This is a genomic window from Myxococcus qinghaiensis (assembly GCF_024198215.1).
Taxonomy (GTDB): Bacteria; Myxococcota; Myxococcia; order Myxococcales; family Myxococcaceae; genus Myxococcus; species Myxococcus qinghaiensis.
The window spans coordinates 115,343-205,688 of the sequence record NZ_JAKCFA010000023.1 but is presented as its reverse complement, the minus strand read 5'-3'; the positions used below and the strand labels follow the sequence as shown (position 1 = coordinate 205,688).

At 69.6% G+C, this 90,346-nt stretch carries 83 protein-coding genes and 1 pseudogene (1 of these 84 only partly in view); 42 read left to right on the top strand and 42 right to left on the bottom strand.

The window, feature by feature from the left end:
• Positions 1-220 precede the first annotated feature (220 nt).
• Together LZ199_RS35250 and LZ199_RS35245 are read right to left on the bottom strand one after the other, a co-directional pair.
• Positions 221-1,012, bottom strand: coding sequence for a hypothetical protein (locus LZ199_RS35250; protein WP_253998162.1), 792 nt, complete (start codon positions 1,010-1,012; stop codon positions 221-223).
• Complete coding sequence (locus tag LZ199_RS35245; RefSeq protein WP_253998161.1) at positions 1,005-1,901, bottom strand: dimethylarginine dimethylaminohydrolase family protein; 897 nt, start codon at positions 1,899-1,901, stop codon at positions 1,005-1,007. Before LZ199_RS35245 ends, LZ199_RS35250 begins: the two co-directional genes overlap by 8 nt.
• A 127-nt stretch (positions 1,902-2,028) precedes the next feature.
• On the opposite strand from LZ199_RS35245, the gene LZ199_RS35240 reads away from it, so the two are divergent.
• Positions 2,029-3,726, top strand: coding sequence for a GTPase (locus LZ199_RS35240; RefSeq protein ID WP_253998160.1), 1,698 nt, complete (start codon positions 2,029-2,031; stop codon positions 3,724-3,726).
• Positions 3,727-3,909: 183 nt separating this feature from the next.
• On the opposite strand, the pseudogene LZ199_RS46320 reads toward LZ199_RS35240, so the two are convergent.
• Positions 3,910-4,275, bottom strand: a pseudogene (locus LZ199_RS46320) (M23 family metallopeptidase); the annotation flags it as partial.
• Positions 4,276-4,706: 431 nt separating this feature from the next.
• On the opposite strand from LZ199_RS46320, the gene LZ199_RS35230 reads away from it, so the two are divergent.
• The 3 genes from LZ199_RS35230 (at position 4,707) to LZ199_RS35220 (ending at position 8,066) form a co-directional block, all read left to right on the top strand.
• A complete protein-coding gene (locus tag LZ199_RS35230) occupies positions 4,707-5,375 on the top strand; it encodes a TetR/AcrR family transcriptional regulator (RefSeq protein ID WP_253998159.1) in 669 nt (222 codons plus the stop codon).
• A gap of 21 nt (positions 5,376-5,396) precedes the next feature.
• Entirely contained in the window at positions 5,397-6,296 is a 900-nt protein-coding gene (locus LZ199_RS35225; RefSeq protein WP_253998158.1) for a sterol desaturase family protein, read from the top strand.
• A 180-nt stretch (positions 6,297-6,476) separates the two neighbouring features.
• The gene (locus LZ199_RS35220; RefSeq protein WP_253998157.1) at positions 6,477-8,066 is read left to right on the top strand and encodes a glucose-6-phosphate isomerase; all 1,590 of its coding nucleotides are present in this window, start codon (positions 6,477-6,479) and stop codon (positions 8,064-8,066) included.
• A 54-nt stretch (positions 8,067-8,120) separates the two neighbouring features.
• Here the strand turns inward: LZ199_RS35220 and LZ199_RS35215 are convergent, their stop codons facing one another.
• Positions 8,121-9,152: an alpha/beta fold hydrolase gene (locus LZ199_RS35215; protein ID WP_253998156.1), complete on the bottom strand. Its 1,032-nt coding sequence runs from the start codon at positions 9,150-9,152 to the stop codon at positions 8,121-8,123.
• Positions 9,153-9,471: 319 nt separating this feature from the next.
• Here LZ199_RS35215 and LZ199_RS35210 point away from each other — a divergent pair, with 319 nt between their 5' ends.
• Together LZ199_RS35210 and LZ199_RS35205 are read left to right on the top strand one after the other, a co-directional pair.
• The gene (locus tag LZ199_RS35210) at positions 9,472-9,894 is read left to right on the top strand and encodes a hypothetical protein (protein WP_253998155.1); all 423 of its coding nucleotides are present in this window, start codon (positions 9,472-9,474) and stop codon (positions 9,892-9,894) included.
• Positions 9,887-10,738, top strand: coding sequence for an SDR family NAD(P)-dependent oxidoreductase (locus tag LZ199_RS35205; protein ID WP_253998154.1), 852 nt, complete (start codon positions 9,887-9,889; stop codon positions 10,736-10,738). Before LZ199_RS35210 ends, LZ199_RS35205 begins: the two co-directional genes overlap by 8 nt.
• A gap of 15 nt (positions 10,739-10,753) precedes the next feature.
• Here the strand turns inward: LZ199_RS35205 and LZ199_RS35200 are convergent, their stop codons facing one another.
• Positions 10,754-11,656 carry a LysR family transcriptional regulator gene (locus LZ199_RS35200; RefSeq protein ID WP_253998153.1) on the bottom strand — a complete coding sequence of 301 codons (903 nt, stop codon included), beginning with the start codon at positions 11,654-11,656 and terminating at the stop codon, positions 10,754-10,756.
• A gap of 117 nt (positions 11,657-11,773) precedes the next feature.
• On the opposite strand from LZ199_RS35200, the gene LZ199_RS35195 reads away from it, so the two are divergent.
• The 3 genes from LZ199_RS35195 to LZ199_RS35185 all read left to right on the top strand — a co-directional run bounded on the left by LZ199_RS35195 (position 11,774) and on the right by LZ199_RS35185 (position 14,354).
• Positions 11,774-12,742, top strand: a complete 969-nt coding sequence (locus LZ199_RS35195; RefSeq protein WP_253998152.1) for an alpha/beta hydrolase family protein — start codon at positions 11,774-11,776, stop codon at positions 12,740-12,742.
• 247 nt (positions 12,743-12,989) lie between these two features.
• Positions 12,990-13,760, top strand: a complete 771-nt coding sequence (locus LZ199_RS35190; RefSeq protein ID WP_253998151.1) for an SDR family NAD(P)-dependent oxidoreductase — start codon at positions 12,990-12,992, stop codon at positions 13,758-13,760.
• A 54-nt stretch (positions 13,761-13,814) separates the two neighbouring features.
• Positions 13,815-14,354: a hypothetical protein gene (locus LZ199_RS35185; RefSeq protein WP_253998150.1), complete on the top strand. Its 540-nt coding sequence runs from the start codon at positions 13,815-13,817 to the stop codon at positions 14,352-14,354.
• Between the two features lie 65 nt (positions 14,355-14,419).
• Here LZ199_RS35185 and LZ199_RS35180 read toward each other — a convergent pair whose 3' ends face one another.
• Both LZ199_RS35180 and LZ199_RS35175 read right to left on the bottom strand, forming a co-directional pair.
• A complete protein-coding gene (locus LZ199_RS35180; protein WP_253998149.1) occupies positions 14,420-14,818 on the bottom strand; it encodes a DoxX family protein in 399 nt (132 codons plus the stop codon).
• A 60-nt stretch (positions 14,819-14,878) separates the two neighbouring features.
• Positions 14,879-17,671 (bottom strand): beta-propeller fold lactonase family protein, encoded by a 2,793-nt coding sequence (locus LZ199_RS35175; RefSeq protein WP_253998148.1) that lies wholly within the window; start codon positions 17,669-17,671, stop codon positions 14,879-14,881.
• Between the two features lie 472 nt (positions 17,672-18,143).
• On the opposite strand from LZ199_RS35175, the gene LZ199_RS35170 reads away from it, so the two are divergent.
• Positions 18,144-18,689: a hypothetical protein gene (locus tag LZ199_RS35170; RefSeq protein WP_253998147.1), complete on the top strand. Its 546-nt coding sequence runs from the start codon at positions 18,144-18,146 to the stop codon at positions 18,687-18,689.
• Between the two features lie 52 nt (positions 18,690-18,741).
• Here LZ199_RS35170 and LZ199_RS35165 read toward each other — a convergent pair whose 3' ends face one another.
• From LZ199_RS35165 to LZ199_RS35120, 10 genes are all read right to left on the bottom strand, one after another.
• Positions 18,742-19,980: a hypothetical protein gene (locus tag LZ199_RS35165; RefSeq protein WP_253998146.1), complete on the bottom strand. Its 1,239-nt coding sequence runs from the start codon at positions 19,978-19,980 to the stop codon at positions 18,742-18,744.
• A gap of 59 nt (positions 19,981-20,039) precedes the next feature.
• A complete protein-coding gene (locus LZ199_RS35160) occupies positions 20,040-21,065 on the bottom strand; it encodes a cytochrome d ubiquinol oxidase subunit II (RefSeq protein ID WP_253998145.1) in 1,026 nt (341 codons plus the stop codon).
• The gene (locus tag LZ199_RS35155; RefSeq protein WP_253998144.1) at positions 21,055-22,407 is read right to left on the bottom strand and encodes a cytochrome ubiquinol oxidase subunit I; all 1,353 of its coding nucleotides are present in this window, start codon (positions 22,405-22,407) and stop codon (positions 21,055-21,057) included. The genes LZ199_RS35160 and LZ199_RS35155 overlap by 11 nt, the downstream gene beginning before the upstream one ends.
• A gap of 39 nt (positions 22,408-22,446) precedes the next feature.
• Entirely contained in the window at positions 22,447-22,956 is a 510-nt protein-coding gene (locus LZ199_RS35150; RefSeq protein WP_253998143.1) for a hypothetical protein, read from the bottom strand.
• On the bottom strand, positions 22,953-23,357 hold the full coding sequence (locus LZ199_RS35145) for a phage holin family protein (RefSeq protein WP_163864325.1): 405 nt from the start codon (positions 23,355-23,357) through the stop codon (positions 22,953-22,955). Before LZ199_RS35145 ends, LZ199_RS35150 begins: the two co-directional genes overlap by 4 nt.
• Positions 23,358-23,533: 176 nt before the next feature.
• Positions 23,534-24,562, bottom strand: coding sequence for an ADP-ribosylglycohydrolase family protein (locus LZ199_RS35140; RefSeq protein ID WP_253998142.1), 1,029 nt, complete (start codon positions 24,560-24,562; stop codon positions 23,534-23,536).
• Between the two features lie 404 nt (positions 24,563-24,966).
• Positions 24,967-25,227: a hypothetical protein gene (locus LZ199_RS35135; protein WP_253998141.1), complete on the bottom strand. Its 261-nt coding sequence runs from the start codon at positions 25,225-25,227 to the stop codon at positions 24,967-24,969.
• On the bottom strand, positions 25,224-25,670 hold the full coding sequence (locus LZ199_RS35130) for an RrF2 family transcriptional regulator (RefSeq protein WP_253998140.1): 447 nt from the start codon (positions 25,668-25,670) through the stop codon (positions 25,224-25,226). The genes LZ199_RS35135 and LZ199_RS35130 overlap by 4 nt, the downstream gene beginning before the upstream one ends.
• A gap of 2 nt (positions 25,671-25,672) precedes the next feature.
• Positions 25,673-26,662, bottom strand: coding sequence for an FAD-binding oxidoreductase (locus LZ199_RS35125; protein WP_253998139.1), 990 nt, complete (start codon positions 26,660-26,662; stop codon positions 25,673-25,675).
• Positions 26,663-26,680: 18 nt separating this feature from the next.
• Entirely contained in the window at positions 26,681-27,064 is a 384-nt protein-coding gene (locus tag LZ199_RS35120) for a group I truncated hemoglobin (protein ID WP_253998138.1), read from the bottom strand.
• A 350-nt stretch (positions 27,065-27,414) separates the two neighbouring features.
• Between LZ199_RS35120 and LZ199_RS35115 the strand changes: the two genes are divergently transcribed.
• On the top strand, positions 27,415-28,092 hold the full coding sequence (locus tag LZ199_RS35115) for an ArsR/SmtB family transcription factor (protein WP_253998137.1): 678 nt from the start codon (positions 27,415-27,417) through the stop codon (positions 28,090-28,092).
• 15 nt (positions 28,093-28,107) lie between these two features.
• Here LZ199_RS35115 and LZ199_RS35110 read toward each other — a convergent pair whose 3' ends face one another.
• From LZ199_RS35110 to atpG, 5 genes are all read right to left on the bottom strand, one after another.
• Positions 28,108-28,521, bottom strand: coding sequence for a F0F1 ATP synthase subunit epsilon (locus LZ199_RS35110; RefSeq protein WP_253998136.1), 414 nt, complete (start codon positions 28,519-28,521; stop codon positions 28,108-28,110).
• A gap of 22 nt (positions 28,522-28,543) precedes the next feature.
• Positions 28,544-29,113, bottom strand: a complete 570-nt coding sequence (locus tag LZ199_RS35105) for a hypothetical protein (RefSeq protein ID WP_253998135.1) — start codon at positions 29,111-29,113, stop codon at positions 28,544-28,546.
• A 31-nt stretch (positions 29,114-29,144) separates the two neighbouring features.
• The gene (gene atpD, locus LZ199_RS35100) at positions 29,145-30,587 is read right to left on the bottom strand and encodes a F0F1 ATP synthase subunit beta (protein ID WP_253998134.1); all 1,443 of its coding nucleotides are present in this window, start codon (positions 30,585-30,587) and stop codon (positions 29,145-29,147) included.
• Positions 30,588-30,763: 176 nt separating this feature from the next.
• On the bottom strand, positions 30,764-31,561 hold the full coding sequence (locus LZ199_RS35095) for a prohibitin family protein (RefSeq protein WP_253998133.1): 798 nt from the start codon (positions 31,559-31,561) through the stop codon (positions 30,764-30,766).
• 110 nt (positions 31,562-31,671) lie between these two features.
• Positions 31,672-32,553: an ATP synthase F1 subunit gamma gene (gene atpG / locus LZ199_RS35090; RefSeq protein ID WP_253998132.1), complete on the bottom strand. Its 882-nt coding sequence runs from the start codon at positions 32,551-32,553 to the stop codon at positions 31,672-31,674.
• Between the two features lie 190 nt (positions 32,554-32,743).
• Between atpG and LZ199_RS35085 the strand changes: the two genes are divergently transcribed.
• The 3 genes from LZ199_RS35085 (at position 32,744) to LZ199_RS35075 (ending at position 34,323) form a co-directional block, all read left to right on the top strand.
• Entirely contained in the window at positions 32,744-33,214 is a 471-nt protein-coding gene (locus LZ199_RS35085; protein ID WP_253998131.1) for a response regulator, read from the top strand.
• Between the two features lie 80 nt (positions 33,215-33,294).
• Entirely contained in the window at positions 33,295-33,942 is a 648-nt protein-coding gene (locus LZ199_RS35080) for a SanA/YdcF family protein (RefSeq protein WP_253998130.1), read from the top strand.
• A 108-nt stretch (positions 33,943-34,050) separates the two neighbouring features.
• Complete coding sequence (locus tag LZ199_RS35075; RefSeq protein ID WP_253998129.1) at positions 34,051-34,323, top strand: hypothetical protein; 273 nt, start codon at positions 34,051-34,053, stop codon at positions 34,321-34,323.
• A 313-nt stretch (positions 34,324-34,636) separates the two neighbouring features.
• On the opposite strand, the gene LZ199_RS35070 is transcribed toward LZ199_RS35075, so the two are convergent.
• Positions 34,637-36,079, bottom strand: a complete 1,443-nt coding sequence (locus LZ199_RS35070; protein ID WP_253998128.1) for an SMI1/KNR4 family protein — start codon at positions 36,077-36,079, stop codon at positions 34,637-34,639.
• A 463-nt stretch (positions 36,080-36,542) separates the two neighbouring features.
• Here LZ199_RS35070 and LZ199_RS35065 point away from each other — a divergent pair, with 463 nt between their 5' ends.
• A complete protein-coding gene (locus tag LZ199_RS35065; protein ID WP_253998127.1) occupies positions 36,543-36,887 on the top strand; it encodes a thioredoxin family protein in 345 nt (114 codons plus the stop codon).
• Between the two features lie 18 nt (positions 36,888-36,905).
• Here the strand turns inward: LZ199_RS35065 and LZ199_RS35060 are convergent, their stop codons facing one another.
• A complete protein-coding gene (locus LZ199_RS35060; RefSeq protein WP_253998126.1) occupies positions 36,906-37,256 on the bottom strand; it encodes a hypothetical protein in 351 nt (116 codons plus the stop codon).
• A 1,080-nt stretch (positions 37,257-38,336) separates the two neighbouring features.
• Between LZ199_RS35060 and LZ199_RS35055 the strand changes: the two genes are divergently transcribed.
• Together LZ199_RS35055 and LZ199_RS35050 are read left to right on the top strand one after the other, a co-directional pair.
• Positions 38,337-38,915 (top strand): DJ-1/PfpI family protein, encoded by a 579-nt coding sequence (locus LZ199_RS35055; protein ID WP_253998125.1) that lies wholly within the window; start codon positions 38,337-38,339, stop codon positions 38,913-38,915.
• 92 nt (positions 38,916-39,007) lie between these two features.
• The gene (locus tag LZ199_RS35050; protein WP_253998124.1) at positions 39,008-39,283 is read left to right on the top strand and encodes a hypothetical protein; all 276 of its coding nucleotides are present in this window, start codon (positions 39,008-39,010) and stop codon (positions 39,281-39,283) included.
• Between the two features lie 87 nt (positions 39,284-39,370).
• On the opposite strand, the gene LZ199_RS35045 is transcribed toward LZ199_RS35050, so the two are convergent.
• Positions 39,371-41,233 (bottom strand): ABC transporter ATP-binding protein, encoded by a 1,863-nt coding sequence (locus tag LZ199_RS35045; RefSeq protein ID WP_253998123.1) that lies wholly within the window; start codon positions 41,231-41,233, stop codon positions 39,371-39,373.
• A 43-nt stretch (positions 41,234-41,276) separates the two neighbouring features.
• Positions 41,277-42,224: a universal stress protein gene (locus tag LZ199_RS35040; protein WP_253998122.1), complete on the bottom strand. Its 948-nt coding sequence runs from the start codon at positions 42,222-42,224 to the stop codon at positions 41,277-41,279.
• Positions 42,225-42,888: 664 nt separating this feature from the next.
• Here LZ199_RS35040 and LZ199_RS35035 point away from each other — a divergent pair.
• Positions 42,889-43,047, top strand: coding sequence for a hypothetical protein (locus tag LZ199_RS35035; protein ID WP_253998121.1), 159 nt, complete (start codon positions 42,889-42,891; stop codon positions 43,045-43,047).
• Between the two features lie 75 nt (positions 43,048-43,122).
• Here the strand turns inward: LZ199_RS35035 and LZ199_RS35030 are convergent, their stop codons facing one another.
• Complete coding sequence (locus LZ199_RS35030) at positions 43,123-43,314, bottom strand: CsbD family protein (protein WP_253998120.1); 192 nt, start codon at positions 43,312-43,314, stop codon at positions 43,123-43,125.
• Positions 43,315-43,662: 348 nt separating this feature from the next.
• Between LZ199_RS35030 and LZ199_RS35025 the strand changes: the two genes are divergently transcribed.
• Entirely contained in the window at positions 43,663-45,438 is a 1,776-nt protein-coding gene (locus tag LZ199_RS35025) for a methyl-accepting chemotaxis protein (RefSeq protein WP_323390104.1), read from the top strand.
• Here LZ199_RS35025 and LZ199_RS35020 read toward each other — a convergent pair.
• Together LZ199_RS35020 and LZ199_RS35015 are read right to left on the bottom strand one after the other, a co-directional pair.
• Positions 45,429-46,286: a hypothetical protein gene (locus tag LZ199_RS35020; protein WP_253998118.1), complete on the bottom strand. Its 858-nt coding sequence runs from the start codon at positions 46,284-46,286 to the stop codon at positions 45,429-45,431. The genes LZ199_RS35025 and LZ199_RS35020 overlap by 10 nt on opposite strands.
• A 93-nt stretch (positions 46,287-46,379) precedes the next feature.
• On the bottom strand, positions 46,380-47,978 hold the full coding sequence (locus LZ199_RS35015; protein ID WP_253998117.1) for a phytoene desaturase family protein: 1,599 nt from the start codon (positions 47,976-47,978) through the stop codon (positions 46,380-46,382).
• A gap of 210 nt (positions 47,979-48,188) precedes the next feature.
• Between LZ199_RS35015 and LZ199_RS35010 the strand changes: the two genes are divergently transcribed.
• Entirely contained in the window at positions 48,189-50,012 is a 1,824-nt protein-coding gene (locus LZ199_RS35010) for a CHASE domain-containing protein (protein WP_253998116.1), read from the top strand.
• 50 nt (positions 50,013-50,062) lie between these two features.
• On the opposite strand, the gene LZ199_RS35005 is transcribed toward LZ199_RS35010, so the two are convergent.
• The 3 genes from LZ199_RS35005 to LZ199_RS34995 form a co-directional block, all read right to left on the bottom strand.
• Positions 50,063-50,305: a hypothetical protein gene (locus LZ199_RS35005; protein ID WP_253998115.1), complete on the bottom strand. Its 243-nt coding sequence runs from the start codon at positions 50,303-50,305 to the stop codon at positions 50,063-50,065.
• A gap of 154 nt (positions 50,306-50,459) precedes the next feature.
• On the bottom strand, positions 50,460-51,431 hold the full coding sequence (locus LZ199_RS35000; RefSeq protein ID WP_253998114.1) for an aldo/keto reductase: 972 nt from the start codon (positions 51,429-51,431) through the stop codon (positions 50,460-50,462).
• A 151-nt stretch (positions 51,432-51,582) separates the two neighbouring features.
• On the bottom strand, positions 51,583-52,494 hold the full coding sequence (locus tag LZ199_RS34995) for a LysR family transcriptional regulator (RefSeq protein WP_253998113.1): 912 nt from the start codon (positions 52,492-52,494) through the stop codon (positions 51,583-51,585).
• A 66-nt stretch (positions 52,495-52,560) separates the two neighbouring features.
• Between LZ199_RS34995 and LZ199_RS34990 the strand changes: the two genes are divergently transcribed.
• Positions 52,561-54,045: an alpha/beta fold hydrolase gene (locus tag LZ199_RS34990; protein ID WP_253998112.1), complete on the top strand. Its 1,485-nt coding sequence runs from the start codon at positions 52,561-52,563 to the stop codon at positions 54,043-54,045.
• Between the two features lie 28 nt (positions 54,046-54,073).
• Here LZ199_RS34990 and LZ199_RS34985 read toward each other — a convergent pair whose 3' ends face one another.
• Complete coding sequence (locus LZ199_RS34985) at positions 54,074-54,364, bottom strand: hypothetical protein (protein WP_253998111.1); 291 nt, start codon at positions 54,362-54,364, stop codon at positions 54,074-54,076.
• Between the two features lie 114 nt (positions 54,365-54,478).
• On the opposite strand from LZ199_RS34985, the gene LZ199_RS34980 reads away from it, so the two are divergent.
• From LZ199_RS34980 to LZ199_RS34970, 3 genes are all read left to right on the top strand, one after another.
• Positions 54,479-55,342, top strand: a complete 864-nt coding sequence (locus tag LZ199_RS34980; protein ID WP_253998110.1) for a class I SAM-dependent methyltransferase — start codon at positions 54,479-54,481, stop codon at positions 55,340-55,342.
• Between the two features lie 110 nt (positions 55,343-55,452).
• Complete coding sequence (locus tag LZ199_RS34975) at positions 55,453-58,464, top strand: protein kinase domain-containing protein (protein WP_253998109.1); 3,012 nt, start codon at positions 55,453-55,455, stop codon at positions 58,462-58,464.
• Positions 58,465-58,572: 108 nt separating this feature from the next.
• A complete protein-coding gene (locus LZ199_RS34970) occupies positions 58,573-58,887 on the top strand; it encodes a hypothetical protein (RefSeq protein WP_253998108.1) in 315 nt (104 codons plus the stop codon).
• A gap of 18 nt (positions 58,888-58,905) precedes the next feature.
• Here the strand turns inward: LZ199_RS34970 and LZ199_RS34965 are convergent, their stop codons facing one another.
• From LZ199_RS34965 to LZ199_RS34955, 3 genes are all read right to left on the bottom strand, one after another.
• Positions 58,906-59,262 (bottom strand): hypothetical protein, encoded by a 357-nt coding sequence (locus LZ199_RS34965; protein WP_253998107.1) that lies wholly within the window; start codon positions 59,260-59,262, stop codon positions 58,906-58,908.
• 97 nt (positions 59,263-59,359) lie between these two features.
• Positions 59,360-59,641, bottom strand: coding sequence for a hypothetical protein (locus LZ199_RS34960; protein ID WP_253998106.1), 282 nt, complete (start codon positions 59,639-59,641; stop codon positions 59,360-59,362).
• A 241-nt stretch (positions 59,642-59,882) separates the two neighbouring features.
• Entirely contained in the window at positions 59,883-60,548 is a 666-nt protein-coding gene (locus LZ199_RS34955; protein ID WP_253998105.1) for a hypothetical protein, read from the bottom strand.
• A 146-nt stretch (positions 60,549-60,694) separates the two neighbouring features.
• On the opposite strand from LZ199_RS34955, the gene LZ199_RS34950 reads away from it, so the two are divergent.
• Positions 60,695-61,969 (top strand): glycosyltransferase, encoded by a 1,275-nt coding sequence (locus tag LZ199_RS34950; RefSeq protein WP_253998104.1) that lies wholly within the window; start codon positions 60,695-60,697, stop codon positions 61,967-61,969.
• Between the two features lie 10 nt (positions 61,970-61,979).
• Here LZ199_RS34950 and LZ199_RS34945 read toward each other — a convergent pair whose 3' ends face one another.
• Entirely contained in the window at positions 61,980-63,686 is a 1,707-nt protein-coding gene (locus LZ199_RS34945; protein ID WP_253998103.1) for a DUF3616 domain-containing protein, read from the bottom strand.
• A gap of 266 nt (positions 63,687-63,952) precedes the next feature.
• Positions 63,953-64,873 (bottom strand): AraC family transcriptional regulator, encoded by a 921-nt coding sequence (locus LZ199_RS34940; RefSeq protein WP_253998102.1) that lies wholly within the window; start codon positions 64,871-64,873, stop codon positions 63,953-63,955.
• A 114-nt stretch (positions 64,874-64,987) separates the two neighbouring features.
• Here LZ199_RS34940 and LZ199_RS34935 point away from each other — a divergent pair, with 114 nt between their 5' ends.
• Positions 64,988-66,097, top strand: coding sequence for a ResA-like WAxxUGC motif-containing protein (locus LZ199_RS34935; protein WP_267145172.1), 1,110 nt, complete (start codon positions 64,988-64,990; stop codon positions 66,095-66,097).
• A gap of 275 nt (positions 66,098-66,372) precedes the next feature.
• On the opposite strand, the gene fdhA is transcribed toward LZ199_RS34935, so the two are convergent.
• Entirely contained in the window at positions 66,373-67,575 is a 1,203-nt protein-coding gene (fdhA, locus tag LZ199_RS34930; protein WP_253998101.1) for a formaldehyde dehydrogenase, glutathione-independent, read from the bottom strand.
• Between the two features lie 263 nt (positions 67,576-67,838).
• Between fdhA and LZ199_RS34925 the strand changes: the two genes are divergently transcribed.
• A complete protein-coding gene (locus LZ199_RS34925; protein ID WP_253998100.1) occupies positions 67,839-69,719 on the top strand; it encodes an RICIN domain-containing protein in 1,881 nt (626 codons plus the stop codon).
• A gap of 18 nt (positions 69,720-69,737) precedes the next feature.
• Here LZ199_RS34925 and LZ199_RS34920 read toward each other — a convergent pair whose 3' ends face one another.
• Positions 69,738-71,198: an RluA family pseudouridine synthase gene (locus tag LZ199_RS34920; RefSeq protein WP_253998099.1), complete on the bottom strand. Its 1,461-nt coding sequence runs from the start codon at positions 71,196-71,198 to the stop codon at positions 69,738-69,740.
• Positions 71,199-71,460: 262 nt separating this feature from the next.
• On the opposite strand from LZ199_RS34920, the gene LZ199_RS34915 reads away from it, so the two are divergent.
• From LZ199_RS34915 to LZ199_RS34870, 10 genes are all read left to right on the top strand, one after another.
• On the top strand, positions 71,461-71,934 hold the full coding sequence (locus LZ199_RS34915; RefSeq protein WP_253998098.1) for a chemotaxis protein CheW: 474 nt from the start codon (positions 71,461-71,463) through the stop codon (positions 71,932-71,934).
• Positions 71,931-73,637: a CheR family methyltransferase gene (locus LZ199_RS34910; protein WP_253998097.1), complete on the top strand. Its 1,707-nt coding sequence runs from the start codon at positions 71,931-71,933 to the stop codon at positions 73,635-73,637. Before LZ199_RS34915 ends, LZ199_RS34910 begins: the two co-directional genes overlap by 4 nt.
• A gap of 17 nt (positions 73,638-73,654) precedes the next feature.
• Positions 73,655-74,239 (top strand): chemotaxis protein CheW, encoded by a 585-nt coding sequence (locus LZ199_RS34905; protein WP_253998096.1) that lies wholly within the window; start codon positions 73,655-73,657, stop codon positions 74,237-74,239.
• A complete protein-coding gene (locus LZ199_RS34900; RefSeq protein ID WP_253998095.1) occupies positions 74,236-75,879 on the top strand; it encodes a methyl-accepting chemotaxis protein in 1,644 nt (547 codons plus the stop codon). Before LZ199_RS34905 ends, LZ199_RS34900 begins: the two co-directional genes overlap by 4 nt.
• Positions 75,879-78,083, top strand: a complete 2,205-nt coding sequence (locus tag LZ199_RS34895; RefSeq protein ID WP_253998094.1) for a hybrid sensor histidine kinase/response regulator — start codon at positions 75,879-75,881, stop codon at positions 78,081-78,083. Before LZ199_RS34900 ends, LZ199_RS34895 begins: the two co-directional genes overlap by 1 nt.
• Positions 78,080-79,141, top strand: coding sequence for a chemotaxis-specific protein-glutamate methyltransferase CheB (cheB, locus tag LZ199_RS34890; protein WP_253998093.1), 1,062 nt, complete (start codon positions 78,080-78,082; stop codon positions 79,139-79,141). The genes LZ199_RS34895 and cheB overlap by 4 nt, the downstream gene beginning before the upstream one ends.
• Before the next feature lie 100 nt (positions 79,142-79,241).
• Positions 79,242-80,933, top strand: a complete 1,692-nt coding sequence (locus tag LZ199_RS34885; RefSeq protein WP_253998092.1) for an ATP-binding protein — start codon at positions 79,242-79,244, stop codon at positions 80,931-80,933.
• A 34-nt stretch (positions 80,934-80,967) separates the two neighbouring features.
• Positions 80,968-82,449 (top strand): potassium/proton antiporter, encoded by a 1,482-nt coding sequence (locus LZ199_RS34880; protein WP_253998091.1) that lies wholly within the window; start codon positions 80,968-80,970, stop codon positions 82,447-82,449.
• 57 nt (positions 82,450-82,506) lie between these two features.
• Positions 82,507-83,355, top strand: coding sequence for a helix-turn-helix transcriptional regulator (locus LZ199_RS34875; RefSeq protein ID WP_253998090.1), 849 nt, complete (start codon positions 82,507-82,509; stop codon positions 83,353-83,355).
• A 25-nt stretch (positions 83,356-83,380) separates the two neighbouring features.
• Entirely contained in the window at positions 83,381-83,743 is a 363-nt protein-coding gene (locus tag LZ199_RS34870; RefSeq protein WP_253998089.1) for a VOC family protein, read from the top strand.
• Between the two features lie 52 nt (positions 83,744-83,795).
• Here the strand turns inward: LZ199_RS34870 and LZ199_RS34865 are convergent, their stop codons facing one another.
• Complete coding sequence (locus LZ199_RS34865) at positions 83,796-85,892, bottom strand: sulfatase-like hydrolase/transferase (RefSeq protein ID WP_253998088.1); 2,097 nt, start codon at positions 85,890-85,892, stop codon at positions 83,796-83,798.
• A gap of 75 nt (positions 85,893-85,967) precedes the next feature.
• Here LZ199_RS34865 and LZ199_RS34860 point away from each other — a divergent pair, with 75 nt between their 5' ends.
• The 3 genes from LZ199_RS34860 (at position 85,968) to LZ199_RS34850 (ending at position 88,487) form a co-directional block, all read left to right on the top strand.
• Positions 85,968-86,843 (top strand): class I SAM-dependent methyltransferase, encoded by an 876-nt coding sequence (locus tag LZ199_RS34860; protein WP_253998087.1) that lies wholly within the window; start codon positions 85,968-85,970, stop codon positions 86,841-86,843.
• Positions 86,844-87,002: 159 nt separating this feature from the next.
• Positions 87,003-87,905: an AHH domain-containing protein gene (locus tag LZ199_RS34855; protein WP_253998086.1), complete on the top strand. Its 903-nt coding sequence runs from the start codon at positions 87,003-87,005 to the stop codon at positions 87,903-87,905.
• Positions 87,906-87,920: 15 nt separating this feature from the next.
• Entirely contained in the window at positions 87,921-88,487 is a 567-nt protein-coding gene (locus tag LZ199_RS34850; protein WP_253998085.1) for an imm11 family protein, read from the top strand.
• Positions 88,488-88,505: 18 nt separating this feature from the next.
• On the opposite strand, the gene LZ199_RS34845 is transcribed toward LZ199_RS34850, so the two are convergent.
• Positions 88,506-89,570, bottom strand: coding sequence for a beta-ketoacyl synthase N-terminal-like domain-containing protein (locus tag LZ199_RS34845; protein ID WP_253998084.1), 1,065 nt, complete (start codon positions 89,568-89,570; stop codon positions 88,506-88,508).
• Positions 89,571-89,754: 184 nt separating this feature from the next.
• Between LZ199_RS34845 and LZ199_RS34840 the strand changes: the two genes are divergently transcribed.
• Together LZ199_RS34840 and LZ199_RS34835 are read left to right on the top strand one after the other, a co-directional pair.
• Entirely contained in the window at positions 89,755-90,240 is a 486-nt protein-coding gene (locus LZ199_RS34840; RefSeq protein ID WP_253998083.1) for a DUF6484 domain-containing protein, read from the top strand.
• A gap of 10 nt (positions 90,241-90,250) precedes the next feature.
• Positions 90,251-90,346, top strand: partial view of a TIGR02270 family protein gene (locus LZ199_RS34835; RefSeq protein WP_253998082.1) — the 5' end (the start) only. The gene runs 1,191 nt beyond the window's last position; 96 of the gene's 1,287 nt are visible here — the first part of the coding sequence; the start codon lies at positions 90,251-90,253; the stop codon falls past the right edge of the window.

Sequence of the window (90,346 nt, the reverse complement as noted above, 5' to 3'; positions counted from 1 at the left end):
CTGCTCCACCAGGTGCTCGTGGACCAGTCGTTCAATCTTCGATTCCAGCGTCGCAGTGGGTTTCGTTTGCATCCGCCACGGGTTGCACACCGCGACGACGGCCTCAACACCACCCCTGAACGGTTACCGTTCCTACACTGAAGGCTTCGAAGCGTACCGTTACGGGGTGACATGGGACGGCGACCGACCTGGTATTCCAACCTCCCCCCAAGGTCACGAATCAGCCCTCACGAACCAGCACGTAACCCTCCTGGACACCAGGAGGAACGAGGTACAGCGCTTCGCCCGCTTCCGCGCGGTCCAGCAGAGCGCTCAGCGCCGGCTGGTCCGTGACGGCGATGCGCCGCGTGGGCTCCAACGACAGTCGACGCGCCATCGCCTCCGCCACGCGCGCGCCGTCGGTCAGGTCCGTCTCGTAGACGAAGGTCCGCTCGCCGTACTCATGTCCTCCAGGAACACGCCCCATCAATCGCAAGGGCCCCAGTCGCGCGTGGACCCGCACACTCGGATTGTCCCACTGCGCCACGCCGCGCAGCCGCGTCGCTCGCAGCATGCACAGGGTCAGCGTCTTCACCCAGGCCCCCGCGCCCGTCCCCGGCAGGAAGCTCAGCAGAGACACCCCGATGAACAGCCCCGACGTCATCGACGGCGCCGCGTAATACGCCGCGCCGATGGCCGGCTCCTCGTCCGCGAGCCCCAGATGCGCGCGCAGCTCCGGCTTCAACATCCGCGCGGGACAGCGCAGCAACCCAATCGCTCCCGGCATCAGGTACAGGTCCGACAGCACCCAACGCGGCACACCAATCCCCCTGAAGGCGAACTGGTTCAGCGCCAGGTATTGCTTCGCCAACTCCAGATTCCGCTCTGCAGGCAGATACGTCGCCGGCAACCCCAGCGGCGACAGGTCCATCGCCTCCGCGTGCTCTCCCGCCCCCAGCGCCATGAGCGACACGCCCGGATGCGCGGAGAAGAACGCCTCGGCCTGCCTCGCCAGTGCTTCGGTGTCACCCATCGGCTTCGATGTCCTTCGCCACGGCTGACAACCTCGCCTCGTCCGGAATCCGCACCGCGCCGTCCTCCACCCACGCGCGCGACACGAGGCAGCGAGAAGAGCCACCGCCCTTCTCACACAGCTCGCTCATGTCGAGCGACACCACACCCATCCCCAGCGCCTCCACCCGCGCCTTCACCGCCTCCGGCACCACGGAGGGCGCAAGCAAGTCCCTGCCCACCGGCAACCCGTTGGTGGCATAGCGACGAATCTCGTCCTCCGTCACCGTGAGCAATCGCTCTTCCCCGAAGCGCTCGCGCAGCCGCGCATACGACTCATCGGCGATGACCTCCGGACACACCAGCATGCGGTCCACGGCCGGCAACGGCAGCAGCGCCATGTTGCCGTGAAACGCGGGCTCGCGGACCTGTACGCGCACCACTTCGCCCGGAAGCCAACGCGACGCCGCCTCCAGCCCGTCCAACGTCGTGCGTCCACCCCAGAACACCAGTGTGGCTCCGTCGAAGTGCGCCACGTCGCCATGGGCCTCCCAGATGCCCACGTCCGGCTCCACCACCTCGAACCCCATGCGCCGCGCCAACGCGGCCCAGTGCTCCTTCTCCGCCTGACGGTGCGCGCTCATCATCCGAGGCAACACGAGCCACGGCGCCGCGCCCTCGCGCGCCACCACCTGGCCGCACTCCGCCGCGTACGGCATGCCCGTCAGCAGCTCCGACGGCGACGACAGCGCCACCACCGTGCCGCCCCGCGCCTCGATGGCCCGCGCCAACGCCAGCCACTCGCGCCGGGCCTTGCGCGCATCCACCTGCCCCGCCTCGCGACTGCGGAAGTTGTTCCGCCCGCGCAGCGCCCAGCCTCGCCCCGGGGGCGACATGAGGAAGAGTTCCATGACCCCTCCGCTTCTACCCTTCCCCCACGGAGGACCGCCACCGCACGTCCCTCCATTGAACGCTGGCGCACGCCTCGTCACATTCGCGCTGGCCCTCGACGCGACGCCGGGACAGGCTGCCCCTCACGTGGACGAGACGAGCCTCCCTGAACCCGATGCCCTGCGGTCTCTCTTGAAGACCGCCCTGGAACTGCCACCGCTCCAGCCGCATGCGGCGCGTTTGGAGCGCCTGGTGGACGACTACGCGCGCGGCGTCGCGAGCAGGGACGCTCCGCTCGCTGTCGCGCTCGTGGGCGCCACCGGCGCGGGAAAGTCCACCCTCCTCAACGCCCTGGCCGGACAGTCCCTCTCCCGTGAAGGCGTTGACCGTCCCACCAGCACCGCCGCCACCGTCTTCGCCCCCGAGGGTGCAGCGGCGGACACCCTCGCGCAGACGGGCGCCCGCGTGGCGCGGTACGTGCCCGGCCCCCAGGCCCTCTGGGGCGGACAGGTGTTCATCGACACCCCCGACCTCAACAGCGTGGCCACCACCCATCGCGACGTCGCCCGCGCGGCACTGGAGCGCGCGGACGTGGCGCTCGTCGTCATGCACCGGGGCAGCGTGGCCGAGGCCACCCAGGTGGAGTTCCTCGCGGAGTTCGCCCGCCGCCGCGCGCTCGTCTTCATCCTCAACTTCGCGGACGAGCTGTCTCCCGAGTCTCGCGAGACGCTCAAGGCCCAGGTGCGCCGCGTCGCCGCCGAGCAGTTCGGCCTCCCCGCCCAGGACGTGCCCGTCTTCGCCATCAGCGCGCTGGCCGCGAAGGAAGGCCGCGACGTGTCCGGCGAGTTCGGCCCGCTCCTCTTCCACCTGCGAGGACTCGCCACCCAGGCCATCGCCGCGCGCGTGCGCCGTGGCAACGCCATGGGCGCGCTCGACGAGGTGTCCACGCGCGTGAAGGCCGCGCTCGACGAGACGGACGCACTGCTCGCGCGCACCCGCACCGCCCTGGACTCCGGACTGGCGAAGGCGTCCGACGGTCTGCGCGAGGACTTCGACGCGCGGCTCCGACTCGCACACGGCCACCTGGCGGCGGAGGTGCGACGACAGGCGGGAGGCCGCTTCTGGGGCCCGGCCGCGTGGGGCCTTCGCTTCTCCGTGTGGGGCGCGAGCGGCCTGGGCGCGGCGGCGCTGGTGGGACGACGCAGCCTGCCCGCGGGACTCGCGGTGGCGGCGGCCTCCACGGTGGTGGACGCGGTGCGGGGACACACCCGCGCGCGCGCCGCGGAGAGCGCGGTGATTGAGCCCTTCGAGGACGACTTCGGCGTGGAGTCCGCCGCGCGCACCGCGTTGGCGGAAGCCCGCAGCATCGCGCGCGCCGGAGGCCTGGAGCCTTCGGTGCTCGGCGTGCCGGACGTGGAGACGATGCTGGAGGAGGTGCGCGCGGCACGGGCCGCCGCGTGGCGCTACACGGCGACGACGGGCGTGGCGGAAGCAGTCGCGGGGTGGTGGCGCACCGCGCGCTGGCTGGTGCTGCCACTCATCAACCTGCCGCTGCTCGTGCTGCTGGGACACGTGGGCTACCGCGTGGTGCGTGCCTACGTGGAGGGCCCCCTGTTGCCGCTGGACTACTTCGTCAACGCGGGAGCCCTCTTCACGCTGCTCGCGGGAGCAGGCGCGATGCTGGCCTCAGCGAGTCTCGCTGGGGCCGCTCGCCGTGCGGGCGCCGGCGGGCGCACGCGCTTCGTCGAGGCCCTGGCCACCCTGGGCGGGCGGCTGGGAGAGGCCGTCGATGATGGCCTTCGCCCCGGGCGGGAGGCCGCGCGGCGCATCCTCGCGCTCCGGTGACATGGACACCACCGGCTGACCCGGCGTGTGCGCGCCCTCCGAAGCGGCCATGAGCGTGTCACGACCGGAGTCACGGCAGATGGGCGCGGCCACGCGCGTCTCGCGCACCGGGTCCCCATAGCCAGCGATGCGCGCGGGCACGGACGGGTTGTTCCACCCCTTGCCCACCTCACGCGCCACCTTGAAGTGCAGGTGCGCGCCGCACGCCCAGCCCGTGGAGCCGGAGAAGCCGATGAGCTGCCCCTCCTTCACGCGCTCGCCGGGCTTCACCACCACGGCGTTGAAGTGCAGGTACTGCGTCTCCAGCCCGTCCCCATGCGAGAGGACGACGTAGTTGGCGTAGGGCGCGAACTTCTCGTCACACCCGCCCTTCGTGCTGTCGCCACGCGCCAGCCGCACCACACCTTCACGCGCGGCGACGATGGGCGTGCCCTCCGGCATCCGGAAGTCCCACGCATACGTGTCGTTGTGTTGGTGACTGCCCGTGTCGTGCCCCTGGCTCACCGTGTGGATGCGTCCACACGCGAACGGGACGCCGACCTCGGGCATGTCGCCCAGAGGAGAGGCAATCGAGTTGGTAGCCGCTGGCGCCGTGGCCAGGAGGGAGCCGACAAGGAGAGCGGAGGAAAGGTTCATATCGGGCCGGCGGACAACGGAGACAAGTGGCTGAGGTATTTCCCTGCGCAATTATCTCGCGGTCTCAAGGCCTATCACCAGGGGCCCCATGGCCCGTCCGCTCGACCGTGGGGCTTGGAGCCCTCGCTGTCGAGGGAGCGAGTCGCCTTCAGCGAACGGGGCCCTGTCTCCTCGCCCGCTCGACGGCCCGGCGCGAAAATGCCCAGGCGGGCCTTGCGAAGATGGAGTGGCTCTCGTGTCTCACCTGTGCCTCCAAGGGTGGCACCGTGAATCACCCCCGCTCACCAGCAGCCGCAACATAGTGACTGGTCACTCACTAACATCGGCGTTATGCTGTTCATCAGATGGCCGTGAAGACCCCCATTGAAGGGCCACCCCGCCCTCCCCGCCGCACGCAGCAGGAGCGCCGCGAGACGACGCGCCGCAAGCTGCTGGACGCCACCATCGACACGCTGGTGGACCTGGGGCACGCGCGCCTGACGACGGTGGAGGTCGCGAAGCGGGCGGGCGTGTCACAGGGCGCGCTCTTCACGCACTTCGACACGAAGGAGGAGCTGCTCGCCGCGGCGGTGGAGCACCTCTTCCCGCGCATCATCCAGGACTACCTGGCGGGAGTCGGCGCGCGGCCGTCGAGCAAGGACCGCATCGCCTCCGCGGTGGACATGTTGTGGGCCGCGTACCAGCGGCCGGAGCTTCAAGCCGCCATCGAGCTGTATGTGGCCGCGCGCACGGACACAGGGCTCCAGGTGGCGCTGGCCGCGGTGGATGGGCCCCACCGGGAGAACCTGCACCGGGTGGCGCGTGAGCTGTTCCCCGAGGCGGCGACCGCCTACCCGGAGTTCGACTCCGTGGTGGAGCTGGCGCTGGACGCCGTGCAGGGCGCGGCCGTCGGAGGCAGCGCGAGGCCGGATGACCCGGCCCACCGCCGCATGCTCGATGCCCTCACCCGCTTCATGCGCGGTGCATTCTCTTCACCTTCGACTCGTCGCCCGCGCCAACGCCACCGCTCCTGAGCCTCACGAAGGAGGTGTCCCATGGACGCCGTACACATTCCCGACCTCATCACTCCCGCCATCCCCGTCTTCATCCTGACGGTGGTGGCCGAAGCCCTGTGGGTGAAGAAGCTGCGCGATGAGGGCCGCGAGGTGGCGGGGCACGCGTTGAAGGACTCGGCCGCCAGCCTCTCCATGGGCCTGGGCAACGTGTTCATCAACATCGTGTGGAAGGGCGTGGCCTTCGCCGGCTACCTGGCCCTCTACAACCTGACGCCGCTGCGCGTGGGCACCGGCATCCTCGCCTGGGTGGCGCTCTTCTTCGCGGAGGACCTCTGCTACTACTGGTTCCATCGCGTCCACCACGAGAGCCGCTTCTTCTGGGCGTCGCACGTGGTGCACCACTCCAGCCAGCACTACAACCTCACCACGGCGCTGCGGCAGACGTGGACCAACCCCACGGGCTGGGTGTTCTGGGCGCCGCTGGCGCTGCTCGGCTTCTCCCCGGTGATGATTGTCGTCCAGCAGTCGGTGAGCCTGCTCTACCAGTACTGGATTCACACCGAGGCCATCCACCGACTGCCGCGTCCGCTGGAGTGGGTGCTCAACACGCCGTCGCACCACCGCGTGCACCACGCGTCCAACCCGCGCTACCTCGACAAGAACTACGCGGGCATCCTCATCATCTGGGACCGGCTGTTCGGCACCTTCGAACCCGAGGGTGAGAAGCCCGTCTACGGCCTGACGAAGAACCTCCAGACATACAACCCGTTTCGCATCGCGTTCCACGAGTTCTTCGCCATCGCCAAGGACGCCATGAAGCCGGGCTCCTTGAAGCAGCGGCTGAGCTACGTCTTCCGCAATCCCGCATGGAAGCCGGACGAAGAGAGCTCGCCGCCCGCGAACCCTCCGACGGTGGAGCCGGTGCGCCCCTCGGCCTGAGGTGGAGTCCCGCCAGGGGTGCCCCTGACTCCCTCGGGAGTGGGAGGTGTTGAGCACTGCGCCCTCCCCGGGTGTCGAGTCCTCGCGTCGCGCGCGTGTTCGGCTTCCCTCACGTGCGCGGAGGCGCTAAGCCAGCCGCCTGTTTTTTCGCGCGAGCCCCCCCAAGGAGGAGGACGAGTCATGACCGAGCGTGAGCTGTGGGAGCGGTACCAGCGGTATCTGAGCGTCGTCCCGTCGCTGGGGTTCTCCCTCGACGTCTCGCGCATGGGCTTCGCCGCGGACTTCCTGGAGCGGATGCAGCCGCGCCTGGAGGAGGCCTTCTCCCAGATGGAGGCGCTGGAGAAGGGCGCCATCGCCAACCCGGATGAGAACCGCCGCGTGGGCCACTACTGGCTGCGCGCGCCCGAGCTGGCCCCGGAGCCGGCGCTGGCCAAGGACATCACCGACACGGTGGCCGCCGTGCACGCCTTCGCGCGCGACATACACGAGGGGAAGCTGAAGCCGCAGAAGGCGTCGCGCTTCACCCATCTGCTATTGGTGGGCATCGGCGGGTCGGCGCTGGGCCCGCAGCTGGTGGCGGACGCGCTGACGTCGCGGGACGACAAGCTGACGGTGTCCTTCTTCGACAACACGGACCCGGATGGAATGGACCGCGCGTTGGGACAGCTCGGGGCCCGGCTGGCCGAGACGCTGACGGTGGTCATCAGCAAGTCCGGCGGCACGAAGGAGACGCGCAACGGCATGCTGGAGGCCGAGCGCGCCTATGTGGAGCAGGGGCTTGGCTTCAGCAAGCACGCGGTGGCCATCACGGGCGCGGGCAGCGAGCTGGACGCGCACGCGAAGAAGCAGGGCTGGCTGCGCACCTTCCCGATGTGGGACTGGGTTGGCGGACGCACTTCGGTGATGTCGGCGGTGGGCCTGTTGCCCGCGCGGCTCCAGGGCCTGGACATCGACGCGATGCTGGCGGGCGCCCGGGAGATGGACGTGGCGACGCGGCAGCGGGACGCGGTGAAGAACCCGGCGGCGCTGCTCGCGCTGATGTGGTTCCACGCGGGCGACGGCAAGGGACTGAAGGACATGGTCATCCTGCCGTACAAGGACCGCCTGCTCCTGATGTCGCGCTACCTCCAGCAGCTCGTCATGGAGTCGCTGGGCAAGGAGAAGGACCTGGACGGCAAGGTGGTCAACCAGGGCATCGCCGTCTACGGGAACAAGGGCTCCACGGACCAGCACGCATACGTGCAGCAGCTGCGCGAGGGCGTGCCGAACTTCTTCGCCACCTTCATCGAGGTGCTGAAGGACCGCGACGGCGAGTCCATGGAGGTGGAGCGTGGAATCACCAGCGGGGACTACCTGCTCGGCTTCCTGCTGGGCACGCGCCGCGCGCTGTTCGAGAAGGGCCGCGAGTCCCTCACCCTCACCGTCCCGGATGTGAGCCCGCGCACGGTGGGCGCGCTGATTGCCCTCTATGAGCGCGCGGTGGGCCTGTACGCGAGCCTGGTGCACATCAACGCGTACCACCAGCCGGGCGTGGAGGCGGGCAAGAAGGCGGCCACGAGCGTGCTGGACCTCCAGAAGAAGCTCACCGCGCGGCTCCTGGATGCGCGTGCCTCGGCGCGCACGGCCGAGCAGCTCGCCAACGACATCGGCCAGCCCGACGAGGTGGAGACGGTGTTCAAGGTGCTGGAGCACCTGGCGGCCAACCCGGGGCGCGGCGTGCAGCGCTCGGGTGGCGCGAGTCCCTCGGAGGCCCGCTTCCAGGTGAAGTGAGCCGCACCGCGACGGCCCGGCGTGGTGTTCAGCGCCGGGCTCTCGCGTGTCGAATCAGCCGATGCCCCAGAGGCGACGCGCCTCCTCGGCGATGAGGTCGGGGTACTCTTCGGGGAAGAAGAGCTTCGCGCCGGGCACGCGCCGCACGCCTCGCGAGACTCCGAACGCCTGGTCGAGATGGTCGGCGCTCGACTGGGAGAAGAGGGTGTCGCCCGTTCCCCAGAGGATGCGCGTGGGCACGGTGCACTGCTGGAGCGCCGGGCCGATTCCCGCCAACGCGTTGTCCTCCAAAGCCAGCGTGTACGCGTGGGCCTGCGCCTTGCCGCGCGGCGAGCGCACCAGGGGCGCGAAGTAGTACTCAATCGCCTCGTCCGTGGGCTGGGAGGGATTGGAGTAGCATATGCCCCCGAAGCCCTTCTCCGAGCGCGCGAGGGCCTTGTCCGCGAGCCACGGCGCCAGCCACGCGTCCACGTACGCGCCCTTCCGCGCCATCTCGATGACCGGCAGCACGGCGGCGGGCGGACACTCGCTCTCCACATCGCAGTTCGTCAGCAGCAGCGTCCGCACGCGCTCGGGATGTCGGGTGACGAGGAGCTGCGCGATGGCACCGCCGCTGTCATTCGCGATGACGTCGACGGACTTGATGGCGAGCCTGTCGAGCAGCTCGACGAGCATGTCCACCTGGGCCGCGGGCGCGTAGCTCTGTCCCTCGGCAACCTCGGTGTAGCCCAGGCCCATGAAGTCGGGGGCGACGCAGCGGCGGTAGGGGGACAACCGTTCAATGGCGCCGCGCCACTGGAAGCTGTTCAGCGGGAAGCCGTGCAGGAACAGCGCGGCCTCGCCCTTGCCACGCTCGACGTAGGCAATGCGCCCGAAGCGACTGTCGAGATAGCGCCGGGAGGAGTGATAGGCCGCCGCATCCAGGGCGCCGCCCTCTGGCGAGGAGGTGCCGCTGCTCGCCCGGGACATGCAGCCAGGGAGCGCGCTGGCGGCCAGCGCTCCCGTGGCGAAGACGAGGAACCCCCTGCGCCGCAGCTGGTGCGTCACGGAAGGGTGCTGGCTCGGTGCGGAGTGCTTGGAGTCCATTCCCAAAGTCGTTTCCTGAAGGGTTGGGGGCAGCGGATGTCACGGCGGGCGTTGTAGCGAGACGCTCCTCCGGGCCACTTGGCGAAAATTGCTCAAGGGGCCCTCGCGCGGTTGTCCTGGACCGGCAGGCGGGACTTCGACCTGGGCTGACGGCATGAGCCGGTCGACGGGCCCTTCCGTGCCGCCCACCCCGCCACGGCGCGAAGTGGCACATGCCCGACGGGTGCGCGTCTTCGCGTACCACTGACCCACGGCAAAGGGCGCTCCCGTCGAGCCCGAGCAGTTCACCCACACCTCCATCTCGCTGGTGCGCTCGGGCGTGTTCGGCTTCCGGAGCGAGCAAGGGCCCCGGCTGCTCACCACCGGCTTCGCGATGCTCGTCAGCCCTGGGCAGCAGTACGAAATCCCGCACGAGCACGCGGGCAGAGACCGCTGCGTCATCTCCCGCTTCGACGAGGCCGCGTTCGAGGAGCTGGTGGGCAATCCCCCTCGCGGCGCGCCTCGCAGGTACTTCGCGCGGTCGGTGCTCCCGCCCTCGGCGCACGTCGAGGCGCTTCGACACCTCGCGGAGCAGCAGCTCACCGCCGCCGCGAGGTGGGCAGCGCTCCACGGCGGGCACACGCCGAGTCGAGACGACCCGTCTCGTCTTGACACCTCGACCGCTCCAGCCTACCTCTTCACGAGACGATTCGTCTCGCGACCACTCCCCCAACCCACTGAAAAGAGGCCCATCGATGTCTGAGACGACCAAGGTCTGGCTCATCACAGGAGCGAGCCGCGGGCTGGGGCGTGCCTTCACGGAGGCCGCGCTCGCGGCGGGAGATCGCGTCGTCGCCACGGCGCGAGAGCCGGCGCGGCTCGAGGAGCTGGTAGCCCGGCATCCGGGGCGCTGTGTCGCCCTGCCCCTGGATGTGGTCGACCGGAGCGCCGTGCACGCTGGCATCGAGCGCGGCATCGCGGCCTTCGGACAGCTCGACGTCGTGGTGAACAACGCGGGTTATGGACTGGTCGGCGCCATCGAGGAGCTCACCGAGGCCGACGTCCGCGCGCAGTTGGAGACCAACCTCTTCGGCGCCTTGTGGGTGACGCAGGCGGTGCTGCCCCACCTGCGCGCACGAGGCTCCGGACACATCGTGCAAATCTCCAGCGTGGGCGGTGTCGGCAGCATGGCGACCTTCGGTGCGTACAACGCCAGCAAATGGGCGCTCGAGGGCTTCAGCGAGGCCCTGGCCATGGAGGTGGCGCCCTTCGGCATCCGCGTCACCATCGTCGAGCCCGGCTCCTTCGCCACGGATTGGAGCTGGGGCAGCATGCGCTTCGCGGCTCCGCTTCCCGCGTATGACGGACTGCGCGAGTCACTGTTCGGCGTCCGCCGCTTCCCTTGGGACATGAGCCAGCAGGCCCAGGACGCCGGCGCCTCGCCCGCCATCGGCGCTCGGGAGCTCGTCGAACATGTCCATCGCGACAAGGGACCCTTGCGCCTCCTGCTGGGAGAGGACTCCCCGGCGCAGGTGAGAGCCGTCCTCGACGGACGCCGCGACGACTACCTGCGCAACACTCGCTTCAAGGAGTCGGACTCGCGCTGAAACCCGCGGGGTGACTCACCGCGACGCCGCCTCAGTCCCCGCGAGCCCCGCCTTCTCGCGTCGACACAGCTCCGCCACCCAGTCCGAAACCGCGCGCACACGGGGGCTGCTCTGCAAGTCCTTGTGAAACGTCAGCCACAAGGGCCGCTTCGCCAGGACTCCCGCGCCCACGCGCGTCAACCGGGGGTCTCTCTCTCCCGAGAGACACGGAAGCAACGCGACCCCCAGATTCGCCGCCGCCGCTTCTCGCAGCACCGAGGTGCTGTTGCTCTGCAGCAGTCGCCGCCCGCCCGACGTCAGCCGCTTGAGCACCTCCGACTCCTCTCCGGACGTGAGGGCCGTGCGGTAGACGAGCACCGTGTGCTCACGGAAGTCTCCGGGCCGAGGAGCGCCGCGGCGGCGCAGGTATCCGCGTGACGCGTACATGGCGAAGGCAATCTCGCCCACCTTGCGCACCACCAGCGCATCGCCTCGGGGCGGCGTCAACCGCAGCGCCAGGTCCGCGTCGCCTCGCTGGAGGTCCACCACGTCCGTGCCCACCACCAGTTCCAGGTTCAGCCCGGGGTGGCGCGTGTGCAGCTCTCCCAGCTGCGCGGCGAGCAGGGCCTGGGCCAGATACTCCGTGGCCGCGAGGCGGACAGTGCCCTCCGCCTTCGCCTCATTGGAGACGGAGTCATGGAGCAGCCGGAGAGAGTCCTCCATCTCCCGCGCTCGCGCCACCACCGCCTCTGCCTCCTCCGTGAGCCCCAGCGTCCGCGAGCCTCGCAGCACCAGCCGCGTGCCCAGCGCCTTCTCCAGCGCCGACAGTCTCCGGCCCACCGTGGTCGCATCCACCCGCAGCTCACGGGCCGCCCCGGCGAGCGAGCCCTGGCGTGCCACGGAGAGGAGGTAGCGCAGGTCGTCCCATCGCAGATCCATGCCTGCAATGGTGCAGCAAAGCCCTGCATTCTCGCAGCACTTCCAGCGCTATCTCCGAACCTGGAAGCGGCGGCACGCCTGGCGGCCCCGCGCGAACGACAGGAGAACGCGATTTCCATGTCTCATGCGACGGCGCTGGAGCAAGACACAGTCCCCTCGGTGCGGAGCCTCCCCCAGGAGGACAGACTGACGGCGGTCACCCAGGCCTCGAGCCCGGGCGTCCCGTTCCGACTCAAGGCCCAGGACGGCTACACGCTGTCCGCCACCCTCTTCCCGCACGAAGGCGCGGAGGTCGGCGCGGTGGTGCTGGTGGGCGGGGCCACGGGAGCGAAGCAGCGGTACTACTCGCGCTTCGCGTCCTTCCTCGCGCGCCGGGGCTTCCCCACCGTCACCTTCGACTACCGAGGCATCGGCGGCTCGCGCCCGGACTCCTTCCAGGGCTTCAGCGCGCGCATGGAAGACTGGGGGAGCCAGGACCTCGCGGGCGCCATCGCCACGATGCGCGAGCGCTTCCCGGGCCGCCGCTTGCTGATGGTGGGCCACAGCGTGGGCGGCCAGCTGCTCGGGCTGGCGGAGAACGCGCGCGAAGTGTCCGCACTGCTGAACGTGGCGACGGGCTCCGGCTACTACAAGCTGTTCCCCCAGCGGCTGCGCATGGCGCTCAACTGGCGCGTGCTGACGCCGGTGCTGACTCGGGCCTTCGGCAAGCTGCCGGGCTGGGCGGGAACAGCGGAGGACCTGCCCGCGGGCGTGGCCGAGCAGTGGGCGCGCTGGTGCCTGTCTCCGGACTACCTGCTCAGCGAGGGAGGTGAGCCTCGCCGCGAGGCCTTCGCGTCCCTGTACCTGCCCCTGCGCGCCTACAGCTTCGCGGACGACCCCATCGCCTCGAAGGCCTCCGTGGAGCACCTGCTGTCGTTCTACGCGGACGCGCTGGTGGAGCACCGTCGGGTGACACCGAAGCAGGTGGGCCAGCCCATCGGCCACTTCGGCTTCTTCCGCGAGAGCTTCCGCGACACGCTGTGGGAAGACGCCGTCGAGTGGCTCGCCACCCAGGCGCTCACCCCGCGCCCCGTCAACCCTCGATAGCCCACGTCCGTCGAGCCCCTCGGCTCGCTCCGCGCCAACGCATGACGGAAGGAGGCGCGGCGTCAACGCACGCGAGGAAGCCGCACGACTCCGGCCCTCCGTGCACCCCTCGCGAGGAGTGTCATCCGGCCTTGCACGCCACATGACACTCCCCTCTCGCGCGGCGCGGGAGTCGTCGTGTGAAACAGGCGTCAGGTCGCTCGCGGACCGCGTTTCCTCCCGGGTGACCTGAAGTAGAACCGGCGCCATGGAACTGGAGCTCAGAGGCAAGGCGGCCCTCGTCACCGGCAGCAGCCGGGGCATCGGACGGGCCACGGTGGCGGCGCTGGCCCGTGAGGGTGCGCGGGTGTGTCTCAGCGCGCGGGGCGCGGAGGCATTGGAGACCGCGGCGAAGGAGCTGCGCGCGGCGGGCGCGGACGTGGCCACCGTCGTCGCGGACGTGGCCACGCAGGCCGGAGCCGTGGCGGCGGTGGATGCGGCGGTGCGCGCGTTCGGGACGCTCGACATCCTGGTGAACAACGTGGGCGGCAGCGGCGGCGCGGGCTCTTTCGACGCGGCCACGGTGGAGCAGTGGAGCGCGGTGATGGACCGCAACCTGATGTCCGCCGTGTGGTGCAGCCAGCGGGCCGTGGAGGTCATGCGCGCCAACGGCGGCGGCACCATCATCCACATCAACTCCATCTACGGCCGCGAGTACGCCGCCAGCGCGCCCTACACCACCGCGAAGGCGGGCATCACCGCGCTGACCAAGGAGATGGCCGTGGACCTCGCGCGCCACCGCATCCGCGTCAACGGTGTGGCGCCCGGCTCCATCCTCTTCCCCGGGGGCAGCTGGGACAAACGCCAGAAGGCAGACCCGGACAAGGTGGCGAAGATGGTGAAGGACGAGCTGCCCTGGGGTCGCTTCGGCTCGCCCGAGGAGGTGGCGGACGTGGTGGCCTTCCTCTGCTCGGAGCGCGCCCGCTGGGTGACGGGGGCCACCCTCCCCGTGGACGGCGGACAGGGCCGCGCCTTCTGAACGGCCCCCGGGCCCGGGCTCCTCCACGGGCTGGCGCCAGCCGGACGCCATGCTATGGAGGGCCCTCCCCTGGGGTTTGACTTGCTGAAGCTCTACAAGAAGGAAGGCGACAGCCTCCGTTACTGGGAGGTCTGGGTGCATGAGGGCGTGCTCACCACGCACTGGGGCACCGTGGGCGAAGTGGGCGAACAGAAGGACATGCCCCTCCCTCCGGAAGAAGACCCCGACTTCGCCATCGCCGACGCCGCCGGTCCGCTCATCGAACAGGACTACGACGAGCCCGAGCCCGACGCCATGGCCACGCTCATCGTCCAGTACCCCATCGAGGGCAAGGGCACCGGCCACGACGTGGAGAAGCGCGTCGCCGTCGAGGAGCTGCTCACCGACGCGCTCGGCTGGACAGGCAACGGCGAGGTGGAGGGCGGCGAGCTGCGCGACGGCCACCTGCGCGTCCACTGCCAGGTGATGCACGCCGAGGCCGCCGTCCGCACCGTGCTCCAGGCCCTCGACTCCGAGGACCTCGTCGATGACGTCAGCGTGCTCGTGGCGAAGGGTGACGAAGAGCCTCGCCTCATCTGGCCCACGACGCCCTGAGCGCCACGTCGCTCGAGGGACGGCTCCGGAGCGCGCTGACTCCGGAGCTGTCCGCCCGAGAGACTTCAGGCCCCCGCGGGGTGAGCGACGGGCGAGGACTCCACGCCAGCCGACACGCGGTGCCAGAGCTGGTGCGAGGTGAGCAGCAGCGTCAGGACGACGATGGGCGCGACAGCGGTGCCCAGCGGATCTCCCATCGCGATGTGCGACACGGCCGCCGCCACGAAGTCGATGGCGAAGCCCGCATAGGCCCACTCGCGCAACGTGCGGGGCAAGGGGGCCCACAGCGCCACCACGCCCAGCAGCTTCGCGACGCCGAGCATGGTCCGGAAGTAGTCCGGGTAGCCCAGGTGCTCGAACGCCGCGACCATGTTCGGCGCAGCGGTCAGATACAGGAAGGCGGAGCCCGCGGCCGACAGTGATACCAGCCCGGTGACAACCCAATACGCGACTTTCAGTTTCATGCTCACGCCTCCAAGGACCGTATGGGCTGACGAGCAGCCCCCCACGTGAGACGATACGGGTTACAAATCCGCGGTCGCAAGCGGGCCACTCTGACCCGCCCCCTCACCCTCGACGAGCCGTCGGCCATCATTCGCCAGGTCCGGCCTGCGACCCCGGTCCAGCTCGTCCCGGTCCAACATGCCGTCCTGGTCCTGGTCCACGCCGATGCGTCGCTCGGAGCCCGCGGGCACCACGGTGTATGTCAGCTCCGAGCCAGGCCGTGCCCCCGCCAGCAGCAGGAAGGCACCCACCTTCTCCGAGGCCCGGTCCGACTGGAACACCCCGCCGCCCAGGTAGGTGAAGCCGCGCGCCTCGCCAGAGCGGCGCCCCTTCACCACCAGGCCCACCTTGCCCTGCTCCGCCAGGGACATGAACTGCAACACCCGGGCGAACTCGGAGGGCGTGGCCGTCGTCAGCGTCACCTGCTGCCCCACCGCCGCGTGCGAGTCCTTGCTGTCAGGCCCCGGCGGCAAGAACATGTCCGTGGCCGAGCCGCGCGGCAGCTCCGAGCCAGAGAAGGACAGCAGCAGCGCGACGAGGTCCGCCACCTCCTGGTCGCTCTCCGGGTTGAAGGTCGGCTCGGTGATGAAGCGCGCCAGCGAGTCCACGCTGCCGTCATGGATGAAGGCGAAGCCCGCGAGACTCTCCTTCTGCGTCAGCTCCATGCCCACCTTCTCGTAGACGTTGCGCAGCTGCGGCACCTTGAGCGTGACGTTGGTGCTGCCGTCGGTGGAGACGAGCGCGTGGTGAGACTCACCCATGGCGCCCTTCGGCATGGGCATCCACATGGCGCCGGTCCACTGCATGTCGACGGCGAGGCCCGACGGGAAGGTGTGGCACGTATTGCACGCGAAGAGGCCCTGCGCGAGCAGGCGCGGCGGACGAAATATCGCCATGCCCCGCGTCGCGTCACCATTGGGCAGCGGCTGGCCCGCGGGCGCGAAGCGGCCCGTCGTGTAGTGGCCCGGCAAGGGCAGGTTCCGGGGCAGCGAGTTGTCCAGGTTGCGGAACGGGTTGGGCGGGAAGGTCAGCGTCGCGAGGAACGAGCGCAGCTCCTTCATCTCCCGCGTCGTGAGCTGGGCATCGTCACCCTGGAGGCCCTCGAAGGCGGGGTTGAACTCCTCCAGGCTCGCGCGGTCTCCGCGCCAGTGCAGCGGCTCCTTGCCAATGATATCCTGGAGCGTCTGCGTCGTCATGGGGCCCTTCATCGGGTGCCACGCCTCGAAGGGCGGCAGCGGAAGGCCCATGCCCAGGTTCTGCCCGGCCAGGGACTTCACCGCGCCCGTCGGGTCACCCAAGTCCCACGCCAGCCGATCCATGCGCCCGTCGATGTGGCACGACGCACAGGCCACGTGGCCCAGGCCCGACGTCTTGTGCGTGTCGTAGAGGTGCTTGCGGCCCGCCTTGAGGGACTCGGGCGTCGGGTCGAAGAACGCCACCCGCGAGAGTTCCTTGAGGCGGTCCGTGCTCAACACGGAGATGCTCGCGCCGAAGCGGTTGAGCACGTAGAGCCTGTCACGCGAGTCGTCGAGGACGATGCCCGTGGGCCCCTCGCCCACCTCCGCCTGCGCCAGCCGCGCGCCGCCCAGGCCCACCGCCACCACGTTGTTGGAGCCCATGCCCGTCACGAAGGCCCGCGTGCCGCGCGAGTTCCAGGCGATGCCGCGCGGGTCTCCCACCGACAGGTTCCGCACGGACTGCGGCACCGTCGGCGTGGCGTAGTTCAGGTGCGGGTTGAGGTCATGCACCAAGGACGACGAAGGCCGGCGCGGGTCCACCACCGCCATCAGCACACGAAGGAAGCGCCCGTTGACGTTCGGCTCGAAGCGCACCTCGTTGCGCGCGTCGGTGCCCACCACCGTGACGGAGCCGGAGGGATGCACGGCCAGCGCCATGTTCGCGTTCATCAGCCGCGTGGCGTAGCTGACGTCGAGTGACGCCGTGTCGATGATGGCCAGGTCGCGGTCCGGCAGGTCCCAGCCCGTGAGGCGACCGGAGGCGGCGGCATTCGAGCCGCTCACCAGGGCCGTCCAGTCCGCGCGGTTGTCGTCCAGCCACTGGCCTCGCGTGTTCTTGCGCACGATGAGGCCCACGGGCGGAGGCGGCGGGTTGGCCGGATTGAGCGCCGGGAAGAAGGAGGAGCCCGCGTTGGGCGGCGGGTTGATGCCGCCATAGGGCCCGCGCGTGTCGCTCACGGCGTTGGGTGGGTAGGCATCCGGAATCAGCGAGCCGCCGCCGAGGATGGTGCTGCCGTTGCCGGACTCGAAGATGGCCGCGTAGACGAAGCGGCCGTCGGGGCTCACCGCGAGCGCGCGCGGGTCCTCGCCCTTCAGGGTGATGCGCTGAGGTGTGGCATCCGGGCGGCGCGGGTCCACCACCAGCACGCGGTTGACCTGGGAGCAGGTGATGAAGGCGCGCTCCGGGCGGCCCGCGAAGACGACATCCGCGGGTTCGTCATCCGTATGGATGGTGGCCGTCACGGTGCCGCGTCGCAGGTCGACGATGCTCACGCTGTCGGAGATGTGGTTCACCACCCACGCCTCGGTGTTGCTCCGAGCCCGCACCGACACGGGGTCCAGGCCCACGGGGATGGAGGCCACCAGCTCCAGCCCGCGTCGCGACGTCACGTCGAACACCATCAGCCGGTTGTCGGCGGTGTTCACCGCCAGCAGCAAATTGCCGTCAGGAGTCAGGTCCAGCGGGTGGACATGAGGGTCCTCCCAGTTCACGAACGATTCACCGGCGTGAGACATCCCGGGGAGCAGGAGCGAGGTGAAGCACAGCAGCAAGACCGCGCGTCGGACGACACCCATATCGGCGACCTCCACGTCAGGAAGAAGCGGTGCTTCTCACTGTCTTGCATGTATCAACGCGACGGATGCAACTCCTTGCGTGCAGAAAATCAAGTTCCTACATCCACCCATGCGGGGCGCGTCCTCTCGGGAATCAAAGATTCGAGCGGCCTGGAAAACGACTCGGAGCGTCACGCACCCCAAGCAAAGGCAGACACACAAGTCCCTTTACCCACGCCAAATCGGACAGACCCGCGACACCTAAAATGCGAGTGCCACGCAAGAAACAGCCCGCATGGCGTTGCAGGTGTCGCGCTCCGCCAAGACAATATTTTTCTGTCTCACGCCGCCACACTCATCTGCACCAGTGTGGGTGCGAAGCTGGACAACGGCGGGCACGCTTCAGGTGCACTTCGGTGCCGAGCCACCCAGGTGGCCTTGACTTCGGGGCGAGGCCCTTGCTCGGAATCACCTTCGCTCCGTGACGATACGCATGGCGACCCAAACGCCCCTTCTGCAGACGGTTCTGAGCTGGCCCCTTCCACAGGTCATGGCCTGGCTCGATGGGCTTTCCATCGGCGAGCCCGTGGGAGGCGAGAATTTCAATTGGGATGGCTTCGCCTTCACAGTGGCTGCTCGGGCCAAAACGGAGCGGAGCGTGCCCTGGGCCCATCTGGCGCTCCTCGTTTATGGCGTGCTCGCGGAGCGTCCTCCTGGTGGTGATGCGCACACCTTCATGCTCTCCGCGATGAGCCTGCGAGCGTGGATGATCAAGGAACTGGGCGCCCGAGACGGCGATGCGGTCCTGGACCCCGACACCATCTTCAGGTGGTTCCAGGATCTCGCCGTCTTTCCCCTCGAAGAGGCCGCCAGAATCGTAGCGACACCAGACTGGCGCACCATTCCCATCGAGACGCTCCTCAAGCTGCGCTACATCAAGAGCGCGCTCAACACCCTGAGCCACATCTCCGACTCAGGGGTGGTGCAGAAGCATCCAGAACTGGCCGAATGGCTTCAGCTCAGGAGTCGCCTGCCCTGACAGGCCACGAGTCGACATCAACGACGAGCGTCACGCCCGGGATGAAGAAGCGTCACGGCGTTCCACAGGCCGGCATGCCCGGGAACACGGCGTAGCTCCGGGTGCACCCCACGTCGCGCACGGCGATGGCGCGGGCCCGGGCGTCGTAGGTCTCCAGCGCGGCGGACAGCTCGCTGACGAGCGCCGTCCTCAGCGCGAGCGTCTGGCTGTTCGGCCCTGACGCGACTCCCCGCGCGGTGGCGAACTCGAGCAGCGCATCGAACACCTCCCCCAACGTGGCCGGGGTGGTCTGCTCGCGCGCCGGCAGCGCGGAGAAATCGACGCCCGTCTCCCAGACGTGACGCAGCACGTGCATCGTCTGGACGCACTCGGCGTTGGACATGTCGATGGTGAAGGTGCGCTGCGGCCCGAGCGGCCCGTAGCTCGACGAGGCATCCGTGCAGACATGATGTGAGATTCGGTCCGCCAGGGCATGCAGGAAGATGCCCGCGCGGGCCTCGAACGCATAGGTGCCGATGTACTCATCGAAGCCCGTGGACAGCACACCCGTCTCCACGTCCATCACCTGCGGCCCCGTCGTCGAGCTGATGGGCACCGCGACGGGCCCCACCGCCGCCACGCTGCCCGAGATGACGCCCGGCGCGCCGGAGAACGCGTAGCAGCCCGTCCCCAGGGCATAACCCCCGTTGGCCATCGGCGTCGTCAGGCCCCCCGTGCAGCCCCGCCCGGCGCCCTGGCCCTGGAGCACCCACGCGCGCAGGTTGGCGAGCAGCACCTCGTCCACGTCCGTCGTGTCCGGATGCAGCCCGTCCACCGTGGCATCCGGGGACATCGCCCCACCGTTGCGCGGGGTGACGAAGTGGAACAACACGCCGCCCTGGTTGAAGTTGCCCCGGTTCACCCCGGAGATGGACTTCGTGGTGCGCGCCACGCCGTCCGACACCGCGCCGCCATTCAGCGTCCGGGGCGTGAAGGTCGACAGGTCCGTCGCCTGGTCATAGGCGGCAATCCAGTAGGCGCTGACGGCGTCGAAGCCCACCGCCTGCGCCAACAGAAATGTGGCATCCGCGTGGACGAGGCTGCGCGCCCCATTCGACTGCCCCTTCGCGGTCGCCGCCGCATTCACCGCCGCGGCCTTGCAAGCCATCGAGGCGTCACCCGGCGCGCACCCCGAAGGCAGCGGCTGACAGTTGAGCGGCGCACCGCCCGACGTCGCGTAACAGAGGTCCTCACCGAAGCCGAAGCTCGTGGAGGAGAACAACAAGGAGGCCAGCAGGAGGGGGCTTTTCATGCCTCCAGGAACCCGCCCCCGAACTCCTGGTTGCGGGGCCTCTCACTGCCTCGCGCGCGTCAGTGTCCGGAGTCCCCGGTGGACGCGCCCTCGGGCCTGGGGCGGAACACCCGGAACAACAGCGCGATGGACGGAATCACCGTGAGCGCTCCCACCGCGAGCGCGATGAGCAACAAGCGCTGCGCCGCGGGGCTCGCCGCCGCGCCCTGCAGCGTCACGTCCGGCACCACCAGATAGGGATACTGGGACGCCGCCCAGCCCAGGACGATGAGCCCGGCCTGGAGGGCCGCCGCCAGTCGCGCCCACTGGAAGCGACGCGTCCACAGCAAGGCGAACGCCGTCACGGCCGCCACTCCTGTCGCCCCATGCAGCGCCAGCGCGAAGGGCGAGCGCGACAACCCCTCCCACACCCGAGGCGCCCCCTCGCGCGCGAGCAACAACACCACGAGCGCCGCGATGAACACCGCCACACCCGCGCCGAGCGCGCGCTTGCGGAAATCCTCTCGCAGCTCCGCTCCAGACGCCTCGTGCGTGAGGAACACCGCCGCCAGGAAGGCGAAGAGCGCCAGCGCCAGGACCCCCACCGCCCACGAGAAGGGCGACAGCCACGACGCGAAGAAGCCGCTCACCACCACCCTGCCCTCCACGCGGATGGAGCCGCTCACCACCGCGCCCACGCACATGCCCAGCAGCAGCGGCGCGACGATGCTCGCCCCGCTGAACACCAGCCCCCACTGCCGCTGCGCGGCGTCGCCTCGCATGTCGTAGGTGCGGAAGGTGAAGGCCGCGCCCCGGAAGACGATGCCCAACAGCAGCAACGTCAGCGGCACATGCAGCGCCACGCTCAGCGCCGCGAAGGCGCGAGGAAACCCCGCGAACAACAGCACCACGCCCACGATGAGCCAGATGTGATTCACCTCCCACACCGGCCCCATGGCGCGAGCGATGAGCGCCCGCTGCTCCGCCTTGCGCGGCCCGAAGGACAAGAGGTCCCACACCCCGCCACCGAAGTCCGCGCCGCCAAACAGCGCGTAGAGCACGAACGTCCCCGCCAGCACGAAGCCCAGCACCGCGTCAGTGGACATGGGCCCCGCCTCCCTTCGCGTCAGGCCCCTTCGGCTCGCGGTCCGGCAGCGTGTCCGCCACCTGCCGCTTCAACAGCGCCACCACCACCACGCCGAGGAACACGTACACGACGGTGAAGGTCCAGAACGGCGCGGCCAGGTGCGGCACCGGCGTCACCGCGTCCGCCGTGCGCATGACGCCCCGGACAATCCACGGCTGCCGTCCCCACTCGGTGACGAGCCACCCCGCCTCCAACGCCACCAGCCCGAGCGGCCCCGACACCAGCCACGCCCACATCATCTTCCGCCCCGAGGGCCACGCCTTCCTGCGCCACCGGTACCCGAGCGTCACCAGCGCCAGCAACGCCATGGCGCTGCCCGTGCCCACCATCACCTGGAAGGCCACGTGCACCTTCGCCACCGGCGGCCACGTGTCGCGAGGGAACTCGTTGAGCCCCTTCACCTCCGCGTTCGGATCTCCAAACGCGAGGATGGACAGGCCCTTGGGGATGTCCAACGCGTGCGAGACAGTCCCCGTCTCCACGTCCGGCAACCCGCCCACCCGCAGCGGCGCGCCGCGCTCCGTCTCGAACTGTCCCTCCATCGCCGCCAGCTTCACCGGCTGCGCCTTCGCCACGTGCTTGGCGGACAGGTCTCCGACAACGGGCTGGAGCAGCGCGGTGACACACGCGAGCGGCAGCGCCACCGACAGCGCCTTGCGATGGAAGGCCGAGCCCGGATGGCGCAAGAGCACGAAGGCGTGGATGCCCGCCATCGCGAACGCGCTCGCCTGATAGCAGGAGAGCAGCACGTGCGACGTCTGGGTGAGCCAGCCCGGGCTGAACATCGCCTTCAGCGGTTCGATATCCGTGGGCCCGTGCGGCGTGGCCACGAAGCCCGACGGGTCGTTCATGAACACGTTGACCAGCGTGACGAAGAACGCGCTGGCCGCGCCGCTCACCGCCACCATGACGCCGGAGAACAGGTGCAGCCCCGGCGACACCCGCTCGCGGCCGTACAAATAGATGCCCAGGAAGATGGCCTCGGTGAAGAACGCCACGCCCTCCAGGCTGAAGGGCAGGCCGATGACTTCGCCGTACTGGCCCATGAACTCCGGCCACAGCAGGCCCAGCTCGAACGACAACACCGTGCCGCTCACCGCGCCCACCGCGAAGAGGATGGCCGTCCCCTTCGCCAGCTTCTGGCTCAGCTTCCGATAGTCGGCATCTCCCGTGCGCCGCTGCTTCCAGTCACTCAGCACCATGAGCACTGGCAACGCCACGCCCGCCGCCGCGAACACGATGTGGAACGCGAGCGACAGGCCCATCTGCGCCCGCGCATAGAGCAGGTCCGTCATGGGCATCAGAATGCATTATGCCCATTTGTTACGCATTCAGATTTTCTACTCCTCCGGCAAAGCGGGGCTCGGGGCCTGACGGGCGGGCACGAGCGTCTTCACGGAGTTCTTGGCCACGGCGGTGGCCAGCGTGGTGGCGAAGATGAGGACGAGCTTGCGGCCCAGCTCGGCGCCCACGGGGCGCTGGTCCGCGCTGGCGGCCACCTGGTCCGGATGCTCCCAGGCCCGCTGGAGCGCCTTGCGCCGCTTCTTGCGCAGCACCTCCGCGCGGTGGCGGGAGCGGTAGATGGCCAGGCCCACGCCCGCGCCCACCAGCACCATGGCCACGGCGCCCGCGGCCACCAGCGCGCCCGAGTGCTGCTTCGCCTGATAGCGGACATCGAGGATGCGCCCGCGCCGCCGGTCCAACTCCTCCAACGTCAACAGGAGCTCATCCCGGATGCGGTCCGCGGTCTGCTCCACCTGCTTGCGGTCATCCATGCCCTTGGTGATGCGGTGGTCGACGTGGCGTTGACGCTCCGCCAGCTCGTTGCCCCCTCGGCCGTTGCCGTTCATTGCAGCGTCTCCCGTGTGAGCTGGTAGTCGAGCTTCAGACGCTCCTGCGTGTGCGTCAGGGGCTTCTTGGGCACCCGCTTGCTGCCCAGGAAGAGCATGCCGCCGGCGATGGCGAGCAGCACCACGCCCACCAGCAGCACGCCCAGGGCCGCGCCCAGGGGCAGGGCCAGGCCCAGCGCCACGAAGAGCACCGCCAGCGACGTGAGGGCCAGCACCGCGCCCGCGCCAATGAGGATGCCCGCGGTGCGCGCGGCCTTCAGCTCGTCACGAAGCTCCTTCTTGGCGTGCAGCACCTCGGCGCGCACCAACAGGCGCGTCTCCGCCAGGGCATGCCGGATGAGCTCCGTCGTGGAGAGCGACTCCAGTTGGCTCCGTTCCAGGCGTTCCGATTCGAGGTCCACGACTCACGTCTCCCGCGTTCCGTGGAGGGGGACTCCCGGGTGCGCGCCCGTCCGCTCGGCCGGCACCTGGCCCCACTCCTCCGGACAAGGTGGGCAGGGCGGACGAGCGCGCAAAGCCCGCCTGGAAGTGCAGGACCGGCCCGCCTGGTCGCCTGCCTGGGGAGACTCGCGAGGGGCTAGCGGCGGCGTTGGTGGGCCAGGGCCGTGGCCAGCGTCTCGCGCACCTGGTGGGCCCGGAACAGTCGGTCCGCGGTGTCCACCAGGTTGTCCATGTACAGCACCTGCTTGCGCAGGCGCGCGGGGAGCGCGCGCGTGCCCAGGTGCGCGCCCAGCAACGCGCCCGTCAACGCCGCCGCGACGTCCGCTTCTCCGCCACAGCGCAGCACCAGCGCCACCGCCTCGCGGAAGTCGTGGGGCACCTTCAGCGCGGCGTACAGCGACGTCAGCAGCACGGGCACCACGTGCGAGGGCAGCCCGTCCACGCCCTTCAGCTCGCTGGGGGGCACGCCCACCTTGCGAAGCTGCGACAGCGCGCGCGCGGTGTCCCACGTCAGGAGCCGGGGCAGGTGCCGCAGCTCCTCCGCCAGTCCCTTGTCGTGCACGGCGGCCGTCAGCGACAGCTGCTCGCAGAAGGCCGAGGGCGTCAGCGGCGCCTCCTCCATGCCCAGCGCGGCGGCCTGCGCGAAGGCGGCGGCGGCGGCGGAACAGACAGGGTCCTTGTGGGTGATGACGGTGAGCACGCCCGCGTCATGCGGCAGGCGCGCGCGCTGCCCGCTCTCCAACAGGCCCACCACCAGCGAGCGGCTGAGCACCGACGGACAGCGCGTGCCCAGGGGCGCGCCCGCGCTCATCCACGGCGTGCCGCTGGAGAGCCGCTGGAGCGACTCCGCGAGGCTGCGGGGCGGCTGGAGGATGATGCCCTCCTGCCACAGCCACGCCAGGTGCGCCGCCGCGCTGCGCCCGTCCACGCGGCCCTCGCGGATGACGCTCTCCGCCGCCGCGAGCAAGAGCTGCGTGTCGTCGCTGAACTGGCCCTTGGCGAACTTGCCGCGCGGCCTGGGCGCGAAGTCCTCGGCGAGCCCCGGCAGCCGCGCGAGGCTCGCGGGGGGGATTCCGCGCAGCGGAAAGCCGAGCGCATCCCCAATGGCGAGCCCCACGAACGCCGCTTGGAACCTGTCCTGGCGCTCGGAGGGAGTCAGCGGCATGGATTCGAGGAGATTAACCGAGGCTCAGGGCTGGACGGACAGGGAGAAGCGCGCGAATCGCGCGCGGCTTCCGACGAAATGACACGCGTGGGGACTTGACTCGCGGAGGAGGACGGCACCCGCGTGTTTCACGCGAACGACTTCCGCTCCGTACACCAGGACGCCCGCCGTCATCACCGTCCACCCTCCTTGCCTCGTGCCCCCCGAGTCGTCACACGCGGGGGTGGGCTGACTATCGCAACCAGCACGCGCGCGGCAAGCCCGAGCACCAGCATGCATTCGCGCACCTGCACGCGTGTCCAACTCCGGAAGCTTCAGCGCGTCCGCTCACACGGAGCGCATGGCGCACGAGGAGCGCGCAGGTGGCAGCCCCACGCGGGAGTCGGCACACGCGCCGTCACGCGTCACGCGTCGTCGCGGCCCAGGTTGACGACGGCCTGCAAGCGCGCCAGCACCGCCTCCGCGCCCTGGTGCAGGTGCGTCCCGTCCCAGAGTGCGGGTGTGGAGTGGCCGCCATGCAGCGTCCAGTCCAGCTCGGCCTCCGCGTACACGAGGTTGCGGAAGACGATGCGGTCCTCCAGCGCGTGGTCGACGATGTAGCGGCGCGCCGCGGCGGAGGGCTTGTCGGCGATGCGGTGGAACAGCTCGAGCGGGGCAGAGGTCATGGCGCCGTCACGGGAAGGAAGAAGTCGGCCAAATCCTTGCGGGAGCGGCCGACCAGGTCCGCCAGTGTGTACCGGTCCAGCACGGCGAGGAAGGCCTCGCGCGCCTCGGCCAGCACGCCCTTGAGCCCACAGGCCGGGGCGATGGGGCACGTGTTGGTTTCACGGTTGAAGCACTCCACCAATTCGAAGTCCGGCTCCGCCGCGCGCAGCACCTTGCCCACGGAGATGTCCTTCGGGGGGCGTGCCAGCGTGACGCCGCCGGAGCGGCCCGCTTTGACTTCCACGAAGCCCTCGCCCGACAGCGTCTGCACCACCCGCACCAGGTGGTGCTTGGAGATGCCGTACGCGTCCGCCAGCTCCTGGGTGGAGGCGAGCCTTCCAGGACGGGCGGCGAGGTAGAGCAGGACGCGCAGCGAGTAGTCGGCGTGGAGGGTGAGGTGCACGGTCAGCGGGCTCCGACGGGCTCCACCCGGGGAGCGCTCGGCAGGAAGGCATCCGCGTGGAGGTCCTTCAGCGAGAGTCCCGAGAGGAAGAGCTTCTTGCGCAGGGATAACACCATTCCAGAATCGCCGCAGAGCCACGCACGGAAGCCCACCGGCCTGGGGCACTCCGCGCGGATGAGCACGTCGAGGGCGCCCTCGGCCACGTCGCGGCTGCCGCCCGTCAACACACAAGGCCTGTAGTGGAAACCCGAGTGTCGCGCGGCCAGCTCACGCAGCGCGTCCATCAGGTAGAGCCCCTCGGGCGTGCGCGCGCCGTGGAAGAGCCAGATGGGTCCGGTGTGCCCCGACTCCAGCGCGTCCCGGACGATGCCGTGGAGCGGAGCCAGCCCCGTGCCGGTGCCCGCCAGCAGCAGCGGCTGCTCGGGATGGCCGGGCACGTAGAAGCAACTCCCGGCAGGGCCTTGCACCGCCACGGTGTCACCGACGCGCGCTTCCCGGGCGAGCCAGCCGCTCATCGCCCCGCCTGGTATCAGGCGCACGTGCAGCTCCAGCAGACCCTCGCGCGGCAGGCTCGCCAGGGAGTAGCTGCGAGCCAGCCCATCCGCCCGCAGCAGTGACACGTACTGCCCCGCGCGGTAGTCGAAGGGCGCGTCGGTGGACAGCCGCACCCGCAGCACGCTTGCGGACAAGAGCGTCAGCGAGTCGATGCGCGCGGGCACACGCAGCGCGTCCGCGCCCGCCACCTCCAGCTCCGTGCCCGCGACGGGCTTGCAGACACACGCGAGGAAGTAGCCCTGCGTGCGCAGCGTGTCCTTCAGCCCCACGCGCGCGGCCTCCGGGATTTCGCCCGACAGCGCGCGCATGAGGCAGGACTGACAGGCTCCGGCGCGGCACGCGTTCGGCACCGCCACCCCCTGTCGCAAGAGGCCGTCCAGCACGCTCTCCTCGGACTCCAGCGGATACCACCGTGACTCGTGCTTGACCCTGGCCATGGCGCGCCTCCGGTGGCTTCAGCGGTTGAGCACGTCCGCGCGAGCGCCACCGGCGATGGAGAGCACCCGCTCCACCAGCGGCGCGGGCACGTTGAGCTCCTCCAGCGTCGCGCGCAGGTGCTCCACCACCGCGTCGAAGTGCGTCTCGTTCAGCCCGCGCTTCACCAGGGGCGCATGCCCCGCGCGCATGTCCTTGCCCGAGTAGTTCGACGGGCCGCCCGTCACCATCGTCAGGAACGCCTTCTGCTTCGCGGCCTGGCGCTCCATGTCCACGTCCTCGAAGAAGTGGCTGATGCGGTCGTCCGACAGCACCTTCCGGTAGAACACGTCCACCGCCGCCGCCATCGCCGGCTCTCCGCCAATCTGCTCGTAAACGCTCTTCTCCTGCGCCGCCGTGCTCATCTCGGTCCGCCCCTTTCGCCCGGTCCGGGCCTAAAGATGCATTTCAAATGCATCGATTCGAGCGTAACGTCAACTTCGTCGGACAAGGCGGTTGAATCGATGGAATCAGGCGGGGCCCTGGAGGCGCCGTCGTGGGGGATTCACGTCTCCGCGCGGAAGTTGCGGCCCAGGGCCGCGCTGGTGCCGACGTCGTGGCGGAACACGTTAGAGCAGGGGCCACCAGCGTTCGACTTGAGGCCACAAGGACGCGGAGGGCAGGTTCACCACGGCCTCCCGCGTGCGCTCCAGGTTCGGCCACGCTTCGGCGCACACCGAAACGTCCTGGTACGCTCCGTGCGCAAGCTCCCGTCATGCCCCATCCCATCGACCTCGCCCTCACCGCCTCGCTCATCGGAGACGCCACACGCGCGGGCATGCTCTCGCGCCTGCTCGAAGGGCCCGCGCGCACGGCGGGAGAGCTCGCACGCGAAGCGGGCATCTCCCCGCAGACGGCGAGCGGACACCTGGCGAAGCTGTTGGAGGGAAACCTGGTCCGCGTGGAGGTCCAGGGCCGGCACCGCTACTACCGGCTCGCCAGCCCCGACGTCGCGCGCGCCCTGGAGGCGCTCAGCCTGCTCGTGCCCACGCGCGTGGCGCCCGTACGCGTCCCGGAGCCGCTCCGCTTCGCGCGCACCTGCTACGACCACCTGGCGGGCACGCTGGGCGTGGCGATGGCCGAGGGCCTGGAGCAACGCGGACTCCTGGAGTCCAGCGAGGACAGCTACGCGCTCACTGCCTCGGGCGAGCGCTTCATGACGAAGTGGGGCGTGGACCTGGAGGAGCTGTCCCAGGGCCGCCGCGCCTTCGCGCGCCGCTGCCTGGACTGGAGCGAGCGCCGCGCCCACGTCGGTGGGGCGCTGGGCGCCGCGCTGGCGGAGCGCCTCTTCGCGCTGCGCTGGATTGCACGCCGGCCCGAGGGCCGCGGAGTGCGGCTCACCGTCGAGGGCCGGCGGGGCTTCGAGAAGTCGCTGGGGCTGTCCTGGCCCTGAGGCCAGGACGCTGACTCAGCCCCGGGCGGCCGTGGACGCGGCGCCGATGCGGGCCGCCTCGCGACGCACCGTGGCCTGCTCCAGCTCGTAGCGGGCGTCCTCGGAGGACAGGCCCTTGAGGCGCTCCTGCGCGTCGGACAGACGCTTGCGCGCGCCCTCCACGTCGATGCCGGACACGTGCTCCGCGGCGTCCGCCAGCACCAGCACCTTGTCGTTGGCCACTTCCACGAAGCCGCCAGCGACGAAGTACGCGTCGCGCTTGCCGGCCTCGATGAGCGTCAGCGGGCCCGGCTCCATCAGCGACAGGAAGGGGGTGTGCCCCGGCCGCACGCCAAACAGACCCTTGCCGCCGGGCACGATGGCCTCGTCGGCCTGCACCGACAGGATGCGCTTCTCGGGGGTGACAATCTCCACAGTCAGCTTGGCCATGAGGCTCCTCGCACTACCCAAATCAGAAATGGAGCTGCTGGGTGGTTCCACCCACCGGCTCGAACTCCACCACCCCGCCGTCCGTCAACCGAGGCCCCTTGCCGGGGATGCCGAGCGTGCCCTCCACCCACTTCAAGTGGTGGGTCATCTGGCGCACCTCGGTGAGCTGCTTGGCGGGAACCAGGTCCGTCAGCCGCCGCTCCAGGACGCGCTGCCCGTCGCGGCCGTACTGCCCCGCCACCAGCACGTTCACGGCCCAGCCCGGAGGACCCTTGGGCTTCCTCGCCTTGCCCCGCCTCGGCGCCGGCTCTTCCTTCCCCTTCCCCTTCTCCACCAGGGGCCACAGCACCCAGACGCGCTCGCCGTCGTTGGAGACGAAGTAGTAGTCGTCCACCGTCCCCACGCACTGCTCGAGCTGCCAGACGGGTCCGCTCTCCTTCGTCACCTCGAGCCGGCACTTGCCCGGCCCCAGGTCCACCATGCGCACGCTGTACAAGCCGTTGGCGCTCACCCGGGCTCGGCCCTTTCGCTCCTCCGCGACGGCGGGGAGCGACAGGACACAGAGGAACAGGGCGAGCGCCGCGTGACGCATGGTCACCTCGGAAAGCGAGTGGGAACCGAGTCTACGCCGCCAGCTTGCGCGCGTTCTCGACGACCTCGTTGATGGCGCCCGCCATGTAGAAGGCGCTCTCGGGGATTTCGTCGTGCTTGCCCTCGGCGATCTCCTTGAAGCCCTGGATGGTGTCCTGGAGCTTCACGTACCGGCCTTCCTTGCCGGTGAAGACCTGGGCGACGAAGAACGGCTGGGACAGGAAGCGCTGAATCTTGCGGGCGCGCGCCACCACCAGCTTGTCGTCCTCGGAGAGTTCGTCCATGCCGAGGATGGCGATGATGTCCTGCAGCTCCTTGTACCGCTGGAGGATGCCCTGGACCTTGCGGGCCACCGCGTAGTGCTCCTGGCCGATGATGCCCGGGTCCAGGATGCGGCTGGTGGAGTCGAGCGGGTCCACGGCGGGGAAGATGGCGAGCTCGGCGATGGAGCGGTTGAGCACCGTCGTCGCGTCGAGGTGGGCGAACGCCGTCGCGGGCGCCGGGTCCGTCAGGTCGTCGGCGGGCACGTAGATGGCCTGCACCGACGTAATCGAGCCCTTGGTGGTGGAGGTGATGCGCTCCTGCAGGCTGCCCATCTCCGTGGCGAGCGTGGGCTGGTAACCCACGGCGCTGGGGATGCGGCCCAGGAGGGCGGACACTTCCGAGCCGGCCTGGGTGAAGCGGAAGATGTTGTCCACGAAGAGGAGCACGTCACGGCCCTCCACGTCGCGGAAGTACTCCGCCATGGTCAGCGCGGAGAGGGCCACGCGGGCGCGGGCACCGGGCGGCTCGTTCATCTGGCCGTACACGAGGACGGCCTGGCTGGCCTCCAGGTTGTCGGTCTTGATGACGCCCGTGTCCTGCATCTCGTGGTACAGGTCGTTGCCCTCGCGGGTGCGCTCGCCCACGCCGGCGAACACGGAGAAGCCGCCGCGCTCGATGGCGACGTTGCGGATGAGCTCCTGCAGGAGCACCGTCTTGCCGACGCCGGCGCCGCCGAACAGGCCAATCTTGCCGCCACGGGTGTAGGGGGCGAGCAGGTCGATGACCTTGATGCCGGTCTCGAACATCTGCACGCGCACGTCCTGCTCCGTAAACGGAGGGGGCGCGCGGTGGATGGGCCAGTACTCCTGCGACTTCACCGGGCCCATCTCGTCCACCGGCTCACCGGTGACGTTCAGGATGCGGCCCAGGGTGGCCTTGCCGACCGGAACCTGGATGGGGGCGCCCGTGTTGCGGACAGGGGTGCCACGCGCGAGGCCCTCGGTGGAGTCCATGGCGATGGTGCGCACCGTGTTCTCGCCCAGGTGCTGCGCCACTTCCAGGGTGAGGTTCTCCTGCTCCGGACCCAGGTTGGCGTTCGTCACCTTCAGGGCGACGTACACCTCGGGGAGACCGCCCGGCGGGAACTCGACGTCGACCACGGGGCCGAGAACCTGGATGATTTTGCCTGCCGTAGGAACTTGAGCGCTCATGGGATTTCGTCTGCCTCGTGAGGGGGAGCGGCCGGCGCCGTGCCCGTCATCAAATTTCGGCCCGGGTGGGAGGGCGGTGCCCCTTTACCGGGGGCCTTCCCTAGAATCAAGCCTCCCGGGGTCCTGACCGGTAAGTCCCGCTTAGCGGATCCACGCCCCCGGCGCCAACCCCCCGGCTACTTCCCGTCCACCTGATAGACGAGCGGCAGGTTGCCCTTCGAGCCGCCGCCCACGACGACGACCTTGGCGTTGGGGCTGGAGGCGAGCTTCTCCGTGGCCTCGATGCCCTTGAAGCGCAGGTACTCCTCGGTGAGGCCCTGGCGGACGATGTCCTGGTACCTGGCGATGCCCTCGGCTTCGATCTGCCGGCGCTCGGCCTCCTGGCGCTCCTTGTCCAGGGTGAAGCGCATCTTCTGGCTGCGCTGCTCCTCGGCCAGCTTGTCGGCGATGGCCTCCCGGATAGCGGCCGGCAGGGTGACGTCCCGGACGAGGATGGCCTCCACGACGACGTGCTTGCCCTGCAGGGCCCGCGACACCTCGTCCTGGATCTCCTTCTCAATCTGCTCGCGCTTCGTGGAGTAGATCTCCTCCGGGGCGTACCGGCCGAACACCTTGCGCGCCTCCGAGCGGGCGATGGGGGCGATGAGGATGTCCGCGTAGCGGGGACCCGTCTGGGTGTGCAGCTCGAAGAGCTTCGTCGGGTCCACCCGGTAGCGCACACTGGAGTCCACCTTCAAATCCAGGCCGTTGTTGGAGAGCACGCTCAGCTCGTCCTTCATCTCCTGGACGCGCAAGTCGTAGGTGATGAGCGACTTGCCCGGCCTGAGCACGTGCAGGCCTTCCCCATAGGGCTCGCGCTGGGTGCCGCTGCCGAACGAGTCGAAGCCGATGCCCCCGTGGCCGCTGGACACCGTCTCACAGGCACACCCGCTGATGCACAACAGGCCCAGCACCACCCACAGTCGCTGCTTCACGCGGCCCTCCTCGCACGCAACCCACGCGCGCTCGCGAAGGCCTTTAAACGCGAAGGGCCCGCACCCAAAAATGGGGGCGGGCCCGAGGGCGCTGCGACGCGAGGCGAGGACTACTTGAGCGCCTCGGCGCCGGAGACGATCTCCATCAGCTCCTTGGTGATGACCGCCTGACGGGTGCGGTTGTAGGTGAGCGTCAGGCTGGAAATCATGTCCGAGGCGTTGGAGGTGGCGTTCTCCATGGCGCTCATGCGGGCGCCGTGCTCGCTGGCCACGCTCTCCAGCAGGGCGCGGTAGACCTTGATGTTGACGGCCTGGGGGACCAGGCGGTCCAGCACGGCCTGGCGGTCCGGCTCGTACTTGAAGTCCACCATGGCGGTGGCGCCCTCGGCGGGGGGCGCGCCGGCGCCGAGCGTCTGCAGCGGCAGCAGCTGCGCGACGACGACCTTCTGGTTAATCGCGCTGATGAACTCGTTGTAGACGATGTGGACCGCGTCCACCTCGCCGTTGAGGAAGCTGGCGACCAGCTCCTCGGCCACGTCCGCGGCGGCGCGGTAGTTCAGCCGCTGGTACAGGCCACCAAAGTCCTTGCGGATGGTCTGGTTGCGGTTGCGGAAGAAGTCGTTGCCCTTGCGGCCCACCGTGGAGACCTGGATGCTCTCCAGCGCGGTGTTCTCGTAGATGAAGCGGTTGGCGCGGCGGGTGATGTTGGAGTTGAAGCCGCCCGCGAGGCCGCGGTCCGACGTCAGCGTCACCAGCTCCACGCGCTTGACCGGACGGGCCACCAGCAGCGGATGGGTGAGGTTGTCGTCACCGGAGCGCGCCGACAGGTCCGAGATGATCTGGTCCAGCATCGTCGCGTACGGACGGGCGGCGAGGATGGCGTCCTGCGCCTTTCGCAGCTTCGCGGCGGAGACCATCTTCATGGCCTTGGTGATCTGCCGCGTGTTCTTCACCGAGCGGATGCGCTTGCGAATGTCGCGAAGGGACGCCATGGGACGGAGGACTCCTGTGGGACGTTCTGCCCAGGTGCGCCCGGGTGGGAGCAAGGCAGTCTGACGGCGGGGCCCCCTATATAAGCGGGCCGCAAGCCGGTCAACGGCAGTCCTGCCGGGGTTTTCCCGACACGCGACCCGGGGTGCTTCCCGCAAGCTCCGGCGGAGGGCTGCCGGGCGGGCACCCCCCATGCTGTCGGTGGTGGGCGGACCCCTTACCTTCCAGGGCATGGTCTCAGCAGTCACCGCCGGTGGACCCCTGCTCATCGTCGAGGACGACGTGGATATCCGCGAGGCGCTCCAGGCCTACCTGGAGCTGCAGGGCTACGAGGTCCGCGTGGCGGGCGACGGCCGGGAGGCGCTGGCGCACCTGGCGGGCCCGCAGCCGCCCTCCCTCATCCTGTTGGACATGGGGCTGCCGGTGCTGGACGGCCACCGGGTGCTGACGGCGCGGCGCACCGACCCGGCGCTCTCCAGGGTGCCGGTGGTCATCCTGTCGGCGGAGACGGCGGACATGAGCCCTCGCGACAGGGCGGTGTACGCGGCGAGCCAGGGCGTGGCGGCCTTCCTGCCCAAGCCGGTGGAGCCCAAGCGGCTCCTGGAGACGCTGCGGCGGCTGTTGCCAGGGCTGGCCGCTCCCCAGGCGGACGCGCTCCTTTGACGCAGGCAGCCCACACGGGGCTTTGCGAGGGCGGTCGGCCGTAACACAATGGCGCCTCTGGAGCGGTGGTTCCAGGGTCCATGAAGCCAACCCGAGCGAGCGGTATCTGGGCGCGCAGGGCCCTCATCCTCCTGCTCGTGGGCACGGTGGGCCTGCTCGTCACCTCGCACCTGGTGCGGGTGAGCTACGAGGAGCGCATCGTGTCGCTGGCCCAGGCGCCGTCCGCGCCGGTGGCGCTCGTCTTCGGCGCGGGGCTGGCACCGGGCGCGGTGCCCTCTCCGGTGCTCGCCCAGCGGTTGGACATGGCGATGGCGCTGTGGCGCGAGGGCAAGGTGCGCGCGGTGCTGGTGAGCGGGGACGAGGTGAAGCCCTTCCACCACGAGACGCGAGCCATGCGGCGCTATCTGCTGGAGCGCGGCGTGCCGGAGTCCGCGGTGCTGGGCGACGAGGCGGGGCTGTCCACCTACGACAGCTGCCTGCGGGCGCGCGGCGTATTCGGAGCGAGCCAGGCGCTGCTCGTCACCCAGCGCTTCCACCTGCCCCGGGCGTTGTTCATCGCCAACTCGGTGGGCATCGACGCGTGGGGTGTGGCGGCTGACGAGGGGCGCTCGACGCCCTGGCGCTACACCGTGCGCGAGACGCTGTCGCGCGTGCTGGCGCTGGGCATGGTGGTGCTGAAGGTGGAGCCCGTCTACCCCACGGGCCGCGCGGCGTTCCCGAAGGGCTGAGCCGTCGAGCCCGGCAGGCGGGCGGGCGGCACGAATTGCGGCCGTGCTCGCGGGTTCTCATTGTTGAAACACGGCGGCCGGCCCACCCCGCTTGAGCGAGGAGACACCATGCGATTCAAGAAGCTCGGTTCGGAGGACGTGGGCGAGTCCACCTCATTGCGCCATGTGAATCAGGACACCGGTGAGGAGGAGATCAACATCTCCGACCAGGACATGGCGGCGACTCCGCCGCTGGAGGAGGAGCCGGACTTCCGAGACATCCTGCCGGACCAGATTCATGAGTTCCGCCGGGGTGACGAGGAAGAGGACGAAGTGGAGCTGACGGCCCAGCCCGAGGAGCGCTTGCGCCCCGCGCGCAGGGATCAGCTTCCGGAGAGCTGACTCACGGAGCCACCGATGGGATGGCGAGGCCGGGCTGAAGAGGCCCGAGCCCGCTGCCCCCACCGCCCTCACCCGCGCTGGTGTTCCCACTCTCCGTTGGAGTGATTGGCAAGCCAGCCTTCGAGCGCGTGCAGAGCATCCCTCGTCATTGCTTCCTCCCAGAAGTTCCCTTGAGGGTGAGGAACGGCGAGGAGTCGCCAAGCTGACGTCGAGACGGTCTTCTCGTATTGCCTACCTCAGGGAGCCGCCTCGCCCCGAGCCCACGAGCGACCCCTTGCTGAATCGAGGGGCCGCGCGTGGATACGAGGAGTGACTACCTCCGCGTCTTGGCCTTCTTGGTAGGGGCCTTCTTCGCAGTGCTCTTGGTCACTGCCTTCTTCGCGGCGACCTTCTTGGCACCCGCCTTCTTCGCGGCACCCTTGGCCACTGCCTTCTTCGAGGCAGGCTTCTTCACGGCGGACTTGGCCGGTGCCCTCTTCGCGGCAGGCTTCTTCGCCGGTGCCTTCTTCGCGGCAGGCTTCTTCGCCGGTGCCTTCTTCGCGGCAGGCTTCTTCGCCGGTGCCTTCGCCGGTACCTTCTTCTCGGCGGCCACCTTCGCAGGCGCCTTCTTCGCTGCGGGCTCCTTGCCGGCGGCCTTGTTCACAGCGCTCGTCACAGGCGCCAGCGCCAGTGGAGTAGCCACCTCCTTCGCCTTGGCCTTCTTCGCAACAGGCTCGGCCTGAGGAGCACTCGCCGGCTTCACCCCGGCGGGCGTCACGGCCTCCTTCGCCTTGGCCTTCTTCGCGACAGGCTCGGCCGGAGGAGGACTCGCAGGCTTCACCTCGACGGGCAGCACGGCCTCCTTCGCCTTGGCCTTCTTCGCGACAGGCTCGGCGAGGGACTTCGTCTCCGGCGCCTGGGCAGCGGACGGCTTCTTCTTGGGCGCCTTCTTCTCGGGCCCCAGCTCCTTGCGCAGCGCCTCCTGCATCGTCGGCCGCACGAAGAGCTCCACTTGCGTCACCGCCGCCTTCAACGGAGCCTTCTTCCCACCACCGACCTTCGCGCCACTCTTTCCGAACCCGACACTTTCGTCGCCCTTCCGTCCGCGCGACATGTCGTCGTCGTACTCATAGGCCAGCTCGCGCTGAGCGCCCGGGTCCTCTTCCTCTTCGGCCTCGACGAGCACCTCCTCCTCGACGCCCTCCTCCTTCACCTCTTCTTCGTCGTCCGCCGCGACGCCAGAGAGCGCGCCCTGGAGCACCGCGTTCAGCGCCCGCGCGAAGGTGCGCTCACCGAAGCTCTCGACCTCCGCCGGAGGCACGAGCACGTCGAGCATCTCCTTCAACGTGCGGTACAGCCGCATCTCGCGCTTCTCGCCCTCCCAGGTGCCGAAAATCCATTCCTCGTCACCCAGCGCCTGGACCCAGCCTGGCAGCGGCCCGCCCCCATCCCCCTGCTCCACCATCGCCGACTTGCGCGCGGAGAACAGGTGCCGGTGAGTCCCCTTCATCCCGATGCGCCACACGCCCGCCGCCGGGAGCCCCTCCAGCTTCAGCCGCGTCTTCTCCAGCACGCTCACGGAGCCCTCGGGCCCATGCAGCGGGAAGAGGCTCACGTCTCCGTGAAACTCACCCCCGTTGAAGGACAGGTACAGGTGGCCGAGGTCCTCTGGGAATGGAACGCCACACTCCGTCTCCGCCCACCGGACCTCATCCGCGGACACACCCGATGACGCTGCCTTCGCTGACTTCCGCAGTGCCTGCAACCACTCGTGCATGACCCCTCCACGACACAACCATTGCCACAACCTTACGGCGGCTGTGCCCTCCCGCGCAGTGCGCCTGTTCGGCTTTTCATTCGCCCCCGCGCGGGATGATCCAGCCCCCAGAGGTAGGGCCCCGCCGACCCCTCCTGGCCACCTACCCTGACAACGCCCGGCCTGGGCTCCATCCATCCCCTCCCTCGGGAGGAGGACCCGCCACCGAGCCACCGGGCCCCAGCCTCCGACCCCGTCCCAGACCCCAGGTGGCCCATCGCTCTTCCGCTGATCCACGACGCGCCCGTGGCCGACCCGCCTGTCCCAAACCCCTGTGTCCTGGCGTCGACACGAGCCACGTCGAGCCCCACGCGAAGCAGGGCGGACCCGGCGGGATGACGACCGGCGCACCCCCTCCCCCGAAGGACGTCACCCTGGTCGAGCCCGGCTTGAAGCCGGCACAGCGACCCGTTAGGCAAGGGGCATGGCACATCCCGTGAGCTATGAGGGGACGGCGGAGAACTTCGACCAGCTCGTCATGGAGCCGAAGGGCGAGCTGGTGGTGGTGGACTTCTGGGGTGACGGCTGCCCGAACTGCGACATCTACGCGGCGGCCGAACCCATGCTCCTCTCGGAACTGGACGGAGCGCCGATGCGAGTCGTGAAGGTGAACGCCTACCAGCACGAGTCGCTGGCCCACCGCTTCGGCCTCTACGGCATCCCCACGTTCCTGCTCTTCCGCGATGGGAAGCTCATCGGGAAGATGAGCCAGTACTACGGCAAGGAGTACTGGCTCGGCGTCGTCCGCGAACACCTGCCGACGGCGTAACGCCTCACGGCGCCGTGCTCAGCCTGTCTGGGTGAGCCGCGCGCCTTCTGGCGGACTCGCGGCGGCCACCATGGCATCGGCGGCCCGGCGCGTGTTCACCTCGATGGCGACCTGACACAGCACCTGCTGCGCCTGGAGCTGGAGGACAAAGGCCCGCGACCTCGCCGAGCGGACCCCCAGCACCATTCCGATGCAGCCGACGACCACGGCCCCTATCGGCCCGCTTTTCATCGCCGAGTCGAGCACCGCGCCAGCGATGCCTCCTCCGACAAGCCCCATGAAGCCCCACACGAAGACGATGCCCCGCGCCTGGTCATAGAGTTCCTGTGCATGCGTGCGAATGACTTCCGCGTCGTATCTGACAGTCATTGATTCCCCACTGGTCGAGTCCTGCGGATGCAGGCCCCCCGGGAAGCTTCCACAAGCGCGCGCGTGAGGGACCGACCCCGGGGAGGTATGGACAAGAGCGCGTCCGCCCCGCAGGGCTACGAGGTTTCGGTGAGAGTCCTCGTGCCCCCACGCGCACTCAGAGAGCCTGGGTTCACCGAAGCACCCTCCCCCTCGTCGACGCCCGTCCCTGAGCAGAGTTCCCGCCCACGTCCCGCCGGAGGGTCCTGGAGCCTCTGGTGGGGCCGTGTGGCATGAGGGAATCCCAGCTCACGTCCCGAACTCCATGGGCAGACCCGCCGGACAACTCATTGACTTCGGCAACCACTTACACGCCATCATATTGCATTTCCGGTCCTTCCATGACTTACTGTCTTTGCGTCTGCTGGGCCCATCAGAAACCCAGACGCCAAAGAAAGCGGAGCCACTCATGTTCATGACAGGACTGCGTCGTTGTGCGCTGTTGGCTGGAATCGTGGCATTGACCGCGTGCGGAGGTCCGCTCCCGGAGGAGCAGGCCCTCGCCGAGGCCGCGCCTGGCGAGGAGGTCAGCATGGAGGCTGTGACGGAGGACGGTGAGGTCGCGGCTCTGGCCTGCTCGCTGACCGTTAAGGAGGCATGTTCGCCCAACCTGCGGACCTGCGGCGTCCGCTGCTGCAATGGAGAGCTCATTCAGATTCCGAACACGGCGTGTGGTGACTGCGAGCCCAATGCGTATAGCGTCTGCTACTGGAAGGGCGGTCCGTGGCACATCCGCTGGACGAACTGACGCACTGGCGAATCGCACGAACCCCGTCCATTCGTGCTGCGGACATCACACCGCGAAGTCATTGACTACATCAACCACTATCATCGCCCCATTCATCGCACGCCAACGGGCGGTCGCGAACCGCCGTCCCTTGTCCTGAACGGGACGACTTCGGCTGACTGAAGCTGTATGACTTTAAAACCCAGGGCGAGAGGGCCCCGCCGCTGCTTTGCCTTGGCGGCGGGACTTCTCTCGTCTGGAGAGTCGCGGCCGATTTCCCTATCCTCGGGGCTCATTCAACGAGGAGCACGCTGTTGGCCCGTATCGCATTCGTCGTGGTGGAGCCGTTCGCCGACTGGGAGCCCGCGCTGCTGGCGGCGGTGGCTCGCGAGGACTTTGGCGACCAGGTGTCGTGGTGGTCTCCAGGGGGCCGCCCGGTTCCTTCGATTGGCGGGATGACCATCCAGGTCAACGGCGCGCTCGAGGACTTCGCCACCGACCAGGCCGAGGCGCTCGTGCTGATTGGCTCCTCGCTCTGGATGACGCCCGCGAGCCCCGACCTCACGCCCCTGCTGCGGCGCGCGGCGGACGCGGGCCTCGTCGTCGCCGGCATCTGCGGCGCGACGCTCGCGCTGGCCCGGGCTGGCCTGCTCGATGATTGCGCGCACACCAGCAACGCCCTCGACTTCCTCCAGCAGCATGTCCCCGCCTACCGTGGCGCCGCGCACTATCGACCCGGAGCGCGCGCGGTGCGTGGTGGACGGATTGTCACCGCGTCCGGCTCGGCGCCCGCGAGCTTCGCCTCGGAGGTGCTCGGCGCCCTGCATCCCGAGGCCACGAAGTCCCTGGCCGAGTTCGTCACGGAGTTCGGGCGCGAGCACCAGCCCGCCTGAGCCCTCGCGCGGACAGTGTCCCCAGGCGGCTTCCGAGCCCATGTGCTTCAATGGTGGGAGCACCGCTCCTCCCACCGCGCACGAGGAAGACGATGAACCTCATCGAGCCCGTCCTCCTCGCTGGCGCCACCCTCGGCGGCATCGCTGGCGCCGTGTGGGGCATCACCTCGGAGCCCATCTGGGGGCTCGACGGCTTCGTTGGAGGCGCCGTGCGTGGGCTCGGTGGCTTCGTCGGCGGCTTCATTGGCGGGGGCGTCTCGTTCGCCGCGGTGTTCTTCGCCCTGGGTTTCGTGCTCTTCCGCCTGGACAAGGCACGCGAGAAGCGCCAGCGCCACGCCGGGGGACCTGACCAGCCGCCCTCGCCCTGAAGTCGGGCCTCGGAGTGGACGTCGCCTGGCCGAGGCCCTCGCGGAGCTGGAGCGACTGCGCGGCGAGCGGGGCTGAAGCGCCTTGCCTCAGGTCTGGTAGCCGCGCGCCTGCAAGCGGAACAGGTGCGCGTAGCGCCCGTCCTTCGCCATCAGCGCGTCGTGGCTGCCCAGTTCGTCCACGCCGCCGTTGTGCAGCACCGCAATCTGGTCCGCCATCCGCACCGTGGAGAAGCGGTGCGAAATCACAATCGCCATCCGGTCCGCCGCCAGCGCCTGGAAGCGCTCGAACAACGCGTGCTCCGCCTCCGCGTCGATGCTCGCCGTGGGCTCGTCCAGAATCAGCACCTCCGCGTCGTCACGCATGAACGCTCTCGCCACCGCCAGCTTCTGCCACTGCCCCGCCGACAGCTCCTGCCCCTTCTCGAACCACCCGCCCAGCATCGTGTCGTACTGGCTGGGCAGCGTCTCAATCACCCCGCTCGCCCCACCCTGCTCCGCCGCCTTCACGATGCGGCCCCGGTCCTCCAGCGCCGGCACGTGCCCCAACCCGATGTTCTCCGCCACGTTGAACTGGTAGCGCACGAAGTCCTGGAACACCGCCCCGAAGCGGCTGCGCAAATCCCCCACCTCCATGTCCCGGATGTCCACGCCCCCGTAGAGGATGGCCCCCTCCGTCGGCTCGTACAGCCGCAACAGCAGCTTCAACAACGTGCTCTTCCCCGCCCCGTTCTCCCCCACCAGCGCCAGCTTCTGTCCCGGCCGCAGCGTCAACGACACGTGCCTGAGCGCCCACGCCTCCTTCCCCGGATAGCGGAAGGACACGTCGCGCAGCTCGATGTGATTGGTGGGCCCGCGCGGCGGTGACTTCGCCGGCGTCACCCGGGCCGTCTCGGCGCCCGTCGGAATCTCCAGGTACGTGAAGAGATTGCTCATGAAGAGCGCGTCCTCGTACATGGAGCCCACGCTCGTCAGGATGCCCTGGAACGCCGCCTGCCCCTGCCGGAACACCCCCAGGTACAGCACCATGTCGCCCACGCTGATGGCCCCGTCCGCCGCCTTCCCCGCGACGAACAGATAGCAGCCATAGAAGGCCGCCAGCGACAGCAGACCCAACCCCAACCCCCACGCCATCCGCTTGAAGGCCAGCGCCCGGTCCTCCGCGAAGAACTTCCGGAACAGCTCCCGGTAGCGCCCCAGCACCAACTCCCCCAACCCGAAGAGCTTCACCTCCTTCACGTGGCTGTCGCGCGTGAGGATCCACTCCAGGTAGTTCAGCTTGCGCCCCTCCGGCGCACGCCACGAGTAGAGCCTGAAGCCCGCCATCGCCAGCCGCGCCTCCGCGATGAACGCCGGAATCGACGCCGCCACCAGCACGACGACGCTCCACGGAGACAGCGCAATCAACAGCGCCGCGAAGGTGGACAACGTAATCGCGTTGCGGACGATGGAGAACGCCTGCATCACCAGCGACAGCGGCCGGCTGCTCGCCTCGCGCCGCGCGTTCTGCATCTTGTCGTAGGTGTCCGAGTCCTCGAAGTGCCGCAGCTCCAGCGCCAGCGCCTTCTGGAGAATCTGCTCGTTGAGCAGGTTGCCCAGGTTGGCGCGCAACAGCTCCCGCGTCAGCGTGAGGCCCCGCTCCACCACGCCCGCGCCGAGCATCAACCCGAACTCCAACCCCACCAGGCCGTAGACGCGCGAGTGCGCCTCCGCCGAGCCCTGCGCGGACGCCACCACCGCGTCCACAATCAGCTTGCCCACCCAGGCGATGGCCGCCGGCATCACCGCCGCCACCAGCGTCAGGGCGCCCAGCAACACCGCCCCCCGAGGGCTCGCCCGCCAGAAGAGGTGGAAGGTGCCAGGGAGCTGCCGGAACAGGCTTCCGGCGCCCTTCAGGCGTTCCTTGAGAGAGGGCTTCGCGGGGGGCGTGGAATCAAGAGGACGAGGAGACACAGGGCGCGTTCATAACGCGCCCGGCGTCCGCGCGCTTGGCCCCTCACGACACCGCGTGTCCTTCGTGCCGGGACACCAGCACGTCGCACGAGGACCTCGCCAGCACCCGCTCCGCCAGCGAGACGCCGCACCCTTCTCCTGAGCCCGGGCCCGAGCCCGCCAGCGCCAGCAGGTCCGTGCCCAGCTCCGCCGCGTGCGCGAGGATGCTCTCCCCCGGCTCTCCTCCCCGCAGCCGGGCTTCCAGCTCGCGCCCCGTCTCCCGGTAGGGAGCCAGGAAGCGGGCGAGCGCCACCCTCGCGGCGTCCTCCCGCTCCCGCTGAAGGACGAGGAAGCGCTCCGGGGACGCCCCCCGCTCGCGCAGCGCCGCTTCGTCCGCGCGGGTGTCCACCACGTGCAGCACCTCCACGGGCGTCAGGGGGCACAACCGCAACGTCAGCTCCAGCGCCCTCCGGGACTCGCGCGAGAAGTCCACCGCCACCAGCGGGTTCGCATACGGCCGCGCCGGATGCGGCAACACCGTCAGCACCGACGTGTCCAGCCGCCTCACCATGCGCCGCACCGTCGAGCGCTCCCCCAGCTCCCGCCCCGGCGTCGTCACGTGCACGCCGCCCAGCACCACCAGCTCCGCGCCCCGCTCGCGCGCCACCGCCACCGCCGCATCCACCGCGTCTCCCCGCCGCAGCTCCTCGTGCACCGTCACGTCCGGCCGCTGCCGCAGCCGACGACCCACCGCGCTCACCGCCTTGCGCAGACAGCGCTCTCCCGCCACGACGCCTCCCGCGGGGGTGCCCTCCAACAGGGGCCCCGCGTGCAGCAACGTGAAGGAAGCGCCCTGCCCCAGCGGCAACCGCAGCGCACGCGCCAGCGCCAGCTCGGAGCGCAATGAAAAGTCCGTCGCCACCACCAGGCGTGTCATGCCCCGGGGTCCTCGGAAGGGCCCCTGGGACGACGCCAAGGGAATGGCCATCCGGGTCAGCTCGTGCTGCCTCATCGCGAGACCCTCCTTTCGTCTGTCCTCACTTCTTTAGTGTCGGCGCCGTGGGGCGGTGACACGCCATCCCATGCACCCGACACGACCTGGGCGAGCCGTTGCTCGTCGGTCCGCCGCTGCTGACTCGCGGCGACATCCCAGTCCTCGAACCGAAGATTCAGGCCGACGCGCTCAAATGCCACCCAGGCTCCGGGGACGCCGTATGCCCGAGCAGTCGATGAAGCCCTCCTGTCCTCGCGCGTCCTCCGCGCCCTCCGGCCTGGACGTCGTGCGCCTGGCGCATGCCCCGGCGTCTCAGGCGCTGACAGTCGCGCCTGCTCGACTCAGACCTGGGTGAGGGTGGAGCACGACACCGCGCTCAACGAGGGCGCGACGTCATGAAGGGTGGCGAGGGTGCGAGCTCCCGCTGCGCGCGGGAAGGAGCGGTGCGTCGCACGGTGGACGGCCTCCCTGAAAAAACTCCAGGCAGCGGGTGTCCGTATCTCCCGTGAGCCGCGAGGGGCCCGCGCCTCGATCTGAGGATTGGCCCGCTTGGCACGTCCGCAGAGCAACAGAGCGACGCCTGCGGGCCGCGCGAACGACGGCCAGGGGTTTGCAGAAGGGGTGCGGCGGCAGCGCGGTGAGGTGGCGGGACGGACGGGATGCAGCAGAAGGGGGAGGGCCAATGCGAGGGGTCATCACCAGCAGAGAGGTGGTCACCAATCTGGGTCTCATCTACCGAGAGTTCGGCGCGGGCTGTGTGCTGCGCTGCTTGTGGGTGATGCTCAGTGGGAAGACCACGACGTTTCTTGAAGTGGCGTGTCCGCCCGCGGTGAAGCGTTAGGGCGGCGACGACGGCGACGGGCCGCGAGGGCATGCCCCGCGACCCGACCGTCAGCTTCATCTTCGTGACAGCGGACTAGGGCTCATCGCGGCGAGGCTTGTTGTCGTCCACCGCGTCCCGGACCGCACGCTTGGCGTCCTCGACCTTCTCCTTGGCGTGGCCCTTCGCCGTGTCGACCTTGCCTTCGGCCTCCAGCGAGCGGTCGCCCGTCGCGGCGCCCACGGTCTCCTTGATCTTGCCCTTGGCCTTGTCGATCAACTCACCCATGACGCGTCTCCTTTGGCTGTGAGCTCCTGAGAGCCGTTGTGGTGTGAGTGTGAACACCCCGGCGTAGGCGTGCAGGCGGAGGGAAGACGCTCGCCTGCCCTGGAAGCGGCGGAAGGCGTGTAGGTGCCGGTGTCAGGCCTTCCTCTCTCATCGGGTGGTAATCCCATAATTTTCCTGGAATTGCCTGACATGCAGATAGACTGCGGGTAGGGTTCCAACGTGGTCCTGACGGCCAGGCAGACACGCTACCTGGTTGGAATCCTCCTCTCAGGCTGAAACGGGACGTTGACGCAGAGCGCGCCGGCCCGCACGCTCAGGTCACTGCCACCCCGGAGTCACTGCTTCCCGATGTCTACTCCTCCGCTTCCGACCCCTGGCGCGCTGTTCTGGCGGATGTACATGTTGCGGTCCCTCATCACGACGGTGGCCTTCTGTCCGGCCCTGTACGTGGACATGCAATTGCTCTCACTGGAGGGACCGCGCGCGACGCGCATCCTGCTGGGAGTCATCACCCCGCTGGTGCTGGGGTTGTGCGCGGTGGCGCAGCCGATGCTCGTGCTGCCGTGGCTGTTGAAGCGCGCCATGGCCTCGCAGGGAAAGCAGCGCGTGGAGCGGTTGATCCGCATCCCCTCCACGCTGGCGTTCGGCGAGTCGATGGTGTCGTGGTTCATCGGCGGGGTGCTCTTCAACGGCGGCGTGGCGCTCCTGTTGGACCGGCCCCTGTCGGTGGTGCCGGTGGGCGTGGCGGTGTCGATGAGCGCGGGCCTGTTCAGCAGCCCGCTGTTGTACATGCTCTATGAGCAGGTGCTGATGCCCACCGTGCTGGACGCGTACCAGAAGGCGCCCAGCAGCCGGCCCGCGGGCGACGGCTTCGCGCCCCGACAGCTGTGGCTCCTGCCCGCCACCGTCGTGTCCGCGCTGCTCGTCACGTGTCTGACGAGCATCGTCACGCTGCACCTGCGCATCGAGCGGGAGCTGGGCGAGCTGGCGACGGACATCGCGTCGCGAGGCCAGGCCGCGTCGGCGGACCGCGTGCGCGCCACGGTGGCGCCGCTGCAAAGGGATTTGGTGCTGCCCGTCGTCATGTTCGGTGGCTACGCGGCGCTGGGCTCCATCCTCACGGCGGCGTGGGCCGCGCGAAGGCTGGCCAAGGGCTCGCGGGCGGTGGGGGCGTCGCTGGAGGCGCTGGTGGAAGGCCGCGCCGCGCCGCCGCGCTGGGTGTCCACGGACGAGCTGGGAGACCTGGCCGCGACGACGTGGCAGCTCTACCAGCGTCTCCAGGAGCTGCCGCGCTCGCTGCGCTCCTCGGCGGGTGACCTGGCCCAGGCCGGCACGCGGCTGTCGGAGGCGAGCAGCCAGCAGAACCAGACGCTGTCGCGCCAGGCCGCGGCGCTGCATCAGGCGCGCGCCACCGCGCAGGAAATCCAGCAGGCGTCACACGTGGCGGCCTCGCGAGCCACCAGCATCCTCCAGGTCGCCGAGCGCGCCGCGGCCGTGGGCCGGCTGGGCGAGGAGTCCCTGCTCGGCACGGAGAAGGGGCTCGCCTCCATCCGCGACATCGCGGACGGGCTGCACGAGCAGATGATGGACCTGGAGCAGCGCGCCCGCGAGGTGGGCCGCGTGTCGGAGGTGGTGAAGGCGCTGGCGGACCAGTCGCACATGCTGGCCATCAACGCGGCCATCGAAGCGACGCGCGCGGGCGAGCACGGCAAGGGCTTTGGCGTGGTGGCGCGGCAGATGCGCGAGCTGGCGGACCAGTCCGTCCAGGCCACCAACCAGGTGCGCGGCCTGCTGGAGACGATGGCCTCCGCCGCCACCGAGGCCACGGAGATGACGAACAAGGGCGCCGCGGGCGTGGAGACGGCGCTGACGCCGCTGCGCAACAGCGGAGAGCGGCTGCGCGAGTTGGCCACGCTGTCGCGAGAGTCCGCGTCCGCCGTGCGTCAAATCGCCGAGGCCGTGGCCCAGCAGCACCAGGGCGTGGACCAGCTCTTCGCCGCCGTGCGCGAGCTGGACGAGCTGACGACGGACACCCTGCGCCACCTGGACACCACGCAGCAGGCCGCCGTCGCCGTCACCCACGCCACGGGCCAGGTGTCCCAGCTCGCGCAGCGCTACGTCTGAGCCAGCGACGCTTCCTCGGGTGACACGGGAGGCTCCGGCACGAGCCTCCCCTCCGACGACAGCACCGGCGCGCACAGCAGCACCACCAGGCGCCCCGCGAGCACGCCCAGGCGTGACAGCCGCTCGCGAGGCTCCGCGCCGCCCTCCTCGAAGCTCGCCGCGTCCAGGTAGGTCAGCTGGACCTCCGCGCGCCCCTGGAGCACTCCCACGCGCGCGTCGAGCGTGGCCAGGCGCGTGAGCAATTCCTCCAGGAAGGTCGTGGCCCGCGTCAGCATCGCCGCGCGGTCATCCAGGCCTCGCACGCGCGCCTCCACCGTGTCCGGCGCGGGCGAGGTGGCCCAGGGTGCCGCGGCGTCGAACAGCGACGTCCCATCCAGCACCACCGGCACCGCGTCCTCCTGAAGCCAGCCCCGCTCCAGCCACTCCAGCACCGGCACCAGCTCCGAAGGCGCCGTCGCCCCCGCGCCGAAGAGCGGCCACGCGCGCCGCGTCCCTCGGGACACGGGCTCGGGAGGCAGCGCCTCCAGCGCGGCCAGGGCCTCCGGCGGGAGGACGTCCTCGCGCCGCGCGTGCTCCCACCGCTCCAGCCGCGCCAGCAGGCCGCGCAGCGGCTCCACGACGTGCGCCTTCGCCCTGGCCTGCCGCTCGCCGAGCGAGGCCATGGTGTCCCGCACCCCCAGCCGGGCGGACTTGAGCGCCCCCAGCGCCGCCGCGTGCCGCTGCTTCGCCGCGCGGACCTCCGGTGGGTCAGGAGGTCCCATCAGGCCCTCATCGAAGGCCCGCTTCACGCCGAGCCCCAGCGCCGTCAGCACCAGGCCACCCACCGCGAACGGGATGAAGAAGGGCATGCTCTCGCGACCTCCAGGGACAGGGTGACAGCTTCGCATCCGTCACGCCGCCACGCGAGCCGGGCCCGGCGACCGCACGGAGGGGAGGGAGGCTCAGCCAGCGCGCGCCCGGGGCGCCTGCACCGACGGGCCCGAGGCGCTTCGTGTCGCGTCGTCGAGCGGCGGTACATACGGCCAGCCCGGCAGCGGCCCCTGGCCCGCCTCGCGGTTGAGATAGTCCGCGGCGATGTTGGCGCTCTCCATGATGGTGAGCAGCCCGCTGCCTGGATGCGTGCCTCCGCCCACCCAGAACAGGCCCTCCACGTCCGGACTCTTCACGCGGGGCCGCAGCGGCCCCAATTGCAGCCACGTGTGAGAGAGATTGAAGACGGCGCCACGGAACACGTTGAAGTCGTCCCGCCACGTCTCCGCGGTGAAGTAGCGCTCTTCGCGGATGTGCTCCCGCACGCCCTTCAGGCCCACCTTCGCGAGCATGTCGGGGATGCGCTCGCGCAGCGTGGCCTGCGTCTTGGCCCAGTCCACCGGGCGCGCGGTGTTGGGCGTGGGCACGAGCACGTAGAGCGTGGAGTGTCCCTGCGGCGCGCCGGACGGGTCCGTCACGCACGGGTTGCACACGTAGAAGGGCGGGTCGTCCACGTCGACGCTCCGGTCCTCCAGCGCGTCGCGGTCCGTGCGCCGCGCGGCCTCCGAGAGATAGATGAGGTGGTGCGGCAGGTCTTCGTAGCGCGTGTCCAGCCCGTAGTACGCCATGAAGGTGCTGCACGAGTACTTCGCCTTCTCCAGCGCCGCGTCCGTCAGCCGCGAGCCCTCGCGCGCCTCGGCGGGCACAAGCCGCGTCGCCGCGTACGGCAGGTCCGCGTTCATCACCACCGCGTCCGCGTCCAGCACCTCGCCGCCCTGAAGCTTCACGCCCACCACGCGCCCCGCCTCCACGCGCACGCGCTCCACCGGCGCGCCCATGCGGAACGTGGCGCCCAAATCCTGCGCGCAGCGCATCATCCCTCGCGCCAGCTCGCGGAAGCCGCCGTCCACGTGCCACACGCCGAAGGCCAGCTCCAGGAAGGGAATCACGCTGAACACCGACGAGCACGTCGTCGGGTGCAGGCCCAGGTACTTCGACGGGTACGCCAGCGCGTACGTCAGCCGGTCGTCATGGAAGAAGGAGTCCAGGTGCCGGTACAGCGTCTGCCACGGCTTGAAGCGCAGCGTGGGCGCCAGGCGCCAGGGCGCGTAGTAGCCCAGGCTGCCCGCGTGCGTGCAGATGAACTTCTCGTACGCGACGCCGTACTTCTCCCGGCCGTCCGCGAGCCACCGGCGCATCGCCTCCACCTGGGTGGGGCCGAAGCGGGCGAGCTCCGCCTCCATGCGCTCCGGGTGACGGCTGGTGTCCAGGTGGGTGCCGTCCCAGAAGTGCACCCGCGTGTTGACGTCCAGCGGGACCAGCTTCACGTAGTCCGCCAGTCGCCGGCCCGCCCGCTCGAAGATGCGCTCCAGCACCCCGGGGAGCTGGAGGATGGAAGGACCGGTATCGAGCGAATACTCGCCCTGGGGTCCGAGCTTCAGCCCCTTCATCCGACCTCCCGGCACCGGGTCCTTCTCCACCACCGTGACTCGAAAGCCCTGCCCGGCCAGGTTGATGGCGGCGGACAGTCCGCCCGGTCCGGCTCCCACGACGATGACGTGACGCACCATGGCTCCTAGAATGCCCTGAGCGAGCACCCGTTGCAGCGTTCCAGGTGCGGACGGGCGGGCGGGCATTGTGTTTCGCCCCCGGGCGTTTCTCCTGGAAGACACGTGGGAGTGGGGACGGCTTGAAGGGGGCCGCCGCGCACTCGAAGCTCGCCTCGTCGTCCTCCCGGCCCCTTCCCGGCCACCTCCTTGCGGTCCTGCTTCGGCGCCGCCGTGTCGACCTCTCTTCTCGCCCACCTGCGCCGGAACGCGGCCGCGTACTGCGCCCTGCTCTTGGGGCTGCTCGTCACCGCGGGGGCCACGTCCTACGTCCAGCGCGGCGTGGACCTGCGGCGCGAGCAGCTCTTCGAGGACGCCGTCGCCGACGGCACCGTGGCCCTCCAGCTGCGCATGGACATGTACCAGGCCATGCTGCTGGGCACGCGCGGCGTCTTCAGCGGCAGCCAGGAGGTGGAGCGCCGGGAGTTCCGCGCGTACACCGAGAGCCTGGAGGTGAGCCAGCGCTTCCCTGGCATCCAGTGCATCGGCTTCGCCGAGTGGCTTCGGGGGGATGCGCTCGCGGAACACGAGGCGCGGATGCGCGCCGAGGGCCTCCCCGAGTACCGCGTCCGGCCCCGGCTCGAGCGGCCGTACCATGCCGTCATCGCGATGGTGGAGCCCTTCGACGCGCGCAACGCCCGCGCGCTCGGCTATGACATGCTGTCGGAGTCCGTGCGGCACGCGGCCATCCAGCGCGCGCTGGAGACAGGGCTGCCCGCGGCGACCGGCAAGGTGCGGCTGGTGTCGGAGCTGGAGGGGGACCGGGACGTCCAGGCGGGCTTCGTGCTCTACGTGCCGCTCTTCGAGAAGCCGGAGCCCACCACGTCCGAGGAACGCCATGCGCGAATCCAGGGCTTCGTGTTCGGCGCCTTCCGGATGAGGGACCTGGTGGAGGGCATGCGCTTCCCCGGCTTCCGGTCCACCATCGACCTGGCCATCTACGATGGGGCGGAGGCCCACGAGCATGACCTGCTCTTCGCCTCGCACACCGAGCATCCCTCGCTTCAGGAGCGCGTGCTGCGCTCACAGCTCACGCTGTCGGTGGCGGGAGCGCCGTGGACGCTGGTGTTCACCACCCGGCCCGCCTTCTTCGAGGGGACGCGCTCCAGCCACCCGACCACCGTGGCGCTCGGCGGGCTGCTGATGTCGCTGCTGGTGTTCCTCGTCACGCGCTCCCAGGTCAACGCGAGGGCCTCCGCGGAGCGCGCCAGCGCCGAGCAGCAGCGGCTGGCGAGCGAGGCCCAGGCGGCGGTGCGCATCCGCGACGAGTTCCTCAGCGTCGCCGCGCACGAGCTGCGCACGCCGCTCACGTCCCTGAAGCTCCAGCTCCAGCTCCTCTTCCGCCAGATTCACCAGAAGGAGCCGCTGGACCTGAGCCGCCTGGAGCGCGGCGTGGAGACCTGCGAGCGCCAGATGACCCGGCTCACCAAGCTGGTGGACAACCTGCTGGACGTCTCACGCCTGTCGAGCGGGAGGATGGAGCTGCAGCTGGAGTCGCTGGAGCTGGGAGAGCTGGTGCGCGAGCTGGCGCGCCGCTTCGAGATGGAGGCGCAGACGGTGAACGTGCGCCTGGAGGTCGACGCGCCCGCGCCCATGACGGGCCGGTGGGACCGGCTGCGGCTGGAGCAGGTCATCACCAACCTGTTGTCCAACGCGCTCAAGTATGGACATGGCGCGCCGGTGGACGTGCACGTGCGCGGCGACGAGCACGAGGCCCGCCTGGAGGTGCGAGACAGGGGCATCGGCATCGCCGCCGAGGATGCGGAGCGTGTCTTCGACCGCTTCGAGCGCGCGGTGTCCAGCCGTCACTACGGCGGCCTGGGCCTGGGCCTGTTCATCACCCGCCAGCTCGTGGAGGCCCATGGCGGCCACATCTTCCTGGAGAGCCACCCCGGCGAGGGCACCACCTTCGTCGTCGTGCTGCCCCGCGCGGGGCCTGACGCCGGGGCCGCGAAGCCACCCCGGCCGCCGGACCCTCCCGGACCGCCGCTGCACTGAGGCAGCGCCTGCCAATGACAGCCACTGCCCCGTGGCGCGCGAGCGGGGTGTTACTCGTACGTCGGCAGACAACGGCTGGCGGCCGCCGTGTACGGCTGCCAGACACATCGCTGGACCTCCCTACAGGCCTCCTGCGTCTTGAACTGCGCGCAGAAACACTCCCAGGCATTGGCGCTGGAGCAGAGCTCCTGCTCCGTCTGGGAGACGGCCTCCTGCTCGGTTCCAGCGGACTCGACACCACCACCACATGCGGACAGTCCCAGGAACGAAACCAGCACGACCAAGCGACGCATGATGTGAACTCCGGCGTGATGAGGGCGACACCACCCTCGGTGAGCTGGACCTTGCCTCAGGCTTTCGAGAGGTGTCCAGGGTGCCTGGTGAGAGGCACCGCCTCCAGGACACGATTCGACGCCAACTGGCGCATGCGAGGCGGCGCGCGGGGCGCTACCAGGCGTAGTCCTCGGGCGCGGGACGGTGACCCGGGAAGATTTCATTCAGCGTGGCCAGCGTCTTCTCGTCGAGCTTCACGTCGAGCGCACGGAGCGCCGCGTCAAGCTGGCCCGCGGTGCGCGGTCCGATGATGGGCGCGGTGACGGCGGGCTGGTGGAGCAGCCACGCCAGCGAGACGTCACCCGGCTCGTGGCCCAGCTCGGCGGCGAGACTCTCGTAGCGCTCGATTTTCTCGCGATTCTTCTGGAGGGCTTCCTGCGCGCGGCCCTCCAGCCGGCGCTTGCCCTCGCGCTCCTTCTTCAGCACGCCGCCGAGCAGGCCGCCCTGGAGGGGAGACCACGGAAGGATTCCCACGCCGTAGTGCTGAGCGGCGGGCAGCACCTCCAGCTCCACGGTGCGCGCCATCAGGTTGTAGAGGGACTGCTCGCTGACCAGGCCCATGAAGTCGCGGCGCGCGGCGGCGGCCTGCGCCTGGGCGATGTGCCAGCCGGCGAAGTTGCTGCTGCCCACATAGAGCACCTTGCCCTGGGCGACGGCGACCTCCATGGCCTGCCAGATTTCCTCCCACGGGGTGGCGCGGTCCACGTGGTGGAACTGGTACAGGTCGATGTAGTCGGTGCGCAGCCGCTTCAAGCTGGCGTCCAGCGCGCGGCGGATGTTGAGCGCGGACAGCTTGCCCTCGTTGGGCCATTCGCCCATGGGGCCGTAGAGCTTGGTGGCGATGACGGTGCGCTCGCGCCGGCGGCCTCCCTGGGCGAACCAGTTGCCGATGATCTGCTCGGTGCGGCCCTTGTTCTCGCCCCAGCCGTAGACGTTGGCCGTGTCGAAGAAGTTGATTCCCCGCTCCAGCGCGGAGTCCATGATGGCGTGAGCGTCGGGCTCCTCGGTGGTCCAGCCGAAGTTCATCGTGCCGAGGCACAGCCGGCTGACGGAAAGCCCCGAGCGCCCCAGGTTCGTGTACTTCATGTCGACTCCCTCGCGGCCGGCTGGAAGGACGCTGCGCGTTGGGGAACGGCCCGGCCCGCCGCCGTTCGAGCGCGCCACAGTGACGGCTCGCGCCGCGCGAGTCGAGCCCCAACGCGGGCCGCATCCGGTCCGCGACGGAAGCGCCGTCGTGTCACGAACTCAGCGCCACCGACGTCATCCGCGACACGATGCGCAGACAGGCCCGGAGGGCGGGGCCCGGGGGCGTGGGGGCCCTGGCAATCACCAGGTCCACGTGCCGGGGAGTGCCCGCGATGGCGCGATAGACAGCGCCCCCGCGCGAGAAGGTGCGGACCGACTCCGGGAGGATGGCGCACCCGAGCCCGGCCGCCACCAGGCTCACCAGGGTGAACCACTCCACCGCCTCCGTGACGAACGTGGGCGAGAAGCCCGCCTCCAGGCACATGCCCACCATCGCGTCATGCAGCGACGGCGCCGTGTCCCGAGCGAAGCCGATGAAGGGCTCGTCCGCGAGCTGCTCCAGCGGCACCCGCGTGCGTCGCGCCAGCCGGTGACGCGACGGCAACACGAGCACCAACGGCTCCCGGCGCAGCGTGTCGATGCGAACCCCTGGCGCGATGATGGGCCCTCGCACGAAGGCCACGTCGAGCTGTCCCAGCCGCACCTCCTCCAGGAGCGTCTTGCTGTCCGCCTCGCGCAGCATGAGGTGCACCTCCGGGTGCTCGGCTCGCAGGCCGCGCAGGACGTCAGGCACCAGGGCGAACGCGGCGGGGTTGACGAAGCCGACCCGCAACAACGACTGCTGCTCCCTGGCCGCGCGCTGGGCGGCCTCCGCCGCGTGGGACAGGTGGACGAGCGCTCGCCTTCCCGCTTCCAGGAGCGCCCGTCCCGCCGGGGTCAGCTCGACGCGCCGCCTGTCTCTCTTCAGGAGCTGACAGCCCAGCTCCTCCTCCAACTTGCGAATCTGCTGGCTCAGCGCGGGCTGCGCCAGACGCAGCTGCTCCGCGGCCTTGCGGAAGTGCAGCGTCTCCGCGACCGCGATGAAACACGTGAGGCGGCGGGCATCGAGCGTGGGTGAGATCACTTCGCTATCACAGGCCTGGATTTTGGTATTGGACGCGCGGCGGGTGGCTGACTTCTAACGGAGCCCATGTCCTCGAGCATCATGGGCTTCCTGGCCTCGCTGTCACTCGCCATCTCGGCCTCCGCCACGGAATCACCGCCCACCGCCGTGCCGCGCTTCGAGCTTGCCCCCTGTCCCGCCACCGTGGAGGCCGGGGAGCGCATCGAGTGTGGGTTCCTGGTCGTTCCGGAGAACCGACAGAAGACGGACAGCCGCTCCATCCAACTGCCGGTGATGCGCCTGCGCAGCCGCGCGGCGAAGCCGGCGAAGGACCCGCTGTTCTTCATGCCCGGCGGCCCCGGGGTCAGCGCCGTGGCGCGGCTGCGGTCCGGGAAGAAGAACCCCGTGCTCGACGAGCGAGACCTCATCGTCCTGGAGCCGCGCGGCGGGAAGATGGCCCGGCCCGCGCTGGAGTGTCCCGACATCAACGCCCTCAAGGGCGACATCGCGGCGGGCCGGCTGCGTGGCGCCAAGGCCCAGGAGGCGCTGACGAAGGCGGCGGGCCGCTGCCGCGCGACGCTGACGGCCGCCGGGGTGGATTTGGACGGATACACGACGGCGGCCACGGCGGATGACATCGAGGACCTGCGCAAGGCCCTGGGTTACGAGACGTGGAACCTCCAGGGGCTCTCCTACAGCACGCGGCTGATGCTCACCGTGCTGCGCAGGCATCCAGCGGGAGTGCGCTCGGTCATCCTGGATTCGGTGCTGCCGCCCGAGGTGAACTTCGACGAGGTCGCCGCGGTGAACCTGCTGCGCTCGCTCGACCTGGTGTTCGACGGGTGCGCCATCGACCGCGAGTGCTCGGCCGCGCATCCCGACCTGCGCCAGCGCTTCGCGCGGCTCATCGCCACCGCGGAGCGCAAGCCGCTGCCCCTGGTGTTGAAGGAGTCCGTGACGGAGGGTCGTCCGGTGGAGGTGCGCGGCGCGCAGGTCGTCGAGGCCCTCTACACGGCGCTGCACGACCCGGAGTCGATTCCCCTCCTCCCGCGCATCATCAGCCGGGCGGCGGCGGGCGACTACTCGGAGCTGACGTCCTGGGTGGAGCGCAGCCAGGGTGCGTCGACGATGAGTTGGGGCTTGCGGCTGTCGGTCTGGTGCTCGGAGGAGGTTCCGTTCGAGGACCCGAAGCACATCGCCGCGCAGCACTCGCCGGCCATGGGGCTGGGAGGGGTCGACGAAGGCACGGCCTCCGTGGAGACGTGCCGCGTGTGGAATGTGGCGCCGGTGCCCGCCGAGGAGAACACGCCGGTGAAGAGCGACGTGCCGACGCTCATCTTCGCGGGGGAGTTCGACCCGGACACGCCTCCGGACTGGGGGCGGCAGTTGCTGGAGTCCATGCCCCAGGCGCGCTACGTCGAGCTGCGCGGGTACAGCCACGGCGCGTCGTTCAACCGCTGCGGCGGAGAGGTCACCCTGGCCTTCCTCCGCGACCCCCAGGGGCCGTTGCCGCTGGACTGCGTCCTGAAGCTTCGCGGCGCGGACTTCGGCAGGAGCGCCACGGCCCCTTGAGGCGCCGCTTCGGCGCTCGCGCTCCGAATCAAGCCGCGTGAGGCGCGTGACGGTGCTGCGTGAAGCGGGCGACCAGCGAGGCCACGCCCCACCAGACAAGCCCCCAGACCAGGACGACCGCGACCCAGCCGAGCACCGACGGCCCCGCCCAGCCGCCCGATGGCGCCGTCGAAAGGACAGGGAGCCCCATGGCACTCAAGGGCATCAGCGGCAGGTAGACCGAACCGGCCAGCGCGGGAGCCAGCTCCTTCGGGAGGAACGCAATCGCCAGGAAGTGCAGCGCCATCATCACTGCCCAGGCCACCCATCGAATTCGCATCGCCGAGCAGCCTCCGGTGACCGACCCCATGAGTCAAGGGCGGTGCATTTCTTCCAAGCGCTCGCGGCCCGTTCCAGGTGGAATCCGCGTCCCATCCTGTTGGAGCCCACCCCCATGTCGTCGACCGCTTCCCCCCTCGCCGTGCCGGAACCCTGGGACCTTGTCGCGCCCGAGTACGTGCGCGAGCTGCTCCCCGTTTTCGAGACCTTCGCCAGGGACGCCCTCGCCCGCACGGCCACCGGCTCAGGCTCGCGCGTGGTGGACGTGGCGGCGGGCCCCGGAACTCTCTCCCTGCTCGCGGCGCGACAGGGCGCCCGCGTGACGGCGGTGGACTTCTCCTCCCGGATGCTCGCCACCCTCCGGGAGCGCGCGACGTCGGAAGGGCTCGACATCGAAGCGCTCACCGGGGACGGCATGGCCCTGCCGCTGCCGGACCAGAAGTTCGACGCCGCCTTCTCCCTCTTCGGCCTGATGTTCTTCCCGGACCGCCCGCGCGGCTTCCGCGAGCTGCACCGCGTCCTCGTCCCAGGCGGCCGCGCCGTCGTGTCGAGCTGGCTGCCCTTCGAGCACTCGCCCACGATGAACACCGTCTATCAATCCTTCGCGGAGCTGATGGGAGGCGGAAGCGGCGGCCCCCGCGACGGCATGATGCCCCTGTCCGACAAGGAGACCTGTCTGCGGGAGATGACCGCGTCTGGGTTCAAGGAGGTCGCCGTGCACGAGGTCACGGCCCGCGTGGAATACCCATCCACCACCGCCATGGTGGACTCCTTGATGCGCTCCAGCGCCCCCGTCGTCCTGGCCCGCAAGGCCTTGGGCGACAAGTGGCCTTCCCTCCAACAGGCCCTGGAGGAGAAGGTCTCCGTCCTCCTGGGCGCCGGTCCCCAGGTCGGCCTCTTCAATGCATACCTCACCACTGGCATCCGCCAACCGTCCGCGGCGTCCAAGACCAGACATCCCCAGAACAACAAACGTTGAGGGGACGACAGTCCGGCTGCTTTTCGCCGGCCCCGCAGCCCTGAACGCCTGATTGTGACCTTTCCTCTCCCCTCGTACGTCTGCAATGCCATTGCGGCTTCGGAGACAGCGTGGGGACCTACCGCATCGTGAAGAAGCTGGCCGCGGGCGGCATGGCCGAGGTCTATCTGGGCAAGGTGGTGGGCGCGGAAGGCTTTGAAAAGCCTGTCGCGGTGAAGCGCATCCTCCCTTCCTTCGTGCAGGACGCGGCCTTCGTGGACCTGTTCCTGCGCGAGGCGAAGCTCTCCGTCTCCCTTCAGCACGGTAATGTCTTGCAGGTGCTGGACCTGGGCTCCAGCGCCGGCCAGTACTACATGGTGATGGAGTTCGTGGACGGGGAGAACCTGAGCGCGCTGCTCAAGGCGGCGCGCAAGCGCCAGATGCCCCTGGGGATTCGCGAAATCTGCTTCATCGCCCAACAGGTGGCGGATGGCCTCGCGTATGCCCATGGCTGCACGGACTCCAGCGGCGCGCCGCTCAACATCATCCACCGCGACGTCAATCCCTCCAACGTCATGGTCTCCAGCAACGGAGGCGTGAAGCTGGCGGACTTCGGCATCGCCAAGGCCGCCGACGAGGGACACCAGGAGACGCAGGTCGGCGTCCTCAAGGGGAAGATCAACTACCTGTCCCCCGAGCAGGTCCACGGCCGCCCCGTGGACCAGCGCAGCGACATCTTCCTCCTGGGCCTGCTGCTCTACGAGATGCTCGCCGGACGGCGCCTCTTCGAGGGCACCACGCCTCAAATCATCCACGCCCTGGGCAGCTTCAACGAGCGCGCCCTGGAGCCGCTGCCCGGCGTCCCAGGGCCGCTGTGGACCCTGCTGGTGCGCGCGCTGGCCGCCAATCCCGCCGCCCGCTGCCCTCTGGCCCGCGAGTTCTCCGAGTCCATCCAGAACTTCCTCTTCGACCACCGCCTGCGCGTGGGCGCCTCCGACATCGCCAGCCTCTTCGGCCGCGCGCTTCCCGATTGGCGCTCCCCCCTGGTGGACCTGGCCAGCAGCCCCGGCGAGGAGATTCGCCTGGAGGGCGAGGACTTCCAGCGCACGCGCACGCCCCCGGGCCGCGACGCGCGACGACCTCCTGCTCCCAGCCTTCCGCCCCCGCCCATGCTGAAGCCGGTGACGCCGCCTCCCGGAGGCGCGGGGGCCACGGCGGTGGTGCGCACCCCTGGCCTGGGCCCTTCCATGACAGGCATTGAACCGGCGACGCGGCTGGCCACCATGATGGGTGCCCCCGGCCCCCGCGCGGCGCGGTCCCGGCCGCAGCTGGGCTCCATCCTCCTGACGCGCGGCCTGCTCACGCCGCACGTGCTGAACGAAGCGCTGGCCATCCAACGGCGCAAGGGCGGCAAGCTGGGCCAGCTGCTCGTGCACGAGAAGTGGCTGGAGCCCGAGCACCTGATGCGGGCGCTGTCCGAGCAGGCCGGCCTGCCGCACATCACCGACGAGAAGCTCCTGGCCCTGCCGGTGCCGAAGGAGCTGGTCCAACGGGTTCCTCGCGAGCTGTGCGAGCGGCTGTGCGCCGTCCCCATCGGCCTGCGCGGTCGCGAGCTGTTCTGCGCGGTGCTGGACCCTCGCGACGTGCAGGTCACCGACGCGCTCAAGTTCTCCACGCGCGCCGTCGCCGTCCAGGGGCTGTTCGCCACGGAGGAGGCCATCCGCAAGGCCATCCACCGCTTCTACAGTGAGGAGGAGCAGCCCCAGACGCCGCCTCGCAACCGGGAGCCCATCCCCCTGGACGACGAGCCCGACGCCGGCGGACGCGCGCGCGTGCTCCAGTTCGCCGAGCAGTTCACCGGCCGTCCCGTGCTCGACGAGCGCACCTTCGCGCCAGCGGAGCAGCCGGAGGCCAGGACGCCCGCGTCGCTGGAGCCCGCGAGTCGGGCGACCCCGGCCCGGAGCGACGTGCGCGCGCGCATGGTGCTGCTGGTGGCGGAGCCTTCCGAACCTCGCGAGGCCGTGGTGCGCCTGCTGCTGATGCAAGGGCTGGCGGCGGCGACCAGCCCCGCCGCGGATGCCGAGCGCGCGCTCTCGCTCGGGGGCTATGACCTGGTGCTCGTGCTCGAGGACTCGGTGAGGGAGCCCGCGGCCCTGGCGCAGAAGCTGCGCGCCGCGCACCCGCAGGTGGAGGTGCGCCTGCTGCCGTCCTACAGCGCGGCGCTGATGGGCGAGGGCGGCCCGCTGGCGCGGCTCGCGGAGACGCAGGCCCGGCTGCTGGATGGAATGCTGTCCATGCTCGGCGGCAGCGCGGCGCTGGCGCCCTTCCTGACGAAGCTGGCGCGACGAATCGCCGTGCGGCTGGGCGCGGGGCGCGTGGAGGAGATTCTGCTCGGCACGGCGACCTGTGCGCTGGCCCTGGCCGCGCGCCTGGAGGAGCCACGCCGCTTCACGCTGCCCTCGCGCGCTCGCGCGCTGGTGCTCGCGAGCAACGCCATGCCCGAGGTGACCGAGGTGCTCATGTCGGTCCTGCCCGAAGGCGAGGAGCGCACCCCACCCGTGGGACGCGCGGCGGGGGCCCTGCTGGGCGCGGCGCGCTTCGTCCAGGAGGTCCAGAGCGCGCAGCCCACTCCCGCCAAGGCGGCCCAGGCGCTCCAGACGCTGCGCCAGGATGCGCGGCTGCCCATCCCCGTGCTGGAGGCGCTCACCCTCGAGCTGGAGGCGAGCACCCACTCCGACCAGACCGTCCCCAAGGTGGTGGTGGCCGAGACGGACAGCGCCAACGCGATGACGCTGCAAATCCGACTCATGGCGGAGGGCTTCAGCACCGTGCGCGCGAAGTCCCGTGTCGATGTGGAGAAGGCGGTGAGCGCCGGCGCGCAGGCGGCCATCCTCGCCAACCCGCTGCCGGACGGAGATTTGAGCTCGCTGTTGCAAGCGCTCCGGAAGAACGCGGCCACCGAGGACCTGCCCGTCTACCTCATCGTCGACAAGGAAGACCCCGCCGTCTTCACCGCCAGCCTGGAGGCGGGGGCAGATGACGTCCTGGTCCGCTCCGCGAGCCCCGAGGTGCTCATCGCCAAGCTGCGCCGGGCCATCCAGCAGCGCCAGGGGGCTCGCCGCGCCGCGAAGACGGCCCCTTGAGAAGGACGTGGGCCGTTGTTCAGCGGCACACAGCCCCACCGAATACCCGTGCGGGCAAGTCAGCCCTCCTGGGCATCATCCAGGAGTTCCCCTTTCCAGGAGCTCCGGATGATGCTGAAGCCTGCCTCGGGATTCGTGCTGGCGTTGACCGTCGCGGTGGGAATGGTGGTCACCACCTTCCCACGGGATGAGCCCCTCGCGGCCGAGTCCGCCGCCCCCACCTCCAGTTCCTGCGAGGCGGACAAGCAGAAGCTCCTCATGTCGAGGGCGCGCAGCGGCCTTCCGGGGGACGCCACGCCGGCGCTCTTCTCGGAGGAGCCGGTGGGGTTGCAGGGCTACTGTTCCTATGACTGCTCGGGCTGCTCCACCACCGCGGAGTGCCGGGCTCGGGGCGCGGGCAGTTGCTACAACATCTGCCCTTGAGCGTCGGCGCGCGCGGCGTCATTCGGCGCAGGTGTCGGGCTCGTTGCAGGAGTAGGTCACCAGCACGCCCATGCTGAAGCCCTGGCTACCATTGGGGCCCACCGGGGCGCACGACTGGAGGGAGCGGGTGAGGTTGCAGCCACCCGCCGGACACGCGGTGGCGATGGCCTCGTCCGCGAGGCTGTTCGCCCAGTCGTAGGCCCGCGCGCAGTTGACGGACGTCGCCCGCCTCACGACGGTGAACGTCTCGGCGCCGCAGGTGCAGGCCAGCGCGGACTGTGACGTGCCCAGGACGTCCTCCGCCTCCACCGCGCCACCACAGGCGCTCAGCGAGAGGAAGAGGCCCGCCACCACCCAGCGATTCAGGTCGGTCATGGCGGAACGCTAGACGCAATTCTTGTTCAACAGCAACTTGTTCTCACTTCAAGGAAGCCCCGGTGCCCCGAGGGAGCACCGGGAAGGGGAGTCCCCGTCAGCCGCAGGTGGACGAGAAGTCCGTCACCGCGAAGCTGGTCCGGCGACCGGAGATCCACGCGGTCTCGTAACACTCACAGGACATGTACCCGACCCACTTCGTGAGCGTCGCGTCGGAGTAGTAGTCAATCCAGTAGGACTGATTGCCGCAGAAGGGCAGCGCATCCGCGCGCGTGTCGAGTGAAGACTGCTCTTCCTCCATCGCAGGCTCCACGCCACCACAGCCCACCATCAGCAGCCCTGCCGCCAACAAACCACCCAGGATGTTGCTGCTTCGCACGTGTGCATCCTCCACCGGGCGATTGGGGGCCCGGTGGCGCAAACCCTAGCACCAGTCCTCTTGCTCCGCGTCGCGGCCAACCCCCGGGCTCGTTGGTGAACCAGATGTCGAATTCATAGAGCACGGGCACCGGTTTGCCGTCAAGAATGGCAGGCTCGTAGCGCTACGTCGTCAGCGCGCGGATGACGCCGTCCTCCAAGCCCGACAGCCTCTGGTCCGGGGTCCGTTGAAATGCCCTGGCTCAAGGATTGCCAGTCGCGTAGGCCCACAGCTCGATGGGCGTCGCGTAATAAATCCACCCGAAGAAGCCTCCCACCGCGGAGTGCGCAGGCGGACGAAGGTAGGCCTTGTCTCGCATGCCGAGCAGTTTCAGCAACCCACCCACCGTGCACGTCCACAAGAGTTGCAACAGGGACGTGATGACATACGAGGCGGCGACGAAGGGCAGATAGAACGGGCCGAAGATGCGCGCTTGAAGCAGGTGCATCTTCTCGTGCTGCCCCGCGCCTCCCAGGTTCACCGTGCCCAACGTCTGGAGCACGTTGTGTCCGAACGAGCCTCCCGGGTTCGGCCGATAGACGACCCAGCCCTGATTCTCCGAGTCGGCACGCGAGGGCCTGCCGAAAAACACGTAGACGAGATTGCCGAAGACGAAGCCGAACAGCGTGTTGGGCAGACTCCACGTCAGGTCGACGAGAAGCTCCACCCAGCCCTGCGCGGAGGACAACGGATAGCTGCGCAGGAGTCCCGTCTGCAGGCCGTATCCCAGCCCCAGGGGAAGCCCCAACAGCAGCGCGACACCCACCGGAAAGGCACCACCCGTCACCGCGCTGACGAGGAGCAGGACTCCCGGCACCAGCACGAGCGACAGCAGCACCGTCAGGAAGGACTGCTTTTCCTTCGACATGGTCCCCACCTCTCGGCACGAAGGGAAGCCACCGTGGCTTCCTCTCTCGTGGAGTCCCGGTCCTCCCGCTGTGACACCCGAGCGAGTCACCATGGGCCAGGCGCCACGACAGGCCGTGCTAAGCGTCCTCCATGCCGAGGATTCTCATGGCCGCCCATCCGACCGCGGGCCACACCAATGCCCTGCGCGCGATGGGCGTGAGGCTGCGCGAGCTGGGCCACGACGTCGCGATGGCCCTGGCCGCGCCGCCCCTTCCCTTCTCCCACCTCTGGCCCGAACCCCTGCGCGTCGCCACGACCCTGCCCCATGCGGTCCAACGCGACGGCCTGCGGCTCATCCGGCTCCAGCCCTCACCCGCCATGCTCTGGTACGGCGCCCGCATCCCCCACGCCCGAGGCGTCGACGAGCTGGCCCTGGCGCTCCGGCTGTTCACCGCCGGGATGAAGTCGCAGGCCCGCCACCTCGCCCGCGAAATCGAGGCGTCTGGCATCGACGTGGTCCTCGGCGACTACCTCATGCCCGCCGCCCTGCTCGCGGCCCGACTGACGAAGCGGCCCTATGCGGCGTTCTATCACTCGGCCCTCCCCTTTCCGGTGGAGGGCGCATCTCCCTTCGGCAGCGGCCTGCCAGACGATGCGCCCCGCGATGAGACCTGGGCGCGCGCGGAGGAGGCTACGCAGGCACTCGGTCGCTGGTTCGATGAGCGCGTCGCCCGGGACGCGGGGGCGCTCGGTGTGCGCCTGCGCGCCGGTGGGCTGCTCTCCGCGCCCATCTCCGATGACCTCAACCTGCTGGCGACGATTCCCGAGCTGGAGCCCGGGCTGAAGCCGCTGACAGGGCCCGTGGAGATGACCGGCCCCTGCCTTCCCCGTGCTCGCGACGCGGACCAGGAAGACGCCGCCTTGCGCTCCATCCAGTCAGGGCGCCGCCACGTGTACGTGTCGCTGGGCACGGTGTTCAACGGCCAGCCCCGCGTGTTCGACGCCATCCTCGACGGACTGGCACGACATGATGTGCACACCGTCGTCAGCGCTGGCGCCAGCTTCGGACGGCTGGAGCGGCGCGCGGGCCCTCGAACGCTCGTGTTCCGACAGGTGCCCCAGGTGCCTTTGCTCCGGCGCGTGGACTTCGTCGTGACACATGGCGGGAACAACACCGTGCAGGAAGCGCTCGCCGCGGGTCGCCCCATGGTGGTGATTCCCTTTGGCGGGGACCAGCTCGCGAATGCTCGCCGCGTGGAGCGACTCGGCGTGGGCGTCGCGGTGCTTCCGTCGGCGCTCGACGCCACCTCCGTCGCCGGTGCCCTCTCCCGACTCCTGGAGCCCGCTGTCACGGCCCGAGCCCGCGCGCTCGCCGCCTCGCTGGAGGGCGTGGACGGAACGGAGCGCGCGGTGCAAGCGGTGCTGCGCTTGGTGAAGTGAGCGCTCGGCCTCAGTCGACGTGGATGAACACGTCGCTGAAGCTCTGGCTGGCGGACGAGACGTCCTTGCACTCCGTCCCGCCAATCAAGCGCGAGCCCATGTCGAAGAGCACCTGCACGGCCAGCGAGCCGGGATAGGGGATGACGGCCTCCGGCGCGGAGTTCGCCGGCGCGGTCAGCTCCACCACCTTCACCGGCGCGCTGCTCGCGTCTCCCGACCACTTCCAGAGCGCGAAGGGGCCGCTGCTCTCGTCGTGCGGACCACTGAGGAGCAGCAGCGCCTGGTGGGCCTCCGACCACGCCATGCCGCGCAGGCCCTGGCCTCCCAGGCTCAGGAGGATGGCTCGGCCAAACCGCGCCGTGGCGCCCGTGAGGACAGCGCCCGGATTCGTCAGCGTCACCACCAGCGCACTGGAGCCCACGCGCGGGTTGCGGAAGCCGATGGCCAGCTCGCCAGAGGGCAGCGCCGCGAGCCCCTCCACGTTGGTGCCATTCACCTTCGGCGCCAGTGAGGCCACCGTGGGCTCCGACAACCGGGAGCGCTCGCTGAGCAACGTGAGGACCACCGTGTCCGGCACGTCCCAGTTGGCGGCGTTCAGCAGGTCCCGCAGCAGCGTCGAGGACGTCCCCGCCACCTGGAGGGTGACGGCGGGCGCCGTGCCTGCGACGTCGATGGCGAAGAACTTGTAGCGCGAGGACTCCAGCTCTCCGTCCTTGTTGCGTGCGTGAGAGCCCGTCACGTAGAGGCGATTGCCCACGCGGGCCACGTCCTCCAGGTCCGCCTCGTCCGACGAGGAGATGCCGATGGCGGAGCTCACGTCCTGGCTCTTCACCGCGCTGGCGCTCTGGCTCCGGGCATAGATGCGCACCGTCTGCGATTCGTCATTCACGTTCAGGAAGTGCGTCCCGTCCACCCAGGCTCCGCCGGAGCCGTCACAGGTGCCCTTGAACGTCCCCGAGGCGGGCACCTCCCCTCCAGGATTCCCCTGCGCGTCCCACGTCACGGTGAGCTTGGGACGCGAGGCCTTCGTCGAGTACTCGCTCGAGCGCAGCTCCAGGCGATTGTCATTGTCCTTGTTGGCCAGGATGAGGCCCTGGTTGCTCGCGGGCGTGCTCACCCACCGCTGCACCGCCGCCACTCCGCTGGCGTTCAGCGCCACGGTGTAGGTGCCCGTCGCGGGGGCTCGCAGCGTGCCCAGCACGGTGGTGTCCCGGTCTCCAGTCCCATCCGCGCCATTCGAAGCCCAGTCCTGACTGTTGTCCGCCTGCTCCCAGGTGACCTGGCTCTCCGTCCAGCCGCGCGTCAGGGCATACAGTTGATAGTCCTGGTCCGCCTTGTCGGAGACCGTGACGGTGAGCGAGACGGAGCGGACCACGGCGTTGGCGGGAATGGAGGACACGTCCCACGCGAGCAGGACGTAGTTCTCATTGCCGCTGCCAGACGGCGTGTCGCCGCTCGCGGAGAGATTGGAGGCGCTCCCGTGGTTGGCGTTGGAGTCCTCTTCTTCAATCATCGCGTCCCGGGTGCCCGCGTAGCCCGTCGTCGGGGCGACGCCGTCCTGGAACGCCGTGGTCTGGGTTCCGGCCAGGGACTGCGAGAACGGCAGCGAGTCCTCCACCTCCGTGTCCCGCAGCGTGGGTTCCACCTCTCCACAGCCCCCCAGGAGCCAGGAGCAGGCGACGAACACACCGGTGAGCGGCCGCTTCCATCCACGCATGTCATTTCCCTCGCGCTTCGTGCGAAAGCCGCACCGTCCCCCAGCCTGCGACTGGCCGTCGTGACGATTCTGTCAGGAGTGGTCCACCACCTCCGCCTGCGATTCGCGGTTCCGAATGGCCTCCTTCAAACTGGGGTGCCTTCAGGAGCAAATTGAACAGGGTCCGGACTCACGGCTCGCCGCCGGGTCCTGAGAGGCGTCGGGCAGGCAACGGGTCGCGTGCTCACCTGCTCGCAGAACAGAGAGGAGCTGGTGCGCCATGTGCTTCAACCTGGCATCCGGGACGCCACATCCTGGCTCGGCGGCCGTCCGAACTTTCTCGTGTACTCCCGACTGAACTGGCTGGGACTCTCGTAGCCCACCTCGAACGCGACCGTGGTCACCGAGGCCGTGCCCGCCACGAGCATCCGCCGCGCCTCGAGCAGGCGCAGTCCTTTCTGGTACTGCAGCGGCGAAGACGCGGTGACGGCCTTGAAGTGCTTGTGGAAGGACGAAACGCTCATCCCCACCGCGCGCGCCAGCTCCTCCACCACCATCGGCGAGCGGAAGTCTCTTCGAAGAAGCGCGATGGCGCTGGCAATCGAACTCGCGTGACTGTCCTGCCGAATCAGGCCCCGCAACATGTGACCGAGCGGCGCCATCATCAGGCGGTAGTGGATCTCCTTGAGCAACATCGGGCCGAGCACCCGTGCGTCCGTCTCCGACTCCGCGAGCGCGAGATAACGGGCGATGGCGTCGAGCATGCGCGAGTCGGCCTGATGCACCTCGAGCGCCCGCGCTTCCGGCCCAGCCGTCACCAACTCGCCGAGGTCTTCGTAGAGGCTCCGAAGCACCTCGACTTCGATGTCGAGCAGCAACACCAGATAGGGTGCGTCACGGACCCGGGAGACAATCGGCAGGTCATGGCTCACCAGCGCGCACTCGCCTGCGCGCAGCCGAAAGTGATGCTCGCCGAAGGTCATCTCCTTGCACCCTTGGAGAATCAGACAAAGCATCGGGGTGTAGATGGCGGCCTCGAAGGACGTGCGCTGGTGCTGCCGCAGCAGGTACAAGCCATGCCGTGGAGTGACGAGCTGCGACGTTCGGTCTGTCGAGGGCGGAACGAGCCGTAGGGCATGCTCCGTCAGCCGCCGCAGGAACTCTTGAGCCTCCTCGTCGTTCGCTCGATTGGACAGGTCGGCAGGCATTCGAATCCATCCTGCCCACCTGGAGAGAATCAGGCAAGAGCGTGCGAGTATCGGGCAGGCCTCGATTCGCTCCGCTGCGTAGGGTGGTCACAACTCAAACCAAGGCGGGTTTCGATGACGAGCGAGCTTCGAGTGATTCATGGGGCGCAGGACCTGCGCCTCGCGGGAGGGACGTCCGACGGCGACAGCCTCTGGCTGGACAAGGCGGATTTCGAGCGGGCCACCGGCTGGCAGTGGAAGCCCGTGGGCCTGTGCCGGGACGACACCTGTATGCCCATTCCACGCGGCGGCCGGAAGCTGGTCGACGGCGACCGCATCGATGCGGCGGGCGTGTGGCGGCAGGCGGGCTGGCCCGTCGTCCACAACCGTGAGGGGACGCTCTGGGTGCTCGGAGAGGGCGCAGCGCGCCGTGCCGCCGCGCTGACCTCCCTGGAGGCGCCCGACTTCACGTTGCCCGACCTCGACGGGCGACTGCATCGGCTGTCCGACTACCGGGGCCGCAAGGTCTTCCTCGTGACCTGGGCCTCGTGGTGCGGCTGCCGAGGAGACCTGCCTGTCTGGCATTCGCTCCATGAAACCGCCAAGGCGCACGGCTTCACGGTGCTGGCCATCGCGCTGGACCAGCCCGACGCGGCCCGGCCTTGGATTGAGGCGGCCTCACCCGACTATCCGTGCCTCATCGACCGCGACCACCTCACCGCCGAGCTCTACAACCTCGTCAACGTGCCGCAGGCCGTCTGGATTGACGAAGCCGGACACCTGGTGCGGCCGCCCGAGTCCGCGGGCATGACGGATGGCTTCCGGGCGATGGAGCGGACGAGCCTCTCGATGCCTGAGGCGGCGCGAGAGGCGCGCGACCGAGCGAAGGCGGCGTACCTCGACGCCGTGCGCGACTGGTCCGTCCGTGGCAGCGCGAGCCCGTACGCCCTCGATGCGCAGGCCGTCATGGCGCGGCTGACCGTTCCCGACGCGGCGATCTCCGAAGCCCACGCGCACTTTCGCCTGGGGCAGGCACTGCTGCGCGACGGGCAGGTCGACGAGGCCTCGGCCGAGTTCGCCGAGGCGACCCGGCTTCACCCGGCGTCCTGGGCGCTCTGGCGACAGACGGCCGAGAAGAACGCGAGCGGCCTGGCCGTGGGCGAGGATTTCTGGCGACGCGTCGACGCGCTCGGCGACCGGCACTACTACGCGCCGGTCGACCTGACGGAGCGCCAGCGAGGCTAGGCCCTCCGAACGAAATCCGTTCAGGGGGTAGCAACGTCGAGGCCCGAGTTCTCGGCCTCGGCAGTGGCCACCCCTGATGGAATTTGCTCCGACTGGCTTGGACGCGCGCCTCCTCACGAGCCCCCCGCCCAGCACATGCGGGACATTCCCCTCCAGCGAACGGCGCTCCCGACTGGAATCGCCCGAGGAGCACCGCACGCCTGGTGCCCCCGCCCGCGAATGCCGACAACAGGGCGGGAGGCACGAGGAGTCCACCCGAGTCCTCCTCGCCGGACTCAGGCGGACTTCTTCTTCAACATCCCATGCGGGTCGATGACGAACTTGCGCGCCACACCCGTGTCGAACTCGTGGTAGCCGCGCGGCGCGTCGTCGAGCGAGATGACGGTGGCGTTGACGACCTTCGCAATGGGCAGCCTGCCGTGGAGGATGGCCTGCATGAGCTGGCGGTTGTAGCGCAGCACCGGCGTCTGCCCCGTGTAGAGGCGGTGGGACTTGGCCCAGCCCAGGCCGAAGCGCATGCGCAGGTTGCCCTGCTTCGCGGCCTCGTCCTTGGCGCCCGGGTCCTCGGTCACGTAGAGGCCGGGGATTCCGATGCCACCCGCCGCGCGGGTAATCGCCATCAACGAGTTGAGCACCGTGGCCGGCGCCTCCGTGGAGGACTGGGCGCCATGGCCACGCGCCTCGAAGCCCACCGCGTCCACGGCGGCATCCACCTCCGGCACACCGACGACGGCTTCAATCAGCTCCTCCAGCTTGTCGCTCTTGGTGAGGTCGATGGGCTCGAAGCCCGAGGCCTTCGCGTGCTTCAGGCGCTCCGGGTTCATGTCGCCCACCATCACCACCGCCGCGCCCAGCACGTGCGCGGAGGCCGCCGCCGCGAGGCCCACTGGCCCCGCGCCCGCGACGTACACCGTGGAGCCCACGCCGACGCCCGCCGTCACGGCGCCGTGGAAGCCCGTGGGGAGGATGTCCGACAGCATCGTCAGGTCGAGAATCTTCTCCAGCGCCTGCGCCTTGTCCGGGAAGCGGATGAGGTTGAAGTCCGCGTAGGGGACCATGACGTACTCGGCCTGGCCGCCCACCCAGCCACCCATGTCCACGTAGCCGTAGGCGCCGCCCGCGCGGCCCTTGTTCACGTTGAGGCACACGCCCGTCTGCTGCTCACGACACGTGCGACAGCGGCCGCAGGCGACGTTGAAGGGCACGGTAACCAGGTCGCCGACGTTCAGGTACTCGACGTCCTTGCCCTTCTCGATGATTTCGCCGGTGATTTCGTGGCCGAGCACCAGGCCCTTCGGCGCCGTGGTGCGTCCGCGCACCATGTGCTGGTCCGAGCCACAGATGTTGGTGGAGACCACCTTGAGGATGACCCCGTGCTCGATGGACTTCCCCTCCGGATTCACCATCTTCGGATAGTCGATGGAGCGCACCTCCACCTTGCCGGGACCGAGATAGACAACGCCGCGATTGCTGGCCATGAGCGGACTCCTCCATTGCGGCCCGGCCGCGCGCCGCGCCGCGTGCAAAGTCCGGATAAGGCTGGGGACCCTCCGTCCCACCGGCACGCAGCGGCGTGGGGGCCCTGAAGGGTGTGCCTTCCCGGCTGCCCTCCTTCGCTTCAGTGCAGGCTGGATTCTTCATCCCAATCGCAACTTGGAATTTCAGACAAATCTCGATTTACATTGAAGGGTACGGAGCGCTTCAAGAGACTGCGGCCCCCCTCGCTGACGGAGCCCTCCGTATGTCCCTGCCGTCCTTGTCGTCGCTTCTGGCCGCCGTGTTCGTCTCGTCGGTGCTCGCCGCTCCTCATGCGCTCGCTGCCGGCGAGTCCGTCCAGGTCCATCTCACGACGACGTCCGGCAGCGCCCTGGCCAAGAAGCTGAGCGTGGAGGCGAGCAAGACGTTCGGCCCGGAGAGCAACACGGCCCTGGTCATCGACGTGAATGACGGCGTGACGTACCAGACGCTCGACGGGTTCGGCGGAGCGCTCACGGACTCCTCCGCGTGGCTCATCCATGGTTCGCCGCACCGCGCGGCCATCATGAGTGACTTGTTCAGCGTGAGCGCGGGCGCGGGCTACAACCTCATCCGTCTGCCCATGGGCTCGTCGGACTTCGCGCGCAATCACTACACGTACGACGACACCTGCTGCGACTTGAATGACTTCTCGGTGGGGCACGACGCGGCCTACATCCTCCCGCTGCTCCAGCAGGCCCGCGCCCTCAACCCCGAGGTGAAGGTGCTCGCCGTGCCGTGGAGCGCCCCGGCGTGGATGAAGTTCAACAACTCGCTGCTGGGCGGCGGCTATCTGCGCAATGACCTCTATGGCACCTATGCGCAGTACTTCGTGAAGTTCGCTCAGGCCTACGCCGCGCAAGGCGTGCCGCTGCATGCGTTCAGCCTCCAGAACGAGCCGCACAATGCGAACGGCAGCTACGCCACCATGCAGATGGAGTCGAATGACCAGGCGGTGTTCGCCTCGCAGCACCTGCGCCCGGCCCTCAACGCGGCGGGCTTCAATGGGGTGAAGCTGCTGGCGTGGGACCACAACTGGCACGACGGCGCGGGCCCTGCGGGCTTCCCGCATGAAGTCATGGCCTACAACAACGGGCAGGCGCAGTCGTCCGTCGCCGGGGTGGCCTACCACTGCTACGAGAGCCCCGAGGGCAGCTACACGGTGCAGTCCGCCTTCCGCGACGCCTACCCGTCCAAGGAGGTCCACTTCACCGAGTGCACCGGCGGCGCATGGGCGACGAACGCCGCGGCCAACCTGGAGTGGGCGCTCCAGAACAACCTCTTCGGGCCGCTGCGCCACTGGGCGCGCAGCTCCGTGTACTGGAACCTGGCGCTGGACCCCAACCACGGCCCGCGCGTGGGCGGCTGCGCGGACTGCCGAGGCATGTTCACGGTGAACAACGCCAACGGCACGTACACCCGCAACGAGGAGTACTACGCGTGGGCGCACCTTTCGAAAGTCGTGCGCGCGGGGGCGGTGCGCATCGGCGCGACGTCCCTGGGAAACAACAGCATCGAGACGCTGGCCTTCCGCAATCCAGATGGCTCGCATGCGCTCATCGCCCTGAACTCCAACGACGGGAGCACGCTCACCTTCAAGGTCCGCTGGGCGGGACAGGCCTTCGACTACACGCTGCCGCCGCGCTCGGTGGTGTCGTTCTCGTGGGGCGGCGGCTCGAGTGGCCCGTGGTACCGGCTGGTCAACAAGGCCACCGGCAAGTGTCTGGACATCGTCGGCCCGTCGGCGGCGGACGGCACCGGGCTGCACCAGTGGGCGTGCCACGGTGGGACGAGCCAGCAGTGGGCACTCCAGACCACCGACGGTGGCTTCTCCCGGCTGGTGTCGCGCTACAGCGGCAAGGCCGTGGACATCGCGGATGCGAGCACCACGGACGGCGCACGCGTGCAGCAATGGAGCGTGGCACCGGGCTGGAATCAGCAGTTCAGGGCCGTGGCCACCAGCGGCGGCTTCCACCGCTTCGAGGCGCGCCACAGCGGCAAGGTGCTCGACGTGAGCAACTGCTGGACGGCCGGCGACGGCGCGGCGCTCCAGCAATGGGTCTGGGCGTCCAACGACTGCCAGCAGTTCAGGATGGAGGCGCAGTAGGGCGCGCGTCGCTGTTCGTCAGAACGGCGAGGGCGAAGAGAAGTCCAGCCGTTCTCCAGTCGTGGGATGGGTGAAGGCGAGTCCCTCCGCGTGAAGCATCAACCGCGTGTCTTCGACTCCGAAGCGCGCGTCACCGACGAGCGGCAGGCCCAGACCCAACGGATGCGCTGCGTGGATGCGAAGCTGCATCGCGTGGCGCGTCCGGGGCCACAGCAACAGGCGGGTGCGCGCGTCGCTCCGCTCCACGACGCGCCACTCCGTCAGGGCCTGCTTGTGGTGATTCGGGTCCGCGAGCGTTTCGAGGGATCCTGAGGTGGTGCCTCGCAGGGGCACGTCGATGCGCCCCTGCTCGCCAGAGAGGAGCCCTTCGCCCCAGGCGACGTGCCGGTGCTCGGCCTCGCCTCGCGCGAGCTGTCGCTGGAGCGCGGATTGCGTGGCGGCGTCCCTGGCAATCACCTGGAGGCCCGACACTTCTGTCTCGAGCTCGTGGACGAAGCGCGCGGCGGTCAGGTCCGGGAAGCGAGACTGGAGCCTGACGAGCACCGAGTCCCTCGTGGGGGAGTGACGTCCCGACACCGACGGCAGGCCGTGGGGCTTGTCGACGACGAGCAACGTCGCGTCCTCGTGCAGCATGCGGAGGGTGTCCGCGTCGGTTGAAGTCGCTGGCGCCGCGGGAGCGGGGTCCACCTCCAGTCCCTCCAGCATGAACGGCAGCACCGTTCCGCACTTGTTGTCACAGGCCGGGTAGTACGCACCTGACTGGCGACCTCCTCCGAGCGGCTCCGCGCCCCACCAGAACTCCGCGAGCGCCAGCGGCTTCCACCCGTGACGGTAGGCGCACGCGAGCAGCTTGGGCGCCGCGCAGTCTCCGGCGCCTCCCGGAGGAGGACGCGGCGCGAACAGCGCGGACATGGACCGGTGCTCTCCTCGCGCGTTGGGGACCTCGAAGCCCACGGACAACTGTCGCCACAGGGAGCGGGAACGCTCGGCCCGCTCGTGAGCGACTTCACGCCTGCGCGCTTCGAGCGCTCTCAGCTCCGCTTCCCGACCCTTGGGGTGTTGGGCGAGGTGCGCGGACTGTTCCTTCAGCGCCTCGTATCGCCGCCCCAGCTCCGCCAGCTCGGCCTCTCCCGCGGGCCAGAACGCGGCGCGCGCCACGGGGTCGAACAACGGTGGGACGAAGCCCTCCACCTCCCAGGCGCCCCCCAGCATCCCGGAGAACGCGCACAGGTACCCCAGCCGTCCCTCCGGTGTCGCGACGACCAGCACCCCGAACATCTTGCCGCCACCCGGACGCCACAGCTCCTCCCACCGCGCATGCTCACGCCGCAGGCGCTGTTGCAGTGACTCCGCCGCCAGACGGGCCAGTCGCACCGGGGGGCCTGAATCGAACGGGCTCGGGAGACGCGCCGGCACATCGCCGGGGAGCGGCGGTGCGTCGAAGGACAGCGGAGTCTGGGAGTAACGCGCCTCGCTCACGGTGATACCTGGCCGGCATCTATCAGGTCCGAGCACCCGCGTGCGGCACGTCACGGCTCGTGCGGGTGTCTCGCAAGCCAGGTCTCCCCGGAGCCGAGTCGGCCCATGGCGATGGAACGGCCGACTCCCGCCGTTTCCGCAAGCCGAAAAACATGTGTCGCGACAGGGGACACGCCGCGCCAGTGGGGACTGGTGGACAGACGCCATGCGGGGCCCACGCCGGGTTCGACAGCCCGCAGGACAGCGTCTATGTCCCTCCTACATGGCTCCCGCTCCGCGAGAAGTCCTGCTGTTCACCCTGGAAGGTCAGCGCTACGGCCTCCCCATGGAGGACGTGCGAGAGCTGATTCGCGCCGTGCGCCTGACGCCCCTGCCAAGCGCCCCCGATGTCGTCGAGGGCCTGCTCAACCTGCACGGCCAGTTGCTCCCCGTGCTGGACCTGCGCCGCCGCTTCCGCCACCCGGCCCGCCCCCTGTCCGCGTTCGACCACATCATCATCGCCCAGGCGGGTTCGCGACAGGTCGCCCTGCGCGTGGACCGCGCCGAGGGTCTGCGAGTGCTCGCACCGGGCGAATGGGACGAGACGCCGCGCGAGCTGCCCGGCGTGGGCTATGTGGCTGGCGCCGCGAAGCTGGAGGACGGACTGGTGCTGGTCCATGACCTGCGCGGCTTTCTCTCCGAAGCCGAAGCGCTGGAGCTGGACGCGGCGCTCGCCGCTCCGCCGGAGCGTGCGTGAGACAAGGGCCGTGGAGCCATGAGGGCTTCCCCGCCGTGCTCGCCCTCGTCGAGGAGCGCGCGGGCCTCGCCCCTCCGAGCTGCCCCGCCTCCGCCGAGGAAGGCATCTCCCGCGCCATGGCCCGCGCCGGCCTGAGTGACTTCGACGAGTACCGCGCGCGAATCGCCACCGACTCCGCCGCGATGGATGACCTCCTCACCGAGCTCACCATCGGCGAGACGTACTTCTTCCGCACCCCCGAGCACTTCGAGTTCCTCCGCCGCGTCGTGCTGCCCGAGCTCCGCGAACGGCATGGCCCGGACTACACCGTGAAGATGTGGAGCGCGGCCTGCTCCTCCGGCGAAGAGCCCTATTCGATGGCGGCCCTGCTGATGAACGAGGGCTGGAGCGAACACATGGCGGTGTATGCCACCGATGTGTCTCGCACCGCGCTGGCTCGGGCGCGCCGCGCGCACTATGGCGAATGGTCCCTCCGGGGCCCGTGGGCCGAGCGGATGCGCGTCCACCTGCGGCCCGAGGGTCGGCAGTACGTCCTGGCTCCCGAGGTGAAGCAGCGCGTGCGGTTCAGCTACCTGAACCTCGCGCTCGATACATGGCCTTCGCCCGAGTCGGGCATCTGGAAGCTGGACGTCATCTTCTGTCGCAACGTCCTCATCTACTTCAACGGCTCCACCATCGAGGCGGTGGCTCGCCGCCTCCATGCGTCGCTGGGTGAAAGTGGCGTGCTCTTCACCGGGCCCTCGGACCCGCCGCTCGGGGGGCTCGCTCCGCTGGAGCCCGTCCTCACCGAGTGGGGCGTGCTCTACCGACGCCTCCCGCCCGGCACCACCGTGGCCGTCCCTGATGCGTCGCCATTCGGTGACCGGGGACGGATGACGTCGCCTCCCGGCGGCGCGGCCTCCGAGGAGGTGGGTGTTCCATACGGAGTCGGTGCGCGCACCGCGATGGAGAGCGGTGCCGCGGGCCAGGCGCGCTTCGCCACGGGAGTTCCCGTGGGAGGCCACACCAGCGCGCCGGGCTCGGGCTCGGCTTCCGGGCGCGGCCCGGGCACACCTGGCTTCGCTCCAGGCGTGGGCACGGCTTCGGGCGGTGGCATGAGCGCGCCAGGCTTGGGCACGGCCTCGGGCGGTGGCACGAGCGCGCCGGGCTTCGCTCCTCGTTCGGGCACGGCTGGAAGCAACGCTCGCGGCCCCAGCCCCTCCGAGCTCGCCGTGGCTCGCCGCGCTTTGGACAGGGGTGACTGGCGCGAGGCCGCGCTTCGCCTGGGCGCGCTGGATGCCGACGCCGACACGGCCACCGCCGCCGTGCGCTCCATCGCGAACCTGGACGCTCAAGCCGCCATCTACGCGAGCGCAGAGGCCGCCTCCCGCCATCCGCTGGTCCCCGGCCTGCGCTACCTGGAAGCCCTGCTCCTGCTAGGCCAGGGACGCCTGCCCGACGCCGAGCGCTCCGTCCGTCAGGCCCTCTACCTGGAGCCCACCCTCGCCGTGGCGTGGCTCGTCCTCGGACGCGTGCTGCGTCGACTCGGCGACACCGAGGGCGCGCTCAAGGCCCTGCGCGAAGCAGAAGCCCTCTGTAATGCCCTTCCTCCCGACGCGCCCCTCCCACTCGCGGAGGGTGAACTCGCCCGGGACCTTGCTCGCGCCGCACGCGACGAGCGCCTCCGCATGGAGCTCTCCCTCACTGAAGGCAAGACACCCTGATGGCTGGCCCCCAAGGAATGAACTGGGAAACCCTCCGCGCGCGACTCGCCGAGCTCGCCGCCTCCCGCGAGGCCGAAGGCGCCCTCACCCCCGAAGCGGAGGCCGCGCTGCTCGACGAGCGCGCCCGCGCGCTGAGCCGCCCCCCCACCCCCGAGGTCGCCCCGGGCACCCTGCGCGAGGTGGTGCGCTTTCGCGCCGCCGGCCAGACGTACGCCCTGGAGTCCCGCTTCGTGCTGGAGGTCGTCCGCAACGTGGACGTGGTGCCGCTGCCCGGCGCGCCTCCGACGCTGCGCGGGCTCACCCTGCTCCACGGCGAGGTCCTCCCCGTAGTGGAGCTGGCACCGCTGTTCGGCCACCCCCCGATGGACAGCTCGGGGCCCGTGCTGGTGCTGGGAACGAACCGGCCGGAGCTGGGCGTGCGCACCGAAGAAGTCCACGAGGTCACCCAGGTGTCGAGTCAGGACCTGCTGCCCGCCCCCGCGGGCCCCACCGGCGAGCTGGTGTTCGCGGCGGACAAGGCGGGAACACTCATGCTGGAGGGCGAGGCACTGCTGGGTGACAGTCGCCTCGTGTTCGATTTGTCCGACGAAGGAGTCGTATGAACATCGGGAACCGCATCACGATCGGCTTCGGACTGTCGTTGATGGTGTTGCTCGTCCTGGCGGCCGTCGCCTTCCAGGGCGCACGTCAGCTGAACGAGACCACCGAGGGGCTGCTCAAGGCCCACGAGAACTTCCGCCTGGTCCGCGAGGTGCGCGCCCTGCTCATCGACGCGGAGACGGGCCAGCGCGGCTTCCTGCTCACGGGCGAGGACCCGTACCTGGAGCCCTACCAGGCGGCCCTCGCCTCGCTCCAGCAGGACATCAACATGCTGCGCGACGCGATGGCCCCCTATCCCGAGCAGCGCAACCGCATGGTGCGCCTGGAGCCGCTCGTGACGGGCCGCCTGGCCCTGCTCGACGAGGGCATCCGCCAGCGCCGTGAGAAGGGCCTGGAGGGCTCGCTGGTCATCGTCCGGAACAACCGGGGCAGACAGTTGATGGACCAGATTCGCGACCTCATCAACGAGATGCTCGCGGAGGAGCAGGAGCGCTGGGCCGAGCACTCCGAGGCCGCCGAGGCCGCCGCGCGACAAATCATGTGGGTGCTGGGCATCTGCACCGTCCTGGGCCTGCTCATCGTCTCCGTAGGCAGCTACCTCGTCACCCGCAGCATCACCGTCCCGCTGCGCAAGCTCATGGTGGGCGCCGAGCAGCTGGGCCAGGGCAACCTCACCCATCGCATCGACATCAAGGGACAGGACGAGGCGGCGGAGCTGGCGCGCGCCTTCAACAACATGGCCGAGCGCCGCCAGCAGTCCGAGGCGCAAATCGCCAAACAGTCCGAGCAGCGCGAGCACACGCTGCGCACCGTGGCGGAGTTCGTCAATCAGCTCGCGGGCGCCAGCTCCGAAATCCTGGCCAGCACCACGGAGCAGGTGGCGGGCGCGCAGGAGCAGGGCAGCGCGGTGACGGAGACGGTGAGCACCATCGAGGAAATCACCAAGACGTCCGAGGAGGCCGCCGGCCGCGCGCGCAACGTCAGCGAGTCCGCCCGTCACGCCGAGGAGGTGGGCCGCAGCGGGAGGCGCTCCGTGGAGGAGGCCGTCTCCTCCATGGGCACCGTGCGCGAGCAGGTGGAGTCCATCGCCTCGCGCATCCTCGCCCTCGCCGAGCAGGCGCAGGCCATTGGCGACATCATCACCACCGTCAATGACATCTCCGAGCAGACGCACATGCTCGCGCTCAATGCCTCCATCGAGGCCAGCCGCGCCGGGGAGAACGGCCGGGGCTTCGCCGTGGTCGCCGCCGAGGTGAAGGCGCTGGCGGACCAGTCCAAGAAGGCCACCGGGCAGGTGCGTCAGATTCTGGGACAAATCCAGAAGGCCACGCACGGCGCGGTGATGACCACCGAGGAGGGCACCAAGAGCGTGGCGACCACCACGCGCATCGTCGCGGAGGCGGGCTCCACCATCCAGACGCTGTCGGACCTCTTGGCCCAGGCGTCGCTCACCGCCGCGCAGATCGCGGCCTCCGCCAACCAGCAGGCCACCGGCATCGCCCAGATTCGCCAGGCGATGCATGACGTCAACCAGGCCACCCAGCAGGGCCTGATGTCCTCGCGCCAGACGGAGCGGGCCATGCAGGACATCAACGCCATGGGCCAGAAGCTCAAGAACCTGCTCGAAGAGTACGGGCGCTGATGGACCGCGACAGGCTCGCCCAGGCATTGCTGGCCACGTTCCTCGAGGAGCTCGAGGGGCACGTGGCCTCGCTCAACCGGGACCTGCTCGCGCTGGAGCGGGAGCAGGGCACGTCGCGCGCCGCCGAGCGCGTGGCGTCGCTCCTGCGCACGCTGCACAGCGTGAAGGGCGCCGCGCGCGCGGCCAGCGCCATGCTGGTGGAGACGGCGTGTCACCGGCTGGAGGAGGTGCTGGAGCCGCTGCGCGACGGGCGCACCGCGGCGCCGGAGCTGTACGAGCTGTGCTTCTCCACCGTGGACGCGCTGGACGACGCGGGACGGCGACTCGCCACCAAGCAGGAGCTGACCGGCTCTCCGCTGGAGAAGCTGCTGCCGGACCTGGAGCGCGCGGCGGGCCCCATCGACTCGGCGCCTCGTCCGACCGCCTCCTCCGACCCGGCTCGCACGGAGGGAACCCGGACGCCGGAGCCCCCTCGCACGACGAAGACCTCCCCCCCGGAGCCCGCTCGCCCGGCCGAGCCCTCCGCGCCGGAGTACGCGCCCTCCGGCCCCGCGCAGGAGGCGACGCTGCCGGTGCGGGTGTCCGCGCAGAAGCTGGACGCGCTGCTGTCGCGCAGCGGGGAGCTTCGGGTCGCCTCGCTGCGGCTCGAGGGGCGCACGGAGACGCTGGAGGGCGTGCGCGAGGAGCTGGCGCGCATGCGCGAGGCGGTGCAGGGCACGGAGGCCGAGGGCGCGCTGCGCAGGGCCGAGAAGGAGCTGGCGCGGGTGACGCGCGAGCTGGCCTCGGACCAGCGGACCTTGAGTGGCGTGGCCACCGGCATGGACGACGAGGTCCGCCGCGCGCGCACCCTGCCCTTCATGGAGGGCTGCGAGGGCCTGGTGCGCGCCGCGCGCGACGTGGCCCGCTCCGAGGGCAAGAAGGCGCGACTGGAGGTGAACGGCGGCGCGCTGGAGCTGGACCGCTCGCTGCTCCAGTCCCTGCGCGAGCCCATGCTCCACCTGGTGCGCAACGCGGTGGCCCACGGACTGGAGTCCGCCGAGGAGCGCGTCCGCGCGGGCAAGCCCGAGGAGGGCCGCGTCACGCTGTCGGCCCGCCTGCGCGGCAGCCGCGTGGAGGTGACGGTGGAGGACGACGGGCGCGGGCTGGACCTGGGAGCGCTGCGCGCCCGCGCGCAGGCCCGGGGACTCGACGTGCCCGAGGACGACGAGGACGCCGCGCGCCTCGCCTTCCACTCCGGACTGTCCACCTCCACTCGCGTCACCGAGGTCGCCGGCCGGGGCGTGGGCCTGGACGTGGTGCGCACGGAAGTCGAGGCGATGCGCGGCACGGTGGAGGTGGCCACCTGGCCCGGGAAGGGCGCGCGCTTCACGCTGGACGTGCCCCTCACGCTGAGCACCCTGCGCGTGCTGCTGGTGTCCGCGGGAGGGCAGACGCTCGCGCTGGCCATCGAAGGCGTGGCGCGGCTGGTGCGGCTGGCGCCCGAGGAGGTGCGCGACGTGGAGGGCCGCCCGACGTGGGTGGCCCCGGACGCGCTGGTGCCCCTGGCCGCGCTGGCGGACGTGCTGGGGCTGCCTCCGGGTCCTCCGCGTCAGCGCCGGGGCGCGGTGGTGCTCGCGGCCGGCACCGCGCGGGCCGCGCTGGTGGTGGATGAAGTCCTGGAGGAGCAGGAGGCGCTCGTCCGGGCGCTCGGTCCCCGCGTGCGCCGCGCGCGCCATGTGTCCGCGGCGGCGGTGCTGCCGGACGGGCGGCTGTCGCTCCTGCTCAACCCCGTCTCGCTGGTGCGGGCCGCGGGAGGGCGTCCCTCCACGGCGCTGTTCCCCGCCCCGGCCACCCAGCGGGCGCGCCGGCGCGTGGTGCTGGCGGACGACTCGCCCACCACCCGCGCGCTGGAGCAGAGCATCCTGGAGGGCGCGGGCTATGACGTGGTGCCCTGCTCCGACGGGGCCGAGGCCTGGGAGCGGCTGCAGGCGGGCGGCGCCGACGCGCTGGTGCTGGACGTGGAGATGCCGCGCATGGACGGCATCGCCCTCACCGAGGCCGTGCGTGCCTCCCCGCGCTTCGCGCGGCTGCCGGTGGTGCTCGTCACCGCCCGGGGCCGCCCGGAGGACAAGGCGCGCGGGCTTCAAGCTGGCGCCAGTGCCTATCTTGTGAAAAGCGCCTTCGACCCCACGAGCCTGCTGGAGACCTTGAGACGACTGCTATGAGGACCGAACCGTTGCGCATCGTGGTGGCGGAGGACTCGCCCACCGCCCGCAGGCTGCTGGTGGAGATCCTCCGCGCCGACCCGGCGCTGAGCGTGGTGGGAGAAGCCAAGGACGGCGTGGAGGCGGTGGAGCTCACCCAGCGCCTGCGGCCCCATCTGGTGACGATGGATATCCAGATGCCGCGCATGGATGGCCTGGAGGCCACCCGTCGCATCATGACGGAGGTGCCCACGCCCGTCGTCGTCGTCTCCACGCTGGTGGAGCGCGACATCCAGACGTCCATGGCCGCGCTGCGGGCCGGCGCGCTCGCGGTGCTCCAGAAGCCCCTGGGCCCGGAGACTCCGGACTTCGACGCGGACAGCCGCCGCCTGCGCGACACCCTCAAGGCCATGGCCGAGGTGAAGGTCGTGCGTCGCTGGCCGGACCGGAGCACCCCGCAGGCCCTGCCCGTGCCCAAGCCCGCGCCCCGCGCGCAGACGTCACGGCCGGCGGTGGTGGCCCTGGCCGCGTCCACGGGGGGACCGGCCGCGCTGTTCCGGCTCCTGTCGGAGCTGCCCGCGGACTTCCCCGTGCCACTGCTGGTGGTGCAGCACATCGCGCTCGGCTTCGGACAGGGCCTGGCGTCCTGGCTGGCCACGGCCGGCCCGCTGCCGGTGCGGGTGGCGGAGGAGGGTGAGCTGCTCCTGCCAGGGCACGTCTACCTGGCGCCAGATGACCGGCACCTGGGCGTCCAGGACGGCCGGGCCCAGGTGTCCAAGGCGGCGCCCGTCAACGGCTTCCGTCCATCCGCGACGTGGCTGTTCCGCTCGGTGGCGCGCGCGCACGGCTCCGAAGCGCTGGCCGTCATCCTCACCGGCATGGGGCAGGACGGCCTGGAGGGGGCCCGGGAGCTGCGAGAGGTCGGCGGCCGGGTGCTGGCCCAGGACGAGGAGTCCTCCGTCGTCTTCGGCATGCCGGGCGTCGTGGTGAGCGCGGGCCTGGCGGACGAGGTCGTCTCCCTGTCCGCCCTGCCTTCCCGGGTGTTGCTCACCGTCCGGGCAGACACGCAGCCAGGGTGAGACACATTATCCAGTATTGAATCCTTGAGCGGAGCCCGCCTGTCCCGGAATGGCCTTGGGGGTGGGCGATGTCAATATCCCGTCAGCCCTCCCCATCTCGATGAGTACCCACCTGCCTTCCTTCCTCAGCGCCTTCACGGCGCTTCCCGACCCGGCCTATGTGCTGGATGCCACGGGCCGCATCCTGGCGTGCAGCACGTCGGGGGCGCGGGCGTTCGGCCAGGGGCCGGAGGGGCTGGCGGGCCGGCACTGGGGAGAGCTGGGCGTGCCCCTGGAGGACGCCGCGCGGCTGGAGGCGGCGCGGGTCCAGGCCTCGAATCGCGGCGACGCCATCACCGTGGAGCTGCCATGGCCGGTGGACGCGGGGCTGCGCCGCCACGCCCTGGTACTCACGCCGCTGCCTCCCGAGAACGGCGCCGCCAGCACCGTGCTGGTGACGGCGAGGCCGCTCACGGAGGCGGAGGCCGTGTACTCGCGCGCGCTGGAGCTGGAGCAGCTGGCGCGCGCCGAAGTCGAGCAGGCCGAGCGCCGCCGCTCGTTCCTGTATCAGGCGATGACGACGCTGTTCACCCACCCGCCCGACCCGCACGGCATGTACACGCTGCTGGCGCACCTGGCGGTGCCAGACCTGGCGGACTGGTGTCTGGTGGACGCGCTGGAGCAGGGCCCCTTCGTGTCCCGCGTGGCGGTGGCGTGCCTGGACCCGACGCAGCAGGAGCGCGCGAGCGCGCTGCCCCAGCGCATCGAGAAGCGCGACGACGCGCCGGTGGGCCTGTTGCGCGTGCTGCGCACCGGGGAGTCGGAGCTGGTGCCCGCGGTGACGGACTCGCTGTTGCGCGCGGCGGCGGCGGAGCCCGCGCACCCCACCCTGCTGCGCGCGCTCCAGGCGCGCTCGTACATGATCATCCCGCTGCGAGCGCGCGGGAACACGCTGGGCGCCGTGACGTTCGTGTCGTCGGGCTCCGGGCGGCGGTATGGGCCGGATGACCTGGCGCTGGCGGAGGACCTGTGCCTGCGCGCCAGCCTGGCCATCGACAACGCGCGGCTGGTGGGCGAGTCGCGCCGGGCCGCGCGGGCGCGCGAGGACCTGCTGGCCGTCGTCTCGCACGACTTGAAGAACCCGCTGGGCGTGGTGCAGCTGGGCGCGGCGCTGCTGCTGCGCGGTCCGGGCGCGCGGCCGGGGGGGGAAATCGTCACGAAGCAGGCCACGCGCATCCAGGACGCGACGGACCGCATGTCGCGCCTCATCTCCGACCTGCTGGACTGGGGCCGGCTGGAGGCGGGCGGGCTGCCGCTGGAGCTGGGCGAGCACTCGGTGGCGGGGCTCGTCGCGGAGGCGATGGAGTCCATCCGTCCCCTGGCCGAGGCCAAGGGGCTGCACCTGCACCCCCAGCCCCCGCCCGAGGATGTGCGCACGCGGTGCGACCGGACGCGCGTGCTGCAGGTGATGGGCAACCTCCTGGGCAACGCGGTGAAGTTCACGCCGGCGGGAGGAGATTTGGACGTGGGGGCGGCCGTGCGCAACGGCGAGGTGTGCTTCCACGTGAAGGACACGGGCGCCGGCATCGACGCGGAGGCGCTGCCGCACATCTTCGACCGGTACTGGCAGGCGCGCGACGCGGCCAGCCGGGGCACGGGCCTGGGGCTCGCCATCGCCAAGGGGCTCGTCGAGGCCCACGGCGGCAGCATCCAGGCCCGGAGCACGCCGGGCAAGGGAAGCACCTTCTCCTTCACGCTGCCCCTGTCCTCCGCCACCCACTCCACCCGCACGTCGTCGCGCGTGGACGCCTGAGTTTCTCCGGGGACAGGTAGAGTCCTCCCCGGACATGGTCACCACGGAGCCGCTCCCCACCGCCTTCCTGCTCGCTGTCTGCGGCGCCCTGCTCGCGCTCAGCGTGCTGTTCAGTCGCGCCTCCGGCCGCTTCGGCATTCCCGTGGCGCTGCTGTTCCTGGGCGTGGGCATGGCGGCGGGCTCGGACGGGCCCGGTGGCATCGACTTCGACAACTACGGCTTCGCCTTCCGGCTGGGCACGGTGGCGCTGGTCCTCATCCTCTTCGACGGCGGCCTCAACACGCCGCTGGCGGCCATCCACTCCGCGCTGCGCCCGGCGGCGGCGCTGGCCACGGTGGGCGTGGTGGCCACGGCCGCGCTGATGGGCGCGGCGGCGCACTACTTCTTCGGCTTCGGGTGGACACAGGCGCTGCTTCTGGGCGCCATCGTCTCCTCCACGGACGCGGCGGCCGTCTTCTCCGTGCTGCGCGGCAGCGGGCTGCACCTGAAGCGGCGGGTGGGCACCACGCTGGAGCTGGAGTCGGGGCTCAACGACCCCATGGCCGTCATCCTCACCACCGGGCTGACGCACACCCTGGCGAGCGGGAAGCCGCCGGGGTGGGAGCTGGCGTGGGAGGCGTTGGTGCAGATGGTGGTGGGGGCCGGCCTGGGACTGGCCATGGGCTGGGGGGCGCGGCTGCTCCTCAAGCGGCTGCGGCTGCGCGTGGCGGGGCTGTACCCGGTGATGACGCTGGCGCTGGCGCTCCTGGCCTTCGGCCTGCCCACGCTCCTGAATGGCAGCGGCTTCCTGGCCGTGTACATCGTCGGCATCGCCCTGGGCAACGAGACCATCCGCTATCGCACGGGCCTGTTGCGCGTGCACGACGCGCTGGCGTGGCTGTCCCAGGTGCTGATGTTCCTGGTGCTGGGGTTGCTGGTGTATCCGCGCAACCTGGTGGAGGTGGCATGGGTGGGCCTGGGCCTGGGCCTCATCCTGGCCTTCCTGGCGCGGCCGCTGGCGGTGCTGCTGTGCCTGCTGCCCTTCCGGTTTCCGGTGGGCGAAATCGTCTACACGGGCTGGGTGGGGCTGCGCGGCGCGGTGCCCATCATCCTGGCCACCTTCCCGGTGTTGTCCGGCACGCCGGGCTCGCGAGACATCTTCAACATCGTGTTCTTCATCGTCGTGGTGAACGGGCTGGTGCCCGGCGCCACGGTGCCGTGGGTGACGCGCAAGCTGGGCCTGGCCGCCAACGTGCCCGAGCCGCCCCAGGCCGTGCTCGAAATCGCCTCCACCCAGCTCCTCAAGGGCGAGGTCAGCTCGTTCTACATCGACAAGGCGTCCGCCGTGGCTGGCGAGCGGCTGGCGGACCTGCCCTTTCCCCCGGGCTCCTCCGCGATGCTCCTGGTGCGGGGCCAGGAGCTCGTCGCCCCCAAGGGCGACACCGTGTTCCAGCAGGGGGACCACGTGTATGTCATCAGCCATACCGAGGACCTGTCCCTGCTGCGGCTACTCTTCGGCCAGCAGGAGGACGAGTAGCTCCGGCCTTGGCTTTCCGTTGCCCGGGTATGGCCCCGCCATTAGCTTGGGCGGACGATGCGGGTGTCGACAGTCCTGGAGCGTGAGTCGATTCAGGTGCTGGACTTCCGGTGCGACGCCGGCCCCGAGGACGCGCCCTTCGTCGAGCAGCACCGCGCCTTCTCCGTGGCCTATGTGCGCAAGGGCACCTTCTGCTACCGCACGCGCGGCGAGGCCTTCGAGCTGGTCGCCGGCTCGCTGCTGATTGGCCACCCCGGGGACGAGTACATGTGCTCGCACGAGCACCTCCGAGGCGATGAGTGCCTGTCCTTCAAGCTGGCCCCGGCGCTGCTGGAGTCGATGGGGCTGTCGCCCCGTGCCTGGCGGAGCGGCGGGGTGCCTCCCCTGCCGGAGCTGATGGTGCTCGGGGAGCTGGCCCAGGCCACCGCCGAGGGCGCGAGTGACTTGGGGATGGACGAGGTGGGGCTGGTGTTCGCGGCCCGCTTCGCCGAGGTCATCACCGGACGCGAGGACAAGGCCCCGTCGGCGCGGCCCGTGGACCGGCGGCGCGTGGTGGAGACGGCGCTGTGGCTGGATGCGCACTCGGGCGAGGACATCGACCTGGAGGGCGCGGCGAGGGAGGCGGGGCTCAGCGCGTTCCACTTCCTGCGGCTCTTCTCGAAGGTCGTCGGCGTGACGCCGCACCAGTACGTGCTGCGCTCCCGCCTGCGCCATGCCGCGCGCCTGCTCGCGGATGACTCGCGCTCCATCACCGACGTGGCCTTCGACGTGGGCTTCGGCGACCTCTCCAACTTCGTGCGCACCTTCCACCGCGCCGCGGGCGTGTCTCCTGGACGCTTCCGTCAGGCGGCCCGGGGCGAGCGCAATTTCCTCCAAGAGCGACTCGGGCTCCGCCCCGTACGGTGACGGCCTCTCTCACACAGAGGTCATCGTGTTCGACCACATCGGCTTGAAGGTGAAGGACCTGGACGCCAGCGTGCGCTTCTACACCGCCGCGCTCGCGCCCCTGGGGTTTGGATTGTGCTCGCGGGACGACTCCAGCGCGGGCTTCGGCCCTCCGGGTGAGCCCGCGCTGTGGCTCTACCCCACCCAAGGCGCGACGGGGCCCGGCGGCCACCTGGCGTTCCGCGCCTCGCAGCACACAGCCGTGGACCGCTTCCACGCCGGCGGACTGGAGGCCGGCGGCAGTGACAATGGGAAGCCGGGCGTGCGCGCCGACTACAGCCCCACGTACTACGCCGCGTTCCTGAAGGACCCCGACGGCAACAACGTCGAGGCCGTCTGCCTGAAGTGACTTGGGGCGTGACGCTCCCGGCGCGGACGGGCCGGGAGCGTTTCACGGCGCACTACTGCCGCAGCATCTCGTTGAGATACAGCGTGAAGCCCGCGGAGCTCCCACCGAGCGCGACGACGGGGCCGTTCGCGTCACCCGCGGGCACCTCCACCTTCGCCGTCATCTCCCAGGAGCGGTTCTTGGTGTCCGGTCCGGCGAACTCCTGGATGCGCACGGCGCCCTCGTAATACGTCATGCGCTCGCGCTCCGCGTAGAGCCCCGCGCGGCCCAGCGCGCGCATCTGGAAGCGGTCATCCAGCGGCAGCACCTGGTAGCGCCCCGCCTCCGCCCACCACAGGCCCACCAGCTCGATGAGCTTCTTCACCATCGGGTCGCTGAGGTTGGCGCGGTCCCTGCCCTTCATCAGGTCATTGGACTCGGTGGGGTCGTCGACGACGTTGTAGAGTTCCCAGTGGTCCTCGTCGAAGCTCCACCGCGCCTTGTTCTCCCACGGCTTGCGCCCGTGGTACGTCACGACCTTCCAGCCGTCGTGGTACAGGCCCCGGTTGCCGAGCATCTCGAAGTACTGGGTGACGTGGTTGGTCGGCGCCGTCGCATCGTTGAACGAGTAGTTCATCGGGAAGCCCTCGACGGAGGCCTGCTGCACCGAGTTGATAAAGCGCGGTGCCTCCACGCCAATCGCCTCCAGAATCGTCGGGACGATATCGATGCAGTGGTGGTACTGCGTGCGCAGCTCGCCCTTTGCCTCGATGCCGCGAGGCCAGTGGACGATGAGCGGGTTTCGCACGCCGCCGAAGTGCGTGTACTGCTTGCAGAGCTGGAACGGCGTGTTGCCCGCCATGGCCCAGCCCACCGGGTAGTGGTTGTACGAGCCGGGCTGGCCGAACTGGTCGATGCGCGCCACGTTCCGAGCCACCGTCTCCTGGACGCTGTTCGCGATGGACTGCTCGTTGAACAGGCCCGTCAGGGTGCCCTCGCCAGAGGAGCCGTTGTCCCCGATGAAGACGAACACCAGGGTGTTGTCGAGCTGCCCCGTGCGCTCCAGGAACTCCATCAGCCGGCCGAGCTGCGCGTCGGCGTGCTCGATGAAGCCCGCGTACAATTCCGCCATGCGCGCGAAGAGGCGCTTCTCGTCGGCGGAGAGCGAGTCCCACTTCTGCACGCCCTCCAGCATGGGCGCGAGCTTCGCGTGCTCGGGGATGATGCCCAGCTTCTTCTGTTGGGCCAGCACCTTCTCGCGGTAGGCGTCCCAGCCCAGGTCGAACTGGCCCTTGTACTTGTCCGCCCACTCGGGCGCGACGTGGTGGGGCGCGTGCGCGCACCCCAGTGCGAGCCACGTCAGCCACGGCTTCTCCGGGTCCGCGGAGTGGTGCTGCGAAATCCAGCTCATGGCCCGGTCCACCAGGTCCGCGGACAGGTGGTAGCCCTCCTCGGGCGTGGCGGGCGCGTCGACGGCCTCGCGGTCCAGGAAGAGCTTCGGCTCCCACTGGTCGCAGTCACCGCCGAGGAAGCCATAGAAGCGGTCGAAGCCGAAGACGGAGCCCGTGGGCCAGCGGTCATAGGGCCCCGCGATGGTCGTCTCTTCGGACGGCGTGTTGTGCCACTTGCCGATGCAGTAGCTGGTGTAGCCGTGTTGATGGAGCATGGCGGGGATGCCCGCCTTGTCCTGCGGCTGACGGCCGTTGTAGCCAGGGAAGCCCGTGGCCAGCTCGGTGATGTTGGCCATGCCCACGGAGTGGTGGTTGCGGCCCGTGACGAGACAGGAGCGCGTGGGTGAGCACAGCGCCGTGGTGGTGAAGTGCGTGTAGCGCAGGCCCTGCTGGGCCAGCTTCATCAGCGTGGGCGTGCGAATCATGCCGCCGAGCTCGCGAATCGTCCTGTCCAGTTCGTCCGCCCTGGCCGAGAGCAGCTTCCGGTCCAGGCGCAGGCGTCCGTCCGGCGCGAACATGCGCGCGATGTCCTCCAGTGAGAAGCCGGCGGCGCGCCCCAGGGCGATGAGCGCCAGTCGCTCCAGGACGTCGGGAGCGAACAGTCGGCGCAGGCCGCGCCTGCCAGTGGAGGACAGCAGGCCCTTGGCCTCGTAGAACCGGAGTGTCGAGGCGGGAACGCCGGACCGCCGCGCCACCTCCGTGATGTCCAGGTCTCTCACCCGCTTGACCTCAAGTCGACTTGAACTGGCACAGTTGAGCTTCCGCTGCCTGAAGGCAAGTCGAAGGAGACACGTATGAGTGCCACGAACGCGCCCGAGAACGAGCAGACGAAGATGTGGAACGGCACCTCCGGGAACGCCTGGGTCGACCTGCGGGAGGTGCTCGATGGGATGTTCAAGCCGTTCGAGGACCTGCTCGTCGCGGCGGTGTCCCCGGACTCCGGAGGCCGGGTGCTGGACATCGGCTGTGGCACGGGCGCCACCACGCTCGCTGTCGCACGGCACCTGGGAGCACATGGCCGCTGTGTCGGCATCGATATTTCGGAGCCGATGCTCGCCGTCGCCCGGGCGCGGGCAGAGCAGGACGGAACACCGGCGCGCTTCATCCACGCCGACCCGCAGCGCCACGCGTTCGAGCCCGCGAGCTTCGATGTGCTCATCTCGCGCTTCGGGGTGATGTTCTTCGACGACCCGGTCCGGGCCTTCACGAACCTGCGCGGGGCCGTGAGGGACGGCGGCACGGTGAGGTTCATCGCCTGGCGGAGTGCCTCGGAGAATCCGTTCATGACCACGGCCGAGCGCGCGGCCGCGCCGCTGTTGCCGAACCTCCCCGCTCGGAAAACGGAGGGACCGGGGCAGTTCGCGTTCGCGGACCCGAGCCGCGTCCAAGCCATTCTGGAACAGAGCGGCTGGACCGATGTCGAGCTCCGGCCCATCGACGTGAACTGCGCCTTCCCTGAGAAGGACCTGGTCCGCTACCTGAGTAGGCTCGGTCCCGTGGGCTCGTTCCTTCAAGGGGCGGATGAGCAGACTCGCACGCGGGTCCTCGACGCGGTGCGCGCGGCCTTCGACACCTTCGTGCAGGGGGAGGAGATCCGCTTCACCGCGGCCTGCTGGTGGATTTCCGCGCGGGCGCCGGCCGCGTCATCGGGCATCAACCGAAGCCGGTGACACCGCTACGACCTGTGCAGGGTATGAGCCCATGCACTGACGTCGTCAAGCTTCGCACAACTGGCTTCAGCTCCGGCCTCCGCCAGACTTCTCCACACTGGACCCAGAGGCCTTGGAAGGACTAGACAGATGGGTGCATTCGGATGGAGGGGAGCGCTTATGGAAATGGGAGAAGTCATCTCGCAGGCATCCGCCCATGACCCGGAGAAATGCCCATTCTGTCCCGCGACGAAGGACGAGGACTTCGTCAGTCATCCTGGTGCGAAGGCCACCGGTACGGTTCTCGGGAAAATCATGGTGGCTCCGGACGAACTCCCGTCACAGCAGGGGGGAGCGAGGCCCAAGGATGGAGGGGAGCAGCGGCAGGCGAAATCCAAGGCACAGCCCAGGCCGTCGCCTCCGTTATCACATCCGGAATTCGGTCCCTATTCGTACGAAGCCCACCACCTCATCCCTGGCAAGCAACGCCTGCTCAAGTCGGAAGGCGACGCAAAGGTGATGGACGGACACTCCATCGAGAGATGGATACGCAAAGGGAAAGCCATCAAGAAGGACACGGGGTACTCCATCAACAACTCAGACAATGGTGCCTGGCTCGCATCCGCTCCGGAGAACGTCAAGAAGCTCCGTGGCCGCACCCCGGAGCGCCCCTGGGAGCGTGATGCACATCCCAGTCCCCACCCCGACGCGCTGACGCAGTTGGAGAAGAACGAGATTGCCGACTTCGCCATGAAGACGGAGGGCCAGTTCCATTACGGGAAGCATGCCATCACCGATGAGGAAGGCTCCGCTGAGAGCTACCCGAATGTCGTGTCCAAGCGCCTGACCGAACTCGACAATCGAATCGTGGCCTGGTCGAAGGTGTGCTCTCTTTGCGAGGCGAAGCCATCGAAACCTCCCTATGACCCCGCCTGGCGGGTCAATGAGATGCTGGACCTCATCTCCGGATGGATTCGCAACGAGATTCAACTGTCGAGTCCCGCGTCCTGGACGTACTTCATTTCGGCACACGCCATGCGGCGGAGCCAGGCACTCAAATCCAAGAAGATTCGTTCATTGTAATCCGAGGAAGCGCGCATGTTCTTCCGACTCGAACCCGATATCTACGCGACCGCCGGCCTCAGGGAAGACCCTCCTCTTCCGGGGTTTGGCACCACGTTCCTGGGGGGAGCGCGAATCACAGAGCCGCTTCCGCGCCCTCTCGTCTTCGAGTCGAACTTCACTCAGACCAACCCGCCCAAGGCCTTTCTTGGAGCATCCATTCCGGTGTGGTCCGCCGACCTCGTGGAGCTCCTCAGGCGGATTGGCGTGGACAACTTCGAGTGCTTCGAGGCGACCATCCAGGGAAAGGGGGCAGGTGCGCAATGGCGTGGATATTTCGCCATCAACGTCCTCGGCCTGGTGGCGGCAGCGGACATGTCGAAGTCGAAGTATACCGAAATCATGAGTTCTCCAGGCGGGACGCCCTTCGCTGGCTTCACTGAACTCGTGGTGGATGGGAAGAAGGCGCGCCCCTTCGACTTGTTCCGGCTGGCTGAGAACATGGGGACACTCCTCGCGAGTGAGCGTGTCATTGACGCCCTTCAGGACAACCCCCGGAAGGGCGGCTGGGGAATCTCCGCCATCGAGGTCGAGGAGTCCTGAACAGGCTGGTGCCCGGATTCAACCTCCGCGTGCTTCTCCTAGAAGCACCGCGGCTCGGCTCTCCCGGTCCGAAGAGGCCCACACGAGGATGGGTCCTGCCCGGTAGCCTTTGTCGAGCCCCAGGGCCGCGAGGCCCGACATCATGGGGCCGAGTGCGGCGCCAAGGTCTCCCATGCACTCGATGGGGTGCTCGAGGTGCAGGTGATCCTCGAAGTGTTGGCTGTGGCGCAGATGCGCGACACCCCACTCCTTGGCCCAGAAGTTCTCGCCGTTGAAGCTGGCATACACGCTGCGAACCCTTGGCCTGTGCGCCTGGCTGGCAGCGAAAAGCCGACCCAGTGCTCGGGCAAGCCCCTCTCCCCGGTAGGGCTCCTGGCTGTAGAGATGCCCCGGTTCCTTGTCCTGGCCGAGCGCCAGCAACCGCGCCAGGGGAGCGCATTTCCGTCGCCGCGCCTCCCTGGATGTTCCGAGGCACAGGAAGGCCGCCCCTTCTCCTGGAATGAACCCCTCGAGCGCGCCTTCCACGAGGAGCCGGCCCTCCATTTCCAAGGCTCCGAGCAAGCCGAGGTCCAGGTAGGTGTCCACACCTCCCACGAGCACCGTGCGGAAGCGTCCTTCGCGCAGGGCCTGACAAGCGCTCTCCATGGCGACCAGTCCCCCAGCTCTTCCCAGAGGGAAGACGCGGCTCTGGGACAGGTCGAACTTCACGCCGGACTGCACGGACAGGTGTTCGAGGAAGGAAGCACCGATGGGCCCCTCCGGGTTCGGCGTCTCGGGCAGAGCCAGGAACAGAGGTGGAGCGTCACCGTCAGGACACGCCTCCTGGAGCGCTCGCGTCGCCAGCCGGAGCATGCGCCGGTAGCGGGACGTCAGCGGGCGCTCATCGAACCGGAGTCCCTTGGTCAGCGGTGGCAGGTATTCGTCTTCCAGGAAGGCCGCGCGCAAGGGCTGAAGTCTGCTGTCCTGGATGGAGGAAAGCTTCACGCGGGAGATGCCCGCCCGCGCAGCCGCCGCCGAGGCTCCGGCAGTGAGGCCTACGGGCGTGGTCATTCCAATGGACAGGATGTCTGCAATCTCGTTCATGGAATTCCGCCTCTCCTGCCCCAAGTGGGCAGCAGTGTGAATCCCAGCCACACCGCCCCACCTTCCAGATGACAGGGTTCAACACCGGGCTCTTTCTTAGCAGGCATTCCGGGCGTTTTGTCTGACAACCGATGCAATGGTAGCGTATTGCCTGAAGCACACCCTTGCCAACGAACCGGGACTCATGGCCTCGCCAATGCCCACGCAGCTGGGGAGTGGTCTTGTCGAAGAAGAAGCGGATGAGTGTATCTGGGAGGGTCGTGAGGGCCGCATCGTCGGAATGGACGAACAAGGGCAGCCTCTCGTGGATTTCATCGGCAACACGCAGGGGCCCAGAATCGCTCGCAAGACGATTCCACTCGATTCGAGCGCGGTGCGTGCCTCCATCGAAAGCGGAAGGCGGGTCGAGCTGCGCTTCGAGGATGGAGATGCCCAGCTCCCCATCATCGTTTCGTTGGGGACTCCCCCCGCTTCACTTGCCCCACCAGCGACCACGGACCTGACCTCTTCGGTTCATGTCATCGAAGGTGAGGATGAGCTGGTCTTTCAGTGCGGCAAGGCGAGCATCACGTTGCGGCGCAACGGCAAGATCATCATCAAGGGAACCTATGTCGAGACGCAGTCCGAAGGTGTGAATCGCATCAAGGGTGGGTCGATCCAGCTCGGATGAGCACGCAACCATGCGATACATGAAGGACGTATTCGAGGAGCATCTCGACGAGGCGACCTGGTTATGGGGGCGATGGGAGCGAGCCTTGCTTGCGCCGGACCATGAC

What these genes read in the sequence shown, in the direction of transcription:
- LZ199_RS34980 (WP_253998110.1), top strand. Translation starts at nt 54,479, where the DNA reads ATGTCGTCGACCGCTTCCCCCCTCGCCGTGCCGGAACCCTGGGACCTT.
- LZ199_RS34860 (WP_253998087.1), top strand. Translation starts at nt 85,968, where the DNA reads ATGAGTGCCACGAACGCGCCCGAGAACGAGCAGACGAAGATGTGGAAC.
- LZ199_RS35020 (WP_253998118.1), bottom strand. Translation starts at nt 46,286, where the DNA reads ATGCCCTTCTTCATCCCGTTCGCGGTGGGTGGCCTGGTGCTGACGGCG.
- LZ199_RS35035 (WP_253998121.1), top strand. Translation starts at nt 42,889, where the DNA reads ATGCGAGGGGTCATCACCAGCAGAGAGGTGGTCACCAATCTGGGTCTC.
- LZ199_RS35015 (WP_253998117.1), bottom strand. Translation starts at nt 47,978, where the DNA reads ATGGTGCGTCACGTCATCGTCGTGGGAGCCGGACCGGGCGGACTGTCC.
- LZ199_RS35215 (WP_253998156.1), bottom strand. Translation starts at nt 9,152, where the DNA reads ATGGACTCCAAGCACTCCGCACCGAGCCAGCACCCTTCCGTGACGCAC.
- LZ199_RS34990 (WP_253998112.1), top strand. Translation starts at nt 52,561, where the DNA reads ATGTCCTCGAGCATCATGGGCTTCCTGGCCTCGCTGTCACTCGCCATC.
- LZ199_RS35080 (WP_253998130.1), top strand. Translation starts at nt 33,295, where the DNA reads ATGAAGCCAACCCGAGCGAGCGGTATCTGGGCGCGCAGGGCCCTCATC.
- LZ199_RS35195 (WP_253998152.1), top strand. Translation starts at nt 11,774, where the DNA reads ATGTCTCATGCGACGGCGCTGGAGCAAGACACAGTCCCCTCGGTGCGG.
- LZ199_RS34875 (WP_253998090.1), top strand. Translation starts at nt 82,507, where the DNA reads ATGCGGGTGTCGACAGTCCTGGAGCGTGAGTCGATTCAGGTGCTGGAC.
- LZ199_RS35065 (WP_253998127.1), top strand. Translation starts at nt 36,543, where the DNA reads ATGGCACATCCCGTGAGCTATGAGGGGACGGCGGAGAACTTCGACCAG.
- LZ199_RS35200 (WP_253998153.1), bottom strand. Translation starts at nt 11,656, where the DNA reads ATGGATCTGCGATGGGACGACCTGCGCTACCTCCTCTCCGTGGCACGC.
- LZ199_RS34925 (WP_253998100.1), top strand. Translation starts at nt 67,839, where the DNA reads ATGTCCCTGCCGTCCTTGTCGTCGCTTCTGGCCGCCGTGTTCGTCTCG.
- LZ199_RS35110 (WP_253998136.1), bottom strand. Translation starts at nt 28,521, where the DNA reads ATGGCCAAGCTGACTGTGGAGATTGTCACCCCCGAGAAGCGCATCCTG.
- LZ199_RS35165 (WP_253998146.1), bottom strand. Translation starts at nt 19,980, where the DNA reads ATGAAAAGCCCCCTCCTGCTGGCCTCCTTGTTGTTCTCCTCCACGAGC.
- LZ199_RS34855 (WP_253998086.1), top strand. Translation starts at nt 87,003, where the DNA reads ATGGAAATGGGAGAAGTCATCTCGCAGGCATCCGCCCATGACCCGGAG.
- LZ199_RS35120 (WP_253998138.1), bottom strand. Translation starts at nt 27,064, where the DNA reads ATGAGCACGGCGGCGCAGGAGAAGAGCGTTTACGAGCAGATTGGCGGA.
- LZ199_RS35060 (WP_253998126.1), bottom strand. Translation starts at nt 37,256, where the DNA reads ATGACTGTCAGATACGACGCGGAAGTCATTCGCACGCATGCACAGGAA.
- LZ199_RS35000 (WP_253998114.1), bottom strand. Translation starts at nt 51,431, where the DNA reads ATGAAGTACACGAACCTGGGGCGCTCGGGGCTTTCCGTCAGCCGGCTG.
- LZ199_RS35230 (WP_253998159.1), top strand. Translation starts at nt 4,707, where the DNA reads ATGGCCGTGAAGACCCCCATTGAAGGGCCACCCCGCCCTCCCCGCCGC.
- LZ199_RS34985 (WP_253998111.1), bottom strand. Translation starts at nt 54,364, where the DNA reads ATGCGAATTCGATGGGTGGCCTGGGCAGTGATGATGGCGCTGCACTTC.
- LZ199_RS35135 (WP_253998141.1), bottom strand. Translation starts at nt 25,227, where the DNA reads ATGACCTCTGCCCCGCTCGAGCTGTTCCACCGCATCGCCGACAAGCCC.
- fdhA (WP_253998101.1), bottom strand. Translation starts at nt 67,575, where the DNA reads ATGGCCAGCAATCGCGGCGTTGTCTATCTCGGTCCCGGCAAGGTGGAG.
- LZ199_RS35170 (WP_253998147.1), top strand. Translation starts at nt 18,144, where the DNA reads ATGGCGACCCAAACGCCCCTTCTGCAGACGGTTCTGAGCTGGCCCCTT.
- LZ199_RS34945 (WP_253998103.1), bottom strand. Translation starts at nt 63,686, where the DNA reads ATGCGTGGATGGAAGCGGCCGCTCACCGGTGTGTTCGTCGCCTGCTCC.
- LZ199_RS35005 (WP_253998115.1), bottom strand. Translation starts at nt 50,305, where the DNA reads ATGCGTCGCTTGGTCGTGCTGGTTTCGTTCCTGGGACTGTCCGCATGT.
- LZ199_RS35140 (WP_253998142.1), bottom strand. Translation starts at nt 24,562, where the DNA reads ATGCCGCTGACTCCCTCCGAGCGCCAGGACAGGTTCCAAGCGGCGTTC.
- LZ199_RS34845 (WP_253998084.1), bottom strand. Translation starts at nt 89,570, where the DNA reads ATGAACGAGATTGCAGACATCCTGTCCATTGGAATGACCACGCCCGTA.
- LZ199_RS35125 (WP_253998139.1), bottom strand. Translation starts at nt 26,662, where the DNA reads ATGGCCAGGGTCAAGCACGAGTCACGGTGGTATCCGCTGGAGTCCGAG.
- LZ199_RS35115 (WP_253998137.1), top strand. Translation starts at nt 27,415, where the DNA reads ATGCCCCATCCCATCGACCTCGCCCTCACCGCCTCGCTCATCGGAGAC.
- LZ199_RS34950 (WP_253998104.1), top strand. Translation starts at nt 60,695, where the DNA reads ATGGCCGCCCATCCGACCGCGGGCCACACCAATGCCCTGCGCGCGATG.
- LZ199_RS35025 (WP_323390104.1), top strand. Translation starts at nt 43,663, where the DNA reads ATGTCTACTCCTCCGCTTCCGACCCCTGGCGCGCTGTTCTGGCGGATG.
- LZ199_RS35105 (WP_253998135.1), bottom strand. Translation starts at nt 29,113, where the DNA reads ATGCGTCACGCGGCGCTCGCCCTGTTCCTCTGTGTCCTGTCGCTCCCC.
- atpG (WP_253998132.1), bottom strand. Translation starts at nt 32,553, where the DNA reads ATGGCGTCCCTTCGCGACATTCGCAAGCGCATCCGCTCGGTGAAGAAC.
- LZ199_RS35155 (WP_253998144.1), bottom strand. Translation starts at nt 22,407, where the DNA reads ATGCCCATGACGGACCTGCTCTATGCGCGGGCGCAGATGGGCCTGTCG.
- LZ199_RS34935 (WP_267145172.1), top strand. Translation starts at nt 64,988, where the DNA reads ATGACGAGCGAGCTTCGAGTGATTCATGGGGCGCAGGACCTGCGCCTC.
- cheB (WP_253998093.1), top strand. Translation starts at nt 78,080, where the DNA reads ATGAGGACCGAACCGTTGCGCATCGTGGTGGCGGAGGACTCGCCCACC.
- LZ199_RS35225 (WP_253998158.1), top strand. Translation starts at nt 5,397, where the DNA reads ATGGACGCCGTACACATTCCCGACCTCATCACTCCCGCCATCCCCGTC.
- LZ199_RS35040 (WP_253998122.1), bottom strand. Translation starts at nt 42,224, where the DNA reads ATGAGGCAGCACGAGCTGACCCGGATGGCCATTCCCTTGGCGTCGTCC.
- LZ199_RS34940 (WP_253998102.1), bottom strand. Translation starts at nt 64,873, where the DNA reads ATGCCTGCCGACCTGTCCAATCGAGCGAACGACGAGGAGGCTCAAGAG.
- LZ199_RS35250 (WP_253998162.1), bottom strand. Translation starts at nt 1,012, where the DNA reads ATGGGTGACACCGAAGCACTGGCGAGGCAGGCCGAGGCGTTCTTCTCC.
- LZ199_RS34895 (WP_253998094.1), top strand. Translation starts at nt 75,879, where the DNA reads ATGGACCGCGACAGGCTCGCCCAGGCATTGCTGGCCACGTTCCTCGAG.
- LZ199_RS34905 (WP_253998096.1), top strand. Translation starts at nt 73,655, where the DNA reads ATGAACTGGGAAACCCTCCGCGCGCGACTCGCCGAGCTCGCCGCCTCC.
- LZ199_RS35175 (WP_253998148.1), bottom strand. Translation starts at nt 17,671, where the DNA reads ATGGGTGTCGTCCGACGCGCGGTCTTGCTGCTGTGCTTCACCTCGCTC.
- LZ199_RS34965 (WP_253998107.1), bottom strand. Translation starts at nt 59,262, where the DNA reads ATGACCGACCTGAATCGCTGGGTGGTGGCGGGCCTCTTCCTCTCGCTG.
- LZ199_RS34915 (WP_253998098.1), top strand. Translation starts at nt 71,461, where the DNA reads ATGGCTCCCGCTCCGCGAGAAGTCCTGCTGTTCACCCTGGAAGGTCAG.
- LZ199_RS34970 (WP_253998108.1), top strand. Translation starts at nt 58,573, where the DNA reads ATGATGCTGAAGCCTGCCTCGGGATTCGTGCTGGCGTTGACCGTCGCG.
- LZ199_RS35205 (WP_253998154.1), top strand. Translation starts at nt 9,887, where the DNA reads ATGTCTGAGACGACCAAGGTCTGGCTCATCACAGGAGCGAGCCGCGGG.
- LZ199_RS34955 (WP_253998105.1), bottom strand. Translation starts at nt 60,548, where the DNA reads ATGTCGAAGGAAAAGCAGTCCTTCCTGACGGTGCTGCTGTCGCTCGTG.
- LZ199_RS34850 (WP_253998085.1), top strand. Translation starts at nt 87,921, where the DNA reads ATGTTCTTCCGACTCGAACCCGATATCTACGCGACCGCCGGCCTCAGG.
- LZ199_RS35150 (WP_253998143.1), bottom strand. Translation starts at nt 22,956, where the DNA reads ATGAACGGCAACGGCCGAGGGGGCAACGAGCTGGCGGAGCGTCAACGC.
- LZ199_RS35245 (WP_253998161.1), bottom strand. Translation starts at nt 1,901, where the DNA reads ATGGAACTCTTCCTCATGTCGCCCCCGGGGCGAGGCTGGGCGCTGCGC.
- LZ199_RS35075 (WP_253998129.1), top strand. Translation starts at nt 34,051, where the DNA reads ATGCGATTCAAGAAGCTCGGTTCGGAGGACGTGGGCGAGTCCACCTCA.
- LZ199_RS35160 (WP_253998145.1), bottom strand. Translation starts at nt 21,065, where the DNA reads ATGTCCACTGACGCGGTGCTGGGCTTCGTGCTGGCGGGGACGTTCGTG.
- LZ199_RS35180 (WP_253998149.1), bottom strand. Translation starts at nt 14,818, where the DNA reads ATGAAACTGAAAGTCGCGTATTGGGTTGTCACCGGGCTGGTATCACTG.
- LZ199_RS34900 (WP_253998095.1), top strand. Translation starts at nt 74,236, where the DNA reads ATGAACATCGGGAACCGCATCACGATCGGCTTCGGACTGTCGTTGATG.
- LZ199_RS35220 (WP_253998157.1), top strand. Translation starts at nt 6,477, where the DNA reads ATGACCGAGCGTGAGCTGTGGGAGCGGTACCAGCGGTATCTGAGCGTC.
- LZ199_RS35185 (WP_253998150.1), top strand. Translation starts at nt 13,815, where the DNA reads ATGGAGGGCCCTCCCCTGGGGTTTGACTTGCTGAAGCTCTACAAGAAG.
- LZ199_RS34840 (WP_253998083.1), top strand. Translation starts at nt 89,755, where the DNA reads ATGGCCTCGCCAATGCCCACGCAGCTGGGGAGTGGTCTTGTCGAAGAA.
- LZ199_RS34885 (WP_253998092.1), top strand. Translation starts at nt 79,242, where the DNA reads ATGAGTACCCACCTGCCTTCCTTCCTCAGCGCCTTCACGGCGCTTCCC.
- LZ199_RS34880 (WP_253998091.1), top strand. Translation starts at nt 80,968, where the DNA reads ATGGTCACCACGGAGCCGCTCCCCACCGCCTTCCTGCTCGCTGTCTGC.
- LZ199_RS35050 (WP_253998124.1), top strand. Translation starts at nt 39,008, where the DNA reads ATGAACCTCATCGAGCCCGTCCTCCTCGCTGGCGCCACCCTCGGCGGC.
- LZ199_RS35070 (WP_253998128.1), bottom strand. Translation starts at nt 36,079, where the DNA reads ATGCACGAGTGGTTGCAGGCACTGCGGAAGTCAGCGAAGGCAGCGTCA.
- atpD (WP_253998134.1), bottom strand. Translation starts at nt 30,587, where the DNA reads ATGAGCGCTCAAGTTCCTACGGCAGGCAAAATCATCCAGGTTCTCGGC.
- LZ199_RS35085 (WP_253998131.1), top strand. Translation starts at nt 32,744, where the DNA reads ATGCTGTCGGTGGTGGGCGGACCCCTTACCTTCCAGGGCATGGTCTCA.
- LZ199_RS35030 (WP_253998120.1), bottom strand. Translation starts at nt 43,314, where the DNA reads ATGGGTGAGTTGATCGACAAGGCCAAGGGCAAGATCAAGGAGACCGTG.
- LZ199_RS35190 (WP_253998151.1), top strand. Translation starts at nt 12,990, where the DNA reads ATGGAACTGGAGCTCAGAGGCAAGGCGGCCCTCGTCACCGGCAGCAGC.